The following is a 98869-nucleotide window of genomic DNA, read 5'->3' on the forward strand; positions in this document are numbered from 1 at the left end:
GCGGTGCTCGCCCGGCGCCCGGAGACCGTCGGTGGGCCAGATGCCGGACGCGCGCGGATCGGCGCCTGGGTGATCGGCTCCGGGACCGATCCGGACGACCGGAGCGCCGCGGAGGCGCAGGCGCTCCGGGAGATCGTCGACGGCGACGTCCCCGTGGTCATCGACGCCGGAGCGCTCGATCTGGCGCCGACCGCCCGCGCCCCGTTCGTCGCCACGCCGCACGGCCGCGAGTTCGCGCGACTTCGCGAGCGTGTCGGCATCGACGGGACCTCGGACGACCTCGCCGACGTCCGCGACGTGTCCGCCGCGATCGACGGCGTGGTGCTGCGCAAGGGCGCGCGCACCGTCCTCGCCGCACCTGACGGCACGCTCATCGCCGTCGAGGCGGGGACCGGCTGGCTCGCGACGGCCGGGACGGGGGACGTGCTGGCCGGGATCGTCGCCGCCGTGATCGCCGCGAATCCGGACGGCCCGCTCGTCGAGTCCGCCGCGGCGGCCGTCTGGCTGCACGGGCACGCCGCCCGCCTCGCCGCCGCGGCGACCGCGGGTGCGAGCGGTCATCCGATCGTGGCGCTCGACGTCGCGGAGGCGCTGCCCCGCGCGGTCGCGGACCTCCTGTCGTGAGGACCACGGCCCGGGGGAGCGTGCTCGCGCTGTGGATCGCCTTCCTCCTCGTCCACGTCCTCACCGCATGGCTGGGCTGGGTCTACCCGAGCCAGCCCATGGGGGACGTCGTCCTGGTCTACGAGCCCTGGGCGACGGCCGCGTGGAGCGGCGGGGAGATCGTGGGCGTCACGGAGTCCTGGGTGTATCCGCAGCTCGCGCTCCTGCCGATGATGCTCGCGGCCGTGCTCGCCGCCCCATTCCTCCCGCTGCTCGGCGTCTCCGGCGCCTACCTGATCGGGTGGGTGCTGCTGGTCACGGTGCTCGACGCCGTCGCCTTCGCCGTCCTCGTCGGGCGTGGACACGTGCGGTCGCGGCGCACCGCCGCGTGGTTCTGGTGCGCCGCGCTGCTGCTCCTCGGACCCATCGCGCTGTACCGCATCGATGCCGTCACCGTGCCGATCGCCGTCGTGGCCGGCCTCTGGCTGGTGACCCGCCCGACCATCGCCGCGGCGCTGCTGGCCATCGGCGCCTGGATCAAGATCTGGCCCGGTGCGCTCCTCCTCGCGGCGGTCGTGGGCGGGAGGGCGCGGCTGCGGATGCTCCTGGCCGCCGCGGTCGTCACCGCCGGTGTGGTGGTGGTGCTCCTGCTGCTCGGTGCCGACACCGAGATCCTCGGCGTCCTCACCGCGCAGACGGGCCGGGGACTCCAGATCGAGGCGGTCGCCGCGACGCCGTTCCTCTGGATGGCCGTGACGGGGGCCGCCCGCATCGAGTACAGCTACGACATCCTCACCTTCCAGATCGTCGCGCCGGGCGCGGAGGCCCTCGCGACGATCCTCACCCCGCTCCTGGTGCTCGCCGCCGCCGTCGTCACCGTCGTCGGCGGGGTCAAGGCCGTCCGTGGGGCGTCGTTCGCGCGACTCTTCCCGCCGCTGGCCCTGCTCCTGGTGACGGTGCTCATCGCCCTGAACAAGGTCGGCTCGCCGCAGTTCCAGACCTGGCTGCTCGCCCCCGTGATCCTGTGGCTCGTGCTCGACCGCCGCCGGGCGCGCACCGCCGCCGCCCTCGTGCTCGCCCTGTGCCTGCTCACCTGTCTCGTGTATCCGCTGAGCTATGACGGGCTGCTGCGTGCCGAAGCCGCCCCCGTCCTGCTGCTCACGATGCGCAACGTCCTGCTCGTCGTCCTCGCCGCCGTGAGCGCCGTCGCGCTCGCGCGGGTCCCCGCCGTCCGTCGTCCCCGAACCCAGGAGTGAACCCATGCTGATCGCCTTCTCCGTCGCCCCCAGCGGCACGCCCGCCGACGGTGCCGAGCGCACCGATGCCTCCGTGCACGACGCGGTCGCCGCGGCCGTGCGCGTCGTCCGCGCGTCGGGCCTCCCGCACCGCACGACGAGCATGTTCACCGAGATCGAGGGGCCCGACTGGGACACCGTCATGGACGTGGTCAAGCGCGCGACCGAGGCGGTGATGCCGTTCGGCTCCCGGGTGTCGCTCGTCCTCAAGGCGGACATCCGCCCCGGGTACACGGGAGAGCTCGACGCCAAGGTCGAGCGCCTGGAGGCGGCGATCGAGGAGTCCGACGACCGGTAAGCTGAACCGGTGAATCCCTCGACACCTTCGAGGGGTGCGGCGAAGTGGGCGCTCCTCTCCCTCGCCATAGGCAGTTTCGGCATCGGCATGACCGAGTTCGTGGTCATGGGCCTGCTGCCGAACATCGCCGCCGACCTCCTCCCGTCCGTCTGGGCGTCGAGCCAGGAGGAGGCACTGAGTCAGGCCGGCTGGCTGATCTCGCTGTACGCACTCGGCGTGGTCATCGGCGCCCCGACCATCGCCGGCTTCGTCGCCCGCTATCCGCGGCATCGGGTGATGATCGTGCTCGCCCTCGCGCTGACCGTCTTCAACGCCCTCACCGTGGTGCTGCCGACGTTCGAGCTCGTCGGGGTCTCGCGCTTCCTCGCCGGGCTCCCGCACGGCGCGTACTTCGGCATCGGCGCGCTGGTCGCCGCCGACGTGATGGGGCCGGGAAACCGTGCCAAGGGCGTCGCGTTCATCCTCACCGGTCTCACGGTCGCCAATGTCGTCGGCGTGCCACTGGGCACCTACCTCGGCCAGGAGTGGGGCTGGCGGGCCGCCTTCGCGGTCGTCGCGCTCGTCTTCGCGCTCGCCACTGTCTTCATCGCGCTGTTCGTGCCCGCGCACCCGGGGAACCCCGGACGCACGATGCGAGCGGAGCTCGGGGTGTTCCGCATCGGTCAGGTCTGGTTCACGCTCGGCGTCGGGGCGATCGGCTTCGGCGGGTTCTTCGCCGTCTACAGCTACATCGCCCCGCTCGTGACGGAGGTGGCCGGATCGCCGGACTGGGTCGTGCCGATCGTGCTCGTGCTCATGGGGCTCGGCATGACGGGCGGAAACCTCGTCGGCGGTCATCTGGCCGACATCGACCTCCGCCGGACGCTGCTGCTGGGCCTCGCCGCGATGGCCGTCGTGTTCGCCCTCCTCGCCGTGCTCTCGTTCTGGATCGTGAGCCTGAGCCTCGTGGTCGTCCTCGTCGGGTTCGTCTCGTCCGTGCTCAGCCCGACGATCCAGACGCGGTTGATGGACGTGGCCGGCGACAACCAGTCCATCGCGGCGGCCATGAACCACTCCGCCCTGAACATCGGCAACAGCCTCGGCGCCTTCCTCGGCGGCATCGTGATCGCGGTCGGCTGGGGCTTCACGGCACCGGCGTGGACCGGGGCGGTGCTCGCGGTGGCCGGACTCCTCATCGGCCTGGTGTCGTACCGCGTGGAGGCACGGCGGGTCGCGCAGACGCCGGTCCTCGCGTCGTAGAGTGACGGGGTGACCGCTCCCGACGACGACCTCCCCCTCGCCGGAACCGTCGTGCTGCTGCGCCCGAGTCCCGAGGGCTTCGATGTGCTGCTGCTGCGCCGTCCGTCGCGCGGCTCCTTCGCGGACGCCTGGGTGTTCCCCGGGGGGAAGGTCGAGCCGGAGGATCGGCGGGCGGGCGCGGCGGACGTCGAGGACGCGCGCCGGGGCGCCGCCCGGGAGACCGCGGAGGAGGTCGGACTCGTCGTCGACGACCTGGTGCCGCTGTCGGAGTGGCGCCCGCCCGCGGAGGCGCCCGTGCGGATCCGCACCTGGTTCTTCCTCGCCCTCGCGCCGGACGTCGAGCCGTCGCCTGCCGCCGACGAGGTCGTCGAGCTCGCCTGGGTGTCACCGGACACGGCCTTCGAGCGGCACGCGGCGGGGGAGTGGCGGCTCTTCCCGCCCACGTGGCTCACGCTGCATCGGCTCTCCGCCTTCACCGACGTCGAGGCCGCGCTGGCCTCCGGCGGAGCGGTCGAGCTGTTCCAGACGGAGATGCGCGACGGGGGCCGGGCGTTCGGCTGGGCGCAGGGGACCCTCCACGCCCACACCCTGCCGTGGCGGTTCGACCCGGCCTGACGCGGGTCAGGCGTCGAGCAGGCGCCGCAGGTGCGTGCCGACGGCGTCGGTCTCGATGAGGAACCCGTCGTGGCCGAAGTCGCTCGTGAGCACCACCGCCTCGCCGTCGAGCACGTTCCGGATGCTCCGGGCGATCCGCTGCTGACCGTCGACGGGGAAGAGGCGGTCGCTGTCGATGCCGAGGACGAGGGTCGTCGCGGTCACCGCCTTCAGGGCCTCCTCCACGCCGCCGCGGCCCCGGCCGACGTCGTGCGAGTTCATGGCCTCGACGAGGGTGATGTAGCTGTTGGCGTCGAAGCGGCGCGTGAACTTGTTCCCGTGGAAGTCGAGGTAGGACTCGACGGCGAAGCGTCCGCCGTGGCCGAGCGGCGATACGTCCGACTGCCAGGAGCGCTGGAAGCGCTGGTTGAGCTCGATCGGGCTGCGGTAGTTCAGCAGCGCCATGCGGCGGGCGAGGGCCAGGCCGCGGTGCGGGCCGTCGCCGTCCGCGAGGTCGTAGTACTCGCCGCCCTGGAAGCGCGGGTCCATGCGGATGGTCTCGAGCTGCACGGTGTTGAGCGCGATCTGGTCGGCGGTGGTGACCGGAGGCGAGGAGAGCACGGCGAGGCGCTGCACGCGGTCCGGCTGCGCCACGGCCCACTCGAGCGCATGCATGCCGCCCATCGAGCCGCCGATCACCGCCGCCCAGCTGTCGATGCCGAGCGCGTCGGCCAGGCGCACCTGCGCGGCCACCTGGTCGCGGATGGTGAGGTAGGGGAAGCGCGACGCCCACTCGTAGCCGTCCGGGGCGATGCTCGCGGGGCCGGTCGATCCCTGGCAGCCGCCGAGCATGTTCGGCGCGATCACGAACCACTCGTCGGTGTCGAGGGGCGCACCGGGGCCGACGACGTCCTCCCACCAGCCGGCGGTCGGGTGGCCGGCACCGGCCTCTCCGCGCACGTGGCTGTCCCCGGTGAGGGCGTGCAGGACGAGCACGGCGTTGTCGCGTGCGGCGTTGAGCTCCCCCCAGCTCTCGTACGCGAGGCGGATGCCGGGGAGCCGGGCTCCGCTCTCCGTGTCGAAGGCGCCGAACGCGGCGAACCGGCGGCCGCCGACGGGGTCGCCGTCGCGCCAGGCGCCGGTGGCCGGTGGCCGGGCACGGAGCAGCCGGACGTCGGCCTCCGTCACCGGTGCCGACGGCACCGTGTCCTCGGAGGTCGTCTGCCAGTCCATGTCTCCATTCTCGCCTGGCCGGTCGGTCCCGGCCCGCAGGTTACGACACCGGGGACGACGAAGGCCCCGGACCGTGCGGTCCGGGGCCTTCGCGGAGGCATGCGCTCAGGCGCGTGCGGCCTCGGAGACGGCGCGCGCGGCGGCGAGCGCCTGGTCGAGATCGGCCTTGAGGTCCTCGATGTTCTCGAGTCCCACGGACAGGCGCACGAGGCCGGGGGTCACGCCCGCGGTGAGCTGCTGCTCCGGGGTGAGCTGGGCGTGCGTCGTGGAGGCCGGGTGGATGACGAGCGAGCGCACGTCGCCGATGTTGGCGAGGTGGCTGAACAGGGAGAGGCTGTTGACGAACTCGCGTCCGGCCTCGACACCGCCCTTGAGCTCGAACGACAGCACGGCGCCGACACCCTTCGGGGCGTACTCGTTCGCCTTGGCGTACCAGGGCGAGGACGGCAGGCCGGAGTAATTGACCGCGGCCACGTCGTCGCGGCTGTCCAGCCACTCGGCGATCTCCTGGGCGTTCTGCACGTGGCGCTCGATGCGCAGCGACAGCGTCTCGACACCCTGGATGAGGTTCCACGCGCTCTGCGGGGCGATGGCCGAGCCGAGGTCGCGGAGCAGCTGGACCCGGGCCTTGATGATGTAGGCGAGCGGGTCGCCGACCGCGGCCGTGTAGCTGGCGCCGTGGTACGACGGGTCCGGCTCGGTGAGTCCGGGGAACTTCTCGACGTTCTCCGACCACGCGAAGGAGCCGCCGTCGATCACGACGCCGCCGATCGTGGTGCCGTGGCCGCCGAGGAACTTCGTGATCGAGTGGACGACGATGTCGGCGCCGTGCTCGAACGGACGGATGAGGTACGGGGTGGCGATCGTGTTGTCGACGATCAGCGGGACGCCGTTCTCGTGCGCGATGTCGGCGACCGTGCGGATGTCGAGCACGTTGATCTGCGGGTTGCCGATGGTCTCCGCGAAGAACAGCTTCGTGTTCGGGCGGACGGCGCGACGCCACTCCTCCGGGTCGTCCTGGTTCTCGACGAAGGTGACCTCGATGCCGAGCTTGGCGAGGGTGTACTTGAAGAGGTTGTAGGTGCCGCCGTAGATCGAGCTCGACGCGACGAAGTGGTCGCCGGCCTGCGCGATGTTGAGGATCGCGAAGGTCGAGGCGGCCTGGCCGCTGGAGAGGACGAGGGCGCCGGTGCCCCCTTCGAGCGCGGCGAGGCGCTGCTCCAGGACGTCCTGGGTCGGGTTCTGGATGCGGGTGTAGATGTTGCCGAACTCGGCGAGCGCGAAGAGGTTCGCGGCGTGGTCGGCGCTGTCGAACACGTAGGACGTGGTCTGGTAGATCGGCGTCGCCCTGGCCTTGGTGACGGGGTCGGGGGCGGCGCCCGAGTGGATCTGCTTGGTCTCGAAACGCCAGGTCTCGGGTGCGGACATGTGTTCCCCCTGGAACGGTCGGAAGGTCGGATGGGCTGGTGCCCTTGCAGCGAGAGTACGGAATATCGGTCCGTGTCAACAACGACCGGGAAATGTGACGTAACACGGCGAGGGGGCCGGGAACGGGCGGAACCCGCGCGGACATCGTACGGTGGAGGACATGGCCAACAGACGTGCAGTGGTGACAGGTGCGAGTTCCGGGATCGGTCAGGCGACGGTGCGGGTGCTGCGGTCGCGCGGGTGGGACGTCGTCGGCGTCGCGCGCCGTGCCGACCGGCTCGCCGCGCTGTCCGCGGAGACGGGGGCGTCGACCATCGCCTGCGATCTGACCGACGACGCGGCGGTGGCGGCGCTCCTCGGGGAGCTCGAGCGCACCGGACCCGTGCACGCCCTCGTCCAGGTCGCCGGTGGCGCGCGGGGGACCGACCGCGTCGAGGATGCCGCGCTCGCCGACTGGCAGTGGATGTACGACGCGAACGTCCTCGCGACCCAGCGCCTCGTCGCCGGATTGCTCCCGATGCTCCGTCGCACCGCGGACGTGGACGGCCATGCCGACCTCCTGTTCGTGACCTCGACGGCCGCGCAGACCGCCTACCCGGGCGGCGCGGGCTACAACGCGGCGAAGGCGGCCGAGGCGATGCTCGTCCGTGCGCTGCGTCAGGAGCTGAACGGCGAGCCGCTCCGGGTGGCCGAGGTCGCTCCCGGGATGGTGCACACGGAGGAGTTCACGCTGAACCGGCTTGGGGGCGACGCCGTCGCCGCGGAGGCCGTGTACTCCGGGGTCGAGGCGCCCCTTCGCGCCGAGGACGTGGCGGACGTGATCGCCTACGCTCTGGACGCTCCCGCCCACGTGAACCTCGACCTCGTCACGATGCGGCCCGTCGCCCAGTCGGCGCAGCACCTGCTCGCGCGAGGCCCGCTGCGGGTCCGGCCCGTCGAGTGAGCGGAGGACGCACCCTCGCGGAGCTCGCCGACGAGGGACTGATCGACGCGGGATGGGCGGAGGCGCTGGCCCCGGTGCAGGACACCATCACGGCGCTCGGGGAGCGGCTGCGCGCCGAGCAGGCGGCCGGTCACGGATACCTTCCCGCGGGGCCGAACGTGCTGCGCGCCTTCCAGCGTCCACTCGCCGACGTGCGTGTGCTCATCACGGGCCAGGACCCCTATCCGACCCCCGGGCACCCGATCGGGCTGTCGTTCGCCGTGGACCGCGATGTGCGGCCCCTGCCGCGGAGCCTGACGAACATCTACAAGGAGCGGGAGGCCGACCTCGGCCTCCCGCCCGCACCGCACGGAGACCTCACCGCGTGGAGCGATCAGGGCGTGCTGCTGCTCAACCGCGTCCTGACGGTGCGCCCCGGAGCGGCCGCCTCCCACCGCGGCTGGGGATGGGAGCAGGTGACGGAGCTCGCGATCCGCACCCTCGTGGCCCGGGAGCAGCCGCTCGTCGCGATCCTCTGGGGGCGTGACGCGGTGAACCTCCAGCCCCTCCTCGGCGACACCCCCGTGATCGCCTCGGCGCATCCGTCCCCTCTCTCCGCGAGCCGTGGCTTCTTCGGCTCCCGGCCCTTCTCCCGCGCGAACGCGCTCCTGGAGGGGCTCGGCAGTGCTCCGGTGGACTGGAGGGTGGAGGGCGAGGGGTCCGGCTCTCTAAGCTGAGCGCATGCAGTTCGAGCCGGGCGACCGCCGCCGCGTTCTCCCGCGTCATCTGCGACCGGCGACCGCGCCGGACACGTTCTCCTACGTCATCAGACCGGCACGCGCGGCGGATCTGCCGCACGTGCGGGAGATCTACAACCACTTCGTCAGCAATTCGGCCGTCACCCTGGACGAGCGCCGCAGCAGCATCCCGTACTGGCGGGACAAGTTCACCCTGCTGGAGCGGCTCGGGCTGCCGTTCCTCGTGGCGGTGTCGCCCTCCGGCGCCATCCTCGGGTATGCGCTCGCGCAGCCGTGGGCGGGCAAGAACGCGTACCGGTACACGGTCGAGGACTCGATCTACCTCGGTCCCGGCGCGGCCGGCAAGGGTCTCGGGTCGGCCCTTCTGCAGGCGCTGATCGCCGCGTGCGAGCAGCGGGGGCTCCGGGAGATGGTCGCCGTCATCAGCGACCAGGGTGCGGAGGCCTCGATCCGGCTGCACGAGAAGCTGGGGTTCGTGGAGGCCGGTCGCATGGGGCGCGTCGGCCATAAGTTCGGCCGCGACCTCGGCACCGTCTACCTGCGCCGGGTACTCCGCCCGTCCCGCCCTCGCCGTCGCCTCTCGCTCTTCCCGCGCTGACCCCTCGCCCCACCCCCTTGCGTGCCTCCCACCCCGTTGCGGGCGCACGCAAAGGGCCGGGGTGGCCGCAAAGGGGTGGGTCGGCGATCAGGCGTCGGGGATGACGGGGATCGCGGAGAGCAGGGTGCGGGTGTAGTCGGCGGTCGGGTGGAGCAGCACGTCGCGCGTCGGACCGCGCTCGACGATGCGGCCGTCCTTCATGACGACGACCGTGTCGCAGAGGTTCTGCACCACGCCGATGTCGTGCGACACGAGCAGCAGCGTGAGCTCGTCGGCGACTCGGAGTTCCGCGAGGAGCTCGAGGATCTGTGCGCGCACCGTGACGTCCAGCGCCGATAGCGGCTCGTCGCCCACGAGGATCCGCGGACGATGGACGAGCGCGCGGGCGAGAGCGATCCGCTGCCGCTGCCCGCCGGAGAACTCGTGCGGATAGCGATCGCCCATCTCCGGGTCCAGGCCGACCCGGGCGATGACCTCGCGCACCCGTGCCCGATGGTCGCCGTCGATGCCGAGGGCCCACAACGGCTCCCGCACGATCTGCCCCGCCGTCATCCGAGGGTCGAGGGAGGCGTAGGGATCCTGGAAGACGAGACCCGTCTGCCGGCGCAACCAGTGCAGAGATCGCGCGGAGGCGCCGGCGTCGACGATCCGGCCGTCCACCGACACGGTGCCCGCGGACGGTCGGTCGAGGCCCAGCAGGAGTCGCACGAGCGTCGACTTCCCCGAGCCGGACTCGCCGATGATCCCCAGGGAGGCGCCCTCGGGCACGTCGAGGTCGGTCGGCTGGAGCGCCGTCTGCCGCCGCGTGCGCTCGAACGCCGTCCGCTTCGGCACGACGAAGTCCCGTCGCAGCCCGCGCGCTTCGATGAGGCTCATGCCTCTCCTCCCTCGGGCCGCCACAGCGTCGCGGTCGCGTCCCGCAGCAGCCCCTGCGTGACAGGAGAGGTCGGCGCGGTCAGCAGCCGTGACACCGGTGCGCTCTCGACGACCCGACCGTGCTCCAGCACGACGCCCTCGGTCGCAACCTGGGACAGCACCGCGAGGTCGTGCGTGATGAACAGGAGCGACATGCCCTCGTCGGCGACGAGCCCGAGCAGCAGCGACAGGATCTCGGCCTGGATCGTCACGTCGAGGGCCGTCGTGGGCTCGTCCGCGATCAGCAGCCGCGGACGGCAGGCGAGGGCCATCGCGATCGCGACGCGCTGCCGCTGGCCGCCGGAGAGCTGGTGCGGATACCGGTCGACGATGGTCTCCGGGTCGGGGAGTCGCACGCGGGCGGCTTCCGCGATCGCCCGGTCACGGGCCTCGCGCCGGCCCAGGCCTTCGTGGATGCGGATGGACTCCGCGATCTGGCGGCCGACCGTCCGGATCGGGTTGAGCGCCGTCCGGGGTTCCTGGAACACGATGCCGATGTCGTCGCCGCGCAGCCGGGCGAGTTCACGGTCCGGCATCCCGATCAGCTCGGTGCCGTCCCACCGGATGCTCCCGCGTGCCGTCGCCCCCTCCGGCAGCAGCCCGAGCACGGCGAGCGCCGTGAGGGACTTGCCGGAGCCCGACTCGCCGATCACCCCGAGGCGGGTGCCGTCGGGGACCTGGAGCGAGACGCCGTCGACCACGCGGCGTCCGTCGATCTCGATGACGAGATCCTCGACCGTCAGACTCATGCGACCACCGCCGGTGTGTGCGTCTCGGCGGCACGGTGCCGCAGGGTGGGGTCCGTGGCTTCGCGGAGCCCGTCGCCGAGCAGGTTGAGGGCGAGCACGGTCAGGGTGATCGTGAGCCCGGGCCAGATCACGGTGAGAGGGTGCACGCCGATGTAGCGCTGGAGATCCGCGAGCAGCAGCCCCCAGCTCGGTTCGACGACCGAGGCCCCGAAGCCGAGGTACGACAGGCCGGCCTCCGCGAGGACGGCCACGGCCATCGACCACGAGAGCTGCACGATGAACACCGGAGCCACGTTCGGGAGGAGATGACGGACGAGGCTCTGCGCGGGGGTGAGGCCGGACGCGCGCGCGGCGAGCACGAAGTCGCTCTGCTGCACGCGGCGGAGCTCCGGCCGCGTGACCCGCGCGATGTTCACGCCGAACCCGATCCCCACCGCCCAGATCACGACCCAGAGCGATCCGCCCCACACCGACGAGATCATCATCGCGATCAGCAGCACGGGGAAGGCGATGAGGATGTCGACGAACACGGCGACCGTCTCCCGCACGAGCCGGGTGGTCAGGGCGCCGAGGGCGGCGAGGGCGATGCCGACGACGGTGGCCACGAGTCCCGCGCCGACACTGACGAAGACCGTGGTCCGCGCGCCCGCCATGAGCAGGCTCAGGATGTCGCGTCCCGTGTCGTCCGTCCCGAGCAGGTGCGGCCAGCCCGGCGGCAGCCAGCGGTCGCCGATGTTCGAGGCCCGCGGGTCGAACGGCGTCCAGAAGAGGGACACGACGGCCGCCAGGGCGACGATGGCGATGACGATCAGTCCGAAGCGGCCGGTCGAGGTCCGCCAGAGCCGAGGGAACCAGCGCGCGCTCATGCGGCCTCCCGCTGTCGAGGGTCGATCGCCCGGTGCAGCAGATCCACGAGGAAACCGACCACCAGCACGAAGCCGGTCAGCACGAGCAGCTCGCTCTGCACCTTGACGAGGTCGCGGGTGCCGACGTCGGTCACGAGCATGCGGCCGATGCCCGGAAGCGTGAACAGCTGCTCGATCACGACCGAGCCGACGATGATCCCGGCGACCTGGAGGCCGAGGACCGTGATGATGGAGAGCCCGACCGCCGGGATGCCGTGCTGGATGAGGGCGCGGGTCTTCGTCAGACCCTTGGCGGCCGCGGTGCGGACGAAGTCCTGTCCGGCGGCCTGCAGGGTCGCGCTGCGCACGAAGCGCATCAGCATGGCGCCCTCGACGATGCCGATCGTGAGGGCGGGCAGCAGCAGCGCCTCGATCGCTCTGCCCGGTGTCGACCACCCGGTGCGGGGGAAGCCCTGGGGCGGCAGCCAGCCGAGCCACACGGAGAACACGACGATCAGCATCATGCCCGCCCAGACGACGGGGACGGCCGCGAGAGCCTGCGCGCCCACGCTGAGCGCCGTGCCGTCGCGGTGGCCGCGACGCAGGGCGGCGAGGATCCCGAACGGCACGGCGATGAGCACGGCGATCACCAGCGACATGATCCCGAGCGGAACCGTGACCTGTGCCTTCAGCAGCAGCTCCTCGCCGACGGAGGCGCCGGACAGCAGCGACGTGCCCAGGTCGCCGCGGAGGATGCCGCCGATCCAGTCGGCGTACTGCGCGAGCAGAGGCTGGTTCAGCCCCAGCGACTCCCGCAGCGCCTCGACCTCGGCGGGGGAGGCCTGGGTGCCGGCGATGAGCTGGGCCACGTCGCCGGGGAAGACGCGCAACGTGAGAAAGATGAGCGCGCTCGACACGAGGAGCCCTGCGATCAGCAGGGCTCCTCGGACGAGCGCGTAACGCAGCACGGAGCGTCGACCGTCGTCAGCTCGCGGCGGAGACGGTCACACCCGCGAGGTCGATGCGCGAGTTGATCGAGTCCTCCGGGAAGCCGCTGACGACCGGATTCACGGCGGTGATGGTCTGACCGTTGTAGAGCCAGTCCGCCGCGTGGTCCTCGGAGACGATCCGGGCCGCCTCGGCGAGGAGCTTCGCGGAGGCCTCGGGATCGACCTCGGCCAGCGCCTGCGTGTAGAGGTCCTGCACCTCGGCGTTGTCGTAGCCGAAGTAGTAGTCCGGGTTGGCGAAGTTGCCGAAGTCCCGCGGCTCGACATGCAGGACGAAGCTGAGGTCGTAGTCCTTGTTGGTGTACACGTCCTCGAGCCAGGTCGGGAACTCCACGGAGTCGACCTCGAGGTTCACACCCACCTTGTCGAAGTCCGAGATGAGCACCTTCGGGACGGTGGTTCCGTAGAACGACGGGATCGTCAGAGTGAGGTCGAGGTCCTCCTGGCCTGCCTCGGCGAGCAGCTCCTTGGCCCGCTCGGGGTCGTAGGAGATGACGTCGGAGAGGTCCTCGTAGCCGGGGTCGAGCTCGGGGATGGGGCCGTACAGCGGGGTACCGGCGCCGACGGCCTCGATGAGCGCCTCATGGTCGATCGCCAGGCGCAGGGCCTCGCGCACGCGCACGTCGTCCAGCGGCGCCTTCTTGTTGTTGAAGGCGAGCGTGGCCTTGTCGGTCGTGCGGCCCGTCGTGAGCGTGAAGTCGCCCGAGTCCTCGAGCTGCGGAGCCAGGTTCGGGTCGACGGCGGTGAGCACGTCGACGTCGCCGGCGAGCGCCGCGTTCACCCCCGCCGTGAAGTCGGGGATGTACTGGAACTCGACCTCGGCCACGCCGGCCGGCTCGCCCCAGTACTCGTCGTTGCGGGCGAAGGTGATCGTGCTGCCCTTGTTCCAGCGCGTGAGGGTGAACGGACCGGTGCCGTTCTCCGCGGTCTTCAGATCGGTGGTGTCGCCGTCCTTGAACACGAGCCCGGCGGGGCCGGTGAGGGCGAAGAGGAAGTTCTGGTTCGGCTCGGACAGCACGATCTCGACGGTCGTGTCGTCGGGAGCCGAGATCGAGGAGACGGACGCGAACTCCGCGTTGCCCTGCACCGTGTCATCGGTGCGGACGGTCTCGTAGGAGGAGACGACGTCGGCCGCCGTCAGGGGCGAGCCGTCGTGGAAGGTGATCCCGTCGTTGAGGGTGAAGGTGTACGTGAGGCCGTCGTCCGACACCTCGTACTCCGAGGCGAGCCGCTCCACGATCTCGTTCTCCTGGGTGCGGCTGACCAGTCCCTCGTAGATGTTGTCGATGAGGATCTGCTCCAGCGCGGCACCGCTGGTGTGCCGGATGTCGAGGTTGGTGGGCTCGAGCACGAGACCGACGTGCAGGGTGGCGTCGGGGTCGGGCTCGCCGCCCGTGGACGGGGCAGGCTCGGCGGAGCCGGAGCAGGCGCTGAGGATCACGGCGGTAGCCGCGAGCGCGGAGATCAGCGCGAGGCGTCGATGACGTCGGAACATGGGTGTTTCCTCTCGGTGCGGCAGGTGCTGTGTGCCGGTGGGACGAGCCTAGGGTCGGGCGGGATTCGGCGCGGCGGACGTGGAACGGAGCGTCATATTCCGGCCGCGGTCGCCGAACCGACGAGCAGGGCGAGGTCTCGGGGCGCCGTCTCCTGCACATTGTGCGTGGCGTCCATCGCGACGACCCGCGCTTCCGGGAGGCGGCGCTGGAACTCCTCCGCGTCGGCAGCGCTCACGAAGCCCCGCTCGGCGCGGACGAGCGTGACGGGCGCGGTGACCGCCGCCAGATCGTCCCAGCCGGTCTCATGCAGGACCGACGGCGCCGTCGGGGTGCCGGGGTCGTGGGCGGCCAGAGCGGTGGCGGCGAGGTGGGCGAAGTGGTGCTTCCACTCGACGCGGCCGTCCGCGCGGACACGGGTGTTCAGGAAGACACCGCGCTCGGTCTCGGGGCGAGTGCCGCCGAACCCCAGGGCCATCGCCTTGTCGACGAGCTCGTCGCGGGTCGCGAAGTCCGTGGGCCCGGCGTAGAACTCCCGGAGCGCCGCGGGGCCGGCGGACACGTCGATCCCGGGCGTGATGTCGACGACGATCAGAGCGGCCACGAGGTCGGGCCGCGCCGCGGCGACGGCGGCGCCGGTGAGACCGCCGAGCGACTGTCCCACCAGGATCTGCGGCGCGGAGACCCACGCGTCCAGAGCGGCGACGACGTCGGCGGCGAGGGTGCGGGGGGAGTAGTCCGCGTCGTCGCGCCAGGAGGAGTCGCCGTGGCCGGCGAGGTCGATCGCCAGGAGCGGCTGCCCCAGCGCCAGCGCCGTCGTGTCCCACGTGTGGGCATTCAGACCGGCGCCGTGCAGCAGGGTGATGCGCGGCGGCTCGGACCCGAAGCGCAGCCCGCTCACGACGCGACCCTCGGGGAGGGGGAGCGTCAGGCGCTCCACGGTCGGAAGCGGAACGCCGAGCGCGTCGGCCTGCGCGGGAAGATAGGAGAACTCGCTGGTGTCGATCGCCACGCGGCTATTCTGCGCCCCGTTTCGACCTCGCGGGAAATGCCGGAGCAAAGTGACAAGATACGAGGTGGAATTACGGGTCGATATGCAGCAGGATCACGCCTGGAGATTGGCAGTGTGCATTTCGGTGAGGCCGGTCCCACACCGTCTCCCGCGCCCGGCGCCGAATATCATGGAGGTATGACCGAACAGCGCGTGCACCTGTCCAAGACGGAGCCTGCGGCCTATCAGGCCCTCGACGCCTTCTCGAAGACGGTCGGCACGATCTGCGCCGAGAACGGGATCAACGACCGCCTGAAGGAGATCGTCATGATCCACTGCTCGCAGCTGAACGGCTGCAGCTACTGCACGCGGGTGCACGTGGACCGGGCGGTCGCCGCCGGGCTGGACGTCGACACGATCAGCCAGATCGCCGTGTGGCGGGAGAGCGGTGTGTTCAGCGATCGGGAGCGTGCCGCGCTCGAACTGGCGGAAGCCTTCACCTTCATCGCGGAGGACGGCATCTCGGACGAGGTCTACGACCTGGTCGGGAGTGTGTTCACCGAGAAGGAGTACGCCGCGTTGAGCTGGGCGTGCGTGTCGATCAACGCCTTCAACCGCATCGTCATCGCCGGGCGCTACCCGGTGCCCCCGCGCGGCCCCCAGGCGGGCGCGTGACGATCCTGGACGTCGAGGGCGTCACGAACGTCCGCGACGTCGGCGGGATCCCCGCGGAGGGTGGACGCATCCGCCCCGGCGTCCTGCTGCGTTCCGGCCAGCTCTCCACGGCGACCACGAACGGCGCGGCGCTCCTGCGGGCGACGGTGCGTCACATCGTCGACCTCCGCGACGGGGAGGAGGTCGCCGCGGAACCGAGCGAGATCGAGGGCCCGGAGACGACTCACCTGCCGCTGTTCCTCGGGTCCGTGCGCTCCTTCTTCGAATCCGATACGAGTCTCGACGACCTGTACCTGCATCTCCTGGAGGAGAGCGGGGAGCGCCTGGTCGCCGCTATCCGGGTGATCGCCGCGGGCGAGCCGACCCTGGTGCACTGCACGGTGGGCAAGGACCGCACGGGCGTGACGGTCGCGCTGGCGCTCTCGGCGGTCGGCGCCGATCGTGATGCCGTCATCGCCGACTACGCCCTCACCGAGTCGCAGCTGCCCGCCGAACGGTCGCGGCGCATCGCCGCCTATCTGCGGAGCCAGCACCCTGAGGCGCTGCACGCGGTGGATCTGGCCACCCGCTCGCCCGCCGAGGTGATGCGTCGCCTGCTGGCCCAGGTCGACGAGCGGTGGGGGTCGGCCGCCGGCTACCTGCGCGCGAACGGCATGACAGAAGAAGAGCTCACCGCGCTGCGCGAGGCCCTCGTCGAGCCCGTGACGGAAGAAGGCGTCGAAGGTTAGGCAAGCCTTCGCTTGGTGTACGATGGGATCACCATGGACACCACGCTCGACACCCGAGGCACGCGTGCGGCTCGCCGCGCGGCGCGCCGTCGCGCACACCACCTGGTGACCGCCGACGAGCACTCGCTGCTCGATCTCGAGGCGTTCCTCGCGACCCTCCCGCTGTGCGCGTCCGGTCGCATCTTCATCGAGGTTCCCGACGTCTCCGACATCGGCGTCATCCACGCGCCCGGTCGCATGACAGTCACCTGGCTCGCCCGCTCCGCTCGCTCCGGAGCCCCGGGAAGCGGTCGCGGCTGCGCGCCAGGGCAGGCCCTGGCCCGAGCCACCTGCGCATGGGCCGACGAGATGCTCGTCGACGACGAGGTCGAGACGCACGTCACGCTGCTCGGGGGCTACCTCGGCACGGCCGACATCGTCGAGCACCTCACCGACCGCCTCGGCGTGGCCGTGAACCGGATCCGCGTGCCGGAGCGCTTCGGACTGCTCCCCGTCGAGGGCTGAGTCAGCGGGGGCGGCGCACGTAGTTGCCGTCTTCCAGCCCCGCTTCGATCTCGAAGCGGTTCCGCAGCGGGTCGCGTCCTGCGAAGAGATAGAGCACCGGCATCAGGAAGCCGTAGCGCAGCCACTGCTGCTTGTGCACGGCCTCGTGGCGCAGCACCGCGTCCGTGGGCCGCGCGTCGCCGGTGAGGAAGCACCCGCCCACGCAGACGCCGCCGCGGTGGAAGGTCCATCGGGGCATACCCCGGAACACCCAGAGACCGCCGCGCCGTTCGATCGGGCCGGTGCTCCACAGAGCGCCCCAGATCCAGCCGACGGCCGTGCCCCAGAGGTAGCCCAGGCGGCTGATCGGGGAGCGCAGCAGGAAGGAGGGGATGCGGCGGTCCGACCGTCGTCCGCGGGCGAGGCGTCTCGCCGCGACGGCCTCCCACCCCGGCGCCGGGCTCACGCGACGGCTCCGACGAGGCGCAGGATCGCTCCGAGGTCGTCGACGGCGTCGGCCGGAGTGCGGGGGGCGAAGCCCGCGATGGTCGCCCCGGCGAGGGGGACGCGGCTCCGGAGCTCCCGGATCGCCGTGCTCAGGGACGCGGAGGTCACGCCGAAGGGCACGGCGGCGGAGACTCCGGTGAACGACGCCGGGTCGAGGACGTCGACGTCGATGTGCACCCACACCCGCTGCGCCCCCGTGGCCTGCACGGCGTCGGCGAGCGCCGCCGGGTCGTCCAGATCGGCCACCCCGAGATTCCGGAGGCGGTCCCATTCGCCGGTCTCGGCCTCGTCGAGGTTCCGGACACCCACGGTGACGACACGATCCCGGGGGATGCCGGGGGACAGGGCGAGCTGCGGTTCTCCCTCACCGAGGACGGCACGCAGCGCCATGCCGGAGAAGGCCCCGGACGGCGAGGTGTCCGGCGTGTGCAGATCGCCGTGCGCATCGCACCAGACCACGGCGAGGTCGTCGGTCCCGCCGGGGAGCGTGTCGAGGGCGGCGACGGTGATGCTGCAGTCGCCGCCGATCAGCACGGTTCCGGCTTCGAGATGTCCGGCGACGAGCTCCCGCGTACGTGCGAGGGCGCTGAGCCGCCGGACGCCCGTGCCCAGCGCCTCGCCGGCTTCGACCGGAACGTCGAGGACGGTCGTCGCCGCACGCGGCAGATCGCCGGCGATCGCCGACGCGCCGTCGACGAGGAGCATCGCGCGCGCGGCGGGTGAACCCTGCCACTGCGGCATGACCAGGAAACGCACCATGGGAGACCTCCCGGAGACGGAACCGCGAATGCCCGGGCGTGCGCCCGGGCATCCGCGTCGGTGTCAGTTGCCTTCGAGCGCCTGGCGCGGCGCGGTGCCGCCGGCCTTCAGCTCGGCGAGGCGCGCCTCGACCTCGGTCAGCTCGCCGAGATCCTCGAGGCTCTCGAACTGGGCGTCGAGGCTCGACGCGGCCAGCTCCGCCTTGCCCTGGGCGAGAGCCTCCTGGCGGCGGACCTTGTCCTCGAACCGGCCGAGCTCGCTGGTGGGGTCGAGCACGTTGATGGAGCTGACCGCGTCCTGCACCTTGGTCTGCGCCTCGGCGACCTTGGCGCGGGCGAGCAGCTCGCTGCGCTTGTTCTTGAGCTCGTTGAGCTTGTCCTTCATGCCGTTCAGGCCGCTCTTGAGCTTGTCGACGATCTCGGTCTGGGCCGCGATCTGCGGTTCAGCGCTCGTCGCCTCCCGCTCGGCGCTGATCTGGCGCTGCAGGGCGATCTTCGCGAGGTTGTCGAACTTGTCGGCGTCGGCGGTGTTGCCCGCGCCGCGCATCTCGTCGGCCTTGCGGCTGGCGGCGAGGGCCTTGTTGCCCCACTCGTTGGCCGCCTGCACGTCTTCCTCGTGGTCGCGCTCCAGCAGCCGCAGGTTGCCGATGGTCTCCGCGATGGCGGACTCGGCGTCGGCGATGCTGTTGGTGTAGTCGCGGACGAGCTGGTCGAGCATCTTCTGCGGGTCCTCCGCAGAGTCCAGGAGGGCGTTGATGTTCGCGCGGACGAGGGTGGAGATCCGTCCGAAGATGGACTGCTTGGTCATGCGTGGTTCCTTTCAGAGGGGCGTCTTCGAGAGCTTGGCGTATGTGTCTGTGCGGGGGATCAGAAGCGTCGACCTCCGGAGCGTCCGCGTCCGCCGCCGCGGGATCCGCCTCCGCCGAAGCCGGAGCTGCGGAAGCCGCCCGAGGAGCGCCAGCCGCTGCTGCGCCGGGACGAGCCGCCGCCCCCGCCGCCGGCGAGCAGTCCGCCGATGATCCCGCCGAGGATGTCCCCGCCGATGCCGGAGCCGCCGGAACGGGAGCCGGAGCCGCCGAAGACTCCGCCCCAGCCGTCCGGATAGCCGCCGGGGGTGTATGCGCGGAGATCGGCCTCCGCGGCGGACGTGGCCTGGCGCGCGAGGTCGAGGGCGCGCTGGGCCTCGGCCAGGGCGTTCTCGACATCCGACGTGCGCAGGGTGAGGGCCTGGGTCAACGCGGCGTCGGCGGTCGCCAGGCGGGTGCGGGCGGTGGAGCCCACGGTGCCGCGGCGCGTCTCGATGAACTCCCGGGCGGCCCGGATCTCGGAGGCCGCCTGGGCCAGGGTCTGCTCCAGGAGCTGCTGGGCCCGTCGGGCGCGCTCCACGGCTTCGTGTCCCTGCGCGAGCGCGCCGTCGATCTGGGCGTTCGCCGCCGTGAGGGCGTCGAGGGCCCGCTGCGGGTTGCGTGGCGTGGCGACGAGGTCGGCCTGCGCCGTCTGCAGCTGTGCGGTCACCGTGTGGGACGCACTCGCCAGGGCGCCGGTCGGGTCGGGCAGCTGCGCCGCCGCAGCCACATCGCCCTGGAGCTCGGTGACGAGCGCCTGCGCCTGCGCCTCGATCCCGGTCAGCTCGGTGCCGAGCGCGGTGATCGCCTGGACCAGCTGCGCCGCCTGCGCCACCGCCTGCTCGGCCGTGCGGATCGCGAACGCCGCTTCACCGGTGCGCCCGTTCGCGAGGGCCTGGGCCGCGGCGTCGATCGCCCGATCGGCCAACGCCGCGCGCTCCTGGGCCTGCGCCGGGTTGTCCGTCACGGTGCTCAGGGCGGCCGGGTCATAGGTCGCGGCGAGAGCAGCGAGGGAGGGAGCGGCCGAGGCGAGGAGCGGCGTCAGGTCGGCGCGCTCTCGTCGCACCCGCTCCAGCTCCTTCGGTGCGTTCTGCTCGAGCTGGCGCAGCTCGTCGAAGGCCTCGGTGTTGTCGTCGAGGATCTCGTCGATCTCGTCGGCCAGTCTGATGATGCGGATGTGCCACGCGCGGCGGTCGTGGACGGAATCCTCGATCTCGTCGTCGAGCTTCTGCCGGAGGTCGAACGCCTCGGCGATCTTCGCCTTCGCCTCGTCGACGGTGCGGGAGAACTCCGCGGTCGCGCCCTCGCCGTACTGCGCCACGGCGAATCCCAGCTCCTCCCGGCTGGAGGTGATGGCGTCGTCCGCGCGTACGAGTGCGACGCCGGCCTGTTGCTCGACCTGGGCATCGGTGAGCGTGGAGAACGGATCGGCGGGATCCGGGGTCTCCGGCATGGCGCCTCGCTCGCGGATGGCTGCGGTGCGGCGTGCGCGTCGGACCAGAGCGACGACGAGCCAGATGAGCAGGGCGGCCGCGACCACCCCGACGACGATCAGCGTGACGCGGAGCGCCCCGGCGCCCCCGTCCCCCTGGATCTCGTCGGCAGCCAACGTGATCGCGCCGACCCAGTCGCCGTCGCCGGCGAGCGGGGCGATCGCGTCTTCGATGGCGGCGAGCTGCCCGTCGCTCAACGGCCCGGAGGAGTCCGCGGAGATGTAGAGGCTGCGGCCCTCGACGGCGATCGCGAGCAGGTACTGATCGGGGCCGAGCCGGTTGTCGTTCGCGACCTGATCGGCCCAGTCGACGCTGTCGCTCGGGTCGGTGAAGTCGTCGACGAGGACGACGAAGAGATCGGCGGAGGAGTTGTCGGTGAGCTCCTGCAGGCGGGACTCGACCTGTTCCTCCTCGGCGGGGGAGAGGACGCCGGCCTGGTCGGTGACATACCCGGAGTTGAGCGTGAGCGGATCGGTCGCGGACGCCGCCGAGGCGGACAGCGCACCCGTCGCGACCGCGAGGGCCAGAGCGCCCAGCGTCAGCCACCGTTTCGTCATCGTGTTCCCTCCGACCGGCAGCCGAGCCCCATGTGTCGAGTCTATGCACTGGGTCCGACACGCGACAGCACTCGCGCGCGTCTCGGCGTTCGCCCTCAGCGGAGACACATACGCTGGAAGGCATGGACGACAGGTACGGATCCGACGTGCTGGCAGCGGGCTGGCGCGAGCGCGGCGTGAAGCCGGTGCCGCAGGTGCCCGCCGAGGTCGACCTCGTGGTCGAGGTCGCGGCGGACGGATTCTGCGGCGCCGTGACGAAGGTGCAGGGCGGTGCCGTGGAGCTCGAGGACCGCGTCGGGCGACGGCGGCTGTTCCCCCTCGGCGGCGGCTTCCTCATCGACGGGGCACCGGTGCGCCTCACCGTGCCTGCGGCATCCGCGCAAGGACCGCGCCGCACCGCCTCCGGATCCTTCGCGGTGGCGGATCAGCGGGCGCGGACGGCGCTGCCCAGCCGGATCCTCGTCGAAGGACGGCACGACGCCGAGCTCGTCGAGAAGGTGTGGGGCGCCGACCTGCGCGTCGAAGGCGTCGTCGTCGAGTACCTGCAGGGCGTGGACCTGCTCGACGACCTCCTCGCGGCGGAACCGCCGAGCGCGCGCCGGCGGTACGGCGTCCTCGTCGACCACCTCGTCCCCGGGTCGAAGGAGTCCCGCATCGCCGAGGCGGTGGCCCGCGGACCGCACGGCCGGCACGTCCGCATCGTCGGCCACCCGTTCGTCGACGTCTGGCAGTGCGTGACCCCGCGGGCCCTCGGCATCGCGGCATGGCCCGAGATCCCGCGCGGTGTCGACTGGAAGACGGGCATCTGCCGTGCTTTCGGATGGCCGCACGAGACGCAGGCCGACACGGCCAGGGCCTGGCAGCACATCCTGTCGAAGGTGACGACCTACCGCGACCTCGAGCCCGCGCTCCTCGGCCGGGTGGAAGAGCTGATCGACTTCGTCACCGAGCCCGCGGGCTGACCGCGTCCGGCGGTGCCGGCCCCGGCGACTACCCTGGATCCATGCCCGAACCGCGTACCTTCCGCGACGAGCCGGTGTCCTTCGTACGTCGGAGCGGCCGGATGTCCGAGGCGCAGGAGCGCGCCTTCACCGACCTCGCCCCGCGCTATCTGCTGGATGTCCCGCGCGCGGTGGCATGGACCTCCGTGCACCCCGAGGCGCGGTTCGACGTCGCCGCCGAGTACGGCCGGGAGGCGGACCTCTTCGTCGAGATCGGCTCCGGCCAGGGGCATGCCATCGTCGCCGCCGCGTCGAGCCGGCCGCACGACGACTTCCTCGCCGTCGAGGTCTTCCGCGCGGGCCTCGCCCGGACCATGCTCGACGCCGACCGTGCGGGTGCACAGAACCTGCGCGTCGTGGAGGCCAACGCGCCGGAGGTGCTCTCCTCGTACCTGCCGGAGGCTGCGGCGGCCGAGGTGTGGATCTTCTTCCCCGATCCGTGGCACAAGAAGCGCCACACGAAACGTCGTCTGGTGCGGCCCGGATTCGGTGACACGGCGGCCAGGGCGCTGCGCGACGGCGGCCTCCTCCGGCTCGCGACCGACTGGGAGGACTATGCGCTCCAGATGCGGGAGGTGCTCGACGCCGAGCCCCTGTTCGAGCGGGCCTTCGAGGGCGACTGGGCCGAGCGGTTCGACGGTCGGGTCATGACCGCGTTCGAGCGGAAGGGTCTCGCGAAGGGGCGCGACATCCGCGATCTCGTGTACCGCCGACGGGATCGTGCATGACGCAGGCCCCTCCGAGCGCGCCCGTGGCGGTGCGCCTCGTGCCGGCGGCGCTGGTGTGCGCGGCGGCCCCGGCCTTCTTCGTCGTGGCGCTGCCGTGGCTCGGCTGGGTGCTGCTGGCGCTGGGCGTCGGTGCCGCCCTGCTCGTGGAGCGCCGCGGCGAGCCGCTCACCGGGGCCGACGGATCCCCGCGGCCATCGCTCACGCGAGACCTCTCGCTGATCGCGCTCGGCATGCTCATCGTGAGTGTCATCCCGCTCGCGGCGGAGCTGGACAACCTGGCCATGCTGCGCTTCACGCTCGCGCTCGGCGGCGCGGTGCTGGTGCCGTATCTGGTCTCGCGGTTCGTCTATCGAGACCGGGCGATCCGGTTCCCCTGGCGCACGGGGCAGCGCTGGGGAGTGCTCCACTGGGGCTGGCTCGTCGCGGTGCTGGTGCTCGGCTGGCTGATCCTGCCCTTCTACTTCATCACCAGCGGCGTCTATCAGAACTGGCCCGTGGTGGACACGCCCGATCTCATCGCGCGGCTGTTCGTCGGCGTCGGCGCCGTCGGCATCTGGGATGAGCTGTTCTTCATCTGCACCGTCTTCGCGCTGCTGCGGCGCCATTTCCCCGATGCGCTCGCGAACGTGCTGCAGGCGGTCGTGTTCGTCTCCTTCCTCTGGGAGCTCGGGTACCGCGAATGGGGCCCGCTGCTGACCATCCCGTTCGCGCTCCTGCAGGGATTCATCTTCCTCCGGACGCACTCGCTGGCCTACGTCGTCACGGTGCACCTCCTCTTCGACGCGGTCGTCTTCGCCGTCCTCGTCCACGCCCACAACCCCGGGCTCCTGCCGATCTTCCTCGTGTGACGGGGTGACTTCCCGGGCGTCAGCGGCCACACTCGATGCATGGCCGAGTGGGTGCTGCACGTCGACATGGATCAGTTCATCGCCGCGGTCGAGGTGCGGCGTCGGCCGGAGCTGGCCGGGCGGCCGATCATCGTCGGGGGCCGCGGTGATCCGACCGAGCGGGCAGTCGTCTCGACGGCGTCGTACGAGGCGCGTGCGTTCGGCATCGGGTCGGGGATGCCACTGAAGATCGCGGCGCGCAAGGCACCGGAGGACGCGGTGTTCCTGCCGGTGGATCACGCGGAGTACGAGCGGGCTTCCGAGGAGGTGATGACGGCGTTGCGGACCCTGCCGGACGTGGTGCTGGAGGTGCTCGGATGGGACGAGTGCTTCCTCGGCGTCGCGACCGACGATCCGGAGGGCGTCGCGCGGGCCGCGCAGCGGGCGGTGGAGGAGGCCTCGGGCCTGCACTGCTCGGTCGGCGTGGGCGACAACAAGGTGCGCGCGAAGATCGCGACGGAGTTCGGCAAGCCGCACGGCGTCTTCCGGCTGACCGCCGACAACTGGTTCGCCGTGATGGGCGACCGGCCCACCCGCGATCTCTGGGGCGTGGGGCCGAAGGTGCAGAAGCGGCTCGCGGCACACGGCATCGCCACGGTGCGCGAACTCGCGGCGGCGGACGAGGAGACCCTCGTCGCGGAGTTCGGCCCCAAGATGGGGCGGTGGTATCTCGGCCTGGGCTCCGGGCTGGGGCCGCGGATCGTCGACGACACTCCGTGGGTGGCTCGGAGCCACAGCCGGGAGACCACGTATCAGCAGAACCTCACGACACCTGAGGCGGTGCAGGACGCGCTGCGGGAGCTCGCGGGACACGCGTTCGACGACTGCGCCGCCGAGGGGCGCCCGGTCATGCGGGTGCATCTCAAGGTGCGGTACGCCCCGTTCGAGACGAGGACCTTCGGCCGGAAGCTCCCGGCTCCCACGGCGGATCGAGAGGACGTGGTCGCGATGGCGCTCGCGCTCGGTGAGACCCTCGACCCCGCCCGGGAAGTGCGCCTGCTCGGCGTCCGTGCCGAGATGACCATGCCCGACGAGCCGGACGGCGTCGAACGCACCCCCGTGCGCGGTCGCATCTGACTCAGTCGCGGATGGTCGCGGCGATCGCGCTCACCTCGATGAGGGCTCCGGGCACGCCCAGGCCCGCCACCCGGGCGGCGGTGACCAGTGGCGGGGCGCCGTCCCTGGCGAGGGTGGCGGCCACGGCGCCGTACGCCGCGCGCAGATCGGCATCCTGATCGATGAGGATGGTCCAGCTCACGACGTCGTCGAGCGTCGCCCCCGCCGACTCCAGCGCGACCCGGGCGTTGTCGAGAGCGCGAAGCGCCTGCGCCCCCACGTCCGGGGAGACGACGGCGCCGGAGGCGTCGACGCCGTTCTGCCCTCCGATGTAGACGGTGGTCGCGCCAGGAGGGATGACGGCGGCATGGCTGAAGGCGGGGCTGCGGACGAGGCCGTCCGGCTGCAGGAAGGTGATGTCCATGCGCAGATCATGCCCGAGGGCACCGACATCGCGCACCCCGTTCTCACACGGCGTCGGACGGCACGAGGGGTGGTGGGGCCGGGACGCTGGTGACCGTGCCGGTCGTGCCGAGAGCGCCGAGGGTGTCGAAGACGGCGACCACGACCGCGGCGCTGACGAGGGCGCCGTGCAGCGGGTGGTGCCAGAACTGCAGGCGGGCGATCAGCCGGTCTCCGCTCACGCCGACCACGAGCGCCCGCACGCCCTCGTGCCGGTGCACGCCCTCCGCCGTCCGCGCGGCGTCGACGAGCGGTGCGAGCACGCCGTCGATCCCGGTCGTCCCGTCCCGTCGCACCCTGACCTCCACCTCGCTGCGCCGGGCTCCGCGGGTGGAGTCGTTGACCACGGGGTCGGAGAGCAGCCGCGCGTTGGGGATGTGCAGGGTGCGCCCGTCGACCGTGTGCAGGATCACCGCGCGGGCGTTGAGCTCGGTCACCGTCCCCGCAATCACGGAGTCCAGCGCCTCCACGACGATCTCGTCTCCGATGCGGACCGTCTGCCGTGCCTGCAGCAGCACGCCGGCCGCGAAGTTGTCGGCGACACCGCGGAGGACGAGGATCGCGACGACGCCGAGGATGACGACGATCGCGAGCAGCGGCTGCACGTTGGCGCCGAGCATCGCGAGCGCGATGCCGAAGCCCAGCAGGAGGATGGCGTAGCCGACGAACTGCGCGATGGCCGTCCCGACGGCGGCGGAGATCCCGGGTGCACGCCGGAGCAGGGCGGTGGTGCCCCGGCGCGCGAACCGCGAGATGATCCAGGTCGCGAGGGCGACGAGCAGGGCGAGCAGCAGCTGCCACCAGTCGATGTCGGCGGGCAGGAGATCCTGCAGGTCCATGCCGCGGGCTCCTCGCGATGGTTCGGTCCGGGCTGCGCCTTACTGCAGCGCCTTCGCCTTGATGAGGGAGTACTCGTCCGGCGTGATGGTTCCGGCGTCCAGGAGCGCCTTCGCCTTCGCGATCTCCTCGCTCGGACTGCTGCCGGCGACCTGCTGGATGTAGGCGTTCGCCGCCTCCTGCGCCCGACGCGCCTCGGCGCTGCTGCGTTCGGCCATGCCGTTGCCGCGGGCGATGAGGTAGACGAGGGCGGTGAGGAACGGCACGAAGATCAGGAAGAAGATCCACACGGCCTTCCACCAGCCGCTCAGCTTGTGATCGCGGAACAGGTCTCCGATGATCGCGAACAGAGCGAAGAGGTATGCGGTGAAGGCGAAGATCCACAGGAACCACCAGATGATGTCCCAGAACGATGCCCAAAATCCCATGACTGCTCCTTTCTCGGTGCCGCCGTCTCCGGGGGCACGCTCGGACCATACCGGCGGACGCGGTCGCTGCGCACCGCTTCCGTCGGGAGTTCACCCGGGTGACTCACGGCCCGTCCGGAGTCCCCGGAGGGCCGCTGCGGGAGCGTCGGCAGTACGCTTCCCTCGACGGCGGAGGGAGCCCCCATGAGCGCAGCGCGCAGACCGTCCTGGCTGCTGAGCACGCTGGACGGCTACCAGCGCCGCTGGATCGTGCGCGACGTGCTCGCCGGCCTCTCCGCGGGCGCCGTCGTGGTGCCGCAGGCCATGGCCTATGCGACGATCGCCGATCTCCCGGTGCAGGTCGGCCTCTACACCTGTATTGTGCCGATGCTCGTCTACGCCCTTCTGGGCGGCAGCCGGGCGATGAGCGTCTCGACGACGTCGACCATCGCCACCCTCACGGCGACCACGCTGGTCTCGGCGGGGGTCGCCGCGGACGCGGACGACGCCATCGGGGCGCTCATGATGCTTACCCTCCTGGTGGGCGTGGTGCTCCTGCTGGCCCGGGCGTGCCGCCTGGGCTCGCTCGTCGAGAACATCAGCGGGGCCACGGTTCTCGGGCTGAAGATAGGGGTCGGGGCGACGGTCGCCGTGGGGCAGCTCCCGAAGCTCCTGGGGGAGTCCTTCGACTTCTCCGGCCACGGCTTCCTCCGCTCTCTGGTCGCCGTGGGGGAGGCGCTCGACAGCGTCAACATCCCCACGCTGCTCCTCTCGATCGGCTCCATCGCCACCCTCCTGGTCCTCAAGCGCTTTGCCCCTCGGGTGCCGGGCACCCTCGTCATCGTCGCGGCCGGCATGCTGCTCGTCGGGGTCGGCGGGGTCGATGATCTCGGAGTCGACCTCATCGCCCCGGTGACCGGCGGTCTGCCGGCCCCGGGGATCCCGGACCTATCCGAGGCCGGAGCTCTCGTGCCGGGAGCGCTCGCCATCGCCGTCATGGCGTTCCTCGAGTCCGCCGCCGTCGCGCGCAGCCTGCGTCAGGCGACGGAGCCGCCGATCGACAGCGACCAGGAGCTCTTCGCCACCGGCGCGGCGAACGCGGTCGGCGCGTTCTTCTCGGCCATGCCCGCAGCGGGGGGATTCTCGCAGAGCGCCGTGAACCAGGGGGCCGGAGCCCGCTCCCAGCTGGCGACGCTGACCACGGTCGCGCTCGCCGTGGCGGTCGCGCTCTTCCTCGCCCCGGTGCTCAGCCTGCTGCCGGAGGCCACGCTCGCGGCGATGGTCTTCACGGCGGTGGCCGGACTCGTCAACATCCCCGAACTCGTGCGGTGGGCGCGCATCAGTCGGATGGACTTCTGGGTCGCGACGTCCGTGGCGGCGATCGGTCTCACCGCGGGGCTCCTTCCCGCTGTCGCCGTCGGGGTGGTGGTGACCCTCGTGCTCGTCCTCCGGGAGCTCAACATCCCTCGGATCCGTGTGGTGGGGAGGAGGGGGAGCGCCCTCGGGGTGGAGCCGGAGCGGGGGCTGTACACGGCGAACGCGCTCGCCAACCAGCGGCTCATCGTCCAGACCGTCTCGGCTCAGGCCGAGCCGGTCCGGACGCTCGTCCTCGGCCTGCCGCAGCAGGTGGTGATGTCCATCACCGTGCTCGACACCCTCGAGGCGCTCGACCGGGAGCTGTCCCCACTCGGCGTGCGGCTCCACCTCGCGGCGGTGCCGGAGGCGGCGGCGGCCGTCGCGTCGCGGACACCGTGGTACTCGGGGCTGGTGGAGACAGGCCGCGTGCATCCCACCGTCGACATCGGGCTCCGGGCCGCTGCCGATGGGGAGGAGACCGGAGACGTTCACCCGGGTGAAGTGGCCGACGAGCGGTGACGTGCGGTCATCACCTGCCTAGGCTGACGGCACGGAGGATCCGAGGGGCGATCGGGAACGGGGAGCGCATTCCCGACCGCAGCCGGAACTGGAGAGGGAGACGGCGATGGCGGCGCGCGGGGGACTGACCTGGCGATGGTCGCGGTTCGGTCTCGGCGTCCTGTACGCCGTGCCCTCGATGGCGGTCGCCCCTTTCGACGCTGCCGTCGCCCTGGCGCTCAGCATCGGCGTCCTTCCCGCAGCCGCCATGGGGCTGCCGGCGCGGCGGCGAGCCCGGTCGGCGATCCCTGTCCTCGGGACGCTGGTCGCCCTGGGACTCCTGCTGGGCGCGACTCTCGCCCTCGCGCCGGTCCTCGCCGTACCCGCCCTCGCCCTGCTGGCGGTGCTGGCCAGCATGCTCGCCGCGCGGGAGCGTCCCGGCCCGCTCGCCCTGACCCTGGTGCTGCCCATGGTCGGGATCGGCTTGAGCTTCCCTCTCGCGACGACGACGGTCCTCCTGGCGGGCGCCATCGTGGCGGGTTCCGTGTACGCGTGGCTCGTCGCCCTGCTGTGGCCGGAGCACGGGGTGGGCGTGCGGGCCCGGGCCGCCATGCCGAGGGGACGAGCATTGCTGGTCTACGGGGTCCTGCTGGGGGCGGCCGCGGGCTCGGCGGCCGCGATCGGCTTCGCGACCGGGGTCGAGCACGTGGGCTGGGCGACGGGCACCGTGCTGCTCGTGATGCGTCCGGTGCGCGGGCAGCTCGTCCTGCGCAGCATCGGTCGGGCGGCGTCGGTGCTCCTCGGGGCGCTGGCGGCCGCCGGTTTCGCTCTGCTCTCTCCGAATGGCGTGGTGGTCGCGCTCGCGATCGGCGTCGTGGTGGGCGGCCTCGGCGCGGTCCAGGAGAGTCGGTGGTACGTCGCGCCGGCCTTCACGACCTTCCTCGTGCTCACCCTGCTGTTGTCGACGTCGGGGGCATCGCCGGCGTCGCGGTTCCTGGAGCGGACCCTCGAGACGCTGCTGGGCGTGGCTCTCGCCCTGTTCTTCGGCGCCCTGGTGCCGGCGCTTCTCGCGATGCGACGGCCGTCGCGGGCGGACGTCTCCGAGTGAGGCCCTCTTGCGAGACCGCTCCCACCTTGCAATAGACTGCCCGCCAGGGGGAGCAAGGTCGAAATCGGGGGGTTTCGAGTGCTGCACAGTGCAAGAACGGCGGGAACGAGTGAGGGCCCGGGACCCGCTGCAGTGAAAGGCGAGGTCCGTCGAGAGCGCCTGCTCTCGCGGTTGACGGCCGCGATGGACGGGCCGTGGACGCTCACGCTCGTGAGCGCGCCGGCGGGATCCGGCAAGACCAGGCTGCTGTCGCAGTGGGCGCAGGGTCTGCGCGCGGATCCCGGCATCGATCTCGTGTGGGTGTCCCTGGAACGCGGCGAGGCGGACCTGCCGCTTCTGCGCGCCGCGCTCGAGAGGATCGACGATCCCGGACTCCAGAATGCGCTCGCGGCGGTCCCCGCCGTGCGCTCCGCGACAACGGCGCGTGCGCTCGCCAGGGCCCTCCGAGAGGCGAGGAATCGGATCGTCCTCGTCGTCGACGACGTGCACCGCGTCGAGGACGAGCACACCGCCCAACTGATCTCGACGTTCGTGCAGAGCGCTCCCGGCACTGTGCACGTGGTGCTCTCCGGGCGCGGGACGCGGGCGATCCCGCTGGCACGACGCCGTATCGCCGGCGTGGCGCTCGAACTCGACGCCCGTGCGCTCGCCTTCACCCCGGCCGAGGTCCGCGCCTTCTTCGGCGCGCGAGGTCTCCGGCTCTCTCAGGGCGAGGTCAGCACCGTGCTCGCCCGCACCGAGGGGTGGGCGACCGGGCTGCAGCTCATGATGCTCGACGCCGCCGGGGCGCAGACCGTCCTCGGGCCCACGCTGCGCGGGGACGCCCCCGAGGTGGCGGACTACTTCGTCGAGGAGGTGCTCGCCGACCTCGACGGCGAACTGCGCTCCTTCCTCGAGGCGACCGCGGTCGTGGACCGCTTCACTCCCGAGCTCGCCGCCGTGCTCTCCGGGGCCGATTCCGTGACCGCCATGATCGACCGGCTGCTCCGCCTCAACGTGCTCGTGGGCCCGGACGCCGAGGATCCGTCCCGCTACCACTATCCGCCGCTGCTGCGGGAGTTCCTCCTCGGCCGGCTGCGGGAAGGCGGTGCCGGACGCGAGGAGCGCCTCCACCGGCGGGCCGCCGACTGGTTCGCGCAGCAGGGGCAGCCCCTCCTGGCGCTGCAGCACGCCGTCCGTGGCGGGGAGACGGCCTGCACGGCCGGCGTCCTGCGGCGCTGCGGGATGCAGCTCGTGCTGGACGGCCGGGCGGACACGGTGCGGCGGGTGATGGCGGAGCTGCCGACCGCCCTGCGCGCCGTGCCCACCGTCCGGATGCTCGTCGCCGCGGCGGAGCTGTCCTGCGGAGATCCGTCGGCCGCCGTGATCGTGCCGCCCGTGGCCGCGGGGGAGTTCGACGCCGACCGACGCTGGCGCCGCGGGATCGAGATGCACACCGCGCTGCGGCGGGGCGGGATCGCCGAGACCCTCGACGGCGCCGGAGCCGAACTCCGCGATCTCAGCGGAGAGGAGCAGCTCGACACCTATGCCCTCCTGGAGACCGCGACGGCGGAGCTCTATGTGGGACGACTCGATCAGGCGGAGGCGACAGCGCGCCGTGCCGGTGACCTCGCCCGAGCGATCGGTGCCCGCGCGGCGGAGCTGCAGGCGGAGGCGGTCCTCGCCACCAGCGTGCTGTTCCGCGGCCGGCTCCGTGACGCGATCGAGGCGGGAGCCGCCCTGGAGCGCCGCTGGCACGAGTTCGGCGAGCCGGACAGCCCGTTCTTCGAGGTGACCAGGGTGTGGCGTTTCTGGGGCCCCTACGAGGGCATGCAGATCCTGGAGGAGGCCGAGACCCTGGAGTCCTCGGCGCAGGTGATCGCCGCGGGCGGAGAGACCGCGATCGCGCGGGGCCTGGAGGGGATGCGCGCGCTGCTCGGCGCGGAGCAGGGCGGCGATCCCCACGACGCGGCCGTGCGGCTCCTCGACACCCTGACTCCCCGTGACGATCTGCCGCTTCCGCCGCACTGGTACGCCATGATGGGGCCCTTCGCGGTGCACGCCTTCGACCGGTTGGGGGAGCCGACGCTCCGCGACCGGTTCATCGCCGACATCGAGGATGCGCTGGGGGACACGGGAGACGTGTTCCTGCTCCGGGCCATCGCCGCCGTGCACGACCGCCGTGACGGCATCGCGCGTGGCGCGCTGGCGCCGGTGCTGGAGGGCGCCATCCCGTGTCTGCTCCCGGCGTCGATGATCGACGCGTGGCTGGTCGAGGCCGAGCTCGACGTGCACCACGGGGAGCCGGACCGGGCGCAGCTCGCGCTCGCCACCGCGCTCGCCCTCGCGGAGCCGGAGGACCACGTGCGCCGCGTCGCCGAGTCCGGCCCGATCGTGTCGCGGCTGCTCGCCGCGCGGGCGACGGCGGGCGCGCGCACGCACTTCGCCGATCGGGTGCGCGAGCGGCTGTCCGCCGCCGGAGTCCTCGTCGAGGAGGAGCTGACGCAGCGGGAGCGCATCGTGCTGAGCGCGCTGAGCCGGAATGCGACGCTGCGGCAGATCGCACAGCAGGAGTACATCTCGCCGAACACGGTGAAGACGCACGTGCGGAACATCTACCGCAAGCTCGGCGTCTCGGATCGGGACGGCGTGACGGCGGCCGCCCAGGCCCTCGGACTGCTCTGAGGGCCCGGGCGGCCGCGGGGTCGTCAGTCGCGGGCCATCGCGGCCGCCAGGTGCGCCTCCAGGTCGATGTAGGCGTCGTCTGCGACGTCGAAAACGACCTGCGTTATGTGGCCGCCGCGGAAGTCGAACCCGTAGCCGTACAGGGACGACACGGGGTCGGCGCTGTCCCGCCCGATCGTCAGGCCTTCGCCGCAGAGCGAGAAGTGGCCGAGAGTGGTGTGGAGCTCCATTTCGCCTACGACGGCGTCATTGATGTGAAGTCGGAGGGGGCCCACGGCCTCCAGCGAGTCTCCAGTGTGCGTTTTCGTGAACTCGATCCCGACGATGTGGGAACCGGGTGCCGGAATCGGTGCAGATACGTGATTCTCAGGAGGGATGCCGAGGTAGTTGTAGACGTAGTGCACTTCGCCGTCCTTGACGAAGAGTGTGTGTCCGCCGAAGCGGGAGCCGTGCGCGAAGATGACGCCCTCGGTGTCTGGCGTGAACTCGACCTCCGCGGCGATCTTGAAGGAGACGCCGTGGGTGTTCGCCGCCGATCGCTCGGGCACCTCACTGGTGCCCGGGTAGTAGACGAATCGACCGGACGGCGGTACGGGTTGGTGGAACTCCATGTTGAGGAAGGTCTGCAGGTCTTCGGGGTTGCCGATGATCTGGAGGTCGTTCAGTGGGAGCACCGCGTTCGCCTTCGCCTCCTCCATCCAGAGGGCCTTGAGCTCCTCCAGCTTGTCGGGATGCTCGGCGGCGAGGTTGACGGCCTCGGCGCGATCGACGTCCGTGTGATAGAGCTCCCACTCGTCGTCGAGAAAGTGGCCGCCCCCGCTCATCGGGCCATGCATGGCCACGGCCTTCCACCCGTTGTGCCAGATGCCGCGCTGTCCAAGCATCTCGTAGTACTGCGTCTCCTTCGCTGTCGGCGCGTCTGGGGCGGCGTCGAACGAGTAGGCCATCGAGACGCCGGAGAGCGGCGTCTGCTCGATGCCGTTGTAGACCTCCGGGAACTCGACGCCGCAGGCTTCGAGGATCGTCGGCACGATGTCGGTGGAGTGGTGGTACTGATGACGCACCTCGCCGCGGGCCTTGATGCCGGCGGGCCAGTGGATCACCAGCGGATCGCACACGCCGCCCTGGTAGGTGTAGCGCTTGAACATCTTGTAGGGCGTGGAGAAGGCCGCGGCCCATCCGGTCGGGTAGTGGTTGTAGGTGTCAGGGGACCCCAGCGCATCCCTCATCGTGATGTTCTGCGTGATGTCGTCAGGTACCCCGTTGAAGAACTTGCCCTCGTTGACGGAGCCGTTGGGGCTGCCCTCGCCGGACGCGCCGTTGTCGGCGCAGTAGATGATGAGGGTGTTGTCGAGCTGCCCGGACTCCTCCAGGTAGTCCACGATGCGGCCGACCTGGGCGTCGGTGTACTCGCTGAAGCCGGCGTAGACCTCCGCCATGCGCGAGAAAAGTGCCTTCTCCTCGTCGTTCAGGGTGTCCCAGGGACGCACCTCGTCGACAGGTGTGAAGGTGCCCTCCGGCATCGGGTTGAGCGCGGTGAGCTCGGTGCCTTCCGGGACGATGCCCTTCTCGATCATCCGGGCGAGGACCCACTCGCGGTAGGCCTCGTAGCCGTCGTCGAACACGCCCTTGTACTTGTCGATGTACTCCTGCGGCGCGTGGTGCGGGGCATGGTTCGCGCCGGGGCAGAACCACATGTACCAGGGCTTGTCCGGCTCGGTCTGCTTGACGTCGCGGATCATCGACAGCGCGCGATCGGCGAGGTCCTTCGAGAGGTGGTAGCCGTCCTCGGGGAGGTAGGGCTGGTCGATGTAGTGGTTGTCCTCGGCGAGGGACGGATACCAGTTGTTCGTCTCGCCGCCGATGAAGCCGTAGAAGCGGTCGTACCCCTGCGCCAGCGGCCAATGCTTCTTGGACGCGCCGGCCGTCCACTCATCGATCGGGACGTTGTGGTTCTTGCCCACCCAGAACGTCGACCAGCCGGCGTCGCGGAGGACGTGGGCCATCGTGGTGTTCGAGTCGGGGATGTGGGAGTTGTAGCCGGGGAAGCCGGTCGACGACTCCGAGATCGTCGCGAAGCCGTTGAGGTGGTGGTTGCGTCCGGTGAGGAACGTCGAGCGGGTGGGGGAGCACAGCGCCGTCGTGTGCCACTGGGAGTACGTCAGACCGTTCTGCGCCAGGCGATCCATGGTCGGCATGTTGATGCGTCCGCCGTACGGGGACCAGGCCGCCATGCCGGTGTCGTCATAGAGGACGACCAGCACGTTGGGTGCTCCCTCGCGGGGCTTCGCCGGGAGGAACGCCTCCCAGTCGGCCTCCGAATCGCGGACGTCGAGTTCGATTCTGCCCTGGAAGTCACGGGCCATGTCCATCTCCTTTATCTCTGCCGAACCGCCTTTCCCCGCACAGTACTGCCGGGTCAGGGCCGGGGTCACGGGTCCCGTGACGCGTTCATCCGGGTGATCTCCGTGGCGCGGCGGCGGCGCGCTCAGAAGCTGCCGATGCCCTTGCCGATCAGGGACATGCCGATCACGAGCAGTAGCACGGCCATGATGACCGCGTTCTCGGCGGCGAGCCATCCGCGCAGGGCGTCGAGCGGTGCCCGCAGCTGTGCGGCGGCGATGAGATAGCCGATGACGGGCACGAGCACGGTCGATGCCCCGATCAGGGTGAAGACGGCGATCACGAGGATCGTGGAACCCTCGTCGAGCGCCGCGCCGCCGATGTCGACCCCGGCTCCGGCGGCCAGGAGGAGGTTCTTCGGATTCACCGCAGACAACAGCAGGCCCAGGCCGAGCGCCGTGCCGAACGACATCGTGTCGATCGCCTTCATCCACGACGGCAGGGCCGCGGACTGTCCCGCTTTCGGGCGGTTTCGCCACTGGCCGGCCGCCAGCACCAGCAGCAGGATTCCGAGGACGAGCTGGATGACGCCGCGGATCGGACGGGAGGCATCGGGATCCTCCTCGGGGAGCACCGCCGACAGCAGGGTGAAGAGGCCGACCGCCACGACGATGCCCGCGATCCAGCCGAGCAGGAATCCGACGCTCGTGACCCGTGCCTTCGGGGACAGGAGCATGAGGATCGCGGCGATGATCGGCACGGGGCTGATCGCGACGCCCACGGCGAGGGGGAGGATCTCCCCGATGACGGCACCCATTCAGCTGCCCTTCCTGTTCGGAGCCGGCGAAGCGGCATCGGCCGGCGCGAGCTCGGTGATGGCGGCGCGGTTGGTCGCGTAGACCGGTTCCCGGTCGAGGATCCCCAGCGACCGGAGGCGGCGGAGCGTGTTCGGCCGGACGCGGCTGAAGGCGAGGGAGATCGACTGCGCGTCGAGCCACTCCCGCAGCGCCTGGAAGGCCTCGGCGCCCGTGACGTCGACGTCCGTCACCGCCTCCATGTCGACGACGACGTGCTGGACGGCGGACGGGCCGGCGGCGCGGACGGCCTCCTTGACGGCAGCGGAGAACACGGCGCCGTTCGCGAAGAACAGCGGGGCCGCGAGCCGGACGACGATGACCCCCGGTGCCGTGGTCGTGCCCGCAGGAGCGTCCTCCAGGAGGGACTCGCCGGGGTCGCCCGAGGTCTCCAGCACGTCGATGGCCGGGTGGGAGGCGCGTTGCGCGAGGTTGACGAGGGCGAGCACGAACGCCACGAGGATTCCCGCGATCGAACCGACGAAAAGGGTCACGAGGAAGCAGACCGCGCCGATGACGAACTCGAACCGGTCGAGGCGCCACAGGCGGATGAAGTCGCGGATGCCGAGGAGCGGGATGATCGCGACGCCGACGATGGCGCCGATGGCGGGGGAAGGGATGTCGGCGAGCAGCGCGGTGCCGAAGAGCAGCAGCAGGAGCGTGCCGACGGCGAGCACGAGCGCCGGGAGCTGGGTGCGCGAGCCGGCCTGGTCCATCGCCGCGGTGCGCGACGTCGAGGATCCGACGGCGAAGCTGCCCTGCGCGCCGGCGGCGACGTTCGCGACGCCGAAGGCGAGCAGGTCGCGGTTGGCGTGGAACGGGTAGCGATGCTTCTCGGCGTAGGAGCGCGACACGAGCAGGCCCTCCGCGGTGGTGACGAGGGTCAGGGCGATCGCGGAGGGCACGAGAGCGAGCCACAGCGACCAGTCGATGATCGGCCAGGTGAGCGCGGGAGGGCCGGCGGGGACCTCGCCGAGCACCTCCACGCCCCGTCCGTCGAGGCCGGTGAGGACGACCGTGATGGTCGTGGCGACGAGCACGATCAGCGCCCAGGGAACGGCACGGAGGTAGCGCTGTCCGAGGAGCAGCACGGCGACGGAGACGGCGGCGAGGAGCACCGACCAGCCGTTGAGCGAGGGCAGGCCGGTCACCAACGCGACGACCTTGTCCACGAACTCGGCTCCGGAGTCGATCTTCACCCCGAGCATCTTCGCGATCTGGCTGATCATGATGTCCAGGGCCAGCCCGCCGACGAAGCCGACGAGGATCGGCTTGGAGAGGAAGTTCGCCAGGAATCCGAGCTTGAAGACGGCGAGCAGCACGAACATCCCACCGCAGAGGATCGCCTGGGCGAGGGCCAGGGTGGCGTAGTCGGCGCTGCCGGCGACGGCCAGACCGCCGATGGAGGAGGCCACGAGGGCCGCGGCGGCGGCATCGGGGGAGGCGACCAGCTGGCGCGACGACACCACGAGCGCGTAGACGACGGTCGGGACGATCAGCGCGTACAGTCCGGCGGTCGCGGGGAGCCCGGCGATCTGCGCGTAGCCGATGTTGAGCGGGATGGCGATCGCCAGGAGGGTGACCCCCGCGGTGAGCTCGGTCACGAGGGTGCGTCGGGTCAGGCCCGCGAGCGGACGCGGCATGCGCTCTCCCTTCGTCGCCGATGGTGTCCGGCTTCACGATGGCATCGTCGGACGGCGACGACCAGAGCGGCGGGCAACCTCGCCCTGGTGATTTCGCGGTGTGGTGCCGGCGGAGCGGCGTCAGCGTCGGCGGAACCGGCGCCGGGTCGGCGCCGCGGACGGCTCCGGTGTCGGCTCGGGGACGGCCGTGCGGTCGCCGCTGACCCAGCGCGCCCAGGTCGCCCCCGGGTCGCCCTCCAGCACGACGGCGCGCACGAGCAGGGTCAGCGGGATCGACAGGATGGCGCCGAGCGGGCCGATCACGAAGGTCCAGAAGATGACGGAGAAGAAGCTCAGCGTCAGGCTCAGGTCGACGGCGTCGCTGACGAATTTGGGCTGGACGAGCACCTGGAGCACGACGTTGACCACGCAGTACACGGCGATGACACCGAGCAGCAGTGGCCAGCTGCCCACCACGAAGGCCAGGATCGCCGGCGGGATGAGCCCCAGCACGAACCCGATGTTCGGGATGAAGTTCGTCACGAACGCGAGGATCGCCCAGACCACCGGGGCGGGGACGCCCATCCACCACAGGGCGAGACCGTCGACGATGGCCACGACGGCGCCGAACGCGGCGTTCACGACGTAGTAGCGACGGACCCCCGTCTGCAGCCGGGCGATGCGCTGCAGGGCGGGGCCGTGCGTGGCGCCGAAGAGGGCCGGAGCCGTCCGATAGCGGGCGGCGTCCGCGGCGAGGAAGATGATGTAGGCGCAGACGAAGAACAGCGCTGTCGCCACCCCGAGCACCGCGCTGCCCAGGCTCCCGGCCAGGCCGAGGAGGGTCTCGGGGTCGAGGATCGAGGCCGCGGCATCCGCCGCCTCCTGGTCCAGCCCGAGGGACTGCAGCCAGGCGACGATCTGATCGGCGGCGCGCACCAGGCCGTCCTGCGATGCGAGGTCGCCGACGAGCCGGGCGAACTGGGTGCCGGCGAGCCACAGCAGCGCCGCCATCGCCAGCAGGATCACGTAGGCGAGCACGATCACGGCGGTCGTCCCGATCCAGGCGGGCCGGCCGGGGCGCTGGAAGGGACGACGGACGGGTTCGCAGATCACCACGATGACGATCGCGAGGGCCAGCGGGCCGAACACCTCGCGCGCCAGCGAGATCCCGGCGAGGACGATCGCGCTCGCCGCCAGGATCAGCAGGGTGCGCAGAGCAGGGGAGGGCGCGTGGTCCGCCGCGGAGTGCGGAGGAGTGGGGAGCGAGGTCACGCGGCCAGCGTAGCCCGCCGCACTTTCATCCGGGTGATTGCGCCTCCGCCCCCTGGAAGGGGGCGCGGACGCGTGGTTTCGTGTTGCCATGTCGCCTCCCGTACGTTCCACGAGGCCGGGACCGGCGATGCGCTTCCGGCCGCCCGCCACGCCCATCGGCGTCGTGCCGCGGGAACGTGTGACCGCGGCGATCGCGGCTGCCATCGAGGCGGACGGGGTGACGGTCCTCAGCGCGCCCAGCGGCTATGGAAAGACCACCGCCGTCGCTGCCTGGGCGTCATCGCGCGACGACGTCGCCTGGCTCGCGCTGAGCGCGTCCGACGACGACCCCGCACTGCTGACCGCCGGTGTCCTGAACGCGCTGGCGCTCGCCGGGGAGCGTGCGGGGCGCGTGTTCGCCGCGCCGCGGGACATCGAGGATCCGGTGCGCGCCTACCGGCAGATCTGTGCGGCGTTCCAGGACGCCGAGCACCCGGTGCACCTCGTCGTCGACGATGCCCACCGTGCCGGGGAGGCGTGGAGCGATGGTCTCCTCGGGCTCCTGGCCGACCAGCCTCCGGACGGACTGCGGCTCCTCCTGGTGGGGACGACCCTGATCGAGGTCACCCTGTCCCGCCACCGCCTCATGAACCCGGGAGCCTTCGTCGGCGTGGACACCCTCCGGTTCTCGGCGGACGAGATCCGGAGTCTGACGCGGTCGGCGCCCGGTGGGCTCGATGCGGCCGCGGTGCGCGACGAGACCGGGGGCTGGCCCATCGCGGTGCGGCTGGTCCTCGTCGGCGGCTCCCTGCCGTCGAGCCCGGCGTCGACGGCCTCGTCCTTCCTCGGCGCGTACATCCGTGAGCACGTCCTGGACGCGCTGCCGCCCGCGCTCGCGGACTTCGTCCTCGAGGGGACGGCCTGCGCGGAGCTCACGCCCGACACCGCCGCACAGGTCACGGCGAGAGACGACGCCGCCGACCTCCTGGAGACCTGCGTCCGGCTCGGGCTGTTCCTCGACCGGTTCGACGGCCCGGAGGGCCCGACGTACCGCTGGCACCCCGCGTTCGCGCGTCGGTGCGCCGACCTCGCGCGGACGGATGCGGCGCGTTTCGCCACGGTGCACCGCCGGGCCGCTCGTGCTCTGGAGCACACGGATCCGATCGCCGCCGTGACGCACGCGCGGCGCGCCGGGGATCGGGCCGGTGCCAGGGCCATCCTCCTGCGGCACTGGCTGGGCCTCGTGGTCGGCTCCTCGGCCGTCGACGTGGAGCGGACGGCGACGGCTCTCCTGCGCGACAACCCGGATGATCCGCACCTGCTGCTCGTGCGGGCCGGAGCCAGCGACGTCCTCGGGGACCATCGCGTCGCGCGGGAGCTGTGTCGACGGGCGGAGGCACTCCTCGATCGCACGCCGGGGCAGGCCGACCCCGCCGTCCTGCTCATCGTCCGCCTGCTGCTCGCGGAGTCGTCCGTCGAGGTGGCCGCATCCGGTCCGGAGATCCGTGCGCTGCTGGATGCCGAGGACGACAGGATGTACGGCGGTCGGGTGGCGCTCAACCATCTGCTGGGGTGGACCGCGCTGCGCAATCGCGAATCGCCGGACCTCGCGATCGAGTACTTCTCGGCGGCGGCGCGCGAGGCGAGGGAGGCCGGCGATCGGGAGCTCACGTCCCGCGCCGTCGGACATCTCGCCTACGGCCTCGCCACCTCCGGCCGGCTCACGGAGGCCGCGGCCGTGCTCGCCGAGGCCGAGACCACCCGGGAGGCTCTTCTTCCGCGGAACACCTTCGCGCGCGGAAGCGCCGTGGCCGCCGCGGGGTGGGTGGCGTACTGGTCGGGCGAGGCGGAGGAGGCGGTCCGGATCTTCGATGCGGCGCGTGAGGAAGCCGCGTCCGGTCGCGATCTGGCCGGACATGCACGCATGATGGGAGCCTATGCCGCCGCGCTCACGGGAGACCCCGCGATCTGCCGCCGAGCGGCCATCAGCGTGCAGGAGCTCCCCATCGACGTCGTCCAGGGGGTGGAGTGGCCGGCGTTCCGGGAGTCGTCGGTGGCCCTGCTCGAAGAGGCGGTGGGGCGGAGGGAGCGCGCACTGCGCATCGCGAAGAAGTATGCCGGCGGTACCGACCTCCCGCTCGTGGGCGTCGCCCTGTCCGGGATCCTGCGTCGCGCCGAGGAGCATGCGGCGGCGCTGGAGATGCTGCGGTCGTTGCGGGGTGCGTCCGAGCTGTCGTACGTCAAAGCCGCCACGTTGATCACCGCGGCCACGCTCCGGAGGGCGACGGGGCACCAGGAGGACGCGCATGACCTGTGCGAGGCCGCCCTCTCGGTCGCGTCCGCGGAGAACCTCGTCGTGCTCTTCGGCCCGCGCGAGGTCGCGGTGCGCCGGCTGCTGCAGGCGCATGTGCATCACGGCACGCAGTTCGAGGAGTTCATCGAGACATGCCTCGCCGTCGACGCGGTCGGCTCCGTGACCGATCGGCTGTCGGAGCGGGAACGCGACGTCTTCCACCAGATGCAGACGGCGCGCACGCTGCCGGAGATCGCCCAGGAGCTCTCCGTGTCGGTGAACACGGTGAAGACGCATCAACGAGCGATCTACCGCAAGCTCGGGGTCTCGTCCCGGCGGGAGGCCGTCCACGCGACCGTGTGAGCAGGCACGGCGTCAGGGGCGCACACCGAGGGTGGCGACGAGTGCGGCGTTCGCGACCGCGGAGGGGATCGCCTGTGTCGCCAGGATCCGGTCCCCGGCGTCCTCGACCTCGCGGATGAAGCGGACGTCCCAGCGCTGTTCGACGAGGATGACGGCCGCGACGGCGTCGGGAGGCACCCACGGGAGGAAATGCCGGACATCGTCGAGGGAGATCAGTCCCGGTGCGTACAGGGGCAGGCCGGCGAGCGAGAAGTCGTCGCCGTCGACCTCCGTGATGCGCTGCCCCTCGGCGGCGTCGCGGCGGACGATGAGGAAGTCGAGCACGCGCAGCGTGCCGTCCTCGACCTGACGCAGCAGCGGTTCGAGGACGGGCGGTCCCGGGTGTGCGCTGCGGAGCTCGACCACGACGAACGCCACGTCGCCCAGCACCCGGCTCCTCATAGCCACCCTCGATTCGTCCCGTCCTCCGATGGTGACAGCCGCACGGAGAGGGAGTCCCGAATCCTCACCCGGAGCGGGTGAGGACCGGCGCGCGGGCGACGACGGCGGTGCCATTCTGGACCGCGGATGAAGGGTGGCGACATGAAGGAGTTCCGATTCGGGCCCGTCGAGTTCTATCTCGTGGGCTTCGACGGTGATCGGCCGGATCCGTCCACGTTCGGCGCGCTGACCGACCTGGTGTCGAAGGGCGTGGTGCGCGTGCTGGACTTCGTGCTGGTGACGCGGACGGCGGAGGGGGATCTCGACATCCTCGAGGTCGAGGAGGACGACGGCACTGCCGTCCTCGACGGCCTCGAGCCGATCGTCGCCGGGCTCGCGAGCGAGGACGACGTCCGCGCCCTGGCGGAGGTCGTGCCGCCGGGACGGTCGGCGGCGGTCGTGGTCCTGGAGCTCCTGTTCGCCCGGACCCTCGCCCAGGATGTGGCCGCCGCGGGAGGCCAGGTGCTGCGCAGCGAGCGCGTTCCGGCACCCGTCGTGAACGCGGTGATGGACATCCTCGAACAGGAAGGTGAATGACATGCCCTTGCGGAGATTCGGCCGGCCGGGGCTCATCGGTCTCGCCGCGCGGACCGCGGTGGTCGCCGGGACGGCGACCGCGGTGCAGGGAGCCGCGATGCGGCACCAGGAGCGCCGCGCACAGAGCGAGTACGAGCAGCAGCAGTACGAGGCCGCCCAGCAACAGGCCCAGATGGACGATGCGGCCCGCACCGCGGCCGCGCAGTATGCGCCGCCGACGAGCCCGCCGGCCGCGCCGCCCGCAGCGGCGGACGACCTGATCGCCAAGCTGCAGGAGCTCGGATCGCTGAAGGCCTCCGGCGTGCTGACGGACGAGGAGTTCACGGCCGCGAAGCAGAAGCTGCTGAGCTGAGCGTCGCGACGATCGAGACGAGGCGGCGATGAGCGAGATCGAGGACCTGCGGGCACGGCTGCGTGCGCTGGAGCAGGAGAACGAGGCGCTCCGACGCCCTCGACGCCGGATCTCGGCCCGCAGCATCATCGCCGGGATCGTGCTCGTGGTCGCCGTGCTCCTCGCGCCGATCGCGGCGATGGGGACATGGGCGCGGCTGCAGCTCGTCGACGCGGACCGGTTCGTCGCGACCTTCGCCCCGCTGGCCGAGGATCCGGACGTGCAGGACTTCGTCGCCGATCAGGTGACGGCCGCCATCGACGAGCAGGTCGACCTGGATGCGGTGGTCGGCGAGCTCTTCGACGGCCTGCGTGCCCTCGACCTCCCGCCGCGCGCCGCCGCCGCCCTCGGACTGTTGGAAGCGCCGGCCGCCTCCGGCCTGTCGTCCCTGATCGACGGCGTCGTGCACGAGGTGGTGTCGTCGCAGCAGTTCGCCGACATCTGGGCGGAGACGCTCCGCTTCACCCACGAGCGCGCGGTCGCCATCCTGCAGGACGAGCCCGGCACCGCGCTGGACCTCAGCGACGACGGGGTCCTCTCGGTGGACGTGGGGGCGGTCGTCGAACGCGTCAAGGAGGCTCTGGCCGAGCGTGGGGCCGGGGTCGCCGACCTCATCCCGGTGATCGATCGCACCATCCCGGTGGTGCAGGCCGACGCCCTGGTGCTGGTCCGCACGGTCTACCAGATCGCGGTGACGGCGGGCTTCTGGCTGCCGTGGGTCGTGCTCGGTCTCGTCGTCCTCGGTGTGCTGCTCGCGGTGAACCGGCCGCGGGCGCTGTTCTGGACGAGCGCCGGGTTCGCCGTCGTCTTCCTCCTCCTCGCCGCCGGGATGGGGATCGGACGCGGGTTCTTCGTCAGCGCCGTCAGCCCGTCGATCATGACGGCGTCGGCGGCCGAATCCCTCTTCGATCAGCTCACGGCCCTCCTCGGGTCCACCATCGTCGCGCTTGCTCTGGTCGGGGTCCTCATCGCGCTGTGGGCCTGGCTCGCCGGGTCGAGCCGCAGCGCGCGCACGGTGCGCGGCGTCACGGAGAGCGGGTTCGGGGCGCTGCGCGAGACGGCGGAGGCACGGGGGCTCTCCACCGGGCGGTTCGGGAGAGCGGTCGACCGCTATCGCGGCGCGATCCTCATCGCCGGGATGGCGATCGGGGTGCTCATCCTCCTGGCGACGCGTCCGGTCACCTTCGGCGCCGTCCTCGGCGTGGCGATCGGAGTGCTCGTGCTGACGATCCTCGTGGAGCTGCTGCGACGGCCGGGCCCCGCCACGGCGCCGGAGGGGCAGGACGCCGCCGTCGGCGCGGACGCGAGCGACGCGGAGATCACCCGGGGCGGGTGAGGGCCCCTGTCGGCACGCACGCGGGGTCGGAAGACTCAGGCCGAGGAGAGCGCGGACGCGCCCTGAGCGAAGGAGAGACGATGTCGGAATTCAACGCGGACTTCTCGGGCGAGATCACGCTGGACGTCCGCGACGCCCGACCCGACTGGTCGCCGTACGAGCTGCGGAAGGCGCCGGACGGAGCGCCGAACGTCCTCGTGGTGCTGTATGACGACACCGGTCTGGCCTCGTGGTCGCCGTATGGCGGCCGCATCGCGATGCCGACGATGGACCGTCTGGCCGCCGGGGGTCTCACCTACACGCAGTGGCACACCACGGCGCTGTGCTCTCCCACGCGGTCCACCATGCTCACGGGCCGTAACCACCACGTCAATCGCGCGGGCGTCATCATGGAGGGCACGAACGGCTTCCCCGGCTTCGCGGGGCGGCTCCCCGCCGAGTGCGCGACCATCGGACAGGTTCTGCAGGAGAACGGGTACAGCACGTTCTGGCTCGGCAAGAACCACAACGTCCCGGAGGAGGACATCGCGCCAGGGGGCAGCCGCTCGATGTGGCCGCTGCAACTCGGCTTCGACCGCTTCTACGGCTTCCTCGGCGGGGAGACCAACAACTGGTACCCCGACCTGGTCGAGGACAACCACTTCATCGAACAGCCGTACCGCCCGGAGGACGGCTACCACCTGTCGAAGGACCTCGCCGACCAGGCGCTCGCGATGATCCGGAACCAGCAGGCCTCGAATCCCTCGAAGCCCTGGTACATGTGGTTCTGCCCTGGCGCGAACCACGCGCCGCACCACGCGCCGCAGGAGTACATCGATAAGTACAAAGGGGCGTTCGACGACGGCTACGACGCCTACCGCGAGTGGGTGCTCGCCCGCATGATCGAGAAGGGCGTGCTGCCGGAGGGCACGCAGATGACGCCGTTCAACCCGCTGCCGGAGGAAGCGGCGAACCCGGCCGATCACGTGCGCCCGTGGGCGGAGCTGAACGACGACGAGCGGAGGCTGTTCGCGCGGATGGCGGAGGTCTTCGCGGGCTTCTCCGAGTACACGGATGCCCAGGTCGGCCGGATCGTGGACTACCTGGAGGAGACGGGGCAGCTGGACAACACGATCATCTTCTACTGCGCCGACAACGGCGCCTCGGGGGAGGGATCGCCGGACGGCTCCGTGAACGAGAACAAGTTCTTCAACGGCTACCCCGACGACCTCGCCGAGAACCTCGCGATGATCAACACGCTCGGGTCCGCCGACACCTACAACCACTACCCGACGGGGTGGGCGGCGGCGTTCTCCACGCCCTTCCAGATGTTCAAGCGGTACTCCCAGTACTCCGGCGGCACCTGCGACCCGATGGTCGTGCACTGGCCGAAGGGGATCGCGGCGAAGGGGGAGCTGCGCCACCAGTACCACCACTCGGTGGACGTCGTGGCGACGGTGCTCGACGTGATCGGCATCGCGATGCCGGAGTCCTACCGCGGAGTGCCGCAGCGACCGCTCGACGGCGTCTCGATGAAGTACTCCTTCGACGCCGCGCCGGACGGGCCGACGCGGAAGAGCGTGCAGTACTACTCGATGCTCGGCACCAGGGGCATTTGGAAGGACGGCTGGAAGGCGGCGGCGGTGCACGCGCCGCTGAGCGGCAAGGGCCACTTCGACGACGACGTGTGGGAGCTGTACCACGTGGCGGAGGACCGCTCCGAGTCGAACGACCTCGCCGCGACGCACCCGGAGAAGCTGCAGGAGCTCATCGCCGCGTGGTTCGCGGAGGCGGAGGCGAACTTCGCCCTTCCCCTCGACGACCGGTCGGCCCGCGAGATCCTCACGGTTCCCCGGCCTCAGGCCGAGGCGCCCCGGGAGCGGTACGTCTACTTCCCCGGCACCGCGGCGGTGCCGGAGAGCGTCGCGGTGAACGTCCGCGGGCGCTCCTACAAGATCATCGCCGACGTCATCCTGGAGCAGGGCGCCGAGGGAGTGCTCTTCGCGCACGGCTCCCGCTTCGGCGGGCACTCGCTGTTCCTCAAGGACAACAGGCTCGTCTACGTGTACAACTTCCTCGGCATCCCGCCGGAGCAGTCGTTCACCTCGGACGAGCTCGCCCCCGGCCCGCACACCCTGGGCGTGGAGTTCGTGCGGGAGGGAGCGGGGGAGCACGGCGAGTCCGTCGGCACCGCCACGCTGTACGTCGATGATCGCGCCGTGGCGTCCGGTCCGATGCGGGCCCAAGTCGGCAAGTTCACGCTCTGCGGCGACGGGCTCTGCGTCGGGTGGGACAGTGCCGACCCGGTGAGTGCGCAGTACGCCAACCCGTTCCCGTTCACCGGCGGCACGCTCCTGGGCGTGGCGGTCGACGTGAGCGCGGAGCAGTATCTCGATATGGAGCTCGAGGCGGCCGCGATGCTGTCGCGCGAGTGACCGCGCGGAGCGGGCGGCGGCCTAGCATGAGGGCATGACGGCGATGATCGAGGTCCCCGGCGGAACGCTGCTCATGGGGTCGGACGAGTTCTACCCGGAGGAAGGCCCCGTCCACGAACGGCGCGTGGAGGCGTTCGCGCTGGATCAGCACCCCGTGACGAACCGCCAGTACGCCGCGTTCGTCGAGGACACCGGCTACGTCACGATCGCCGAGCGGCCGATGGACCCCGCCGACTACCCCGGGGTGCATCCGGACGACCTCGTCCCCGGCGCCATGGTGTTCACGCCGGCCCGAGGCCCCGTCGACCTGCGCGACTGGCGGCAGTGGTGGCGGTGGGAGCCCGAGGCGTCCTGGCGCCACCCGTTCGGACCGGCCTCGTCGATCGACGACCGCCTCGATCATCCGGTCGTGCAGGTCGCGTACCCCGATGCCGTCGCCTACGCCGCGTGGGCAGGCAAGCGCCTTGCCACGGAGGCGGAGTGGGAATGGGCGGCGCGCGGCGGCCTCGTCGGCGCCCGCTTCGCCTGGGGTCAGGAGACGAAGCCGGACGGCACCCTCATGGCCGACACCTGGCAGGGCGCCTTCCCGTACCGGAACGACGGTGCCGACGGGTGGATCGGCACCGCTCCGGTCGCCTCGTTCCCCGCGAACGGGTACGGCCTGCACGACATGATCGGCAACGTGTGGGAGTGGACGGTGGACTACTGGACGCACCGGCACGTGCCGCCAGGTGCGGTCGGTGTCGACGCCGGTCAACGCGCGAGCCTGCTGTCCTCCGAGCCCGGGTCGCCCATCCCTCGCCGCGTGCTCAAGGGGGGATCGCATCTGTGCGCTCCGGAGTACTGCCTCCGCTACCGCCCCGCGGCGCGATCGGCGCAGGCGGAGGACACCGCCATGACCCACATCGGGTTCCGCTGCGCCCTCTGACCGGTGATCCCCGACTCAGACGGGGTCGGGGAACAGGGACGCCCAGTCGTCGCGGACGCTCACCACGGTGTACCCGCGGTCGGCGGCTGCGTGGAGGGCCTGCTCCGCTCCCGTGTCGTAGGGCGTGTCGTCGCGGTCGGCGTCGTCGTGATGGATCAGCAGGGCGAGTCCGGGCCGAGGGCCGCCGTGCGCGAAGTCGAGCATCGGCATGTCGCCGTTCGAGTTGCCGGCCGCCAGCAGCGGGCGCCGCCCGATCCGACTCCAGATCCGCACCGGTTTCTCCGGTCCGTCGTCGAAGAAGGCCAGGGCCGAGGAGTAGCGGACGCTGGCATCCTTCTCGTCGTAAGCGAGTCCGAGCGCCGAGCCGATCACGCGCTCGGGAGGGATGCCGTAGTTCGCCTGGGTCATCGGCCGCATGAAGTCGCGCTCGCCGCCCGACACGATGTAGCACGTGAAGCCGTGGCTCTCGAGGTACCGCAGCAGCTCGACCATCGGGCGGTACACCGATTCGGCGTAGGGGCGGCCGAGGAGCGGGTGCTGGGCCGTGCGGTAGAACTCCGCGACGGAGCGGGCGTAGTCCTCCACGCTCACGCCATCGGTCAATCCCAAGAGCGCCTGGATGATGACGCCGAGGTCGGAGTCGTCGCCGGCGTAGTGCTTGTCGATCGCGGTGCCGAGCCAGGCGAGGTCACCGGTGACCGCGGCGCGGTAGGGCTGCCGGTCGGCCAGGGAGGGGTCGCGGGTCGCCTCCTCGCGCCAGCGCTCGACGACGTAGTGCAGCTGGGTGGGCATGGGTTTCTCCGACCAGAGAGTGCCGTCGTTGTCGAACACCGCGATGCGTTCGTCGACGGGGATGGCGTCGGGGCCCTCCGTCACGGCGGCGACGAACGCCTCGATGGTGCGCCGCGTGCCGGTGTCCCGCCAGGAAGACAGAGGTGAGGAGTCCATGACCGGGATCCTCCCAGGCGCGACGCCGGATGCCGAGCGTCCCTCACCCGGAGCGGACGAGTCCCGCTGCGGCCGGGCGTGCGGGAATACCCTCGGAGGGTATAAGGTTGTGCCGAAGGAGTACCCCAGGGGGGTATCCCGAGGAAAGGAAGCATGATGAGCACGAGCGAGTACCAGGTCACCGGAATGACGTGCGGCCACTGCGAGATGGCGATCCGCGACGAGGTGTCGCGCATCCCCGGTGTCGAGGGTATCGATGTCAGCGCGCAGAGCGGGAGACTCGTGGTGCGCAGCTCCGCCCCCGTCGACGACACGGCCGTGCTGGCCGCCGTGGACGAGGCGGGCTACCAGGCGGTCCGGTCCTGATGGACACTCCGTCCGCGACCAGCGTGGAGCTGGAGATCGGCGGCATGACCTGCGCGTCGTGCGCGATGCGGATCGAGAAGAAGCTCAATCGTCTCGACGGCGTCACCGCCACCGTGAACTACGCGACCGAGAAAGCGAGCGTCACGGTGCCGGCGGGCGTCGACACCGCCGTGCTCATCGCCGAGGTCGAGAAGACCGGATACACCGCCGTCGTCCCGGCGCCTCGCGCGCCGGAGGGTGCGCAGCCCGACGGAGAGCAGCCGGATCCGGAGCTCACGGCGCTGCGGCAGCGGCTGATCGCCTCCGTCGTGCTCACCGTCCCGGTCATCGCGATGGCGATGATCCCGGCGCTCCAGTTCACGTACTGGCAGTGGCTGTCGCTCGCGCTCGCGGGTCCCGTGATCGTGTGGGCGGCCTGGCCGTTCCACAAGGCGGCGTGGATCAACCTCCGGCACGGAGCGGCCACGATGGACACGCTCATCTCGATGGGTACGATCGCCGCGCTGCTGTGGTCGCTGTACGCGCTCTTCTTCGGCACCGCCGGGATGCCCGGCATGACGCACCCGTTCGAGTTCACCGTCGCGCCCAGCGACGGCGCAGGGAACATCTACCTCGAGGTCGGAGCGGGGGTGACCACGTTCATCCTCGCCGGACGCTACTTCGAGAAGCGCTCCAAGCGGCAGGCCGGTGCGGCGCTCCGCGCCCTGCTGGAGCTCGGCGCGAAGGAGGTCGCCGTGCTCCGCGACGGCGTCGAGACGCGCATCCCGACGAGCGCGCTGCGGGTCGGCGACGAGTTCGTCGTGCGCCCGGGGGAGAAGATCGCCACCGACGGGGTGGTGGTCGGCGGCACGTCCGCCGTCGATGCCTCGATGCTGACCGGTGAGTCGGTGCCCGTCGAGGTCGGGGAGGGCGACGTCGTCACCGGCGCCACCGTGAGTGCCGGGGGACGCCTCGTCGTCCGTGCGACCCGCGTCGGCGCCGACACCCAGCTCGCGCAGATGGCGCGGCTCGTGGAGGAGGCGCAGACCGGGAAGGCCGAGGTGCAGCGGCTCGCGGACCGTGTCTCCGGGATCTTCGTGCCGATCGTGATCGTGATCGCCCTCGGCACGCTCGTGGCCTGGCTCGCGGCCGGGTACCCGGCTGCCGCCGCCTTCACCGCCGCGGTCGCGGTGCTCATCATCGCCTGCCCCTGCGCTCTGGGTCTGGCCACGCCGACCGCTCTCCTCGTCGGCACGGGTCGCGGCGCCCAGATGGGCATTCTCATCAAGGGCCCCGAGGTGCTCGAGTCGACCCGGAAGGTCGATACGGTCGTGCTCGACAAGACGGGCACCGTCACCTCCGGTCGCATGACGCTGACGGCGGTGCACACCGACGACGGCGTGCAGCGCGAGGAGCTGCTGCGGCTCGCCGGGGCCCTCGAGGACGCCTCCGAGCACCCCATCGCGCAGGCCGTGGCGGCCGCGGCCACCCGGGAGCTCGGCACCCTTCCGAGCGTCGAGGAGTTCGCGAACGTCGAGGGCAGGGGCGTCCAGGGCATCGTGGACGGCCACGCCGTCGTCGTGGGACGCGCCTCGTTGCTCGCCGACTGGTCGCAGCACCTGTCCGCGGGGCTGGCTGCGGTCAAGGCCGAGGCGGAGGCCCAGGGCAAGACCGCGATCGCGGTGGGCTGGGACGGTCGTGCCCGCGGGGTGCTCGTCGTCGCCGACACGGTCAAGGCCACGAGCGCGGAGGCGGTGGCGCAGCTCCGGGCGCTGGGACTGACGCCCGTCCTGCTCACGGGAGACAACCGTGCGGTGGCCGAGCAGATCGCCCGCGAGGTGGGGATCACCGAGGTGATCGCCGAGGTGCTGCCCCAGGACAAGGTCGAGGTGGTGCGCCGGCTCCAGGGCGGAGGAAAGGTCGTCGCGATGGTGGGAGACGGTGTGAACGACGCCGCGGCCCTCGCCCAGGCGGACCTCGGGCTGGCGATGGGGACCGGGACCGACGCGGCGATCGAGGCCAGCGACATCACGCTCGTCCGCGGCGACCTCCGCAGCGCGGCCGACGCGATCCGCCTGTCCCGCCGCACGCTCGGCACGATCAAGGGCAACCTGTTCTGGGCGTTCGCCTACAACGTCGCCGCCATCCCGCTCGCGGCGCTCGGCCTGCTCAACCCCATGCTCGCCGGTGCGGCGATGGCGTTCTCCAGCGTCTTCGTCGTCGGCAACAGCCTCCGCCTGCGGTCCTTCCGCAGCAGGGCGGTGGACACCCCGTGAACGAGAGACAGAGGAGTACCGACATGTCCGATTCCCCCGCAGGATCCTGCTGCAGCGTCCCGCGCCAGAGCGGCGTCTCCGCCGAAGGGCGCACCGACCTGCTCGCCGTGCCGGCCGAGGGCATGGCCGAATGCCCGGTGATGGCCGGAACGCCCGTCGTGATCGCGACCGCCGAGGCCGCGGGGTTGTACCGCGACCACGAGGGCACCCGCTACTACTTCTGCTGCGCGGGCTGCGGGCCGGCATTCGACGCCGATCCCGCGAAGTACACCAGGGCGGCCTGAGCCCCCACCCGTGCGGGGCCGCGACAGATCCGGCCCCGCACGGCATCATCGACGTTGGAGGGAAGACATGAGCACCTCGCATCACGACCATTCCGCGCACGGTCACCTCGCGGGAACGGGGACCGGGACGCCCGCGGACCACACCGGACACGCGGAGCACGCCGCGCACGGAGACCACACGGACCACGCGGGACACAGTGGGCACGCCGGGCACGACGATCACGCGGGACACGGCGGTCACGGGGGCCATGGCGATCACGGCGACCACGTCGCCCAGTTCCGGCGGCTGTTCTGGATCATGCTCGTCCTCGCCGTGCCCACCGTGCTGCTCTCGGGCATGTTCGCGATGATCGTGGGCTACCCGCTTCCCGACATCCCGGGTCTGGTCTGGGTGTCGCCGGTCCTCGGCACGGTCATGTACGTCTGGGGAGGGAAGCCGTTCCTCACCGGCGCCGTCAGCGAGATCCGTGCCCGGCAGCCCGGCATGATGCTGCTCATCGGGCTCGCGATCACGGTGGCGTTCGTCGCGTCCTGGGGAGCGAGCCTCGGCCTGCTGCATCATGAGCTCGACTTCTGGTGGGAGCTCGCTCTCCTCATCGTGATCATGCTGCTCGGGCACTGGATCGAGATGCGCTCTCTGGCGCAGACCACCTCTGCCCTCGACTCGCTGGCCGCGCTGCTGCCGGACGAGGCGGAGCGTGTGGAGGGCGATCAGGTCGTGCGGGTCTCCCCGTCGGACCTCCGCGTGGGCGATGTCGTGGTGGTGCGCCCCGGCGGGAGCATCCCCGCCGACGGGCGGATCGTCGACGGCCGTGCCTCGATGGACGAATCCATGGTGACGGGGGAGTCGCGCACCGTCACCCGGGCGACCGGCGACCCTGTGACCGCGGGAACCGTCGCCACCGACTCGGGGCTGCGCGTGGAGATCACGGCGACCGGAGACGACACGACGCTCGCGGGGATCCAGCGGCTCGTGACGGAGGCGCAGAACTCCTCGTCCCGCGCACAGCGTCTGGCCGACACGGCAGCCGGCTGGCTGTTCTGGTTCGCGCTCGGTGCTGCCGCGATCACCGCGGTGGTGTGGAGCGCGGTCGGCCTGCCGGACGACGCCGTCATCCGCACGATCACCGTCCTCGTGATCGCCTGCCCGCACGCGTTGGGCCTGGCCATCCCGCTCGTCGTCTCGATCGCGACCGAGCGCGCGGCCCGTGGCGGGGTGCTCGTGAAGGATCGGCTGGCCCTGGAGAGCATGCGCACCGTCGACACCGTGCTGTTCGACAAGACCGGCACGCTGACCAAGGGTGAGCCCGTCGTCTCCGCGGTGTCGCTGGCCGGTGCGGAGACCGCGGAGGAGGTGCTGGCGCTCGCCGCGGCCGCCGAGGCCGACAGCGAGCATCCGCTGGCGAAGGCCATCGTCCGCGCCGCGCGCGACAAGGAACTCCGCGTGCCGGCGAGCCGCGACTTCTCGTCCTCGCCGGCGGTGGGGGTGACCGCGACGGTGGACGGTGCGGTGATCCGCGTCGGCGGCCCGCACCTGCTCACGGAGGAGGATGCCCACGAGCTCCCCGCTGCGGAGGGCTGGCGTGCGGACGGCGCGATCATCCTGCATGTGCTGCGGGATGGACACGTCATCGGGGCGCTCAAGCTCGCGGACGAGGTGCGCCCGGAGTCGCGGGACGCGGTCGACGCCCTGCACGCGCTCGGTGTCCAGGTCGTGATGATCACCGGCGACGCGGAGGCCGTCGCGCACACCGTCGCGGCCGACCTCGGCATCGACCGCGTGTTCGCGGGCGTCCGGCCGGAGGACAAGGCCGCGAAGGTGCAGGAGCTGCAGCACGAGGGCCGCAGGGTCGCGATGGTGGGCGACGGCGTGAACGACGCGCCCGCGCTCGCTCAGGCCGACGTCGGCCTGGCGATCGGCGCCGGCACCGACGTGGCGATCGCCTCCGCCGGGGTCATCCTCGCCGGAGACGACCCGCGTGCGGTGCTGTCGGTGATCGAGCTCTCCCGCGCCTCGTACCGGAAGATGAGGCAGAACCTCTGGTGGGCGGCCGGGTACAACCTGCTCTCCGTCCCGCTCGCGGCGGGTGTGCTCGCTCCGATCGGCTTCGTGCTGCCGATGTCGGTCGGCGCGGTGCTCATGTCGCTGTCGACGATCGTGGTGGCGCTCAATGCGCAGTTGCTGCGGCGGCTCGATCTCCGTCCGGAGGTCGTCACCGCGGGCATCCTGCAGCGCTGAGCGCCACCACGCCGCCGTCTCGGTCCCGGCTCAGCGCCGACGGCCGAGGCGGCGGAGAGCGCGGACGCCCAGGACCGCCGTCAGCACCCAGGGCCCCACGACGATGATCGGGTCGAGCCAGGTGTGCCGGAGATCGATGCGGCCGCGTCCGAACCGCGACGCGAGCGGACGATGCTGCGGTTCCGCGAGGACGCCGGTCTGCGTGATGGGGTCGTCCGGCCGCCGGGTGATAAGGGAGCGGGCGTGCGCGGTCACGGCATCGACGCGGTCGCCCAGCACGAGCAGCAGCCAGCGGCTGTTCTTCGTCTCGCTGAACCGGTCGTAGGCGACGCGCCTGATGGCACCCGACACGCCGTGCAGCGGTTGCGCGGTGCCCCAGACGGGAGGCAGCATGCCGTGCTCGATCGAGCGCTCGCGGCCGCGGTCGGGGCCCTGACGCTCGGGGAGGTCCCAGTGCGCGCCGGTGTCGCCGACATCCTCCAGCTGCTGCCAGGTGCGGCGGTGCTCGGGGGCGAGGTCGGCGCCCCAGCCCGGGATCCGTGCACGCAGCTCATCGGGGGTCGGTGCGGGGATGGGTCGAGATCCTTCGTACGGCATGGTCATTCCTCTCCGACGACGATGAGCGGTTTGATGCAGTCGTCGAGCTTGGACGAGAACACGTGGTAGGCCTCCGCGATGTGCTCCAGGGGGAAGCGGTGCGTCAGCAACTCGGACGGACGGATGTGCCCCGCCTGGATGTGTTCGAGCAGCCGCGGCCACTGCCTCTTCACGGGAGCCTGGTTGCCGCGCACCGTGAGGCCCTTGTTCATGATGTCGCCCAGGCGCACCGAGGTCACCAGCGGGCCGTAGGCGCCGAGGATCGACACGGTGCCGCCCTTGCGCACGCTGTCGATGGCCCAGTTCACCGCGACGGGGGAGCCGCCCTGCAGCTTGAGCTTGGCGGCGGTCACGTGCTGGACGACGCTGCCGTCCGCCTCCGCGCCCACCGCGTCGATCACCACGTCCGCGCCGAGGTAGCCGGTCGCCTTCTTCAGCGCGAGCACGATGTCACCGGCTTCGTGCAGGTGCATCGTCTCGGCGAAGGCGAAGTCCCGTGCCTTCTCGAGCCGGTAGTCGAGGTGGTCGACGACGATGACGCGGCCCGCGCCGAGGAACCAGGCCGAGCGGGCGGCGGCCAGGCCGACGGGACCGGCGCCGAACACGACCACCGTGTCCCCTTCGGCGATGTCCGCCTGTTGCGCGCCGAAGTAGCCGGTGGAGAACGCGTCGGTGAGCAGCAGCGCGTCCTCGGAGGCGAGCCACTCCGGGATCACCGAAGGGCCGACATCCGCGAACGGCACGCGCACGCGCTCCGCCTGCCCGCCGTCGTACCCGCCGGTCGTGTGCGAGTAGCCGTAGATCCCGCCGACGGCGGTCGCGTTCGGGTTCACGTTGTGGCAGTTCGAGAAGAGACCGCGGCGGCAGAAGTAGCACGAGCCGCAGTAGATGTTGAAAGGCACCATCACCCGGTCGCCCGGGCGCAGCGTCTCCACGGAGGAGCCGACCTCCTCGACCACCCCGACGATCTCGTGACCGAAGGTGTGCCCGATACGGGTGTCGGGCATCATGCCGTGGAAGAGGTGGAGATCCGACCCGCACACGGCGGCTCTCGTGACCCGCACGATCGCGTCGTTGGGGTGTTGGATCGTCGGATCGGGTTTCTCCTCGACGCGGATCTTGTACGGTCCGCGGTAGGTCATCGCCTTCATCGGATGCTCCTTCGCTACGTGGAGTGACCGACGCTAGGCGCCGCCTCGAGGATGACTCAGGGCATTGACGGATGAGACGGGGAGGCGTACGAACGATGCGAACTCGAGGACCGCGCGCTCCTGCACATCCAGCTCGTCATCACCGCGAAGCTGCGTCGAGGGGAGCCGTTCGCGTTCAGCTGGCGGGAGGATGCCAGCGTCGGCGGCGGGAAGAACACCGTCTGGATCCACGCCTACAGCAGCATCGTCTTCCAGTACTTCGGCAGCAGGAGACCCGAGGTGAATCGCGCGTGGGTCGACGCGCTCGCCTACACGGCCAACAGCCCCACCGGGCTCTACCTGGTACCGGAACCGCCGGGCAGCGCGACGGCCGGCAACCTCGAGATCGCCTGAGGCCGGCCGTCGCGCCGGGGCATCAGCCGGCCGAGGCGGCCCCGCGCGCGCGCCGGCTTCGTGCTGCGAGCACGAGTCCGCCGAGGACCGCGGCGAGGAGGGAGCCGACGAGCACGCCGATCTTCACGTGATCGTCCGCGACGCTGCTGCTGCCGTACGCGAGCTCGCCCACCAGCAGCGAGACCGTGAACCCGATGCCCGCGAGCAGGGACATGCCCGCGAGATCCGGCCAGCGCAGCGACTCATCGAGGCGCAGGGCCGGTACGCGACTCAACAGGAAGGTCGTGAGCAGGATGCCGACGGGCTTACCGAGCACGAGCCCCACGATGATACCGATCGTGATGGGGTCGGTCAGCGCCGAGACGAGGCCGTCCACGCCGCCGATCTCGACCCCGGCCGCGAAGAAGGCGAACACCGGCACGGCGACGAGGGTCGCCACGATGCCCCAGCGATCCGCGAAGTGCGCGGCGAGACCGTCGTAGACCGGGGCGCCGTCGGCGTCCGTCCCGGTCCGCACCCGCGCGCGCTCCGTCGGACGCACCGGCACCATGAAGCCGAGCAGCACCCCCGCGACCGTCGCGTGCACCCCGGACGCATGTACGAACGCCCAAACGGCCAGGGCGAGGGGAAGCAGGATCCACCAGGACCGGATGCCGTTCTGCACAGCGAGTGCGAAGCCCGCGAGGGGGAGGAGCGCCAGGATCAGCCAGGGGAAGCTGATGGTCTCGGTGTAGAAGGTGGCGATGATCGTGATGGCGATGAGGTCGTCGATGATCGCGAGGGTTAGCAGGAACACCCGCAGGGCGGGCGGCAGGAAGCGGCCGACGACGGCGAGCACCGCGATCGCGAACGCGATGTCCGTGGCCGTGGGGATCGCCCATCCGCGGAGGACCTCGGCGCCCGACGCGGCGTTGATCGCGACGAAGAAGAGGGCGGGGACGATGACGCCGCCCACCGCGGCGGCGATCGGAAGCGCGGCACGGCGCGGGTCACGGAGACGCCCGGCGACGAACTCCTCCTTCAGCTCCAGTCCGACGACGAAGAAGAACACCGCGAGCAGGGCGTCGGCGGCCCAGGCGCCGACACTGAGCTCGAGGTGCCACTCCGGGATCCCGAAGCGGAAGTCCCTGACGGCCTCGTACCAGGGGGCGGCGGGGGAGTTGGCGAGGATCAGGGCGGCGAGCGTGGCGGTCAGCAGCAGACCGCCGCCGAGCACGTCGCTCCGGGCGGTGGAACGGATGCCGCGCCAGAGCTCATGCGGCGCGAGACGGAAACGGGCAGGGGACGACGAAGAAGACACAGGGATACCTCACGGCAGATGGATGGGTGACGCGATGTCGCCGCCCCCGTCCGGGCGCGGCCTATCCCTGTGGCGGCGGGCAGCCGGCGATCTCGCCGTGCGAGAGGGTGCCCCAGACGCTCGTCCACCCGTTGGTGCCGGGGTGCAGGACCACGCGCATCCACTCCGTCATCGGCGTCGCGGACGACAGACGGCGCGGGGCGCGCGTCGAACCGGCGATGAGGAGGGAGGGCACGGATCCAGGCTACCCGGCTCGGCTGCGGGACGTGGACGGACTCCCGGCGGCACGAGAAGAGGGACCGTCCGTGTGGACGATCCCTCTTGCTGTACGTGCCCCCGACAGGAGTCGAACCTGCGACCTACGGTACCGGAAACCGGCGCTCTATCCACTGAGCTACGGAGGCGTACCGATCGACAATATCACTCGTCGGGGGTGGTCTCCGACCCACCGGCCTCCGTGACCGGTGCGGCGCGCAGTTCGTCGAGCGCCGCCGCGAGCTTCTCGGCGAGATAGCGGTGGCCGTCGGTGGACGGATGCTTGCGTCCGACCTCCACGTCGATGACGGAGAGATAGTTGTCCTCGGTGATCCAGTCGAGCGCGACGGGGGAGATGTACCACCAGCCGCGGGCCGAGGCGAGAGCCGCGAGATCCCGGTCGATCCGTGCCGTCTGCGCGCCGACCGGAAGCTCGTGCGGCGCGGGGCCGAGCACGACGATCGCCGCCTCCGGGTACAGCGCCGTCAGCGCGTCCCACGCGGCGGTCACCGCCTCGCGGTAGCCGGCAGCGCCCTGTGCCCGGTCGTTGATGGAGCCCTGGATGATGACGAGGTCCGGGTCGAGAGTCGGGTCCAGCGCCGCGATGCGCTCGCCGAAGGTGGGGCCGTCGATGCCGGGCTTGAGGTAGCCGCTGCCGCGCACGCCGTCCACGATGGTCGTGCCGTGCAGCAGGTCGGCGAGCACGTACGCGTAGCCGAGGGTGGGGTCGGACGCGGCAGAGCCGTAGGTCCACGAATCGCCGAAGACGAGGACGGTCGGCTCGTCGGGGAGCGCGAGCGGTGCAGGAGCGATCACCGCGGCGGACTCGTCTCCGGCCGCAGTGCCGACCGGGAGGGACGACGGCGCCGGAACCCACGGTCGCCAGACCCCGATCACGCCCGCGGCGACGGCGACGAGGAGGGCGGCGGCGACGCCCGCGATGCGCAGTCGACGAGGGGCGGCGGGGGCGTTCATGGTGTGAGAGTAGATCACGGAGGACGGATCGCAAACTCGGCGGGACACGGGGCGACGGAACGGGCCTGCGCACCCCCGTAAACTGGGGGGTCTATGAATCCTGAAACGCTCGCCCACGCCCTCCTCGCCGTCCTCGCCCCCATCGCCGAGGAACGACGTCCGGGCGAGCCGTTCGACCTCTCCGCCGCCGACATCGTGCTGGAGCGCCCGCGCAACCGCGATCACGGCGACTGGGCCTCGAACATCGCCATGCGCCTGGCCAAGCCCTTCGGCACGAATCCGCGCGAGCTCGCCCAGCAGATCGCCGACGGACTGGCCGATGTGGACGGCATCGCGAGTGTGGAGGTCGCGGGCCCCGGCTTCCTCAACATCCGCCTCGACGCGGCGGCCGCCGGCGCGCTCGCGAAGGTCATCGTCGACGCCGGTCCCGCCTACGGGACGAACTCCTCGCAGGAGGGCGTGAGCGTCAACGTCGAGTTCGTCTCGGCGAACCCCACCGGGCCGCTGCACATCGCGCACACGCGCTGGGCGGCCCTCGGCGACGCGATCGTCCGCCTGCTCCTCGCGAGCGGTGCCCGTGCGGTGCGCGAGTACTACATCAACGACGCGGGCGTGCAGATGGACCGCTTCGCCGCGTCCGTGCTGGCCGCGGCGAAGGGGGAGCCCACGCCGGAGGGCGGCTACCCGGGCGAGTACATCGCGACGCTGGCCGGCCGCGTCCTCGAGGCCCGCCCCGACCTGCTCGACCTCCCGGAGGAGGAGCAGCTCGCCGTCGCCCGCGAGCTCGGCTACGAGTACCAGCTCGCCGAGATCAAGCACTCCCTCGAGCGCTTCAACGTGCCGTTCGACGTGTGGTTCTCCGAGCGCACCCTCCACGCGAAGGACGCCTCGGGTTCCAGCCTGATCGACCAGGCCGTCGACCGTCTGCGCGAGCAGGGCCACGTGTTCGACGAGGACGGCGCCGTCTGGGTGCGCACCACCGACTTCGGCGACGACAAGGACCGCGTCATCCGCCGCTCGAACGGCGAGTACACGTACTTCGCCGCCGATGCCGCCTACTACCTGAACAAGGGCGACCGCGGCTTCCGCGACAAGATCTACCTGCTCGGCGCCGACCACCACGGCTACGTGCACCGCCTCAAGGCGGTCGCGGGAGCGGCGGGCGACGACCCCGCGAAGAACATCCAGGTGCTCATCGGCCAGATGGTCTCGATCAACGGAGCCCGCCTCAGCAAGCGCGCCGGCAACATCATCGAGATGGACGACCTGCTCGACTGGCTCGGCACGGACGCGCTGCGGTACTCGCTGGAGCGCTCGCCCGCCGACTCGCCGCTCGACCTCGACCCGGAGCTGCTGCAGAAGCGCACGAACGACAACCCGGTGTTCTACGTGCAGTACGCACACGCCCGCACCCACAACGTCGCGCGCAACGCCGCCGACTCCGGCATCGACCGCTCGGTCTTCGCCCCGGAGACGCTCACGCACGAGACCGAGGCGGCGCTGCTGGGCGCGCTGCAGGAGTTCCCGCGCATCGTCGCGTTCGCCGCCGAGGTGCGTGAGCCGCACCGCGTCGCGCGCTACCTGGAGGAGCTCGCCGGGCTGTACCACCGCTGGTACGACAACTGCCGGGTGATCCCCCTGAGCGACGCCCCGGTCGAGGACGTGCACCGCACGCGCCTGTGGCTGAACGACGCCGCCGGCCAGGTCTTCCGCAACGGGCTCGACCTGCTCGGCGTCTCCGCGCCCGAGCGCATGTAGGGAGCGCCATGAGCGACGACAACCCGACCCTCCCGTACCCGAAGCCCTCGGACGAGCACCCGACGCTCGTGGTCCCCGACCCGGCGGACGGTCGGCGGAAGAGCGCAGCGCCGCGGCGGCGCCGGTGGCCCTGGGTCGTCCTCATCGTCGTGGTCGTGCTCGCCGCCCTCGTGGTCGCGGCGGAGCTCGTCGCCCGTGCCGTGCTCCCCGGCGTCGTGCGGTCGATGGTGATCGAGCAGCTCGACCTGCCCGCCGACCAGCAGCTCGATGTCGAGACCGAGGGGATCCTGTTGCCGCAGCTGCTCGCCGGCCGCCTCGACATCCTGCGCCTGTCGACCGACGCCGTGACGCTGCAGGGCATCACGGGGGCGGCCGACGTCACCGCGACGGGCGTCCCGCTGCGCGGCGGCGACCTCGATGGCGCCGACGGCACCATCCGCATCGACCAGGAGCAGTTCACCGCTCTGCTCTCGGACACCGACCTGCCCGTCGACACGGTCGAGTTCGCCGCGCCGAACGCGACGCTCGGCGGCTCCTTCGCGGTGCTCGGGACGGCGGTCCCGGTGTCCGTCACGTTCACCCCCGGCGCCGTCGAGGGCGACCTCGAACTCACGCCGGTGGCGGCCAGCGTCGGCGGCGTGGAGGTCGACCTCGACCGCGTCGGGTCGTCGCTCGGCTCCCTCGGCGAGGGGATCACCCAGCCACGACGGGTGTGCATCGCCGACCAGCTCCCGGCCGGTCTCACGCTGACGGGGGTCGAGATCGTCGGCGACGACGCCGTGATCGACGTCGATGCGGACGGCGCGATCGTCACCGACGAGGCACTCCAGGCGAAGGGCACCTGCGACCGCTGAGCGGACCCCGGTTCACCCGGGCAGGCGCTCCTGCAGGCGCGCGGCGAGTTCCGCCGGCCGTTGCAGGGGGATGCCGTGACCGCACCCCTCGACGATCTCGAGCGTGCTGCGCGGGTGCACGCGGTTCAGCAGCGCGGCGGAGCGGCGCATGAGCGGCTTCTCCTCCGCGCCGACGAGCACCAGCGCCGAACCGGGATGCGCACGCCACGCGGGCGGCGGTGTGAAACGCAGGTTCTCCTCGACCGCGCGCAGCAGCGTCGTGCGTGAGAGGGCGGCGGAGGTCTCCAGGTAGCGGGGAAGCAGTTCTTCCGGGATGAACAGCTCTCGTGCCTGCAGACGGGCGAAGCGCTCGTTCCTGGCGAGTCCGGCGGTGAGGCGGAGCAGCGCCAGAGTGGGCCCGACGGCCCGGATCGGCTCCGCCTGAGCGCTGATGACGACGGCGTCGGCGACGAGGTCCGGGCGTCGTGCCGCCAGCAGGACGGCGAGCTGCGCGCCGAGGGAGAAGCCGACGACGGTGGCCGGTCCGGTCTCCCGCTCCAGCAGGGGGACGAGCGCCGCCACCGTCTCCCCGTGCGATGCGTAGTCGACGCTCGCGCTGCGGCCGTGACCGGGGAGGTCCGGGACGACGACCCGGCGCGCGGGATCGAGGTGTCCGCGCAGCGGCTCCCACATCCACCCGGCGACCCCGCCGCCGTGCAGGAGCAGAAGCGGTGGTGTCCCCGGGGGACCCGATGTCTCGTGATGCATGTCACTCCGTCTCGAAGCTCGCGGCCATCCGGCCGACGGTGTCGATCGCGCTCTCCAAGGTCGCGCGATCCAGGGGACCCAGCGTGCGTGCGGCCGAGAGCAGTCCGAGGGTGGCGCTGGAGAGAGCGAGGGCCAGGGCTTCGGGCTCCACATCCGGCACGATCCGGCCCTGGCGCTGGAGGTCACGGATCCCGGCGACGACCCGTTCGTGACGCGTCCGGTACCGGGAGGTCGGCTGCGCGGCGACGTGGGCGCCGAGCACTCCCGCGTCGTCGAGGAACGCGGCCGTCATGAGCTCGTCGCCGAGCAGCGCCGCCGCCGTGGCGCGGTAGAGGGCGCTGAGCGACGGCTGCGGTCCCGCGGTGCGGGCGACGGCGTCGGCGATCCGCACGGTGCCGCGCTGGAGCAGGGCATCGAGGATGTCGCGTTTCGCCGCGAACTCCAGGTAGACGGCGCCCTTGCCGATACCGGCCGCGCGCGCGATCGCGGCGACGTTCATCGCGTCGAAGCCCTCGGCCAGGACCATGCGCTCCGCCGCGTCGAGGATGCGTCCCCGACGGTCGGGCACGAGCGGCCTAGGCATCGGAGCCTCGGGCGAACCAGTCGCGCAGGGCGGGGATCACGAGGTCGGGACGGTCCCGTTGCACCCAGTGCCCGGCGCCGGGGGCCACGAGGAGCTGCCCGTCGGGCAGGATCTCCGCGGCCTCCTCGACCCGCCGGAGAGGGACACCGGAGTCGCGGTCGCCGTGCACGAGGAGGACCGGGACGCGGATCTCGGCGAGTCGATCACGGTAGTCGGTGCGGAGTCGCAACGGCCGCACCTGATCCCGCTGCCAGTCGCCGAACGTCGTGAGACCGGAGCCGGTCGCGGCCTCGGCGAGCACCGCGTCGACGAGACCAGGGGTGCGGGCGTCGGGGGAGCGCACGAGATCCTGGAGGCCTCGCGTCATCGCCTTCCGGTCGCGTGCGTAGACGCGTGTCATCGCACCGAGCAGGCCCGAACGCAGGAGCAGGAACGTCGACAGGTGCGAGAGGGGCCCGAAGGTGCCGTCCGTCAGGCGCGGCATCAGGCCGTAACTGCCGAGGAGGGCAGCGGCGTGTGCTCCGTCCGGGCGGTCGAGCAGATGGCCCAGCGCCATCCCCGCGCCCATCGAAAGACCCCCGATGGCATACGCGTGCAGCTCGAGAGCGTCGACGAGGTCGCCGACGTACTGCACCAGGCGCTCCTGGGTCAGCGACGCATCGAGGCGTGGGCTGCGTCCGAAGCCGGGGTGGTCCGGCGCGAGGACGCGGTGTCCGGCCGCCGCCAGCGCCGGCCCGACCTCGCCCCAGGAGAGCTCCGCACTGTCGGCCCCGCCGCCGTGCAGCAGCAGCACGGGTGTCTGCGTCTCGCCGGAGGGGCGCCATTCCAGGACCGACACCGCGGCGCCGGGAACGGTCACGGTGTGCCGTCGTGGTGCGGACATGCGTCCCCTCTCGTTGTGACCATACTATCGATTCCGGTCACAACAAGGACCTCACTCCGGGGCGGCGGTGCCGTTCTCCTCGGCCGCCGCGCGCTGGGCGTCGCGCAGCTCGGCCGTCGCGATCTTCACGTCGACCTCGGCGCGCTGCAGCCGTCGCTGCACGAACGTCCGCGCACCGAACCGTTCGTGCAGGCGGTCGCCGCGCTCCTCTTCGGCGGTCACGATGTAGGCGCACGCGACGAGGATGACCTGCGTGGACAGCTGGAGCCAGATTAGGAGCGCGAGGAGCGAGGCGAACGACGCGAGGAGGGGGTTGCTCGTCGCTCCGCCCACGAACAGTCCGGAGAGCTGCTGCAGCACGATGAGGCCGAAGGCGCCGAGGAAGGCGCCGCTCCACAGGGAGCGCGCGGCGGGCCGGACGCCGGACAGCAGGAGGAAGGCGCCGACGATCAGGGCCGCATCGAGGATGAAGACCACGAGCAGCGACAGGAGACGGACCGTCCAGGCGAGCAGCGGCGAATCCGACGGCACCCCGAGCAGATCGCCGATCCAGGTCACCCCGAGCTGTCCGATGAAGGTGATCCCGGCGGCGAGCACGAACGCGAGCCCGATGCCGACGGCGAGCAGGAGGTTGCGGACGATGACCCAGATCCACAGGATGTCCGCCTGGATCGTGCCGGCGATGGTCCGGATGGCCGTGCGGAGCGAGCCGATGGCGCCGAGAGCGGCACCGACCAGCGCGACGAGGGAGATGATGCCGGCGATCGAGAACGAGGCCGGAGTCCGGAGGTCGTTCGTATTGATGACACCGCCCTCGCCGATGAGCCCGGGGACCGCGGATTGCACGGCGTCGATGATCGCGCGCCAGGCCTCCGGGTTGCCGGACAGCCAGAGGGCCGCGAGGGAGAAGCCGAGGAGCACGCCCGCGAAGACGCTGAACAGGGCCCGGTAGGTCACGCTGTCGGCGAGCATCGGGCCACGGCGCTCGGAGTACAGCAGCACGGCCCTGACCGGGCGCCGGGCGAGGGCCCAGGCGATCACCGGACCCGTGATGCGGGCGACCAGCCCCGGGCGGGCCGGGGCTGCGGAGTGGTTCTCGGAGTCTCGGTTGTCGGTGTCTGCCACGTGCCCACCCTACGAGCCGGGCGGTACCGCTCCCCAGGGGGTTGACGCGGCGTGTCACCGTGACCAGGCAGCGACAGAGGGTGCCCTAGAATCGGGGCAACTCGATGTGCGCCTCCGCCCGAGATCCGTCCCACGATTGGTGTTCCGTGCTCGACTCTGCCGCCACGCTCGCTCCGGACTGGCTCGTCGTCCCCGAAGATCCGAACGATCTCGCGCCGGGTGTCTGGCCGGCTTCGGCCACGCGCGACGACGACGGCAGCCTGGTGCTCGCCGGAGTGCCGGCGCCCGAGCTCGCCCGCACCTACGGCACGCCGCTCCTCGTGCTCGATGAGGACGAGGTGCGGCGCCGCGCCCGGGCCTTCCGCGACGCGTTCGACCGCGCCGCCTCGGCGCACGGCACGACCGCGCAGGTGTACTACGCCGGCAAGGCCTTCCTATGCACGACGGTCGCCCGCTGGGTCGTCGACGAGGGGCTGCGCATCGACGTGTGCACCGGCGGCGAGCTCGAGGTCGCCCTCGCCGCGGGGGTCGCACCGGCCTCGCTGGGCTTCCACGGCAACAACAAGTCGGTCGCCGAGCTGGAGCGCGCTGTCGCTCTCGGCATCGGCACGATCGTCGTCGACAGCGCGATCGAGATCGAGCGCCTCGCCGCCATCACGGCCCGGACGGACACCGTGCAGCGCGTCATGGTCCGGGTCATCAGCGGCGTCCACGCCGAGACCCACGACTTCCTCGCCACGGCCCACGAGGACCAGAAGTTCGGCTTCCCGCTCGCCGAGGCCGAGGTCGCCGTGGCCCGCATCCGCGAGATCCCGGGGCTGGAGTTCGCCGGCCTGCACTGCCACATCGGCTCCCAGATCTTCGGCGTGGCCGGGTTCCGCGAATCCGCGTCGCGCGTGCTCGAACTGCACGCCGCCCTCCTCGAGGACGGCCCGGTGCCGCAGCTGAACCTCGGCGGCGGCTTCGGCATCGCCTACACCCGCGTCGACGACCCCACGCCGATCGACGAGCTGGCCGACGGCATCGTGGCGGCGGTCGCCGAGGGCTGCGCGGCGCGGGGCATCGCGGTGCCCGCGCTCTCGTTCGAGCCCGGGCGCGCGATCGTCGGCACGGCGGGCGTGACCCTCTACGAGGTCGGCACGACGAAGGACGTCACGGTCGCCTCCGGGGCCACGCGGCGGTACGTCAGCGTCGACGGCGGGATGAGCGACAACGCCCGTACGGCTCTCTACGGTGCCAGCTACTCCGCCCGCCTCGCCTCGCGGACGGGGACGGACGAGCCCCAGCTGAGCCGAGTGGTCGGCAAGCACTGCGAGTCCGGCGACATCGTCGTCGACCACGAGTACCTCCCCGGAGACGTGACACCGGGCGATCTGCTGGCCGTCCCGGCGACCGGCGCCTACTGCGCCTCGCTCGCGAGCAACTACAACCACGTCCCGCGGCCGCCCATCGTGGCGGTGCGGGAGGGGCGCTCGCGGGTGATCGTCCGCGGCGAGACCGTCCACGACCTGCTGGCCCGCGACGCGGGCATCGACGGGGCGCACGCCCCCGAGGGAGCACGATGACCCACCCCGAAGGAGCACCCATTGACTGACTACAGACGACTTCGCGTGGCGCTGCTGGGCGCCGGGGCCGTCGGCTCCCAGGTGGCGGCCCTCCTGCTCCGCCACGGCGACGAACTGGCCGACCGCGCGGGTGCCGCGCTGGACCTGGCCGGAATCGCGGTCCGTGACCTCGACGCGCCCCGCGACGTCGAGCTCCCGAAGGAGCTCTTCACGACCGACGCCGAGTCGCTCATCCTCGGCGCCGACATCGTGATCGAGCTCATCGGCGGCATCGAGCCCGCCCGCACCAACATCCTCCAGGCGATCGGCTCGGGAGCCGACGTCGTCACGGCCAACAAGGCGCTGCTGGCCACCCACGGACCGGAGCTGTTCGAGGCGGCGGATCGCGTCGGCGCCTCGGTCTACTATGAGGCGGCGGCCGCGGGTGCCATCCCGATCATCCGTCCGCTGCGCGACTCGCTCGCGGGCGACCGCGTCGTGCGGATCATGGGCATCGTCAACGGCACCACGAACTACATCCTCGACCGGATGGACACCGAGGGCGCCGACTTCGCCGACGTGCTGGCGGACGCGCAGCGCCTCGGATATGCGGAGGCCGACCCGACCGCGGACGTCGAAGGCTACGACGCCGCGCAGAAGGCCGCGATCCTCGCCAGCCTCGCCTTCCACACCGCGGTGCCGCTGGAGGCGGTGCACCGCGAGGGGATCACCACCATCACGGCGTCGATGATCGAGGAGGCCCGCGCGGCGGGCTTCGTGATCAAGCTGCTCGCCGTCTGCGAGCGCATCGAGGCCGACGGCGCCGAGTCCATCTCGGTGCGGGTCTACCCCGCCCTCGTGCCGGTCGCCCACCCTCTCGCCTCCGTGCACGGTGCCAACAACGCCGTCTTCGTCGAGGCCGAGGCGGCGGGCTCCCTCATGTTCTACGGCGCCGGCGCGGGCGGTATCCAGACGGCCTCGGCCGTGCTCGGCGACGTGGTCTCCGCCGCTCGTCGGCACATCGCCGGCGGCGTCGGCGTGGGCGAGTCCACCCGGGCGAACCTCCCCGTCGTGCCCATCGGCCACGTGACCACGCGCTACCAGATCACCCTCGAGGTCTCCGACGCCCCCGGCGTGCTGGCGACCGTCGCCGGTATCCTCAGCGACGGCGGGGTGTCCGTCGCGACCGTCGTCCAGACCGTCGAGGGGGAGGACGAGCCGACCGCACGCCTCATCATCGGCACGCATCGCGCGACGGAGCAGGCCCTCAGCGACACGGTGGACGTGCTCGCGGGCAGCGACGTCGTCGCCCGCGTGGTGTCCGTCCTCCGGGTGGAAGGCGAGTGACCACCGTGACGGCCACGGCTCCCGCCCCCGAGGAGCACGGTGCGCGTGTGGGTCGCACGGTCGAGGTGACGGTGCCGGCGACGAGCGCCAACCTCGGCCCCGGCTTCGACACGCTCGGCCTGGCGCTCAGCATCTACGACCGGCTCGAGGTGACGGCGCTCCCCGAGGGGCAGCTCGAGATCGAGGTCTCCGGTTCCGGTGCCGAGGACATCCCGCGGGATGCCTCCAACCTCATCGTCCGGACGATCGCCCACGTGTTCGCCGACGCAGGCCGGCCGATGCCCGGTCTGCGCATCGTGGCCGAGAACGCCGTCCCGCACGGCCGAGGCCTCGGGTCCTCCGGCGCGGCCGTCGCTGCCGGCGTGCTCGCGGCGAAGGGGCTGCTGGCGGGAGACGTCGACATCTCCGACACCGATCTGCTGCGCCTGGCGACCGAGCTGGAGGGCCACCCGGACAACGTGGCCCCTGCGCTGTTCGGCGGGCTCACGATCGCGTGGATGGGGGAGCGCGGCCCGCAGCACAAGAAGCTCCTCGTGCACCGCGGCGTCTCCCCGCTCGTCCTCGTCCCGGCGTACACGATGTCCACCTCGCAGGCCCGGTCGCTGCAGCCGCCGCACGTCTCCACGGCCGACGCGGTGTTCAACGTGTCCCGGTCCGCACTGCTCATCGCCGCGCTGATGCAGAGCCCGGAGCTGCTGCTCGACGCGACCGCCGACCGCCTGCACCAGGACTACCGCGCCGGTGCCATGCCGGAGACGCAGCGCCTCGTGCAGGCTCTGCGTGCCGCCGGATTCGCGGCGGTCGTCTCCGGCGCCGGACCCAGCGTGCTCGTGCTCGCCGACGGTCCCGGCAGCCGTCTGGACGCCGTCGAGGTGGCCAATCAGGTGACCGACACCCCGTGGGAGGCGCTCCTGCTCGCCGTCGACGTCCGTGGTGGTACAGTGGGGGATCGAGCGGAGGGCTCCACGTAGCATTCGTGAATCTGGCCCCATTGCATCTCTTGCAAGACCCGCACGCGAACCCCTGAGGCCCAAGTGCCGAGGCTGGCTGACGCCGAGCGTCAGCCCGTGCGATCGTGCGCAGCACCCGTTGTGCGCGTTCACGCTCATTTCCCATGACCTATAAGGGAGTACTCGTGGAGAACCTCTCCGAGACCCAGAACGATCAGGCGGCTCCGACCGCCGATGCCCCCGTCGCCGAGCAGGCGACCGAATCCGCTCCGGCCAAGAAGCGCGCACCGCGTCGGGCGAACACCGCTACGGCTGCGGCCAAGGCGGCCAAGGCCGCGGAGGAGTCCGGCTCGGCGGAGGCCCCTGCGGCTGCCGGCGACTCCGCCGAGGCGGCGGAGGCGGCCCCGAAGGCGAAGGCTCCGCGCCGCACGCGGGCGAAGAAGGCGGACGCCGAGGCTCCGGCCGAGGCCGCACCGGCCGAAGCGGCACCGGCTGCCGAGACCACCGAGGCGCCCGCCGAGGCCCCCAAGTCCGCCCGCGGCCGTCGCACGAAGAAGGCGGATGCCGAGGCCTCGGAGGCGAAGACCGAGAAGGCCGAGGCCGCACCGGCCGACAGCGCGGCGGAGACCGCCGACGCGGGCACCGCCCAGGGCGGCCGCGCCAAGAACGACGCGGCGAAGAGCGAGTCGAAGAACGACGGCGCTGCCGCGAAGAACGAGGCCGAGGCGGACGCTCCCTCGAAGGACTCGTCCGGCGAGGCCGACAACGGCGAGGAGCAGGGCGGTCGGGGCCGCAGCCGCAACCGCAACCGCAACCGTGGCCGTGGCCAGGGCGGCGGTCAGGAGCAGGCGCAGAACGCGCCGGCCGACGACGACCAGTCGGGTAACGGCAACGGCCGCAACCGTCAGCGCAACAAGCGTCGCAGCGGCGGCCAGGTCGACGAGTTCGAGACGGAGATCACCGAGGACGACGTCCTCATCCCGATCGCCGGCATCCTCGACGTGCTCGACAACTACGCCTTCGTGCGCACCACCGGTTACCTGGCCGGCCCGAGCGACGTATACGTCTCGCTCGGCCAGGTCAAGAAGTACAATCTCCGCAAGGGCGACGCCGTCGTCGGCTCCATCAAGCAGCCGCGCGAGGGCGAGCAGCAGGGTCGGCAGAAGTACAACGCCCTGGTCAAGGTCGACTCGATCAACGGCCTCTCGGTCGACGATGCGGCCACCCGCGTGGAGTTCGGCAAGCTCACCCCGCTCTACCCGCAGGAGCGTCTGCGGCTGGAGACGGCTCCGGAGAAGCTCACGCAGCGGATCATCGACCTCGTCGCGCCGATCGGCAAGGGCCAGCGCGGCCTCATCGTCGCACCGCCCAAGGCCGGCAAGACGATCGTCCTGCAGCAGATCGCCAACGCGATCGCGCAGAACAACCCCGAGGTCCACCTCATGGTCGTGCTCGTCGACGAGCGCCCCGAAGAGGTCACCGACATGGAGCGCACCGTGAAGGGCGAGGTCATCGCCTCCACCTTCGACCGCCCCGCGGAGGACCACACGACGGTCGCCGAGCTCGCGATCGAGCGGGCCAAGCGCCTCGTCGAGCTGGGCCGCGACGTGGTCGTGCTGCTCGACTCGATCACCCGCCTCGGGCGCGCGTACAACCTGGCCGCTCCGGCGTCCGGCCGCGTGCTCACCGGCGGCGTCGACGCGTCCGCGCTCTACCCGCCGAAGCGCTTCTTCGGTGCCGCGCGCAACATCGAGAACGGCGGATCCCTCACGATCCTCGCCACCGCGCTCGTCGAGACCGGTTCCAAGATGGACGAGGTCATCTTCGAGGAGTTCAAGGGCACCGGCAACAGCGAGCTGCGGCTGTCGCGTCAGCTGGCCGACAAGCGGATCTTCCCGGCGGTCGACGTCAACGCGTCCAGCACCCGCCGCGAGGAGATGCTGCTCTCGGCCGACGAGGTCAAGATCACCTGGAAGCTGCGCCGTGCTCTCGCCGGCCTCGACCCGCAGCAGGCCCTGGAGGTCGTGCTCGGCAAGCTGAAGGAGACCCACTCCAACGTGGAGTTCCTCGTGCAGATGCAGAAGTCCATCCCGACGCTGCCCTCGGGCGCTCACGGGCACGACAACAACATCCGCTGAGGACCGACGTGTTCGAGTCCGTCCAGACTCTGATCGACGAGCATCGCCGGGTCCAGGAGGAGCTCTCCGACCCGGCGGTGCACGCCGACGCGGCTCGCGCCAAGCGCGTGAACCGTCGGTATGCCGAGCTGTCGCGCATCGTGGCGGCGCATGAGGCGTGGACGGCTGCCGTCGACGATCTCGAGGCGGCGCGGGAACTGGCCCGTGAGGACGAGGCCTTCGCCGCGGAGGTCCCCGCCCTCGAAGAGGGCGTGCAGGCGGCGCAGGAGCGCCTGCGGCGCCTCCTCATCCCGCGCGACCCGGACGACGCCCGCGACGTGATCATGGAGATCAAGGCGGGGGAGGGCGGCGCGGAGTCGGCCCTGTTCGCCGCGGATCTGCTGCGCATGTACGTGCAGTACGCCGCGTCGAAGGGGTGGAAGACCGAGCTGCTCGAGCGCAACGAGTCCGACCTCGGCGGCTACAAGGACGTCCAGGTCGCCATCAAGGGTTCCTCGTCCGACCCCGCACAGGGTGTCTGGGCGCATCTGAAGTACGAGGGCGGCGTGCACCGCGTGCAGCGGGTTCCCGCCACGGAGTCGCAGGGCCGCATCCACACCTCCACGACCGGCGTGCTCGTGTTCCCCGAGGTGGACGAGCCCGAGGAGATCCAGATCGATCAGAACGATCTGAAGATCGACGTGTTCCGCTCGTCGGGCCCCGGCGGACAGTCGGTGAACACCACCGACTCCGCTGTCCGCATCACGCACGTGCCCACCGGGATCGTCGTGTCGATGCAGAACGAGAAGTCGCAGCTGCAGAACCGCGAGGCGGCGATGCGGGTGCTGCGTGCCCGGCTGCTGGCCAAGCAGCAGGAGGAGCTCGATGCGGCCGCCTCGGACGCGCGCAAGTCGCAGATCCGCGGCATGGACCGCTCGGAGCGCATCCGCACCTACAACTTCCCCGAGAACCGGATCGCGGATCACCGCACCGGGTTCAAGGCGTACAACCTCGATCAGGTCATGGACGGCGCGCTCGACCCCATCATCGAGAGCGCCATCGCCGCCGACGAAGAGGCCCGTCTGGCCGCCGTCGGCTCCGAGGGCTGAGCGGCCGCCGCGACGGCGTCAGGTGCGCGCGGCGTACCGGTGCTCGGGACGCCCGGTCGACCCGTAGCGCAAGCGCACCTCGACGATGGTCCGTGTGGCGAGAGCCGCGAGGTGCCGTTGCGCCGTGGCCCGGGAGATGCCGACCCGCTCGGCGACCTCCGCCGCTGAAGCCTCGCCGTCGCCGAGCGCCGCGAGCACGCGCTGCTCGGTGGCCGAGCGCGACAGGGAGACCGGCTCGCCGCCGCCGTGCAGGATCGCCAGCGCGCGGTCCACGTCCTCCTGCGTGACGGGCCGATCACCCGCGAGCAGGTTGCGGTAGCGGGTGTACCGGTCGAGGAGTCCCGTGAGAGCACGTCGGTCGAAAGGCTTCACGAGGTAGCCCACGGCGCCGGCTCGCAGTGCGCGGCGCACGGTGGGCGCGTCGTCCGCGGCGGAGATGAGGATCGCGTCGACCCCGAGCTCGCGGACGAGTCCGATGCCGTCCCCGTCGGGGAGGTAGACGTCGGCGAGCAGGAGGTCGGGGCGTGTCGAGCGCACGAGGTCGCGCGCCTCGGCGCAGGATCGCGCGGTCCCGGTCACGGTGTATCCGGGCTGATCGTCCACGATCGTCCGGTGCAGGTCAGCCACCCGGAAGTCGTCGTCGAGGATGAGCGCGCGCAGCGGTTCGGTCATCGGTCCTCCTTCGGGACACGCGGAGCGGGGTCGACGGCATCCCCGAGCCGGGCGGCGAAGACCGCGCCGTGATCGGGACCGCCGGAGTCGATGATCCAGAGGTCGCCGCCGCTGCGGCGGGCGATCTCCGTCGCGAGCGGCAGTCCGATGCCGTGTCCGTGCACGGAGTCCGCGCTCCCGTCGTCGGCGTGCGGCCGGGGGTCGGACGGGCGGAGCCCCTCGCCGGAGTCGGCCACCGTGACGACGAGCGCGTCACCGTCGCTCAGCACCGAGACCTCCACCCACCGCGGCTCCCGCGCGCCCGCGACGGCGGCCACGACCGCGTTGTCCACGAGGTTGCCGAGCACGCTGGCCACGTCCTCCGCTCGACGGACGGTGCCGATCACCTGGGTGTCCGCCGCGATCCGCAGGGCGACGCCCCGTTCGGCGGCCTCGACGCCCTTGGCTCCGAGGAAGGCGTGCAGGAACGGGTCGCCCACGAGGTCGAGTCCGGTGACGGGGAACGCCACCGGACCGCGGCTCACCAGCTCGTCGAGGAACGCCCTGGCGTCGTCGACGCGACCGGCGTCGATGAGGTCCGCGGCCACATGGAGGCGGTTCGCGAACTCGTGGCGTTGGACACGCAGCGCGGAGGTCATCGTCCGGACGGCCTCCAGCCGCTCGGTCAGGGCGATGAGGTCGGTGCGGTCGCGGACGATCAGCACATCGCCGAGTGCGCGCCCGTCGCGTCGCACCGCGCGCGACTCGAGGTACAGCATCCGATCGCCCACGACGGCCTCCGCGCGGTCGCGAGCCCCGGTGGCGGTGTCGCGCACGACAGGGGGGAGGGGCAGCGCGTCCACGGTGCGGCCGACCGGATCGTGGAGCCCGAGAAGCCGGTCCGCCGCGGCATTGCTCACGCGCACGACGCCGTCCTGATCGACCGCGAGCACGCCGTCGCCGACGCCGTCGAGCACCGCCGTCTGATTCTGCACGAGGGCGACCAGCTCCTCGGGCTGCACGCCGATGGTCAACCGTTCCCAGCGCCGGCGCAGGAGGAGGAAGGTCAGGAGGGCGAGGGCGAGCGCGCCGGCGGCGGTCAGACCGAGAGCGGCGAGCAGCGGCGGCAGGTCGTCGAAGACGCCGTTGCGCTCGAACCCGACGCTGATCTCGCCGACCGGCGTGCCGGAGTCGTCGCGCACCGGCACCTTCGCGCGGGCGGACTCGCCGAGCGTGCCGGTCTGCCAGTCGACCACCTCGCGTCCCGCCAGCACCGCGGCGAACGGGGTGCTCACGACCTCGCCGATCCGCGAGGGCAGCGGATGGGCGAGTCGGATGCCTTCATCGTCCGTGATGACGACGAACAGGGCCCCGGTGCGGGCCATGACGTCGGTGGCGATCTGCTGCAGGTCTCCGTCGCGCAGCGCCTCCGCGTCCGGCTCGTCGTCCGACGCGGAGATGGCGGCGACCGCCGCCCGCACCTGCGCGTCCTCGGCCAAGGTCCTCGCGATGCCGAGCGCGGTCGACTCCGCCTCGGCGCGCAGCTGCTGGACCGCGAGGGCGAGGTACACGCCCGTGCACAGCGTCACGACGAGGGCGACGGCGGCGAGGTGCAGCAGCAGCGCGCGGGTCGCGAACCGGACCCGTCTCCGCGGGGACATCGACACCTCCTCGACGCGCAATATGCGCAGAAGTCACGGTACGCGCACAAGGCGCGGTTATGCGGCATACCGCGCTCGGCGTCTCCGGATTCCCTAGCCTCGTCAGGATCCGTCAGCGATGACGGAGCGACGACGAAGGAGTCACGCATGTTCCACGCATCGACCGCGCTGATCGCTGCCGCCGAGGAGGAGGCACCGACCTACGACGTGGCCTTCGTGCCGCCGGAGGGTGTGCTCGTCATCCTCGGCTTCACGATGGTCCTCGTGTTCATGACGCTGATCATGACCAAGCGCCTCACCCCGATGGTGGCCCTGATCCTCGTGCCGACCGCCTTCGGGCTCTTCGCGGGAGCAGGGCTCGGGCTCGGCGACATGATCCTCGACTCGATCGGCACCATGGCGCCCACGGCCGCGCTGCTGATGTTCGCGATCATGTTCTTCGGCATCATGATCGACGTCGGCCTCTTCGATCCCCTCATCCGGCTGATCACGCGGGTGCTCGGCGACGACCCCGCGAAGGTGGTGCTCGGGACGGCGATCCTCGCGGGCGCGGTGTCCCTCGACGGCGACGGCTCGACGACCTTCATCATCACGACCTCCGCGATGCTGCCCATCTACCTCCGCCTCGGCATGAGCCCCGTCGTCCTCACCTGTGTCGCCGGCCTCATGAACGGCACGCTCAACATCGTCCCGTGGGGCGGCCCGACCGTGCGCGCCGCGACCGCACTCGGTGTCCAGCCGACGGAGATCTTCGTGCCGATGCTCCCCGCCCTCGGCGCAGGCATCGTCGTGACGCTCGGCTTCGCCTGGCTCCTCGGGCTGGGGGAGCGGCGGCGTCTGGGGCGGATCGACGCGGACGGCCGGCTCACCGGAGCCGACGGCGGCGTCCTCTCCTCGGTGCCCCGGATCTTCCGCGGCGCCGAGCTCAAGCCGGGCGCTCGTGCCTCGCTGCGCACCGGCAACCTCGTCGTCGTCGCCGGCGGACACGCTCCGGTCGCCGCCGGGAGCGTCGACCCCGCGGACACGGCGATGGCCGACACCATGCTGGATCCCGCCCGCCCGACCCTGCGTCCGCGGCTGATCTGGTTCAACCTCCTCCTGACCGTCGCGGTCATGGTGCTCCTGGTGATCGACATCCTGCCGCTGCCCTACGTGTTCATGGTCGGCGCGGGCATCGCGCTCGTCGTCAACTTCCGCGGCATCAAGGACCAGGCGGCGGAGATCGTCGCGCACGCCCCGAGCATCGTCGGCGTCGTGTCGATGGTCATCGCCGCCGGCGTCCTCGTGGGGGTCCTCTCCGGCACCGGCATGGTCGACGCGATGGCGACGTGGATCACGAACGTGCTGCCGCCCGCACTCGGCCCGTTCCTCGCCCCGATCACGGGCGTGCTGTCCATCCCGTTCACGTTCTTCATGTCGAACGACGCCTTCTACTTCGGGATCCTCCCCGTGCTCGCCCAGAGCGCGGCGAACTTCGGCATCGATCCGGTCGAGATGGCCAGGGCCTCGATCACCGGGCAGCCGGTGCATCTGCAGAGCCCGCTCGTGCCCGCGATCCTGCTGCTCGTCTCCCTCGCCGGGGTGAACCTCGGAGACCACCATCGCAAGGTGCTGTGGCGCGCGGTCATCGTGTCGCTCGTGATGCTGGGGATCGGCATCCTGGTCGGTGCCGTCCCGTTCTTCGTCGCGCAATGACCGCGCCCCGGTGCCGCGCTAGGCTCGCCCCGTGATCACACTCCTGTATCGCGGCCTGATGTACCTCGTGTCGGCCGGCCTCGGTCTGCTGGCGGCGGACCTCCTCCTCGACGGTTTCCAGATCCAGTGGGACCAGTGGTGGGGGTTCGTCGTGTGCATCGTCGTGTTCGCCGTGCTGCAGAGCGTTCTGTCGCCGTGGGTCAGCAGGCTCGCCGACCGCTATGCGCCCGTGCTCATGGGCGGCATCGGGATCTTCTCCACGCTCATCGCCCTCATGGTCGTCGTGCTGCTTCCCATCGGGGGCCTGCGCATCGTCGACCTGACCGGGTGGCTGCTGGGCGCCGTCATCGTCTGGCTCGTGACGGCGCTCGGCAGCGTGCTGCTGCCGCTCATCTTCCTGCGGCGCCGGATGGAGGGCCGCAGCGGCCGTCGCTCGGGTCGAAGGGCTGCGCGTCAGATGGAGTAGTCCGGGGCGGTCAGCAGCGCCCTGGTGTCCTCACCGGCGGTCCGCTGACGCGGCTTCGCCGGCACACCCACGAGCACGCTGTCGGCGGGGGCGTCCTTGGTGACCACGGCGTTGGCGCCCACCACCGAACGGGCTCCGACCGTGACGGGGCCGAGGATCTTCGCCCCCGCGCCCACGGCCACGCCGTCCTGCAGGGTGGGGTGCCGCTTGCCGACGTCCCTGGTCCGGCCGCCGAGGGTCACACCGTGGTACATCAGCACGTCATCACCGATCTCCGCCGTCTCGCCGATGACGACGCCCATGCCGTGATCGATGAAGAAGCGTCGGCCGATCCGGGCGCCGGGATGGATCTCGACGCCCGTCAGCCACCGGGCGACCTGCGACCCGGTGCGGGCGAGGAGCCGGAGGCGCCGCCGCCACAGCGCGTGCGAGATGCGGTGCGCCCAGATCGCGTGCAGCCCCGGGTAGAGCAGCGCGACCTCGACCGCGGTGCGCGCGGCCGGGTCGCGAAGGCGCGCGGCGGCGATGTCCTCGCGCATTCGCCCGATCATGCCCATCGACGACCTCAGTCCTCGCGCAGATCCTCGAACAGGGCGGTGGAGAGGTACCGCTCGCCGGTGTCCGGGATGATCACGACGATGGTCTTGCCGGCGTTCTCCGGGCGCGCGGCGACGGTCAGCGCGGCCGAGACGGCGGCACCGGAGGACATGCCGACCAGCAGACCCTCCTTCGCCGCGAGCGCGCGGGCCACGCGCAGCGAGTCCTCGAACTCCGCCGTGATGATCTCGTCGAGCACCTCGCGGTCGAGCACGTCGGGCACGAAGTTCGGGCCGATGCCCTGGATCTTGTGCGGTCCGGGGTGCCCTTCGGTCAGGACGGGGGAGTCCTTGGGCTCGACGGCGATGACCTGGACCTCGGGCTTCGCCGCCTTCAGGGCCTGCCCGGTGCCGGTGACCGTGCCGCCCGTGCCCACGCCGGCGATGAAGATGTCGACCGCGCCGTCGGTGTCGCGCAGGATCTCCTGCGCCGTGGTCTCGCGGTGGATCTGCGGGTTCGCCGCGTTCTCGAACTGGCGGATCCAGATGGCGCCCGGGGTCTCGTCGACGATGCGCTTGACCTCCTCGATCGCCCCCTTCATGCCCTTCGTGGGGTCGGTGAGGACGATCTCCGCGCCGAACGCCTTGAGCAGCACGCGGCGCTCCTTCGACATCGAGGCGGGCATCGTGAGGATGACGCGGTAGCCGCGCGCGGCGCCCACCATGGCGAGGGCGATGCCGGTGTTGCCGCTCGTCGACTCCACGATCGTCCCGCCGGGGGCGAGCTCACCGGCGGCCTCGGCGGCGTTGATCATGGCGATGCCGATGCGGTCCTTCACGCTGGACGCCGGGTTGTAGTACTCGAGCTTCGCGAGCACGGTGGCGCCGAGGCCCTCGGTCACGCGGTTGAGGCGGACGAGCGGGGTGTTCCCGAAAGCGGTGGTGATGTCGGGGTGGATGCCGGACATGGGGGAGCCTTCCTGTGCGGGTGCGCTGCCGATCCAGCCTAGGCGAGCGCGATGGGGGACGGGGCATTGTGACGGTCGCGCACTCTACGCTGGAGCCATGCCCGACCTCTCCCTCGCCGCCGCCGTGCGCGCCGCGGCGCAGCGTCTCGCCGACGCCGGCGTGCCCGACCCCCTCGTCGATGCGGAGCTGCTCGCCGGACACGTCCGCGGACAGCGCAGGGGAGAGGTGCAGGCGGCGGTGATCCGCGGCGACCGGCTCACCGATGACGACGCGGCGGCGCTGGACGCCCTCGTCGACCGCCGCGCGCGCAGGGAGCCGTTGCAGCACCTCACCGGAACCGCGCCGTTCCGGCACCTGGAGCTCGCGGTCGGCCCTGGCGTCTTCGTCCCGCGTCCCGAGACGGAGACGGTGGTGCAGTACGCGATCGACGCTCTCCTGGGTTCGGGGGAGCCGTCACCGATCGGGGTCGACCTCGGCACCGGCAGCGGCGCGATCGCGCTCGCGATGGCCACCGAGGTGCCGCACGCCCGGGTGTACGCCGCTGAGCTCTCTCCGGAGGCGCACGCCTGGGCCCGACGCAACGTCGCTGGCGTCGAGAACCTCACCCTCGTGCTCTCGGACCTGGCAGACGCGTTCCCCGAGCTCGACGGCACCGCGAGCGTCGTCATCTCCAACCCGCCGTACGTGCCGGCGCAGGCGATCCCCCGCGATCCGGAGGTCCGGCTGTTCGATCCGGCGCTGGCCCTCTACGGCGGAGAGGACGGTCTCGACGTCGTCCGCGTCCTCAGCACGCGCGCACTGCGACTGCTCCGGCCCGGGGGGACGCTGGTGATCGAGCACGGTGAGCTGCAGGGCGCTCCGATCCGGGAGCTGCTCGCGGCGGACGGCTGGCGGGCCGCGGCCACCCATCGCGATCTGACGCTGCGCGATCGCGCCACCACCGCCGTGCGTCCCTGATCAGAAGACGTCGAGCTCGTCCCGAACCCGCCCCGCGTAGAATCGAACCGTCATGTCCCCCATCTTCGACTGCAGCGACGAGGCGCAGCTCCTCGCCGGGATGCGCAACGCGCGTCAGGCGATCGGCCGCGGCGACCTCATCGTCATCCCCACCGACACCGTCTACGGCGTCGCCGCCGACGCCTTCTCGCCGCCCGCGGTGCAGCGCCTCCTGGATGCCAAGGGGCGCGGCCGCAATCAGCCGCCGCCCGTTCTCGTCGGCACGAAGGAGACGCTGACGGCCCTCGCGGAGGAGGTCCCGGAGCCGGTCCAGCGCCTCGTCGACGCGTTCTGGCCCGGCGGCCTCACGATCGTCCTTCCCGCGCAGCCCTCGCTGGTGTGGGACCTGGGGGAGACCAGGGGGACCGTGGCCGTGCGCATGCCCGAGGGGCGCGTGGTTCTCGAACTGCTGGCCGAGACCGGGCCGCTCGCGGTGTCCAGCGCCAACCTCACCGGGAAGGCGGCGGCGATCTCCGCGCTCGACGCCGAGAAGATGCTGGGCGACAGCGTCGCCGTGTATCTGGACGACGGCATGAGCAGGAACGGCGTCGCGTCCACGATCATCGACGCCACCTCGCTCGTCCGCCGCGCCTCCGACGCCGAGCCGGGCGTGGTCCGGGTCCTGCGGGACGGCGTGGTGACGAGAGAGCAGCTGCGCGAGGTCCTGGGCGATCTGCTCGAGCCGGAGCCGCAGGACGGGGATTCGTGAAGCAGTACCTCTTCACGATCATCGTCACCGCCGCGATCACCTTCGTGCTGACGTGGGCGGTGTGGCGGTTGAGCCTGCGCTTCAAGCTGTATCCCGGCATCCGCGAGCGCGACGTGCACACCACGCCGACGCCCCGCCTCGGCGGCGTCGCGATCTTCTTCGGCATCGTGGCCGCCTTCGCGATCTCGGCGGCCAACCCCTTCTTCCAGAGCATCTGGACGCCCCCGCAGACCATGTGGTCCATCCTCGCGGCCGCCCTCCTCATCGCCGTGATCGGGGTCATGGACGACCTCTGGGACATCGATTGGATGATCAAGCTCGGCGCGCAGTTCCTCGCCGCGGGCATCATCACCGTGGGTGGCGGCCTGCAGATCCTCTCCCTGCCGTTCGGCGACCTCATCGTGGTGTCGAGCTGGCTGAGCATCACGATCACGATGTTCGCGATCGTGATCGTCATGAACGCCGTGAACTTCATCGACGGCCTCGACGGTCTCGTCGCCGGCGTCTGCCTGATCTCCAACGGGGTGTTCTTCGCCTACTCGTACATCTTCACGCGCGACTCCGGTGCCTCGAGCTACTTCAACCTCTCCACGTTCCTCGCCGCGGTCCTCATCGGGGCGTGCCTCGGGTTCCTGCCGTTGAACTGGAGCCCGGCGAAGCTGTTCATGGGCGACTCCGGTGCGCTCGTCATCGGCCTGCTCATGGCGACGTCGGCCATCGCGATCACCGGACAGATGGACCCCTCGGCGCTGGACCCGGAGCGCCTCGGACGCTCGCAGCTGATCGGTGCCTTCCTGCCCATCCTGCTTCCGCTGCTCGTCGTGCTCCTGCCGCTCCTGGACTTCGGGCTCGCCGTGCTGCGCCGGATGAGCGCCGGCCGCTCGCCGTTCTCCCCGGACCGCAAGCACCTGCACCACCGGATGCTGGACCTCGGTCACCGCGACCGCGACGCCGTCCTCATCTTCTACGCCTGGACGGCCGTCATCTCGCTCGCCGTCCTCCTGATGTACGTCGGCGCCAGGGAGGACTGGCCGGGCCAGTACATCCCCGGCGTCGTGTTCGGCGTCGTCGGCATCGCCGCGTGCCTCGTCATCACCCTGAGTCCCACCCGCCGACGCAAGACCGCCGCGGGCGCCGCGCCCGACCCGATCCCTCTGGAGCCCCGATGAGCCCGAGCCCCGTTTCCAGCACCCCGATCCTGCGTCGCACGCTCATCTGGTCGGCCGTGGCCACCGTCGTGCTCGCCCTCGTCGCCGGCGGCATCGGATTCGCCGTCGCGCAGGGGGAGGGGCTGATCAGCGGACTGCTCGGCGTGCTCCTCGCTGCGCTCTTCCTCGGCATCACCGGGCTGAGCATCCTCATCGCGAACCGGTGGTACGGCGACCCGCTCTATGTGCAGCTCTTCTTCGCGATCGTGCTCGGCGGCTGGCTGCTGAAGCTCGGCGTCTTCGTCGTCGTGATGATCCTGCTCGCGGGACAGCCGTGGATCGAGCCGATGGTGTTCTTCCTGTCGATCGTGGCGGGCGTGCTCATGTCGCTGATCATCGACGTGGTCGTCCTGACCCAGATGCGCCTGCCGAACGTCAGCGACACCACGCTGCCCACCGAGGTGCCGGAGGACCGCGCCCCGGGAGCAGCGAACGATGCCCCGGACGGCCCGGCGGACACGGCCCCGCGGTCTTAGGGCACCCTTGGATTCTGATAGTGTTGAGGAGTGCCCGCCGCTCGCCCGCGAGCGCTTGCGCTGTGTAGCACACCGACCATCGTCGCCCCGGTTCTGACCGGTGCCCCGAAGCTGGAGCCCGCGCTGTTTAATCTTGCTGCGACCCTGACCCCCCGACTCGCGTCCTCTGATGGCGAGTTCCACGGCCCTTCGATCGATGAGTTCTTCCCGGAGATCCTCTTCCACGTCGGACCCATCCCGGTCAACCGGATCCACCTGATCCAGTTGCTCTCGGTGATCGCCGTCGTCCTGATCCTCTGGCTCGGCACCCGCCGCATGAAGGTCGTGCCCGGCCGGTTCCAGAGCCTCGTCGAGATGGGCCTCGGCTTCGTCCGCGGCGGCATCGCCCACGACCTGTTGGGCCGCAAGGACGGCGACCGGTTCCTGCCGATCCTCACCACGATCTTCTTCATGGTGCTGTTCATGAACATCACGGGCATCATCCCGTTCCTGAACATGCCGGGAACGGCGATCATCGCGGTGCCGCTCACGCTCGCCGTGGTCAGCTACGTCACGTTCATCTACGCAGGCATCAAGAAGAGCCCGAAGAACTTCTTCAAGAACGCCCTCTTCCCGTCGGGCGTGCCGTGGCCGGTCTACTTCATCGTCACGCCGATCGAGCTCATCTCGACGTTCATCATCCGCCCGGTGACCCTCACCCTGCGACTGCTGATGAACCTCGTCGTCGGCCACATGATCCTGGTCCTCTGCTTCGCAGCGACCCAGTTCTTCTTCTTCACCGCGGGTGGCGGCTGGGCCGCCCTCGGTATCGGAACCCTCGCCTTCGGTGGCGCCTTCACTCTCTTCGAGATCCTGGTGGCCGTCCTGCAGGCATACGTCTTCACCGTCCTCACCGCGGTCTACATCCAGCTCGCGGTCGCAGAAGAGCACTGAGCGGGCGGGCAACAGCCCTCCCACCCAACGAAAGGAAAAACCCGTGGACGCAACTACGGTTCTCGCTGAAATCAACGGCCACCTCGCGGCGGTCGGCTACGGCCTCGCGGCCATCGGCCCGGCCATCGGTGTGGGCATCGTGGTCGGCAAGACCATCGAGGGCGTCGCCCGTCAGCCCGAGCTGGCCGGTCGCCTGCAGGTCCTCATGTGGATCGGTATCGCCTTCACCGAGGCGCTTGCGTTCGTCGGCATCGCCGTCGGATTCATCCCCTTCCCGTAATCCCCACCGACTTCTGAAGGAGACAGGATGCTGAACGCTCTTGTCACGAACCTCGCGGCTGAGGGTGAGGCGGCGAACAACCCGCTGATCCCCGCGTGGTACGACATCATCTGGTCGGGCTTCTGGTTCCTCATCATCCTCGCCGTCGTGTGGAAGGTCGCCCTTCCCCGTCTGACGAAGATGCTCGACGAGCGGTCCGCCGCCATCGAGGGCAACATCGCCAAGGCCGATGAGGCGCAGAAGCAGGCGGAAGCGGCTCTCGAGGAGTACACCCGGCAGCTCGCCGAGGCGCGTACCGAGGCCGGTGAGATCCGTGAGGCCGCCCGTGAGGACGGCAAGAAGATCATCGCCGAGGCGAAGGAGACCGCAGCCAGCGAGGCCGCGCGTCTGACCGCCACCGCGCACACGCAGATCGAGGCCGAGCGCCAGACGGCTCTCGTCTCCCTGCGCAGCGAGGTCGGCTCGCTCGCTCTCGACCTCGCCGGCGGCGTGGTCGGCGAGACGCTCTCCGACGACGCTCGCGCGGCCGCCGTGGTCGACCGCTTCCTCGCCGATCTCGAAGCATCCGAGAAGGCGGCTCAGTAATGGGCAGCGCGACCGCTCAGGCACTCGCGGCATCCACTCAGACGCTTGCCGCAGCGAAGGACGTCACCCTCGAGACCGCGCGCGAGCTGTTCGCGGCCGCGCGGGCCGTGGGCGAATCGTCTCAGCTGAGCGGCGCGCTGGCTGACCCCTCGGCTCCGACCACGGCCCGGCAGAACGTCGTGTCCGCGGTGTTCGGCCAGTACGGCTCCGCAGCGCAGGACGTCCTGCGCACCGCGGTCGCCGAGCGCTGGTCGAACGCGTCCGAGCTGATCGACGGCCTCGAAGAGCTCGCGATCCGGGCGGCGACCATCGCCGAGCCCGGCGCGGACATCGAGGGAGAGCTCTTCGGCTTCTCGCGCGTGATCGCGGCGAATCCGGAGCTCGAACTCGCTCTCGGCAGCCGGCTCGGGGGAGAGGACGCGAAGGCCGCCCTGGTCGAGCGTCTCCTCGCCGACGCCTCCGCCAGCGCTCCGACGGCCCTCATCGTCACGTCCCTCGTGCGTCAGCCGCGCGAGCGCCGGGTGCGGCAGCTGCTGAGCCGGGCGATGCGCATCGTCTCGAGCCAGCGCGGCCGCCTCGTGGCCACGGTGCACACGGCGACCGAGCTCAGCGACGCCCAGCGCACGCGACTCGGCCAGACGCTCTCGCAGCGATACGGCGGCCAGGTGTCCCTCAACGTCGTCATCGACCCCAGCGTCGTCGGAGGCCTGCGCGTGCAGATCGCCGATGACGTCATCGACGGCAGCATCTCCGCACGACTCGCCGACCTTCGCCAGAAGCTCGCGGGCTAACACGACTTCGCGCGGGGAACCGCGCACCCAGATACAAAGGGAAGACAATGGCAGAACTATCGATCAGCCCCGACGTCATCCGTGACGCGCTGAAGGATTTCGCCGCCGCGTACGAGCCCACCGGGGCCGCGGCGACCGAGGTCGGCACCGTCATCGACGCCGCCGACGGCATCGCTCACGTCGAGGGACTTCCCGGCGTCATGGCGAACGAGCTCGTGACCTTCGCCGACGGCACCAAGGGTCTCGCGCTGAACCTCGACGAGCACGAGATCGGCGTCGTCGTCCTCGGCGACTTCACCGGCATCGAGGCCGGTCAGGAAGTCACCCGCACGGGTGAGGTCCTCTCCGTCCCGGTCGGTGACGGCTACCTCGGCCGCGTGGTCGACCCGCTCGGCAACCCGATCGACGGCCTCGGCGCGATCGCGACCGAGGGTGTCCGCGAGCTCGAGCTCCAGGCCCCCGGCGTCATGCAGCGCAAGTCGGTCCACGAGCCGATGCAGACCGGCATCAAGGCCATCGACGCGATGATCCCGGTCGGCCGCGGCCAGCGCCAGCTCATCATCGGCGACCGTCAGACCGGCAAGACGGCCATCGCGATCGACACGATCATCAACCAGAAGGCCAACTGGGAGTCCGGCGACGTCAACAAGCAGGTCCGCTGCATCTACGTCGCCATCGGTCAGAAGGGCTCGACCATCGCTTCGGTGAAGGGCGCGCTCGAAGAGGCCGGCGCTCTGGAGTACACCACCATCGTGGCGGCGCCGGCGTCCGACCCCGCCGGCTTCAAGTACCTCGCTCCGTACACCGGTTCGGCCATCGGCCAGCACTGGATGTACGGCGGCAAGCACGTCCTGATCATCTTCGACGACCTGTCGAAGCAGGCCGAGGCCTACCGTGCCGTCTCCCTGCTGCTCCGCCGCCCGCCGGGCCGCGAGGCCTACCCGGGCGACGTCTTCTACCTGCACTCGCGTCTGCTCGAGCGGTGCGCGAAGCTGTCCGACGAGCTCGGTGCCGGCTCGATGACGGGTCTCCCGATCATCGAGACCAAGGCGAACGACGTCTCGGCGTACATCCCGACCAACGTGATCTCGATCACCGACGGCCAGATCTTCCTGCAGTCCGACCTCTTCAACGCCAACCAGCGTCCCGCGGTCGACGTGGGTATCTCGGTGTCGCGTGTCGGTGGTGACGCCCAGGTGAAGTCGATCAAGAAGGTCTCCGGAACGTTGAAGCTGGAGCTGGCGCAGTACCGCTCGCTCGAGGCGTTCGCGATGTTCGCGTCGGACCTCGACGCCGCGTCGCGCCGTCAGCTCTCGCGCGGTGCCCGTCTGACCGAGCTGCTCAAGCAGCCGCAGTACTCGCCGTACCCGGTGGAGGAGCAGGTCGTCTCGATCTGGGCCGGCACCAACGGCAAGCTCGACTCGATCGAGGTCGAGGACGTGCTGCGCTTCGAGCGCGAGCTGCTCGACTACCTGCGTCGCAACACCAAGGTGCTCGACACGCTGCGGGAGACGAACGTGCTGGACGACGCGACCGTCGCCGAGCTCGACAAGCAGACCGACAACTTCCTCCTGGAGTTCCAGGGCGGCAAGGGCCACGCCATCGGCGCCCCTGGTCACGAGGAGCACGCTGCGGCCGAGGCCGAGGACGTCAACCAGGAGAAGATCGTCAAGGGTCGTCGCGCGTAATCGCGTGAGGTACTGATTCATGGGCGCTCAACTCAGGGTCTACAAGCAGAAGATCTCTTCTGCTCAGACGACCAAGAAGATCACGAAGGCGATGGAACTCATCGCGGCTTCGCGCATCCAGAAGGCGATGGCACGCGTCAAGGCGTCCACTCCCTTCGCGCGGGCCGTGACGAGGGCCGTGTCCGCCGTCGCGACGCACTCGAACGTCGACCACCCGCTCACCCGCGAGCCCGAGACGATCCGCCGCTCCGCGGTCGTGATCTTCTCGTCGGACCGCGGCCTCGCCGGAGCCTTCAACTCGCAGATCCTCCGTGAGGGTCTCGAGGTCGCGGAGCTCCTGCGTGAGCAGGGCAAGGAGCCGGTGTTCTACCTCGTGGGCCGCAAGGCCGTCGGGTACTTCCAGTTCCGTCGTATCGAGGCCGCTGCAGAGTGGACCGGCGACACCGACACCCCCTCGTTCCACACGGCGGAGGAGATCTCGCAGACGCTTCTCGAGGCCTTCAACCGTGGGGGAGAGGACGGCGGCGTCGACGAGATCCACCTCGTGTACAACCGCTTCGTCAGCATGATGACGCAGTCGCCGGAGTCCGTGCGCCTGCTGCCGCTGGAGATCGCGGAGGCCGACGACTCGGAGGCGGGCAGCACCGTCTACCCGCTGTACGAGTTCGAGCCCGACGCCGAGACGGTGCTCGACGCGATCCTGCCGGTGTACATCCAGAGCCGCGTCTTCAACGCCCTCCTGCAGTCGTCCGCCGCCAAGCAGGCCGCGACGCAGAAGGCGATGAAGTCGGCCAGCGACAACGCCGACAAGCTCATCACCGACTACACCCGCCTGCGCAACAACGCGCGTCAGGCCGAGATCACCCAGCAGATCGCCGAGATCGTCGGTGGCGCCGACGCTCTCGCATCGAGCTGACAGACCCTCAGGAAAGAGACGAAGAAATGACCACCACCGCCACGGCTGAGCAGCCGGCGACCGCGGTCGTCGGGCGCGTCGCCCGCGTCAACGGTCCGGTTGTCGACATCGAGTTCCCGCACGACTCGATCCCCGACATCTACAACGCGCTGAAGACGACGATCACGATCGGCGAGGAGTCCACCGAGATCACGCTCGAGGTCGCGCAGCACCTCGGCGACGACCTGGTCCGCGCCATCGCCCTGAAGCCGACCGACGGCATCGTCCGCGGTCAGGAGGTGCGTGACACCGGTGAGGCCATCTCGGTCCCCGTCGGTGACATCACCAAGGGCAAGGTCTTCAACGTGATCGGCGAGGTCCTCAACGGCGAGCCCGGTGAGACCATCGAGGTCACGGAGCGCTGGCCCATCCACCGCAAGGCCCCGAACTTCGACCAGCTCGAGTCGAAGACCACGATGTTCGAGACGGGCATCAAGTCGATCGACCTCCTCACCCCGTACGTGCAGGGTGGGAAGATCGGTCTCTTCGGTGGTGCCGGCGTCGGCAAGACCGTCCTCATCCAGGAGATGATCCAGCGCGTCGCGCAGGACCACGGTGGCGTGTCGGTGTTCGCCGGTGTCGGTGAGCGCACCCGTGAGGGCAACGACCTCATCCACGAGATGGAGGAGGCGGGCGTCTTCGACAAGACCGCCCTCGTCTTCGGCCAGATGGACGAGCCGCCGGGGACGCGTCTGCGCGTCGCGCTGTCGGCTCTGACGATGGCGGAGTACTTCCGTGACGTGCAGAAGCAGGACGTGCTGCTCTTCATCGACAACATCTTCCGCTTCACGCAGGCCGGTTCCGAGGTCTCCACGCTGCTGGGCCGCATGCCCTCCGCCGTGGGGTACCAGCCGAACCTCGCCGACGAGATGGGCCTCCTCCAGGAGCGCATCACCTCGACGCGCGGTCACTCGATCACCTCCCTGCAGGCGATCTACGTGCCGGCCGACGACTACACTGACCCGGCTCCGGCCACGACCTTCGCGCACCTCGACGCGACGACCGAGCTCTCGCGTGAGATCGCGTCGAAGGGTCTGTACCCGGCCATCGACCCGCTGACCTCGACGTCGCGCATCATGGACCCCCGCTACTTGGGCGAGGACCACTACCGCGTGGCCACCACGGTCAAGCAGATCCTCCAGAAGAACAAGGAGCTGCAGGAGATCATCGCCATCCTCGGTGTCGACGAGCTCTCCGAGGAAGACAAGATCGTCGTGTCGCGTGCACGTCGCATCCAGCAGTTCCTCTCGCAGAACACCTACATGGCGAAGAAGTTCACGGGCGTCGAGGGTTCGACCGTGCCGCTGAAGGAGACCATCGAGTCGTTCGATGCGATCACCCGCGGTGACTTCGACCACGTCGCCGAGCAGGCCTTCTTCAACGTCGGTGGCATCTCCGACGTGGAGGAGCGCTGGGCGCAGATCCAGAAGGAGAACGCCTGACCATGGCGCTGCACGTCAGCCTCGTCTCCGCCGACGCGGAGGTCTGGACGGGAGAGGCGAGCCTCGTGGTCGCCAAGACCGTCGAGGGCGAGATCGGCTTCATGTCCGGTCACGAGCCGGTGCTGGCCATCCTCGCCGAGGGCCAGGTCCGGATCACCCAGACGGATGGCGCCAAGGTGCTGGCGAACGCGCAGGACGGATTCCTCTCCATGGAGGGCGACGTCCTGACGATCGTGGCCGGCAACGCGGCACTCATCTCCTGACAGTCCTGTACATCGCGTCCGCCTCGACACCCGCCAGGGTGCCGAGGCGGACGCGTCTCTTTTCCCCGAGGTCCCATGAAGATCCTGCTCCCGCCGTCCGAGACCAAGCGCGAGGGCGGTGACGGCAGCCCGCTGGACGTGTCGGCGCTCGCGCTTCCCGATCTCGCGCCGCAACGGAACGCCGTGATCGACGCGCTCGTCGCTCTCGCGGACGACGAGGATTCGGCGCGCCGCGTGCTCAAGCTCAGCGAGCGGCAGCGAGGAGACATCGCACACAACAGGGCTCTGCGGAGCGCACCCACGATGCCCGCAGTGGACCGCTACACCGGGGTGCTGTTCGACGCCCTCGACGCGGGATCGCTGTCCACCGCGTCCCGCCGCTGGCTGGATGCCCATGTGTGGATCCACAGCGCCCCGTTCGGCCCCGTCGCCGCCCTGGACGGGGTTCCGACGTATCGGCTCGCTGCCGGCACGGCGCTGCCCGGAGTGGCACCGCTCCGCCGCCACTGGGCCGATCCGACGACAGCGGCGATCGCGGCCGACGCCCCCGCGTTCGTCCTCGATCTGCGCAGCGAAGCCTACGCAGCGCTCGGTCCGGTCCCGGGCGCGGTGTCGTCGGCGTACGTGCGGGTCGTCACGGAGCAGGGGAGAGCCCTGAACCACTTCAACAAGAAGAGCAAGGGGCTGCTCGTGCGCGCGCTGGCGGAGGATCGTCCGCGGCTCGGCTCTCTCCGTGCGCTGCAGCGGTGGGCCCAGGCGCATGACGTCGTGCTCCGGGACGGGAAGGTGCCCGGCGAGGTCGAGCTGGTCGTCGCCGACTGACGCCCGCCCCGAGCCCGGCGAATCGCCTCCGGCGGTCGTTGCCGCCCCCTGGGCGCACCGCTACCATGTCCAATGCGAGGCGGGGAGTCTCGTGGTGGGGGACGAAAGCCGTCTCCCCTGACCAGAGAATGTGAGCCTCATGGGTTACGACGACTACGGAGCGGGCTATCTCGGCCTGCTCTTCGCCTACTTCTTCGTCATTCTGCTGATCGCGGTCGCCGGATACGTCCTGGTGTCGCTCTTCTACATGAAGATCTTCCAGAAGGCCGGAGTCCAGGGGAACTGGCGCGCCTGGGTGCCGGTCTACAACTCCATGATCTTCTTCAAGCTCGGCGACCTGAGCCCGTGGCTCGTCCTCTACGGGATCGCGGGCGCCGCGCTGCTGAGCTGGATCGGCATCGGCTTCCTGTTCTCGCTGGCCCTCGGGGTGCTCTCGGCCATCGCCGCGTGGCGCGTGGGTCTCAAGCTCCAGAAGGACGCCGTCTGGGTCGTCCTCTACGTCTTCCTCGCCGTCGTCTGGCTCGGCATCAACGCCTTCGACAAGTCGCGCTGGAACCCGAACATCCAGCCGGCACCGTGGGCGGGCAACGGATTCCTCGGCGACCGCACGGTCTGGGACGGCATCCCCGTCCAGCCCGCCGCGGCGGCGCCGCAGCAGGGCTACGGCGCGCCCCAGGGGTACGGTGCCCCCCAGGGCTACGGCACCCCTCCGCAGGGGTACGCTCCTCCGACGCAGCCGTACACCCCGCCCGCCGCTCCGGGCTACGCACCGCCGGCCGCGCCGACCGCTCCGGCGACGGGAGCGCCGATCCCTCCGGTGCCGCCCACCACGCCGCCGGCTCCGCCCGCGGCTCCGCCCACCACGCCTCCCGCGCCTCCCGCGGCTCCGCCTGCGGCGCCTCCGGCTCCGCCGACCACGCCGAACGATCCCACGCAGCCTCCTGCGTGACGACGGTGGAAGAACCCCCGGTCTCCGGACCGGGGGTTCTTCGCGTCCGTGGTGCCGGCACGCCCCGACATGCCGCTAACGTGGAGGCATGGACTCGTCGCACCGGAGGGCCGTGCACTCTCCTCCTTTCGTCCCGCGCCCCGTTCACAGAGACCCCGGTGCGGAGCAGGAGAGCGAGTTCCACTACGATGTGTGAGTATCCTGCGCCCGTCCCCTTCGCCGCAGGTCCATCGGAGGCTGTTCGTGGCTGAGACCAAGACGCACACCGTCACGGTTGCGCATCGTCCGTTGCTGCTGTCCTGGGCCGGGGTCACCGACCAGGGGCGACGCCGGGAGACGAATCAGGACGCGCTGCTCGCCGAGTACCCGTTGTTCATCGTCGCGGACGGCATGGGCGGCCACGCCGGCGGGGAGATCGCCAGCCAGAGCACCGTCACCCGGCTGCGCGCGGTGGTGGACGCGGATGAGGTCTCTCCGTCCGCGATCGAGAAGGCGCTCGCTCTCGCGGTGGACGACATCGCCGGGCACCCGGACACCACCGATGAAGGCACCGGCACCACGCTCACGGGTGTGTATCTCGATGAGCGCGAGGGGGAACCGCACTGGGTGGCGCTGAACATCGGCGATTCCCGCGTGTACCTCCTCCGCGACGACCGGCTGCTGCAGGTCACGACGGATCACTCCGTCGTGCAGGAGCTCATCACGGCAGGCAAGCTCAGCCCGGAAGAGGCCGAGGGACACCCGTACAGCAACGTGATCACCCGCGCCGTCGGCGCCAGTGAGCTCACCGCGCCGGACTACGTGACCATCGACGTGCGGCCGGGAGACCGCTTCGTGATCTGCTCCGACGGACTCACGAAGGAGCTCACGGACTACGGCATCCAGCACTTCCTCCGCGCGCACGCCGATCCGGGGGAGAGCGTCGACGCGATGCTCGCCGCGGCTCTCGACAACGGCGGGCGCGACAACGTCACCGTGATCGTCCTGCAGGTCAGCGACCCGGAGGACTCCTCCTCCCCATCCGACGACTCCGCGGAGTAGCGCCCCGCAGCCTGTGGAGAGGCCGCATCGGCACCGGGGGTGGGATGCACTGGGGGCATGGACCCTTCGCCGCTGCTCCTGCCGTCCGCATCGACACCGCTCCGCCGCCGCCCGCTTCCCCTCGTCGCCGCCGTCGTCCCCGTGGCGGCCGGCCTCGCGCTCTGGATGACGACGGGGGCCGTGCACGCGCTGTGGTTCGCGGCTCTCGGTCCCCTGATGCTGGGCGCTTCTCTCCTCGACACGGCCCGGGGGCGCCGTCGGGAACGGAAGGCCGACGCGCTCAGGGTGAGCACCGCCTGGGCCGACATCGAGGCCGAGCTGCATCGTCGCCACGCGCAGGAGCGGGCGCAGGGGGAACGCCGTCATCCGGATGCGGCATCCTGCATCCGCGACCGACCGTTGCGGGATGCCCGACCGCCGGGCGACGACACCCCGCTGGTGGTGGGACGCGGATCCCGGGCGAGCGGGGTGCGCTGCGAAGGGGGTGACGACGCCCGTGCTCACGCCTTCCGCCGCCGCTGCGCGGTGTTGGAGGACGCGCCGTGGGTCGTCGCCCTCGGCCGTGGGGTGTGCCTCCGCGGCCGGGAGCCGCTCGTGCAGGCCGCAGCTCGCGCTCTCGTGATCCAGCTCTGCCTGCGCTTCTCGCCGAGCGTGCTGTCCCTCGTCGGCGACGAGGGGTGCGACCCGGCGCTCCGAGCGCTTCCGCATGCGCAGCGGGCGCGACGCGGCGGATTCCGTCTCGCCCTCGCCACCGGTTCGGCCGGCGGGTCGGGGCCACGTGCGGATGCCGTGATCTGGACCGTTCCGTCCGGCGCCGAGGTCCCGGAGGGCATCACGACGGTGATCGACATCGAGGAACCGGGCGCGGCCACGCTGCGGACCCCCGACGGCGAGGCCGACCTCGCCGTGGAGTTCCTCTCGTCCGCCCAGGCAGCGGCCGCGGCGGAGCTGTGCGGCGCGCGGGACGGGGCGGGGCCCGCCGTCACCGCGACAGCCCTGCGAGACCTTCCGCAGCCGCCGGCAGGGCCGGGCCTCCGCGTCGCGCTGGGCACCGGGAGGGATGGCGCGCCCGTGGGAGCCGACATCGTCGAGGACGGTCCGCACGCCATCGTGACGGGGATGACGGGCACGGGCAAGAGCGAGCTCCTCGTCAGCTGGGTCGTCGCGGTCTGCGCGGGACACGGCCCTGACCGGGTGAGCTTCCTCCTCGCGGACTTCAAGGGAGGAACGGCCTTCGACCGGTTGCGCGGTCTGCCGCAGGTGGTCGGCGTCATCACCGACCTCGATGAGACGGAGGCGCGACGCGGGGTCGCCAGCCTCGCCGCCGAGATGCGGCGTCGCGAGGCAGCCCTCGCCGCGATGGGCGCCCGGGACGTGCGCGAGACCGACCTGCCCCGTCTGGTCATCGTCGTCGACGAGTTCGCCGCCTTGCTGCAGGAGCACGCGGAGCTCGCGGCGGTGTTCACCGATGTCGCGGCGCGGGGGCGTGCGCTGGGCATGCACCTGATCCTGGGCACCCAGCGCGCCGCCGGTGTCATCCGTGACGCTCTCGCGACGAACTGCCCGCTGCGGATCAGCCTCCGCGTCGCGGAGGCCGCCGACAGTCGAGCGGTGATCGGGACCGGGGAAGCGGCGGATCTGCCCGGGGGCGCGGACGGGCGCGGTCGGGCGCTGCTCCGACGCCCCCAGGACGAGGAGCCCCACCCCGTGCGCACAGCGCTCGCGGATGACGAGCACATCCGTCGCATCGGGGAGCGGTGGTCCGGTACGACTCCGTCCGCACCGCCGTGGCACCCGGCCCTCCCCACGCACCTGCCGCTCGAGACGCTGCGGGCCGGGTCGAGGACGGGCGACCGGAGAACCGAGGAGGGGCCGCTGATCGTGCTCGGACGCGCCGACGACCCCGACCACCAGGCGCAGCCGCTGGTGGTCCTGCGTCCGGGGCACGAGCGCGGCCTCGCTGTGCTCGGCGCTCCGGGGACCGGCAGGACGACAGCGCTGCGCGTGATCGCCGCGCAGTATCCGGAATGCACGTGGTTCCCTGATGACCCCGAGAGCGCCGTCGATCAGCTCCTCGCATGGACGGAGGAGGACGGCGCTCCGTCCGATGTCGTGCTCGCCGACGACCTCGACGCTCTCCATGCGGCGCTGCCTCTCGAAGACGGTCAGGACTTCGTCCAGCGCTGGGAGCACCTCGTGCGGTCGAAGGCGGCCGTCACCTGGGTGCTGGCGGCGAGCCGGGCCGTGGGCCCTCTGGCGCGCGTGTTCGATGCGCTTCCGCGACGGGCGGTGCTCCGGATGCCCACCCGGGTCGAGCACCTCGCCGCCGGTGGCGAGCTGGCGGCCTTCCGACGAGACCGGCCGCCGGGGCGGGCGGTCCTCGAGGAGCGGGAGATGCAGTTCGCGTGGATCGACACCGAGGGCGTGCCCGTACGGCCGGTGCAGCCCCTCCGAAAGGTGGCGCCGGCCTGGGCACCGGCGGGGGAGCTGACGGCGCTGGTCACCCCGGGCGCGGCCTCGGTCGTCGAGACGCTGGCCTCGGCGCACCCGGAGTGGGACGTGCAGGCCGCTCGTCCCGAGACGAGCCGGACCGGCAAGCCGCTCGTGCTCGTCGCCGATGCCGAGAGCTGGCAGCGTCACTGGGCGCTGTGGCAGCGGGTGCGGTCGCACGGGGAGGTGCTCATCCGGGCGGAGCGGCCCAGCGAGCTGCGTCAGCTCGTCGGCGTCCGCGTCCGCCCGCCGTACGCCCGACCCGACGCCGGACGCGCGTGGTCCGTGATCGGCGACCGCGCACCCCGGCGTGTGGTCATCGATGCTCTGGGGCGTCGATGACCACCCGACGGCGGCACACGGGTCCCGTGCCGCCGATGTGCGGTCAGATACCCGCGCCGGGCCGGACGACGCCGACGCGGGAGCCGCCACCGAGCACCGCGAGCGGCAGGGCCTCGGCCAGCGCGGTCACGTCGGCCTCGCTGAGGCCGCCGGCGCGCGCCAGCAGCGTGGCGGCCACGATCGTCGATGCCCGGGCGCCGCCGTCCAGCATCTTGAGGGCGACCGTGGTCCCGTTCGGAGCCACCATCACCATGACGCCCTCCGCGCCGCCCTTCGCGAAGACGCCGAGCCGCTCGATCGCGATCGTGTCAGGGCGCCCCGGACCATCGATGGTCCAGGGGTTCTCGCGGACGGCCTTGACCAGGGCGCCGGCCACCCGATGCAGCGCGAAGGGGGAGCGCTCGGAGGCGGTGCCGACGCGGTGGATCGCACGGGCCAGGCCCGTGAGGGTGAGGGCGTACACCGGGGCGCCGCAGCCGTCGATCGCGGTGTGCGCCATCTTCTCGCCGGTCAGGCGTTCGATGACGTCACGGATGTGGGCCTGGAGCGGGTGGGTCGGTTCGTGGTAGCCCTCGACGGGCCAGCCGGTCGCGATGCAGGCGCGGAGCATGGCGGCGTGCTTGCCCGAGCAGTTCATCCGGACCCGCGCCTCCTGGCCGTGCTCGCGCACCATCTCGTCGCGGGTCGCGGAGTCGCTCGGCCACGCCGGGGGACAGGCGAGGTCATCCTCGTTGAGGCCGCCGGCGGTGAGCATCTCGCGCACGACCTCGGCGTGCCGGTCGGTTCCGGAATGGCTCGCGGTGGACAGAGCCAACTGCTCTCCCTCGAGCACGGCGCCCGCCGTGAGGCAGGCGACCGCCTGCAGGGGCTTGAGGCTGGAGCGGGGGAGGATCAGTGCCTCCGCGTTCCCATGCCGCGCGACCACCTCGCCCTCGGGCGACAGCACGACGGCCGCACCGGCATGACGCGACTCGATGAAGCCGCTCCGCTCCACGACGGCGAGTTCGACGGAATCCTGAACGGTGAGAGTCTCCAGCACCCGACAACTCTACCGGCGGGTGCGGCGCGGCTCCGTCGAGGGCGGAGCCCGGGTGTCGGCGCCACCTGGCAGACTGGGCGCATGCCAGAGCAGACGACTCCCCGGGCCCTCGGCGAGCACCGCTACGCCCTCACCTCCACCTGGACCGGCAACGCCGGGTCCGGCACGAGCGGTTATCGCGACTACCGCCGTGACGTCACGATCGAGGTCGAGGGGAAGCCCGAGCTGCTCGCGTCGTCCGACAAGCCCTTCCGCGGCGACCCGTCGCGCTGGAACCCGGAGGACCTCCTGCTGGCCTCCCTCTCCGAGTGCCACCTGCTGTCCTATCTGCACGCCTGCGTGACGGCCGGCGTGGTGGTCGTGTCCTATCGCGACACCGCGAGCGGCCTGATGCGCGAGAACGGCGCCGGCGGCGGGTCCTTCGTCGAGGTGCTGCTGCGACCGGAGGTCGTCGTCGCCGAGGCGTCGATGATCGAGGCGGCCGAGCGGGCGCACGCCCAGGCGAACGAGTGGTGCTTCATCGCCAACTCGGTCAACTTCCCCGTCCGGCACGAGGCGACGGTGACGGCAGCCGGCTGAACGGACCGCTCAGCGGCGCTCGTGCGGGAGCGCCTGCTTGATCTTCTCGATCGTGTTCTGTGCCGGCGCCTCGTTGTAGGTGCCCGCGAGCTCCTGACCGGAGAGGGCGTGGATCGCGGCCATGATCTCGTCGGTCGCGAGTCGGCGTGCGCGGCCGCTCGTCGCCGGTCCGTGCGGCGACAGATCCAGGGGCTCCCCGAAGCGCACGGTGATCCGCTCGGACAGCGTGGGCATCTTGGCGCCGACCGGCATCACCTTGTCGGTGCCGATGAGTCCCACGGGGACGACGGGGGCGCCGGTCTGCAGGGCGAGGAACGCCACGCCCGTGCGGCCCTTGTACAGCCGGCCGTCGGTGGAGCGGGTGCCCTCGGGGTACAGCGCGACGGCGAGGCCCTCGTCGAGGAGCTGACGCTGCAGGTCGAGGGCGTCGAGCGCCGCCTGGCCGGCGCCGCGGCGGACCGGGATCGCACCGATCGCCTCGAAGAACGTCTTGGACGCCCAGCCCTTCATGCCGGTGCCCTCGAAGTAGCTCGACTTGGCGAGGAAGTGCACGGGCCGCGGAGCCGCCACCGGGATGGCGATGGAGTCGATGAACGACAGGTGGTTGCTGGCGAAGATCACCGGGCCGGTGGTGGGGACGTGCTCGCGTCCTTCGATGTGCGGCCGGTAGACGAGCCGGGCGAGCGGGGCGATGAGGCTGCGGCCCAGGGCGTAGGTGAAGCCGGCGTGCCGGGGCTTCGGGGAGTCCTCTGAGGGGGTTTCGGGGTCCGCGGACTGCTCAGAGCTCATCAGAGCAGGCTACTCCCGGATCCATGCCGACGTGGGAATGAAGACTCGCGCCGCCGCTTCCCAGCGCGAGCAAAGGGCGATGAGGCAGGATGGAAGCTCCCGCCCGCGATCGTGAGGTCTTCCTGTGCGCACCCGTCCGCTGCTCGTCCTGTCCACCGTCGCTGCGGCGACCCTGCTGCTGGCGGGCTGCTCCGGGAACGGCGATCCGCAGAGCACGTCCTCCCCGGACGCCTCCGGGTCGAGCCAGTGCCTCGTGAACGCGAAGGCCGGCGACACCTCGGACGCCATCGAGGTGGACGGCGAAGGCCTCGACGCCAAGATCACGGTTCCCGACGATGCGGAGTTCGCGAACGTCGAGCGGACCGTCGTGTCCGAGGGCGAGGGAGACGACCTCGCGGCGAACGACCTCGTCTCCGTCCAGTACCAGATCGTCGATGCCGCCAGCGGCGACGTGGTCGACTCGTCGGCGCGCGGCGAGGACGGCACGCTCCCCGTGCTCCTCGACCCGAACCAGTCGTCGCTGTTCGTCGCCGCGCTGGAGTGCGAGCCGGTCGGATCCCGCGTCGTCCTCGCCATCCCCGGCAGCGCGCTCGGTGAGGGGCAGAGCAACATCGTCGTCTACGCGGAGGCCGTCGACCGACTCCCCGAGGTCGCGACCGGAGAGCCCGTCGAGCCGACCGCCGGCATGCCCGAGGTCGAGCTCGACGACGACGGCAAGCCGTCCGTCACGATCCCGGACGGCGACGCGCCGACCGAGACGAAGGTCTCCGTCCTCAAGCAGGGCGACGGGGCGACGGTCGCGTCCGGCGACCTCGTGGTCGTGCAGTACCTCGGCGTGAAGTGGTCCGACGGCGAGGAGTTCGACTCCAGCTGGAGCCGCGACGCCGCCCCCGCGCAGTTCCAGACCACGGGGGTCGTCGCCGGCTTCCAGAAGGCGCTCGAGGGGCAGAAGGTCGGTTCGCAGGTCCTCGTCGTCATGCCGCCGTCCGACGGCTACGGCGCGAGCGAGGGCCACGAGCTGCAGGACGAGAGCCTCGTGTTCGTCGTCGACATCCTCGCGACGACGCCGGTCCAGCCGCAGCAGTAGGGCCGCCGTCGCGGCGTGTCCTAGGCTGGCGTCATGCGTCGCGTCATCATCCTCGGCTCCACCGGTTCCATCGGCACCCAGGCGCTGGATGTGATCCGTGCCAACCCTCGACGCTTCGAGGTCGTCGGTCTCGCCGCAGGGTCGAACGCGGCGATGGTGGCCGAGCAGGCGGCGCAGTTCCAGGTGGAGCACACCGCTCTGGGCGCCGCGGAGGCGGAGCAGCTGGTCCGTGACGTCGAAGCCGATGTGGTGCTGAACGGGATCACCGGCTCGATCGGTCTGGGCTCGACGCTGGCTGCGCTGGAGGAGGGGCGGACGCTCGCCCTGGCGAACAAGGAGTCGCTGATCGTCGGCGGTGATCTCGTGCTCGCCGCCGCAGCCCCCGGTCAGATCGTCCCCGTGGACTCCGAGCACTCCGCTCTCGCGCAGGCCCTGCGCTCCGGTACGCACGACGAGATCCGTCGGCTCGTGGTCACGGCCTCGGGCGGGCCCTTCCGCGGGAAGTCGCGCGACGAGCTCACCGCCGTCACGCCGCAGGATGCGCTCGCGCACCCGACGTGGAACATGGGACGCACCGTCACCACGAACTCCGCCACGCTGGTCAACAAGGGCCTCGAGGTCATCGAGGCGCACCTGCTGTTCGACGTGCCCTACGACGACATCGACGTCGTCGTGCACCCGCAGTCGATCGTGCACTCCATGGTGGAGTTCATCGACGGATCCACCATCGCCCAGGCCTCTCCGCCGGACATGCGGCTGCCGATCTCGCTGGGCCTCGACTGGCCGCACCGGGTGGGCGGTGTGGGCCGCCCGCTGGACTGGACCACCGCCACGTCGTGGACGTTCGAGCCGCTCGATGACGACGCCTTCCCCGCGGTGGCACTCGCGAAGGCGGTCGGGCGTGCCGGAGGCACCTTCCCCGCGGTCTACAACGCCGCCAACGAGCAGGCCGTGGACGCGTTCCACGAGGGACGCCTGCCGTTCCTCGGCATCGTCGACACCGTGCAGCGGGTCGTCGACGCGCACGACGCTCCGGACGCGCTGACCGTGGAATCGCTCGCGGCGGCGGAGGACTGGGCGCGGCGGAAGGCCGACCAGCTCATCGCCGCCGCCTGACGCGGCGCGGGCTCAGTCCTCGTCCGGGTACGGCACGGGCCAGCGCGGCTCCGGGACGGGCCATCCGGCGGCCTTCAGCGCACGCCGGGAGAGCTCGCGGGCGGAGTACGGCGTCCGCACTCCGCGGATGTCGCGGTAGTCCTGGTGGCCGGGTCCCGCCCAGAGGATCGCGTCGCCGTCGCCGACGAGTCCGACGGCGGCCACGATCGCGGCCTCCGGCGGGGAGTACTCGTGGATCTCGGCGTCGGGACGGGCGCGACGCGCGCCCTCGACGAGCGTCGCGCGGATCGACGCCGGGTCCTCGAACCGCGGGTGGTGATCGGTCACGACGAGGATGTCGCTGCCCTCCACCGCGGTGCGGGCCATGTCGAATCGCTTGCTGGCGTCGCGGTCCCCGTCGGCCCCGAAGAGCATGAGCACCTTGCCGGGGGTCACCCGCCGTACGGCGGCCAGGGTCTTCTCGAAGGCGTCGGGCGAGTGGCCGAAGTCGACGAAGACGGCCGGCCCTTGCGCGCCCGAGACGAGCTGCGTGCGACCGGGCAGGTAGGCGTGGATGCCGCCGTCGCGCTGCAGGGCACCGACGATCCGCTCCCAGGCATAGCCGCCCTCGAGCAGCATGACGATCGCGAGCGCCGCGTTCGCGGCCATGTGCGGACCGATCACGGGGACGGTCGTGGTGAGCGTGCCGGCCGGTCCCGTCATCGTGAACGTGGTGCCGGTCGCCCGCTCGTCGTCGATCACGACCACCCAGTCCGCTCGCGATGCCTGGTCGGCGTCGGCGGCGATGGAGGGCGTCCCGACGGTGACGACGGGGATCTCGGAGCGTTCGACGACGAGGGCGCCGGAGGACGAGTCGAGGCAGACGACGCCGCGCACGGCGCGGTCGGGACGGAAGAGCGGCAGCTTCGCCTCGAAGTACTCCTCCATGTCGGCGTAGTCGTCGAGGTGATCGTGGCTGAGGTTGGTGAACCCCGCGACGTCGAACCGGATGCCGTCGACGCGGTGACGGGACAGGGCCTGGGCACTGACCTCGACCGCGACGGCCTCGACCTCGCGCTCCCGCATCAGCGCGAGGAGGGCGTGCATCTCGGAGGCCTCGGGGGTGGTGAGCCGCGAGACGATGACCTCGCCCGCGATGTGCCGCTCAGCCGTGGAGGAGAGCCCGGTGACGACGCCCATCTGCTCGAGGATGCCCTCGAGGAGGTGGGAGACGCTCGTCTTGCCGTTCGTCCCGGTGGTCGCGAACAGGAGGGGGAGCGGATCCTCCGCGCCCGTGCCGTACACCCAGGCGCTCAGCGCGCCGAGCACGCCGCGGGGGTCGTCGACGATGAGGATCGGGAGGCCGGCGTCGGCGGCGATGTCGGCACCCGCCTGGTCCGTGATCACCGCGACCGCTCCCTTCTCGGCGGCGGTCTTCGCGAAGTCCGCGCCGTGGCGGTTCACGCCGCGGATGGCGACGAAGGCCTCACCCGGGCGCAGATCGGCCGTGGCGAGGGTGATGCCACTGAGAGCGACGCCCTCCACGTCGCCCCGCACGGAGCGGGCGAACAGGGAGGCGAGTTCGGACAGCTCGCGCCGGGGCGGGTTCGCCGGGCGGAGCACGGGGGGCAGGGTCGGCTGTTGTTCCATCGACATGTCGTCTCCATGTTCTCACGGCCGCGGTGTCAGCCCGGGCGGGTCGGTCCGCCGCGCGCCGGATCC

General features: G+C 71.2%; 93 protein-coding genes, 1 tRNA gene and 1 pseudogene. 57 read left to right on the plus strand and 38 right to left on the minus strand.

What is annotated here, in order from left to right; genetic code table 11:
- The 5 genes from D8M34_RS09705 to D8M34_RS09725 form a co-directional block, all read left to right on the plus strand.
- Positions 1-624: ADP-dependent NAD(P)H-hydrate dehydratase (locus tag D8M34_RS09705; RefSeq protein WP_126893888.1), on the plus strand; the 624-nt coding region annotated here is incomplete at its 5' end.
- Positions 621-1859, plus strand: a complete 1239-nt coding sequence (locus tag D8M34_RS09710) for a hypothetical protein (protein ID WP_164498168.1) — start codon at positions 621-623, stop codon at positions 1857-1859. The genes D8M34_RS09705 and D8M34_RS09710, both read left to right, overlap by 4 nt.
- Before the next feature lie 4 nt (positions 1860-1863).
- Positions 1864-2196, plus strand: a complete 333-nt coding sequence (locus D8M34_RS09715; protein WP_025103073.1) for a thiamine-binding protein — start codon at positions 1864-1866, stop codon at positions 2194-2196.
- Between the two features lie 9 nt (positions 2197-2205).
- Positions 2206-3435 (plus strand): MFS transporter, encoded by a 1230-nt coding sequence (locus D8M34_RS09720; protein WP_126893889.1) that lies wholly within the window; start codon positions 2206-2208, stop codon positions 3433-3435.
- A 9-nt stretch (positions 3436-3444) separates the two neighbouring features.
- Positions 3445-4050, plus strand: coding sequence for an NUDIX hydrolase (locus D8M34_RS09725; protein ID WP_126893890.1), 606 nt, complete (start codon positions 3445-3447; stop codon positions 4048-4050).
- Between the two features lie 6 nt (positions 4051-4056).
- Here D8M34_RS09725 and metX read toward each other — a convergent pair whose 3' ends face one another.
- Positions 4057-5262 (minus strand): homoserine O-acetyltransferase MetX, encoded by a 1206-nt coding sequence (gene metX, locus D8M34_RS09730; protein WP_126893891.1) that lies wholly within the window; start codon positions 5260-5262, stop codon positions 4057-4059.
- A 105-nt stretch (positions 5263-5367) separates the two neighbouring features.
- On the minus strand, positions 5368-6690 hold the full coding sequence (locus D8M34_RS09735; protein ID WP_025103077.1) for a bifunctional o-acetylhomoserine/o-acetylserine sulfhydrylase: 1323 nt from the start codon (positions 6688-6690) through the stop codon (positions 5368-5370).
- Positions 6691-6850: 160 nt separating this feature from the next.
- Between D8M34_RS09735 and D8M34_RS09740 the strand changes: the two genes are divergently transcribed.
- From D8M34_RS09740 to D8M34_RS09750, 3 genes are read left to right on the plus strand one after another with little or no spacing between them, the layout of a single operon-like run.
- Positions 6851-7633, plus strand: coding sequence for an SDR family oxidoreductase (locus D8M34_RS09740; RefSeq protein WP_172400126.1), 783 nt, complete (start codon positions 6851-6853; stop codon positions 7631-7633).
- Positions 7630-8349 carry a uracil-DNA glycosylase gene (locus tag D8M34_RS09745; protein WP_126893892.1) on the plus strand — a complete coding sequence of 240 codons (720 nt, stop codon included), beginning with the start codon at positions 7630-7632 and terminating at the stop codon, positions 8347-8349. Before D8M34_RS09740 ends, D8M34_RS09745 begins: the two co-directional genes overlap by 4 nt.
- 4 nt (positions 8350-8353) lie before the next feature.
- On the plus strand, positions 8354-8968 hold the full coding sequence (locus tag D8M34_RS09750; protein WP_025103080.1) for a GNAT family N-acetyltransferase: 615 nt from the start codon (positions 8354-8356) through the stop codon (positions 8966-8968).
- Positions 8969-9055: 87 nt separating this feature from the next.
- On the opposite strand, the gene D8M34_RS09755 is transcribed toward D8M34_RS09750, so the two are convergent.
- The 6 genes from D8M34_RS09755 to D8M34_RS09780 all read right to left on the minus strand — a co-directional run bounded on the left by D8M34_RS09755 (position 9056) and on the right by D8M34_RS09780 (position 14989).
- The gene (locus D8M34_RS09755) at positions 9056-9844 is read right to left on the minus strand and encodes an ABC transporter ATP-binding protein (RefSeq protein ID WP_126893893.1); all 789 of its coding nucleotides are present in this window, start codon (positions 9842-9844) and stop codon (positions 9056-9058) included.
- Entirely contained in the window at positions 9841-10632 is a 792-nt protein-coding gene (locus D8M34_RS09760; RefSeq protein WP_126893894.1) for an ATP-binding cassette domain-containing protein, read from the minus strand. The genes D8M34_RS09755 and D8M34_RS09760 overlap by 4 nt, the downstream gene beginning before the upstream one ends.
- On the minus strand, positions 10629-11498 hold the full coding sequence (locus tag D8M34_RS09765; protein ID WP_126893895.1) for an ABC transporter permease: 870 nt from the start codon (positions 11496-11498) through the stop codon (positions 10629-10631). Before D8M34_RS09765 ends, D8M34_RS09760 begins: the two co-directional genes overlap by 4 nt.
- Complete coding sequence (locus D8M34_RS09770) at positions 11495-12445, minus strand: ABC transporter permease (RefSeq protein ID WP_071328318.1); 951 nt, start codon at positions 12443-12445, stop codon at positions 11495-11497. Before D8M34_RS09770 ends, D8M34_RS09765 begins: the two co-directional genes overlap by 4 nt.
- A gap of 16 nt (positions 12446-12461) precedes the next feature.
- Positions 12462-13979 (minus strand): ABC transporter substrate-binding protein, encoded by a 1518-nt coding sequence (locus D8M34_RS09775; protein WP_126893896.1) that lies wholly within the window; start codon positions 13977-13979, stop codon positions 12462-12464.
- A gap of 92 nt (positions 13980-14071) precedes the next feature.
- A complete protein-coding gene (locus D8M34_RS09780; protein WP_126893897.1) occupies positions 14072-14989 on the minus strand; it encodes an alpha/beta fold hydrolase in 918 nt (305 codons plus the stop codon).
- Between the two features lie 177 nt (positions 14990-15166).
- Between D8M34_RS09780 and D8M34_RS09785 the strand changes: the two genes are divergently transcribed.
- From D8M34_RS09785 to D8M34_RS09795, 3 genes are read left to right on the plus strand one after another with little or no spacing between them, the layout of a single operon-like run.
- Positions 15167-15643, plus strand: coding sequence for a carboxymuconolactone decarboxylase family protein (locus tag D8M34_RS09785; RefSeq protein ID WP_126893898.1), 477 nt, complete (start codon positions 15167-15169; stop codon positions 15641-15643).
- On the plus strand, positions 15640-16371 hold the full coding sequence (locus D8M34_RS09790; protein WP_126893899.1) for a tyrosine-protein phosphatase: 732 nt from the start codon (positions 15640-15642) through the stop codon (positions 16369-16371). Before D8M34_RS09785 ends, D8M34_RS09790 begins: the two co-directional genes overlap by 4 nt.
- Positions 16372-16404: 33 nt before the next feature.
- Positions 16405-16875: an SIP domain-containing protein gene (locus D8M34_RS09795; protein ID WP_025103089.1), complete on the plus strand. Its 471-nt coding sequence runs from the start codon at positions 16405-16407 to the stop codon at positions 16873-16875.
- Position 16876: 1 nt separating this feature from the next.
- On the opposite strand, the gene D8M34_RS09800 is transcribed toward D8M34_RS09795, so the two are convergent.
- The 4 genes from D8M34_RS09800 to D8M34_RS09815 all read right to left on the minus strand — a co-directional run bounded on the left by D8M34_RS09800 (position 16877) and on the right by D8M34_RS09815 (position 21014).
- Positions 16877-17320 carry a Fe-S oxidoreductase gene (locus D8M34_RS09800; RefSeq protein WP_126893900.1) on the minus strand — a complete coding sequence of 148 codons (444 nt, stop codon included), beginning with the start codon at positions 17318-17320 and terminating at the stop codon, positions 16877-16879.
- Complete coding sequence (locus D8M34_RS09805; protein WP_126893901.1) at positions 17317-18120, minus strand: arginase family protein; 804 nt, start codon at positions 18118-18120, stop codon at positions 17317-17319. The genes D8M34_RS09800 and D8M34_RS09805 overlap by 4 nt, the downstream gene beginning before the upstream one ends.
- Positions 18121-18183: 63 nt before the next feature.
- Positions 18184-18927: a PspA/IM30 family protein gene (locus D8M34_RS09810; protein ID WP_025103092.1), complete on the minus strand. Its 744-nt coding sequence runs from the start codon at positions 18925-18927 to the stop codon at positions 18184-18186.
- 59 nt (positions 18928-18986) lie between these two features.
- Complete coding sequence (locus tag D8M34_RS09815) at positions 18987-21014, minus strand: TPM domain-containing protein (protein ID WP_126893902.1); 2028 nt, start codon at positions 21012-21014, stop codon at positions 18987-18989.
- A 122-nt stretch (positions 21015-21136) separates the two neighbouring features.
- On the opposite strand from D8M34_RS09815, the gene D8M34_RS09820 reads away from it, so the two are divergent.
- The 4 genes from D8M34_RS09820 to D8M34_RS09835 are packed head-to-tail and all read left to right on the plus strand — an operon-like array spanning position 21137 to position 24707.
- Positions 21137-21976, plus strand: coding sequence for a DUF3097 domain-containing protein (locus D8M34_RS09820; RefSeq protein WP_126893903.1), 840 nt, complete (start codon positions 21137-21139; stop codon positions 21974-21976).
- Positions 21977-22017: 41 nt separating this feature from the next.
- A complete protein-coding gene (trmB, locus tag D8M34_RS09825; RefSeq protein ID WP_126893904.1) occupies positions 22018-22743 on the plus strand; it encodes a tRNA (guanosine(46)-N7)-methyltransferase TrmB in 726 nt (241 codons plus the stop codon).
- The gene (locus tag D8M34_RS09830) at positions 22740-23591 is read left to right on the plus strand and encodes a CPBP family intramembrane glutamic endopeptidase (protein ID WP_126893905.1); all 852 of its coding nucleotides are present in this window, start codon (positions 22740-22742) and stop codon (positions 23589-23591) included. Before trmB ends, D8M34_RS09830 begins: the two co-directional genes overlap by 4 nt.
- Before the next feature lie 39 nt (positions 23592-23630).
- Positions 23631-24707: a DNA polymerase IV gene (locus tag D8M34_RS09835; RefSeq protein WP_126893906.1), complete on the plus strand. Its 1077-nt coding sequence runs from the start codon at positions 23631-23633 to the stop codon at positions 24705-24707.
- Between the two features lies 1 nt (position 24708).
- Here D8M34_RS09835 and D8M34_RS09840 read toward each other — a convergent pair whose 3' ends face one another.
- Genes D8M34_RS09840 through D8M34_RS09850 form a run of 3 tightly spaced genes read right to left on the minus strand, consistent with a single transcriptional unit; the run spans position 24709 to position 26413 of the window.
- A complete protein-coding gene (locus tag D8M34_RS09840; RefSeq protein ID WP_062635254.1) occupies positions 24709-25110 on the minus strand; it encodes a RidA family protein in 402 nt (133 codons plus the stop codon).
- A 43-nt stretch (positions 25111-25153) separates the two neighbouring features.
- Complete coding sequence (locus tag D8M34_RS09845; RefSeq protein ID WP_126893907.1) at positions 25154-25987, minus strand: mechanosensitive ion channel family protein; 834 nt, start codon at positions 25985-25987, stop codon at positions 25154-25156.
- A gap of 39 nt (positions 25988-26026) precedes the next feature.
- Positions 26027-26413: an SHOCT domain-containing protein gene (locus D8M34_RS09850; protein ID WP_025103101.1), complete on the minus strand. Its 387-nt coding sequence runs from the start codon at positions 26411-26413 to the stop codon at positions 26027-26029.
- Positions 26414-26596: 183 nt separating this feature from the next.
- Between D8M34_RS09850 and D8M34_RS09855 the strand changes: the two genes are divergently transcribed.
- The 3 genes from D8M34_RS09855 (at position 26597) to D8M34_RS09865 (ending at position 32018) form a co-directional block, all read left to right on the plus strand.
- Positions 26597-28267, plus strand: coding sequence for a SulP family inorganic anion transporter (locus D8M34_RS09855; RefSeq protein WP_164498169.1), 1671 nt, complete (start codon positions 26597-26599; stop codon positions 28265-28267).
- 106 nt (positions 28268-28373) lie between these two features.
- Positions 28374-29354, plus strand: a complete 981-nt coding sequence (locus D8M34_RS09860; RefSeq protein WP_126893908.1) for an FUSC family protein — start codon at positions 28374-28376, stop codon at positions 29352-29354.
- Positions 29355-29486: 132 nt separating this feature from the next.
- Positions 29487-32018: a LuxR C-terminal-related transcriptional regulator gene (locus D8M34_RS09865; RefSeq protein WP_274543259.1), complete on the plus strand. Its 2532-nt coding sequence runs from the start codon at positions 29487-29489 to the stop codon at positions 32016-32018.
- Positions 32019-32041: 23 nt separating this feature from the next.
- Here D8M34_RS09865 and D8M34_RS09870 read toward each other — a convergent pair whose 3' ends face one another.
- The 4 genes from D8M34_RS09870 to D8M34_RS09885 form a co-directional block, all read right to left on the minus strand.
- The gene (locus D8M34_RS09870; RefSeq protein ID WP_126893910.1) at positions 32042-34384 is read right to left on the minus strand and encodes an arylsulfatase; all 2343 of its coding nucleotides are present in this window, start codon (positions 34382-34384) and stop codon (positions 32042-32044) included.
- 122 nt (positions 34385-34506) lie between these two features.
- Positions 34507-35178: a GAP family protein gene (locus tag D8M34_RS09875; protein WP_126893911.1), complete on the minus strand. Its 672-nt coding sequence runs from the start codon at positions 35176-35178 to the stop codon at positions 34507-34509.
- A complete protein-coding gene (locus D8M34_RS09880) occupies positions 35179-36858 on the minus strand; it encodes a SulP family inorganic anion transporter (protein ID WP_126893912.1) in 1680 nt (559 codons plus the stop codon). It abuts the gene before it with no gap.
- 120 nt (positions 36859-36978) lie between these two features.
- A complete protein-coding gene (locus tag D8M34_RS09885; protein WP_238695637.1) occupies positions 36979-38109 on the minus strand; it encodes an AI-2E family transporter in 1131 nt (376 codons plus the stop codon).
- A gap of 88 nt (positions 38110-38197) precedes the next feature.
- Between D8M34_RS09885 and D8M34_RS09890 the strand changes: the two genes are divergently transcribed.
- The gene (locus tag D8M34_RS09890) at positions 38198-40744 is read left to right on the plus strand and encodes a LuxR C-terminal-related transcriptional regulator (protein ID WP_238695638.1); all 2547 of its coding nucleotides are present in this window, start codon (positions 38198-38200) and stop codon (positions 40742-40744) included.
- A gap of 12 nt (positions 40745-40756) precedes the next feature.
- On the opposite strand, the gene D8M34_RS09895 is transcribed toward D8M34_RS09890, so the two are convergent.
- A complete protein-coding gene (locus D8M34_RS09895; protein ID WP_126893914.1) occupies positions 40757-41185 on the minus strand; it encodes a DUF6325 family protein in 429 nt (142 codons plus the stop codon).
- A gap of 141 nt (positions 41186-41326) precedes the next feature.
- Here D8M34_RS09895 and D8M34_RS09900 point away from each other — a divergent pair, with 141 nt between their 5' ends.
- The 5 genes from D8M34_RS09900 (at position 41327) to D8M34_RS09920 (ending at position 46830) form a co-directional block, all read left to right on the plus strand.
- Positions 41327-41761 (plus strand): DUF6325 family protein, encoded by a 435-nt coding sequence (locus D8M34_RS09900; RefSeq protein ID WP_025103111.1) that lies wholly within the window; start codon positions 41327-41329, stop codon positions 41759-41761.
- A 1-nt stretch (position 41762) separates the two neighbouring features.
- Positions 41763-42113: an SHOCT domain-containing protein gene (locus D8M34_RS09905; RefSeq protein ID WP_085607242.1), complete on the plus strand. Its 351-nt coding sequence runs from the start codon at positions 41763-41765 to the stop codon at positions 42111-42113.
- A 28-nt stretch (positions 42114-42141) separates the two neighbouring features.
- Positions 42142-43488 (plus strand): hypothetical protein, encoded by a 1347-nt coding sequence (locus D8M34_RS09910; protein ID WP_194088846.1) that lies wholly within the window; start codon positions 42142-42144, stop codon positions 43486-43488.
- Between the two features lie 80 nt (positions 43489-43568).
- Positions 43569-45902, plus strand: coding sequence for an arylsulfatase (locus D8M34_RS09915; protein WP_126893915.1), 2334 nt, complete (start codon positions 43569-43571; stop codon positions 45900-45902).
- A 43-nt stretch (positions 45903-45945) separates the two neighbouring features.
- Entirely contained in the window at positions 45946-46830 is an 885-nt protein-coding gene (locus tag D8M34_RS09920) for a formylglycine-generating enzyme family protein (protein ID WP_399552339.1), read from the plus strand.
- 15 nt (positions 46831-46845) lie between these two features.
- On the opposite strand, the gene D8M34_RS09925 is transcribed toward D8M34_RS09920, so the two are convergent.
- A complete protein-coding gene (locus D8M34_RS09925) occupies positions 46846-47778 on the minus strand; it encodes an HAD family hydrolase (protein WP_126893917.1) in 933 nt (310 codons plus the stop codon).
- 156 nt (positions 47779-47934) lie between these two features.
- Here D8M34_RS09925 and D8M34_RS09930 point away from each other — a divergent pair, with 156 nt between their 5' ends.
- From D8M34_RS09930 to D8M34_RS09945, 4 genes are all read left to right on the plus strand, one after another.
- Positions 47935-48144, plus strand: coding sequence for a heavy-metal-associated domain-containing protein (locus D8M34_RS09930; protein ID WP_025103117.1), 210 nt, complete (start codon positions 47935-47937; stop codon positions 48142-48144).
- A complete protein-coding gene (locus D8M34_RS09935; RefSeq protein WP_126893918.1) occupies positions 48144-50399 on the plus strand; it encodes a heavy metal translocating P-type ATPase in 2256 nt (751 codons plus the stop codon). Before D8M34_RS09930 ends, D8M34_RS09935 begins: the two co-directional genes overlap by 1 nt.
- A gap of 23 nt (positions 50400-50422) precedes the next feature.
- The gene (locus tag D8M34_RS09940) at positions 50423-50683 is read left to right on the plus strand and encodes a YHS domain-containing protein (protein WP_025103119.1); all 261 of its coding nucleotides are present in this window, start codon (positions 50423-50425) and stop codon (positions 50681-50683) included.
- 67 nt (positions 50684-50750) lie between these two features.
- Entirely contained in the window at positions 50751-52922 is a 2172-nt protein-coding gene (locus D8M34_RS09945) for a heavy metal translocating P-type ATPase (RefSeq protein ID WP_062766521.1), read from the plus strand.
- A gap of 30 nt (positions 52923-52952) precedes the next feature.
- On the opposite strand, the gene D8M34_RS09950 is transcribed toward D8M34_RS09945, so the two are convergent.
- Positions 52953-53519 (minus strand): hypothetical protein, encoded by a 567-nt coding sequence (locus D8M34_RS09950; protein ID WP_062766524.1) that lies wholly within the window; start codon positions 53517-53519, stop codon positions 52953-52955.
- A 2-nt stretch (positions 53520-53521) separates the two neighbouring features.
- Positions 53522-54670, minus strand: a complete 1149-nt coding sequence (locus D8M34_RS09955) for a zinc-dependent alcohol dehydrogenase (RefSeq protein WP_062766527.1) — start codon at positions 54668-54670, stop codon at positions 53522-53524.
- Between the two features lie 102 nt (positions 54671-54772).
- Between D8M34_RS09955 and D8M34_RS19870 the strand changes: the two are divergent.
- A pseudogene (locus D8M34_RS19870) lies at positions 54773-55063 on the plus strand (DUF7882 family protein); the annotation flags it as partial.
- A gap of 22 nt (positions 55064-55085) precedes the next feature.
- Here D8M34_RS19870 and nhaA read toward each other — a convergent pair.
- From nhaA to D8M34_RS09975, 4 genes are all read right to left on the minus strand, one after another.
- Positions 55086-56363 (minus strand): Na+/H+ antiporter NhaA, encoded by a 1278-nt coding sequence (gene nhaA, locus D8M34_RS09965; protein WP_062766529.1) that lies wholly within the window; start codon positions 56361-56363, stop codon positions 55086-55088.
- A 61-nt stretch (positions 56364-56424) separates the two neighbouring features.
- Entirely contained in the window at positions 56425-56598 is a 174-nt protein-coding gene (locus tag D8M34_RS19275) for a hypothetical protein (protein ID WP_164498170.1), read from the minus strand.
- A 96-nt stretch (positions 56599-56694) separates the two neighbouring features.
- Positions 56695-56767: transfer RNA gene (locus tag D8M34_RS09970), tRNA-Arg, on the minus strand.
- Positions 56768-56783: 16 nt separating this feature from the next.
- Complete coding sequence (locus D8M34_RS09975; protein ID WP_082758524.1) at positions 56784-57593, minus strand: SGNH/GDSL hydrolase family protein; 810 nt, start codon at positions 57591-57593, stop codon at positions 56784-56786.
- 93 nt (positions 57594-57686) lie between these two features.
- Between D8M34_RS09975 and argS the strand changes: the two genes are divergently transcribed.
- Together argS and D8M34_RS09985 are read left to right on the plus strand one after the other, a co-directional pair.
- On the plus strand, positions 57687-59351 hold the full coding sequence (argS, locus tag D8M34_RS09980) for an arginine--tRNA ligase (protein WP_062766536.1): 1665 nt from the start codon (positions 57687-57689) through the stop codon (positions 59349-59351).
- An 8-nt stretch (positions 59352-59359) separates the two neighbouring features.
- The gene (locus D8M34_RS09985) at positions 59360-60205 is read left to right on the plus strand and encodes an LmeA family phospholipid-binding protein (protein WP_062766540.1); all 846 of its coding nucleotides are present in this window, start codon (positions 59360-59362) and stop codon (positions 60203-60205) included.
- 12 nt (positions 60206-60217) lie between these two features.
- Here the strand turns inward: D8M34_RS09985 and D8M34_RS09990 are convergent, their stop codons facing one another.
- Genes D8M34_RS09990 through D8M34_RS10005 form a run of 4 tightly spaced genes read right to left on the minus strand, consistent with a single transcriptional unit; the run spans position 60218 to position 63543 of the window.
- The gene (locus tag D8M34_RS09990; RefSeq protein ID WP_062766543.1) at positions 60218-60952 is read right to left on the minus strand and encodes an alpha/beta fold hydrolase; all 735 of its coding nucleotides are present in this window, start codon (positions 60950-60952) and stop codon (positions 60218-60220) included.
- A 1-nt stretch (position 60953) separates the two neighbouring features.
- A complete protein-coding gene (locus D8M34_RS09995) occupies positions 60954-61535 on the minus strand; it encodes a TetR/AcrR family transcriptional regulator (RefSeq protein WP_062766546.1) in 582 nt (193 codons plus the stop codon).
- Positions 61528-62418, minus strand: a complete 891-nt coding sequence (locus D8M34_RS10000; protein ID WP_025103129.1) for an alpha/beta fold hydrolase — start codon at positions 62416-62418, stop codon at positions 61528-61530. The genes D8M34_RS09995 and D8M34_RS10000 overlap by 8 nt, the downstream gene beginning before the upstream one ends.
- 51 nt (positions 62419-62469) lie before the next feature.
- Complete coding sequence (locus D8M34_RS10005) at positions 62470-63543, minus strand: YihY/virulence factor BrkB family protein (RefSeq protein ID WP_172400129.1); 1074 nt, start codon at positions 63541-63543, stop codon at positions 62470-62472.
- A 146-nt stretch (positions 63544-63689) separates the two neighbouring features.
- On the opposite strand from D8M34_RS10005, the gene lysA reads away from it, so the two are divergent.
- The 5 genes from lysA to prfA all read left to right on the plus strand — a co-directional run bounded on the left by lysA (position 63690) and on the right by prfA (position 70610).
- A complete protein-coding gene (gene lysA / locus D8M34_RS10010) occupies positions 63690-65108 on the plus strand; it encodes a diaminopimelate decarboxylase (RefSeq protein WP_231729430.1) in 1419 nt (472 codons plus the stop codon).
- A gap of 21 nt (positions 65109-65129) precedes the next feature.
- On the plus strand, positions 65130-66434 hold the full coding sequence (locus D8M34_RS10015) for a homoserine dehydrogenase (RefSeq protein ID WP_025103132.1): 1305 nt from the start codon (positions 65130-65132) through the stop codon (positions 66432-66434).
- 5 nt (positions 66435-66439) lie between these two features.
- Complete coding sequence (thrB, locus tag D8M34_RS10020; protein WP_231729613.1) at positions 66440-67405, plus strand: homoserine kinase; 966 nt, start codon at positions 66440-66442, stop codon at positions 67403-67405.
- Positions 67406-67548: 143 nt separating this feature from the next.
- Complete coding sequence (gene rho, locus D8M34_RS10025; protein ID WP_126893919.1) at positions 67549-69522, plus strand: transcription termination factor Rho; 1974 nt, start codon at positions 67549-67551, stop codon at positions 69520-69522.
- A gap of 8 nt (positions 69523-69530) precedes the next feature.
- Positions 69531-70610 (plus strand): peptide chain release factor 1, encoded by a 1080-nt coding sequence (gene prfA / locus D8M34_RS10030; RefSeq protein ID WP_025103135.1) that lies wholly within the window; start codon positions 69531-69533, stop codon positions 70608-70610.
- A gap of 18 nt (positions 70611-70628) precedes the next feature.
- Here the strand turns inward: prfA and D8M34_RS10035 are convergent, their stop codons facing one another.
- Both D8M34_RS10035 and D8M34_RS10040 read right to left on the minus strand, forming a co-directional pair.
- Positions 70629-71282 (minus strand): response regulator, encoded by a 654-nt coding sequence (locus D8M34_RS10035; protein WP_025103136.1) that lies wholly within the window; start codon positions 71280-71282, stop codon positions 70629-70631.
- Positions 71279-72922, minus strand: coding sequence for a sensor histidine kinase (locus D8M34_RS10040; protein WP_126893920.1), 1644 nt, complete (start codon positions 72920-72922; stop codon positions 71279-71281). Before D8M34_RS10040 ends, D8M34_RS10035 begins: the two co-directional genes overlap by 4 nt.
- A 147-nt stretch (positions 72923-73069) precedes the next feature.
- Here D8M34_RS10040 and D8M34_RS10045 point away from each other — a divergent pair, with 147 nt between their 5' ends.
- Positions 73070-74617, plus strand: coding sequence for a CitMHS family transporter (locus D8M34_RS10045; RefSeq protein WP_025103138.1), 1548 nt, complete (start codon positions 73070-73072; stop codon positions 74615-74617).
- Between the two features lie 31 nt (positions 74618-74648).
- On the plus strand, positions 74649-75083 hold the full coding sequence (locus D8M34_RS10050; RefSeq protein WP_025103139.1) for a phage holin family protein: 435 nt from the start codon (positions 74649-74651) through the stop codon (positions 75081-75083).
- Here the strand turns inward: D8M34_RS10050 and epsC are convergent.
- Both epsC and cysK read right to left on the minus strand, forming a co-directional pair.
- The gene (epsC, locus tag D8M34_RS10055; protein ID WP_025103140.1) at positions 75071-75640 is read right to left on the minus strand and encodes a serine O-acetyltransferase EpsC; all 570 of its coding nucleotides are present in this window, start codon (positions 75638-75640) and stop codon (positions 75071-75073) included. The two genes, D8M34_RS10050 and epsC, sit on opposite strands and share 13 nt — an antisense overlap.
- Before the next feature lie 8 nt (positions 75641-75648).
- Entirely contained in the window at positions 75649-76587 is a 939-nt protein-coding gene (cysK, locus tag D8M34_RS10060) for a cysteine synthase A (protein ID WP_025103141.1), read from the minus strand.
- A gap of 97 nt (positions 76588-76684) precedes the next feature.
- On the opposite strand from cysK, the gene prmC reads away from it, so the two are divergent.
- The 16 genes from prmC (at position 76685) to D8M34_RS10140 (ending at position 92558) form a co-directional block, all read left to right on the plus strand.
- On the plus strand, positions 76685-77545 hold the full coding sequence (gene prmC, locus D8M34_RS10065) for a peptide chain release factor N(5)-glutamine methyltransferase (RefSeq protein WP_025103142.1): 861 nt from the start codon (positions 76685-76687) through the stop codon (positions 77543-77545).
- Between the two features lie 52 nt (positions 77546-77597).
- Entirely contained in the window at positions 77598-78293 is a 696-nt protein-coding gene (locus D8M34_RS10070) for an L-threonylcarbamoyladenylate synthase (RefSeq protein WP_025103143.1), read from the plus strand.
- Positions 78290-79462, plus strand: coding sequence for an MraY family glycosyltransferase (locus D8M34_RS10075; protein WP_025103144.1), 1173 nt, complete (start codon positions 78290-78292; stop codon positions 79460-79462). Before D8M34_RS10070 ends, D8M34_RS10075 begins: the two co-directional genes overlap by 4 nt.
- The gene (locus D8M34_RS10080) at positions 79459-79977 is read left to right on the plus strand and encodes a hypothetical protein (protein WP_025103145.1); all 519 of its coding nucleotides are present in this window, start codon (positions 79459-79461) and stop codon (positions 79975-79977) included. The genes D8M34_RS10075 and D8M34_RS10080 overlap by 4 nt, the downstream gene beginning before the upstream one ends.
- A gap of 144 nt (positions 79978-80121) precedes the next feature.
- Positions 80122-80910 (plus strand): F0F1 ATP synthase subunit A, encoded by a 789-nt coding sequence (gene atpB / locus D8M34_RS10085; protein WP_036292497.1) that lies wholly within the window; start codon positions 80122-80124, stop codon positions 80908-80910.
- A 43-nt stretch (positions 80911-80953) separates the two neighbouring features.
- Positions 80954-81190 (plus strand): ATP synthase F0 subunit C, encoded by a 237-nt coding sequence (atpE, locus tag D8M34_RS10090; protein ID WP_025103147.1) that lies wholly within the window; start codon positions 80954-80956, stop codon positions 81188-81190.
- Positions 81191-81217: 27 nt separating this feature from the next.
- Positions 81218-81775, plus strand: coding sequence for a F0F1 ATP synthase subunit B (locus tag D8M34_RS10095; protein ID WP_025103148.1), 558 nt, complete (start codon positions 81218-81220; stop codon positions 81773-81775).
- Positions 81775-82566 (plus strand): F0F1 ATP synthase subunit delta, encoded by a 792-nt coding sequence (locus D8M34_RS10100; RefSeq protein WP_025103149.1) that lies wholly within the window; start codon positions 81775-81777, stop codon positions 82564-82566. The genes D8M34_RS10095 and D8M34_RS10100 overlap by 1 nt, the downstream gene beginning before the upstream one ends.
- Positions 82567-82613: 47 nt before the next feature.
- Positions 82614-84254: a F0F1 ATP synthase subunit alpha gene (gene atpA / locus D8M34_RS10105; RefSeq protein WP_062634989.1), complete on the plus strand. Its 1641-nt coding sequence runs from the start codon at positions 82614-82616 to the stop codon at positions 84252-84254.
- Between the two features lie 19 nt (positions 84255-84273).
- Entirely contained in the window at positions 84274-85170 is an 897-nt protein-coding gene (locus tag D8M34_RS10110; RefSeq protein ID WP_025103151.1) for a F0F1 ATP synthase subunit gamma, read from the plus strand.
- Positions 85171-85196: 26 nt separating this feature from the next.
- A complete protein-coding gene (atpD, locus tag D8M34_RS10115) occupies positions 85197-86651 on the plus strand; it encodes a F0F1 ATP synthase subunit beta (RefSeq protein WP_025103152.1) in 1455 nt (484 codons plus the stop codon).
- A 2-nt stretch (positions 86652-86653) separates the two neighbouring features.
- A complete protein-coding gene (locus tag D8M34_RS10120; protein WP_025103153.1) occupies positions 86654-86914 on the plus strand; it encodes a F0F1 ATP synthase subunit epsilon in 261 nt (86 codons plus the stop codon).
- 75 nt (positions 86915-86989) lie between these two features.
- On the plus strand, positions 86990-87736 hold the full coding sequence (locus D8M34_RS10125) for a YaaA family protein (protein ID WP_126893921.1): 747 nt from the start codon (positions 86990-86992) through the stop codon (positions 87734-87736).
- Positions 87737-87875: 139 nt separating this feature from the next.
- Positions 87876-88685, plus strand: a complete 810-nt coding sequence (locus D8M34_RS10130; RefSeq protein ID WP_025103155.1) for a DUF4794 domain-containing protein — start codon at positions 87876-87878, stop codon at positions 88683-88685.
- A gap of 243 nt (positions 88686-88928) precedes the next feature.
- The gene (locus tag D8M34_RS10135; RefSeq protein WP_025103156.1) at positions 88929-89726 is read left to right on the plus strand and encodes a PP2C family protein-serine/threonine phosphatase; all 798 of its coding nucleotides are present in this window, start codon (positions 88929-88931) and stop codon (positions 89724-89726) included.
- Positions 89727-89783: 57 nt separating this feature from the next.
- A complete protein-coding gene (locus tag D8M34_RS10140) occupies positions 89784-92558 on the plus strand; it encodes an FtsK/SpoIIIE domain-containing protein (protein ID WP_126893922.1) in 2775 nt (924 codons plus the stop codon).
- Positions 92559-92601: 43 nt separating this feature from the next.
- Here D8M34_RS10140 and D8M34_RS10145 read toward each other — a convergent pair whose 3' ends face one another.
- On the minus strand, positions 92602-93597 hold the full coding sequence (locus tag D8M34_RS10145) for an asparaginase (protein WP_126893923.1): 996 nt from the start codon (positions 93595-93597) through the stop codon (positions 92602-92604).
- Positions 93598-93678: 81 nt separating this feature from the next.
- Between D8M34_RS10145 and D8M34_RS10150 the strand changes: the two genes are divergently transcribed.
- On the plus strand, positions 93679-94176 hold the full coding sequence (locus D8M34_RS10150; RefSeq protein ID WP_029989208.1) for an OsmC family protein: 498 nt from the start codon (positions 93679-93681) through the stop codon (positions 94174-94176).
- A gap of 9 nt (positions 94177-94185) precedes the next feature.
- Here D8M34_RS10150 and D8M34_RS10155 read toward each other — a convergent pair whose 3' ends face one another.
- Positions 94186-94965, minus strand: a complete 780-nt coding sequence (locus D8M34_RS10155; protein ID WP_126893924.1) for a lysophospholipid acyltransferase family protein — start codon at positions 94963-94965, stop codon at positions 94186-94188.
- A 124-nt stretch (positions 94966-95089) separates the two neighbouring features.
- Here D8M34_RS10155 and D8M34_RS10160 point away from each other — a divergent pair, with 124 nt between their 5' ends.
- Together D8M34_RS10160 and dxr are read left to right on the plus strand one after the other, a co-directional pair.
- A complete protein-coding gene (locus D8M34_RS10160; protein ID WP_085607267.1) occupies positions 95090-96052 on the plus strand; it encodes an FKBP-type peptidyl-prolyl cis-trans isomerase in 963 nt (320 codons plus the stop codon).
- A gap of 33 nt (positions 96053-96085) precedes the next feature.
- On the plus strand, positions 96086-97168 hold the full coding sequence (gene dxr / locus D8M34_RS10165) for a 1-deoxy-D-xylulose-5-phosphate reductoisomerase (RefSeq protein WP_062634971.1): 1083 nt from the start codon (positions 96086-96088) through the stop codon (positions 97166-97168).
- Between the two features lie 12 nt (positions 97169-97180).
- Here the strand turns inward: dxr and D8M34_RS10170 are convergent, their stop codons facing one another.
- Positions 97181-98797, minus strand: coding sequence for a Mur ligase family protein (locus D8M34_RS10170; RefSeq protein WP_174235385.1), 1617 nt, complete (start codon positions 98795-98797; stop codon positions 97181-97183).
- Positions 98798-98869: the final 72 nt, after the last annotated feature.

Origin of the sequence: Microbacterium sp. HSID17254, from assembly GCF_003989315.1 — a bacterium.
Classification (GTDB): Bacteria; Actinomycetota; Actinomycetes; order Actinomycetales; family Microbacteriaceae; genus Microbacterium.

Coding starts and splice junctions, on each gene's coding strand:
- D8M34_RS09845 (WP_126893907.1), bottom strand. CDS start 25,987: ATGGACCTGCAGGATCTCCTGCCCGCCGACATCGACTGGTGGCAGCTG.
- D8M34_RS09950 (WP_062766524.1), bottom strand. CDS start 53,519: ATGCCGTACGAAGGATCTCGACCCATCCCCGCACCGACCCCCGATGAG.
- D8M34_RS10120 (WP_025103153.1), top strand. CDS start 86,654: ATGGCGCTGCACGTCAGCCTCGTCTCCGCCGACGCGGAGGTCTGGACG.
- D8M34_RS10095 (WP_025103148.1), top strand. CDS start 81,218: ATGCTGAACGCTCTTGTCACGAACCTCGCGGCTGAGGGTGAGGCGGCG.
- D8M34_RS09880 (WP_126893912.1), bottom strand. CDS start 36,858: ATGCCGCGTCCGCTCGCGGGCCTGACCCGACGCACCCTCGTGACCGAG.
- D8M34_RS09740 (WP_172400126.1), top strand. CDS start 6,851: ATGGCCAACAGACGTGCAGTGGTGACAGGTGCGAGTTCCGGGATCGGT.
- D8M34_RS09910 (WP_194088846.1), top strand. CDS start 42,142: ATGAGCGAGATCGAGGACCTGCGGGCACGGCTGCGTGCGCTGGAGCAG.
- atpD (WP_025103152.1), top strand. CDS start 85,197: ATGACCACCACCGCCACGGCTGAGCAGCCGGCGACCGCGGTCGTCGGG.
- D8M34_RS09985 (WP_062766540.1), top strand. CDS start 59,360: ATGAGCGACGACAACCCGACCCTCCCGTACCCGAAGCCCTCGGACGAG.
- D8M34_RS10170 (WP_174235385.1), bottom strand. CDS start 98,797: ATGGAACAACAGCCGACCCTGCCCCCCGTGCTCCGCCCGGCGAACCCG.
- D8M34_RS09805 (WP_126893901.1), bottom strand. CDS start 18,120: ATGGTGCGTTTCCTGGTCATGCCGCAGTGGCAGGGTTCACCCGCCGCG.
- D8M34_RS09855 (WP_164498169.1), top strand. CDS start 26,597: ATGAGCGCAGCGCGCAGACCGTCCTGGCTGCTGAGCACGCTGGACGGC.
- D8M34_RS09895 (WP_126893914.1), bottom strand. CDS start 41,185: ATGAGGAGCCGGGTGCTGGGCGACGTGGCGTTCGTCGTGGTCGAGCTC.
- D8M34_RS09860 (WP_126893908.1), top strand. CDS start 28,374: ATGGCGGCGCGCGGGGGACTGACCTGGCGATGGTCGCGGTTCGGTCTC.
- D8M34_RS09760 (WP_126893894.1), bottom strand. CDS start 10,632: ATGAGTCTGACGGTCGAGGATCTCGTCATCGAGATCGACGGACGCCGC.
- D8M34_RS10040 (WP_126893920.1), bottom strand. CDS start 72,922: ATGTCCCCGCGGAGACGGGTCCGGTTCGCGACCCGCGCGCTGCTGCTG.
- metX (WP_126893891.1), bottom strand. CDS start 5,262: ATGGACTGGCAGACGACCTCCGAGGACACGGTGCCGTCGGCACCGGTG.
- D8M34_RS09840 (WP_062635254.1), bottom strand. CDS start 25,110: ATGGACATCACCTTCCTGCAGCCGGACGGCCTCGTCCGCAGCCCCGCC.
- D8M34_RS09920 (WP_399552339.1), top strand. CDS start 45,946: ATGATCGAGGTCCCCGGCGGAACGCTGCTCATGGGGTCGGACGAGTTC.
- D8M34_RS09850 (WP_025103101.1), bottom strand. CDS start 26,413: ATGGGATTTTGGGCATCGTTCTGGGACATCATCTGGTGGTTCCTGTGG.
- D8M34_RS09890 (WP_238695638.1), top strand. CDS start 38,198: ATGTCGCCTCCCGTACGTTCCACGAGGCCGGGACCGGCGATGCGCTTC.
- D8M34_RS09765 (WP_126893895.1), bottom strand. CDS start 11,498: ATGAGCGCGCGCTGGTTCCCTCGGCTCTGGCGGACCTCGACCGGCCGC.
- D8M34_RS10000 (WP_025103129.1), bottom strand. CDS start 62,418: ATGTCCGCACCACGACGGCACACCGTGACCGTTCCCGGCGCCGCGGTG.
- D8M34_RS09815 (WP_126893902.1), bottom strand. CDS start 21,014: ATGACGAAACGGTGGCTGACGCTGGGCGCTCTGGCCCTCGCGGTCGCG.
- D8M34_RS09830 (WP_126893905.1), top strand. CDS start 22,740: ATGACGCAGGCCCCTCCGAGCGCGCCCGTGGCGGTGCGCCTCGTGCCG.
- D8M34_RS09775 (WP_126893896.1), bottom strand. CDS start 13,979: ATGTTCCGACGTCATCGACGCCTCGCGCTGATCTCCGCGCTCGCGGCT.
- D8M34_RS10130 (WP_025103155.1), top strand. CDS start 87,876: ATGGGTTACGACGACTACGGAGCGGGCTATCTCGGCCTGCTCTTCGCC.
- D8M34_RS10140 (WP_126893922.1), top strand. CDS start 89,784: ATGGACCCTTCGCCGCTGCTCCTGCCGTCCGCATCGACACCGCTCCGC.
- D8M34_RS09990 (WP_062766543.1), bottom strand. CDS start 60,952: ATGCATCACGAGACATCGGGTCCCCCGGGGACACCACCGCTTCTGCTC.
- atpA (WP_062634989.1), top strand. CDS start 82,614: ATGGCAGAACTATCGATCAGCCCCGACGTCATCCGTGACGCGCTGAAG.
- D8M34_RS09915 (WP_126893915.1), top strand. CDS start 43,569: ATGTCGGAATTCAACGCGGACTTCTCGGGCGAGATCACGCTGGACGTC.
- prmC (WP_025103142.1), top strand. CDS start 76,685: ATGCCCGACCTCTCCCTCGCCGCCGCCGTGCGCGCCGCGGCGCAGCGT.
- D8M34_RS09925 (WP_126893917.1), bottom strand. CDS start 47,778: ATGGACTCCTCACCTCTGTCTTCCTGGCGGGACACCGGCACGCGGCGC.
- argS (WP_062766536.1), top strand. CDS start 57,687: ATGAATCCTGAAACGCTCGCCCACGCCCTCCTCGCCGTCCTCGCCCCC.
- trmB (WP_126893904.1), top strand. CDS start 22,018: ATGCCCGAACCGCGTACCTTCCGCGACGAGCCGGTGTCCTTCGTACGT.
- D8M34_RS09875 (WP_126893911.1), bottom strand. CDS start 35,178: ATGGGTGCCGTCATCGGGGAGATCCTCCCCCTCGCCGTGGGCGTCGCG.
- D8M34_RS10080 (WP_025103145.1), top strand. CDS start 79,459: ATGAGCCCGAGCCCCGTTTCCAGCACCCCGATCCTGCGTCGCACGCTC.
- D8M34_RS10155 (WP_126893924.1), bottom strand. CDS start 94,965: ATGAGCTCTGAGCAGTCCGCGGACCCCGAAACCCCCTCAGAGGACTCC.
- D8M34_RS10070 (WP_025103143.1), top strand. CDS start 77,598: ATGTCCCCCATCTTCGACTGCAGCGACGAGGCGCAGCTCCTCGCCGGG.
- D8M34_RS09785 (WP_126893898.1), top strand. CDS start 15,167: ATGACCGAACAGCGCGTGCACCTGTCCAAGACGGAGCCTGCGGCCTAT.
- D8M34_RS09995 (WP_062766546.1), bottom strand. CDS start 61,535: ATGCCTAGGCCGCTCGTGCCCGACCGTCGGGGACGCATCCTCGACGCG.
- D8M34_RS09735 (WP_025103077.1), bottom strand. CDS start 6,690: ATGTCCGCACCCGAGACCTGGCGTTTCGAGACCAAGCAGATCCACTCG.
- D8M34_RS09810 (WP_025103092.1), bottom strand. CDS start 18,927: ATGACCAAGCAGTCCATCTTCGGACGGATCTCCACCCTCGTCCGCGCG.
- D8M34_RS09935 (WP_126893918.1), top strand. CDS start 48,144: ATGGACACTCCGTCCGCGACCAGCGTGGAGCTGGAGATCGGCGGCATG.
- D8M34_RS09835 (WP_126893906.1), top strand. CDS start 23,631: ATGGCCGAGTGGGTGCTGCACGTCGACATGGATCAGTTCATCGCCGCG.
- D8M34_RS09900 (WP_025103111.1), top strand. CDS start 41,327: ATGAAGGAGTTCCGATTCGGGCCCGTCGAGTTCTATCTCGTGGGCTTC.
- D8M34_RS09955 (WP_062766527.1), bottom strand. CDS start 54,670: ATGAAGGCGATGACCTACCGCGGACCGTACAAGATCCGCGTCGAGGAG.
- D8M34_RS09945 (WP_062766521.1), top strand. CDS start 50,751: ATGAGCACCTCGCATCACGACCATTCCGCGCACGGTCACCTCGCGGGA.
- D8M34_RS09795 (WP_025103089.1), top strand. CDS start 16,405: ATGGACACCACGCTCGACACCCGAGGCACGCGTGCGGCTCGCCGCGCG.
- D8M34_RS09870 (WP_126893910.1), bottom strand. CDS start 34,384: ATGGCCCGTGACTTCCAGGGCAGAATCGAACTCGACGTCCGCGATTCG.
- D8M34_RS09975 (WP_082758524.1), bottom strand. CDS start 57,593: ATGAACGCCCCCGCCGCCCCTCGTCGACTGCGCATCGCGGGCGTCGCC.
- D8M34_RS10045 (WP_025103138.1), top strand. CDS start 73,070: ATGTTCCACGCATCGACCGCGCTGATCGCTGCCGCCGAGGAGGAGGCA.
- rho (WP_126893919.1), top strand. CDS start 67,549: ATGACCTATAAGGGAGTACTCGTGGAGAACCTCTCCGAGACCCAGAAC.
- dxr (WP_062634971.1), top strand. CDS start 96,086: ATGCGTCGCGTCATCATCCTCGGCTCCACCGGTTCCATCGGCACCCAG.
- D8M34_RS10035 (WP_025103136.1), bottom strand. CDS start 71,282: ATGACCGAACCGCTGCGCGCGCTCATCCTCGACGACGACTTCCGGGTG.
- D8M34_RS10110 (WP_025103151.1), top strand. CDS start 84,274: ATGGGCGCTCAACTCAGGGTCTACAAGCAGAAGATCTCTTCTGCTCAG.
- epsC (WP_025103140.1), bottom strand. CDS start 75,640: ATGGGCATGATCGGGCGAATGCGCGAGGACATCGCCGCCGCGCGCCTT.
- D8M34_RS09715 (WP_025103073.1), top strand. CDS start 1,864: ATGCTGATCGCCTTCTCCGTCGCCCCCAGCGGCACGCCCGCCGACGGT.
- D8M34_RS10125 (WP_126893921.1), top strand. CDS start 86,990: ATGAAGATCCTGCTCCCGCCGTCCGAGACCAAGCGCGAGGGCGGTGAC.
- cysK (WP_025103141.1), bottom strand. CDS start 76,587: ATGTCCGGCATCCACCCCGACATCACCACCGCTTTCGGGAACACCCCG.
- D8M34_RS09905 (WP_085607242.1), top strand. CDS start 41,763: ATGCCCTTGCGGAGATTCGGCCGGCCGGGGCTCATCGGTCTCGCCGCG.
- D8M34_RS09820 (WP_126893903.1), top strand. CDS start 21,137: ATGGACGACAGGTACGGATCCGACGTGCTGGCAGCGGGCTGGCGCGAG.
- D8M34_RS09930 (WP_025103117.1), top strand. CDS start 47,935: ATGAGCACGAGCGAGTACCAGGTCACCGGAATGACGTGCGGCCACTGC.
- D8M34_RS09940 (WP_025103119.1), top strand. CDS start 50,423: ATGTCCGATTCCCCCGCAGGATCCTGCTGCAGCGTCCCGCGCCAGAGC.
- D8M34_RS09755 (WP_126893893.1), bottom strand. CDS start 9,844: ATGAGCCTCATCGAAGCGCGCGGGCTGCGACGGGACTTCGTCGTGCCG.
- D8M34_RS10150 (WP_029989208.1), top strand. CDS start 93,679: ATGCCAGAGCAGACGACTCCCCGGGCCCTCGGCGAGCACCGCTACGCC.
- D8M34_RS10100 (WP_025103149.1), top strand. CDS start 81,775: ATGGGCAGCGCGACCGCTCAGGCACTCGCGGCATCCACTCAGACGCTT.
- D8M34_RS09750 (WP_025103080.1), top strand. CDS start 8,354: ATGCAGTTCGAGCCGGGCGACCGCCGCCGCGTTCTCCCGCGTCATCTG.